Source organism: Psychrobacter aquimaris (genome assembly GCF_016107525.1).
Taxonomy (GTDB): domain Bacteria; phylum Pseudomonadota; class Gammaproteobacteria; order Pseudomonadales; family Moraxellaceae; genus Psychrobacter; species Psychrobacter aquimaris.
Genome location: NZ_JABASR010000007.1, coordinates 1 through 115,343, shown reverse-complemented (window position 1 = coordinate 115,343; position 115,343 = coordinate 1). Strand labels below are relative to the sequence as shown.

Annotated in this window: 113 protein-coding genes and 3 pseudogenes (1 of these 116 running past the window's edge); 28 read left to right on the top strand and 88 right to left on the bottom strand. The window is 44.3% G+C overall.

Annotated elements, in window-relative coordinates:
* From JFC10_RS08035 to JFC10_RS08015, 5 genes are all read right to left on the bottom strand, one after another.
* A protein-coding gene (locus JFC10_RS08035; RefSeq protein WP_198332407.1) for a glycosyltransferase family 2 protein crosses the window boundary here: on the bottom strand, window positions 1–2,887 show its 5' portion. Its footprint begins 461 nt before the window's first position; only the first 2,887 of its 3,348 coding nucleotides appear in the window; it begins with the start codon at window positions 2,885–2,887; its stop codon lies off the left edge, out of view.
* 357 nt (window positions 2,888–3,244) lie between these two features.
* Window positions 3,245–3,721: a hypothetical protein gene (locus tag JFC10_RS08030; protein WP_198332406.1), complete on the bottom strand. Its 477-nt coding sequence runs from the start codon at window positions 3,719–3,721 to the stop codon at window positions 3,245–3,247.
* An 84-nt stretch (window positions 3,722–3,805) separates the two neighbouring features.
* On the bottom strand, window positions 3,806–4,486 hold the full coding sequence (locus tag JFC10_RS08025) for a hypothetical protein (RefSeq protein WP_198332405.1): 681 nt from the start codon (window positions 4,484–4,486) through the stop codon (window positions 3,806–3,808).
* 37 nt (window positions 4,487–4,523) lie between these two features.
* Complete coding sequence (locus JFC10_RS08020; RefSeq protein WP_198332404.1) at window positions 4,524–5,279, bottom strand: hypothetical protein; 756 nt, start codon at window positions 5,277–5,279, stop codon at window positions 4,524–4,526.
* Window positions 5,280–5,490: 211 nt separating this feature from the next.
* Window positions 5,491–5,880, bottom strand: coding sequence for a hypothetical protein (locus JFC10_RS08015; RefSeq protein WP_198332403.1), 390 nt, complete (start codon window positions 5,878–5,880; stop codon window positions 5,491–5,493).
* 454 nt (window positions 5,881–6,334) lie between these two features.
* Between JFC10_RS08015 and JFC10_RS08010 the strand changes: the two are divergent.
* A pseudogene (locus JFC10_RS08010) lies at window positions 6,335–6,993 on the top strand (IS256 family transposase); the annotation flags it as partial.
* A gap of 478 nt (window positions 6,994–7,471) precedes the next feature.
* Window positions 7,472–7,696, top strand: a complete 225-nt coding sequence (locus tag JFC10_RS08005; protein WP_198332402.1) for an antitoxin VbhA family protein — start codon at window positions 7,472–7,474, stop codon at window positions 7,694–7,696.
* 386 nt (window positions 7,697–8,082) lie between these two features.
* Here the strand turns inward: JFC10_RS08005 and JFC10_RS08000 are convergent, their stop codons facing one another.
* Window positions 8,083–8,877 (bottom strand): AraC family transcriptional regulator, encoded by a 795-nt coding sequence (locus tag JFC10_RS08000; RefSeq protein WP_198332401.1) that lies wholly within the window; start codon window positions 8,875–8,877, stop codon window positions 8,083–8,085.
* An 86-nt stretch (window positions 8,878–8,963) separates the two neighbouring features.
* Here JFC10_RS08000 and JFC10_RS07995 point away from each other — a divergent pair, with 86 nt between their 5' ends.
* On the top strand, window positions 8,964–10,151 hold the full coding sequence (locus tag JFC10_RS07995; protein WP_198332400.1) for an MFS transporter: 1,188 nt from the start codon (window positions 8,964–8,966) through the stop codon (window positions 10,149–10,151).
* Window positions 10,152–10,196: 45 nt separating this feature from the next.
* Here the strand turns inward: JFC10_RS07995 and JFC10_RS07990 are convergent, their stop codons facing one another.
* Window positions 10,197–11,102 (bottom strand): LysR family transcriptional regulator, encoded by a 906-nt coding sequence (locus JFC10_RS07990; RefSeq protein ID WP_198332399.1) that lies wholly within the window; start codon window positions 11,100–11,102, stop codon window positions 10,197–10,199.
* 138 nt (window positions 11,103–11,240) lie between these two features.
* Between JFC10_RS07990 and JFC10_RS07985 the strand changes: the two genes are divergently transcribed.
* From JFC10_RS07985 to JFC10_RS07975, 3 genes are all read left to right on the top strand, one after another.
* Complete coding sequence (locus JFC10_RS07985; RefSeq protein ID WP_198332398.1) at window positions 11,241–12,638, top strand: amidohydrolase family protein; 1,398 nt, start codon at window positions 11,241–11,243, stop codon at window positions 12,636–12,638.
* A gap of 11 nt (window positions 12,639–12,649) precedes the next feature.
* Entirely contained in the window at window positions 12,650–13,123 is a 474-nt protein-coding gene (locus JFC10_RS07980; RefSeq protein ID WP_198332397.1) for a DMT family transporter, read from the top strand.
* A gap of 125 nt (window positions 13,124–13,248) precedes the next feature.
* Entirely contained in the window at window positions 13,249–14,106 is an 858-nt protein-coding gene (locus JFC10_RS07975) for an SMP-30/gluconolactonase/LRE family protein (protein ID WP_198332396.1), read from the top strand.
* A gap of 279 nt (window positions 14,107–14,385) precedes the next feature.
* Here JFC10_RS07975 and JFC10_RS07970 read toward each other — a convergent pair whose 3' ends face one another.
* Window positions 14,386–15,006, bottom strand: coding sequence for a hypothetical protein (locus tag JFC10_RS07970; protein WP_198332395.1), 621 nt, complete (start codon window positions 15,004–15,006; stop codon window positions 14,386–14,388).
* Window positions 15,007–15,267: 261 nt separating this feature from the next.
* Between JFC10_RS07970 and JFC10_RS14885 the strand changes: the two genes are divergently transcribed.
* On the top strand, window positions 15,268–15,699 hold the full coding sequence (locus JFC10_RS14885; protein ID WP_227685983.1) for a 3'-5' exonuclease: 432 nt from the start codon (window positions 15,268–15,270) through the stop codon (window positions 15,697–15,699).
* Between the two features lie 65 nt (window positions 15,700–15,764).
* Entirely contained in the window at window positions 15,765–15,932 is a 168-nt protein-coding gene (locus JFC10_RS14880) for a hypothetical protein (RefSeq protein ID WP_227685985.1), read from the top strand.
* Window positions 15,933–16,189: 257 nt separating this feature from the next.
* On the opposite strand, the gene JFC10_RS07960 is transcribed toward JFC10_RS14880, so the two are convergent.
* Entirely contained in the window at window positions 16,190–16,747 is a 558-nt protein-coding gene (locus tag JFC10_RS07960) for a hypothetical protein (protein ID WP_198332394.1), read from the bottom strand.
* A 216-nt stretch (window positions 16,748–16,963) separates the two neighbouring features.
* Between JFC10_RS07960 and JFC10_RS07955 the strand changes: the two genes are divergently transcribed.
* The 4 genes from JFC10_RS07955 (at window position 16,964) to JFC10_RS07940 (ending at window position 22,459) form a co-directional block, all read left to right on the top strand.
* Window positions 16,964–18,064 (top strand): AAA family ATPase, encoded by a 1,101-nt coding sequence (locus JFC10_RS07955; RefSeq protein WP_198332393.1) that lies wholly within the window; start codon window positions 16,964–16,966, stop codon window positions 18,062–18,064.
* 75 nt (window positions 18,065–18,139) lie between these two features.
* Window positions 18,140–20,389 (top strand): S8 family peptidase, encoded by a 2,250-nt coding sequence (locus JFC10_RS07950; RefSeq protein WP_198332392.1) that lies wholly within the window; start codon window positions 18,140–18,142, stop codon window positions 20,387–20,389.
* A gap of 486 nt (window positions 20,390–20,875) precedes the next feature.
* A complete protein-coding gene (locus tag JFC10_RS07945) occupies window positions 20,876–21,181 on the top strand; it encodes a helix-turn-helix domain-containing protein (protein ID WP_198332391.1) in 306 nt (101 codons plus the stop codon).
* Window positions 21,182–21,199: 18 nt separating this feature from the next.
* On the top strand, window positions 21,200–22,459 hold the full coding sequence (locus JFC10_RS07940) for a type II toxin-antitoxin system HipA family toxin (RefSeq protein ID WP_198332390.1): 1,260 nt from the start codon (window positions 21,200–21,202) through the stop codon (window positions 22,457–22,459).
* A gap of 330 nt (window positions 22,460–22,789) precedes the next feature.
* Here the strand turns inward: JFC10_RS07940 and JFC10_RS07935 are convergent, their stop codons facing one another.
* The 44 genes from JFC10_RS07935 to JFC10_RS07720 form a co-directional block, all read right to left on the bottom strand.
* Window positions 22,790–23,017: a hypothetical protein gene (locus JFC10_RS07935; protein ID WP_198332389.1), complete on the bottom strand. Its 228-nt coding sequence runs from the start codon at window positions 23,015–23,017 to the stop codon at window positions 22,790–22,792.
* A complete protein-coding gene (locus tag JFC10_RS07930; protein ID WP_198332388.1) occupies window positions 22,995–23,246 on the bottom strand; it encodes a hypothetical protein in 252 nt (83 codons plus the stop codon). The genes JFC10_RS07935 and JFC10_RS07930 overlap by 23 nt, the downstream gene beginning before the upstream one ends.
* A 12-nt stretch (window positions 23,247–23,258) precedes the next feature.
* The gene (locus tag JFC10_RS07925) at window positions 23,259–25,355 is read right to left on the bottom strand and encodes a hypothetical protein (protein ID WP_198332387.1); all 2,097 of its coding nucleotides are present in this window, start codon (window positions 25,353–25,355) and stop codon (window positions 23,259–23,261) included.
* Window positions 25,356–25,372: 17 nt separating this feature from the next.
* Window positions 25,373–25,699 carry a hypothetical protein gene (locus tag JFC10_RS07920; RefSeq protein ID WP_198332386.1) on the bottom strand — a complete coding sequence of 109 codons (327 nt, stop codon included), beginning with the start codon at window positions 25,697–25,699 and terminating at the stop codon, window positions 25,373–25,375.
* A complete protein-coding gene (locus tag JFC10_RS07915) occupies window positions 25,699–26,523 on the bottom strand; it encodes a hypothetical protein (RefSeq protein ID WP_198332385.1) in 825 nt (274 codons plus the stop codon). Before JFC10_RS07915 ends, JFC10_RS07920 begins: the two co-directional genes overlap by 1 nt.
* A 9-nt stretch (window positions 26,524–26,532) precedes the next feature.
* Window positions 26,533–30,126: a hypothetical protein gene (locus tag JFC10_RS07910; protein ID WP_198332384.1), complete on the bottom strand. Its 3,594-nt coding sequence runs from the start codon at window positions 30,124–30,126 to the stop codon at window positions 26,533–26,535.
* Between the two features lie 44 nt (window positions 30,127–30,170).
* Entirely contained in the window at window positions 30,171–30,572 is a 402-nt protein-coding gene (locus JFC10_RS07905) for a hypothetical protein (RefSeq protein ID WP_198332383.1), read from the bottom strand.
* Window positions 30,569–34,006, bottom strand: coding sequence for a phage tail tape measure protein (locus tag JFC10_RS07900; protein WP_198332382.1), 3,438 nt, complete (start codon window positions 34,004–34,006; stop codon window positions 30,569–30,571). Before JFC10_RS07900 ends, JFC10_RS07905 begins: the two co-directional genes overlap by 4 nt.
* A 67-nt stretch (window positions 34,007–34,073) precedes the next feature.
* Window positions 34,074–34,373: a DUF4236 domain-containing protein gene (locus tag JFC10_RS07895; protein WP_198332381.1), complete on the bottom strand. Its 300-nt coding sequence runs from the start codon at window positions 34,371–34,373 to the stop codon at window positions 34,074–34,076.
* A gap of 15 nt (window positions 34,374–34,388) precedes the next feature.
* A complete protein-coding gene (locus tag JFC10_RS07890) occupies window positions 34,389–34,976 on the bottom strand; it encodes a hypothetical protein (protein WP_198332380.1) in 588 nt (195 codons plus the stop codon).
* Window positions 34,977–35,096: 120 nt separating this feature from the next.
* The gene (locus tag JFC10_RS07885) at window positions 35,097–35,825 is read right to left on the bottom strand and encodes a phage tail tube protein (protein ID WP_198332379.1); all 729 of its coding nucleotides are present in this window, start codon (window positions 35,823–35,825) and stop codon (window positions 35,097–35,099) included.
* A gap of 183 nt (window positions 35,826–36,008) precedes the next feature.
* On the bottom strand, window positions 36,009–36,497 hold the full coding sequence (locus JFC10_RS07880) for a phage tail terminator protein (protein ID WP_198332378.1): 489 nt from the start codon (window positions 36,495–36,497) through the stop codon (window positions 36,009–36,011).
* Window positions 36,494–36,913 carry a phage virion morphogenesis protein gene (locus tag JFC10_RS07875; RefSeq protein ID WP_198332377.1) on the bottom strand — a complete coding sequence of 140 codons (420 nt, stop codon included), beginning with the start codon at window positions 36,911–36,913 and terminating at the stop codon, window positions 36,494–36,496. The genes JFC10_RS07880 and JFC10_RS07875 overlap by 4 nt, the downstream gene beginning before the upstream one ends.
* Window positions 36,913–37,350 (bottom strand): DUF1320 domain-containing protein, encoded by a 438-nt coding sequence (locus tag JFC10_RS07870; RefSeq protein ID WP_198332376.1) that lies wholly within the window; start codon window positions 37,348–37,350, stop codon window positions 36,913–36,915. The genes JFC10_RS07875 and JFC10_RS07870 overlap by 1 nt, the downstream gene beginning before the upstream one ends.
* Window positions 37,351–37,358: 8 nt before the next feature.
* A complete protein-coding gene (locus tag JFC10_RS07865) occupies window positions 37,359–37,583 on the bottom strand; it encodes an Acb2/Tad1 domain-containing protein (protein ID WP_198332375.1) in 225 nt (74 codons plus the stop codon).
* A gap of 68 nt (window positions 37,584–37,651) precedes the next feature.
* On the bottom strand, window positions 37,652–38,644 hold the full coding sequence (locus JFC10_RS07860; protein WP_198332374.1) for a major capsid protein: 993 nt from the start codon (window positions 38,642–38,644) through the stop codon (window positions 37,652–37,654).
* A 63-nt stretch (window positions 38,645–38,707) separates the two neighbouring features.
* Complete coding sequence (locus JFC10_RS07855; protein WP_198332373.1) at window positions 38,708–39,034, bottom strand: hypothetical protein; 327 nt, start codon at window positions 39,032–39,034, stop codon at window positions 38,708–38,710.
* A gap of 95 nt (window positions 39,035–39,129) precedes the next feature.
* Window positions 39,130–40,122 (bottom strand): hypothetical protein, encoded by a 993-nt coding sequence (locus JFC10_RS07850; protein WP_198332372.1) that lies wholly within the window; start codon window positions 40,120–40,122, stop codon window positions 39,130–39,132.
* A gap of 255 nt (window positions 40,123–40,377) precedes the next feature.
* Window positions 40,378–41,655 carry a phage head morphogenesis protein gene (locus tag JFC10_RS07845; RefSeq protein WP_198332371.1) on the bottom strand — a complete coding sequence of 426 codons (1,278 nt, stop codon included), beginning with the start codon at window positions 41,653–41,655 and terminating at the stop codon, window positions 40,378–40,380.
* Entirely contained in the window at window positions 41,655–43,130 is a 1,476-nt protein-coding gene (locus tag JFC10_RS07840) for a phage portal protein family protein (protein WP_198332370.1), read from the bottom strand. The genes JFC10_RS07845 and JFC10_RS07840 overlap by 1 nt, the downstream gene beginning before the upstream one ends.
* Window positions 43,131–43,144: 14 nt before the next feature.
* Window positions 43,145–44,770, bottom strand: a complete 1,626-nt coding sequence (terL, locus tag JFC10_RS07835; RefSeq protein ID WP_198332369.1) for a phage terminase large subunit — start codon at window positions 44,768–44,770, stop codon at window positions 43,145–43,147.
* 244 nt (window positions 44,771–45,014) lie between these two features.
* Entirely contained in the window at window positions 45,015–45,515 is a 501-nt protein-coding gene (locus JFC10_RS07830; RefSeq protein ID WP_198332368.1) for a DUF1804 family protein, read from the bottom strand.
* 1 nt (window position 45,516) lies between these two features.
* Entirely contained in the window at window positions 45,517–45,768 is a 252-nt protein-coding gene (locus tag JFC10_RS07825) for a hypothetical protein (RefSeq protein ID WP_198332367.1), read from the bottom strand.
* 1 nt (window position 45,769) lies between these two features.
* A complete protein-coding gene (locus tag JFC10_RS07820; RefSeq protein ID WP_198332366.1) occupies window positions 45,770–46,054 on the bottom strand; it encodes a hypothetical protein in 285 nt (94 codons plus the stop codon).
* Window positions 46,051–46,272, bottom strand: coding sequence for a TraR/DksA C4-type zinc finger protein (locus JFC10_RS07815; protein ID WP_198332365.1), 222 nt, complete (start codon window positions 46,270–46,272; stop codon window positions 46,051–46,053). The genes JFC10_RS07820 and JFC10_RS07815 overlap by 4 nt, the downstream gene beginning before the upstream one ends.
* 1 nt (window position 46,273) lies before the next feature.
* On the bottom strand, window positions 46,274–46,498 hold the full coding sequence (locus JFC10_RS07810) for a hypothetical protein (RefSeq protein WP_198332364.1): 225 nt from the start codon (window positions 46,496–46,498) through the stop codon (window positions 46,274–46,276).
* Window positions 46,495–46,725, bottom strand: coding sequence for a DUF7940 domain-containing protein (locus tag JFC10_RS07805; RefSeq protein WP_198332363.1), 231 nt, complete (start codon window positions 46,723–46,725; stop codon window positions 46,495–46,497). Before JFC10_RS07805 ends, JFC10_RS07810 begins: the two co-directional genes overlap by 4 nt.
* Window positions 46,726–46,736: 11 nt before the next feature.
* Window positions 46,737–47,201 (bottom strand): hypothetical protein, encoded by a 465-nt coding sequence (locus JFC10_RS07800; RefSeq protein WP_198332362.1) that lies wholly within the window; start codon window positions 47,199–47,201, stop codon window positions 46,737–46,739.
* Window positions 47,201–47,986 carry an N-acetylmuramidase family protein gene (locus JFC10_RS07795; protein ID WP_198332361.1) on the bottom strand — a complete coding sequence of 262 codons (786 nt, stop codon included), beginning with the start codon at window positions 47,984–47,986 and terminating at the stop codon, window positions 47,201–47,203. Before JFC10_RS07795 ends, JFC10_RS07800 begins: the two co-directional genes overlap by 1 nt.
* A 150-nt stretch (window positions 47,987–48,136) precedes the next feature.
* Window positions 48,137–48,430, bottom strand: coding sequence for an HU family DNA-binding protein (locus tag JFC10_RS07790; protein ID WP_198332360.1), 294 nt, complete (start codon window positions 48,428–48,430; stop codon window positions 48,137–48,139).
* Window positions 48,427–48,723, bottom strand: a complete 297-nt coding sequence (locus tag JFC10_RS07785) for a hypothetical protein (RefSeq protein WP_198332359.1) — start codon at window positions 48,721–48,723, stop codon at window positions 48,427–48,429. The genes JFC10_RS07790 and JFC10_RS07785 overlap by 4 nt, the downstream gene beginning before the upstream one ends.
* A gap of 23 nt (window positions 48,724–48,746) precedes the next feature.
* Window positions 48,747–49,031, bottom strand: coding sequence for a hypothetical protein (locus JFC10_RS07780; protein WP_198332358.1), 285 nt, complete (start codon window positions 49,029–49,031; stop codon window positions 48,747–48,749).
* A 4-nt stretch (window positions 49,032–49,035) separates the two neighbouring features.
* Window positions 49,036–49,218 carry a hypothetical protein gene (locus JFC10_RS07775; RefSeq protein WP_198332357.1) on the bottom strand — a complete coding sequence of 61 codons (183 nt, stop codon included), beginning with the start codon at window positions 49,216–49,218 and terminating at the stop codon, window positions 49,036–49,038.
* Window positions 49,219–49,228: 10 nt separating this feature from the next.
* Window positions 49,229–49,441, bottom strand: coding sequence for a hypothetical protein (locus JFC10_RS07770; protein WP_198332356.1), 213 nt, complete (start codon window positions 49,439–49,441; stop codon window positions 49,229–49,231).
* A 168-nt stretch (window positions 49,442–49,609) separates the two neighbouring features.
* On the bottom strand, window positions 49,610–50,308 hold the full coding sequence (locus tag JFC10_RS07765) for a DUF3164 family protein (protein ID WP_198332355.1): 699 nt from the start codon (window positions 50,306–50,308) through the stop codon (window positions 49,610–49,612).
* Window positions 50,301–50,483 (bottom strand): hypothetical protein, encoded by a 183-nt coding sequence (locus JFC10_RS07760; RefSeq protein ID WP_198332354.1) that lies wholly within the window; start codon window positions 50,481–50,483, stop codon window positions 50,301–50,303. The genes JFC10_RS07765 and JFC10_RS07760 overlap by 8 nt, the downstream gene beginning before the upstream one ends.
* Window positions 50,467–50,742: a hypothetical protein gene (locus tag JFC10_RS07755; RefSeq protein ID WP_198332353.1), complete on the bottom strand. Its 276-nt coding sequence runs from the start codon at window positions 50,740–50,742 to the stop codon at window positions 50,467–50,469. The genes JFC10_RS07760 and JFC10_RS07755 overlap by 17 nt, the downstream gene beginning before the upstream one ends.
* A 2-nt stretch (window positions 50,743–50,744) precedes the next feature.
* Window positions 50,745–50,975, bottom strand: coding sequence for a helix-turn-helix domain-containing protein (locus tag JFC10_RS07750; protein ID WP_198332352.1), 231 nt, complete (start codon window positions 50,973–50,975; stop codon window positions 50,745–50,747).
* Between the two features lie 12 nt (window positions 50,976–50,987).
* Window positions 50,988–51,419: a hypothetical protein gene (locus JFC10_RS07745; RefSeq protein ID WP_198332351.1), complete on the bottom strand. Its 432-nt coding sequence runs from the start codon at window positions 51,417–51,419 to the stop codon at window positions 50,988–50,990.
* A 21-nt stretch (window positions 51,420–51,440) separates the two neighbouring features.
* Complete coding sequence (locus JFC10_RS07740; protein WP_198332350.1) at window positions 51,441–51,887, bottom strand: Mor transcription activator family protein; 447 nt, start codon at window positions 51,885–51,887, stop codon at window positions 51,441–51,443.
* Between the two features lie 59 nt (window positions 51,888–51,946).
* Window positions 51,947–52,408 (bottom strand): gp16 family protein, encoded by a 462-nt coding sequence (locus JFC10_RS07735; protein ID WP_198332349.1) that lies wholly within the window; start codon window positions 52,406–52,408, stop codon window positions 51,947–51,949.
* The gene (locus JFC10_RS07730; protein ID WP_198332348.1) at window positions 52,398–52,877 is read right to left on the bottom strand and encodes a hypothetical protein; all 480 of its coding nucleotides are present in this window, start codon (window positions 52,875–52,877) and stop codon (window positions 52,398–52,400) included. Before JFC10_RS07730 ends, JFC10_RS07735 begins: the two co-directional genes overlap by 11 nt.
* Window positions 52,870–53,238, bottom strand: coding sequence for a hypothetical protein (locus tag JFC10_RS07725; protein ID WP_198332347.1), 369 nt, complete (start codon window positions 53,236–53,238; stop codon window positions 52,870–52,872). The genes JFC10_RS07730 and JFC10_RS07725 overlap by 8 nt, the downstream gene beginning before the upstream one ends.
* A gap of 13 nt (window positions 53,239–53,251) precedes the next feature.
* Window positions 53,252–54,127, bottom strand: a complete 876-nt coding sequence (locus JFC10_RS07720) for an AAA family ATPase (protein ID WP_198332346.1) — start codon at window positions 54,125–54,127, stop codon at window positions 53,252–53,254.
* Between the two features lie 27 nt (window positions 54,128–54,154).
* On the opposite strand from JFC10_RS07720, the gene JFC10_RS07715 reads away from it, so the two are divergent.
* Complete coding sequence (locus JFC10_RS07715) at window positions 54,155–54,415, top strand: hypothetical protein (protein ID WP_198332345.1); 261 nt, start codon at window positions 54,155–54,157, stop codon at window positions 54,413–54,415.
* A gap of 18 nt (window positions 54,416–54,433) precedes the next feature.
* Here the strand turns inward: JFC10_RS07715 and JFC10_RS07710 are convergent, their stop codons facing one another.
* Entirely contained in the window at window positions 54,434–56,410 is a 1,977-nt protein-coding gene (locus tag JFC10_RS07710) for a Mu transposase C-terminal domain-containing protein (protein ID WP_198332344.1), read from the bottom strand.
* Window positions 56,411–56,439: 29 nt separating this feature from the next.
* A complete protein-coding gene (locus tag JFC10_RS07705; protein ID WP_198332343.1) occupies window positions 56,440–56,673 on the bottom strand; it encodes a helix-turn-helix domain-containing protein in 234 nt (77 codons plus the stop codon).
* A gap of 221 nt (window positions 56,674–56,894) precedes the next feature.
* Here JFC10_RS07705 and JFC10_RS07700 point away from each other — a divergent pair, with 221 nt between their 5' ends.
* The 4 genes and pseudogenes from JFC10_RS07700 (at window position 56,895) to JFC10_RS07685 (ending at window position 60,511) form a co-directional block, all read left to right on the top strand.
* Window positions 56,895–57,584 carry an XRE family transcriptional regulator gene (locus JFC10_RS07700; RefSeq protein ID WP_198332342.1) on the top strand — a complete coding sequence of 230 codons (690 nt, stop codon included), beginning with the start codon at window positions 56,895–56,897 and terminating at the stop codon, window positions 57,582–57,584.
* A gap of 45 nt (window positions 57,585–57,629) precedes the next feature.
* Window positions 57,630–57,989, top strand: a complete 360-nt coding sequence (locus JFC10_RS07695; RefSeq protein WP_198332341.1) for a hypothetical protein — start codon at window positions 57,630–57,632, stop codon at window positions 57,987–57,989.
* Window positions 57,990–58,506: 517 nt separating this feature from the next.
* A pseudogene (locus tag JFC10_RS07690) lies at window positions 58,507–58,695 on the top strand (hypothetical protein); the annotation flags it as partial.
* Between the two features lie 199 nt (window positions 58,696–58,894).
* Entirely contained in the window at window positions 58,895–60,511 is a 1,617-nt protein-coding gene (locus JFC10_RS07685; RefSeq protein WP_198332340.1) for an NAD(P)/FAD-dependent oxidoreductase, read from the top strand.
* 97 nt (window positions 60,512–60,608) lie between these two features.
* Here the strand turns inward: JFC10_RS07685 and lldD are convergent, their stop codons facing one another.
* The 3 genes from lldD to JFC10_RS07670 form a co-directional block, all read right to left on the bottom strand.
* Complete coding sequence (lldD, locus tag JFC10_RS07680) at window positions 60,609–61,751, bottom strand: FMN-dependent L-lactate dehydrogenase LldD (protein WP_193013498.1); 1,143 nt, start codon at window positions 61,749–61,751, stop codon at window positions 60,609–60,611.
* A 130-nt stretch (window positions 61,752–61,881) separates the two neighbouring features.
* On the bottom strand, window positions 61,882–63,588 hold the full coding sequence (gene dld / locus JFC10_RS07675) for a D-lactate dehydrogenase (RefSeq protein ID WP_198332462.1): 1,707 nt from the start codon (window positions 63,586–63,588) through the stop codon (window positions 61,882–61,884).
* 62 nt (window positions 63,589–63,650) lie between these two features.
* Window positions 63,651–65,357 (bottom strand): L-lactate permease, encoded by a 1,707-nt coding sequence (locus JFC10_RS07670; protein WP_193013499.1) that lies wholly within the window; start codon window positions 65,355–65,357, stop codon window positions 63,651–63,653.
* A gap of 320 nt (window positions 65,358–65,677) precedes the next feature.
* Between JFC10_RS07670 and JFC10_RS07665 the strand changes: the two genes are divergently transcribed.
* Window positions 65,678–66,583 (top strand): LysR family transcriptional regulator, encoded by a 906-nt coding sequence (locus JFC10_RS07665; RefSeq protein WP_198332339.1) that lies wholly within the window; start codon window positions 65,678–65,680, stop codon window positions 66,581–66,583.
* 219 nt (window positions 66,584–66,802) lie between these two features.
* Window positions 66,803–67,519, top strand: coding sequence for a phosphatase PAP2 family protein (locus JFC10_RS07660; protein WP_227685986.1), 717 nt, complete (start codon window positions 66,803–66,805; stop codon window positions 67,517–67,519).
* A gap of 196 nt (window positions 67,520–67,715) precedes the next feature.
* Here the strand turns inward: JFC10_RS07660 and JFC10_RS07655 are convergent, their stop codons facing one another.
* Window positions 67,716–68,573, bottom strand: a complete 858-nt coding sequence (locus JFC10_RS07655) for a hypothetical protein (RefSeq protein WP_198332338.1) — start codon at window positions 68,571–68,573, stop codon at window positions 67,716–67,718.
* A 368-nt stretch (window positions 68,574–68,941) separates the two neighbouring features.
* Between JFC10_RS07655 and JFC10_RS07650 the strand changes: the two genes are divergently transcribed.
* Window positions 68,942–69,331 (top strand): tautomerase family protein, encoded by a 390-nt coding sequence (locus JFC10_RS07650; protein WP_198332337.1) that lies wholly within the window; start codon window positions 68,942–68,944, stop codon window positions 69,329–69,331.
* 136 nt (window positions 69,332–69,467) lie between these two features.
* On the opposite strand, the gene JFC10_RS07645 is transcribed toward JFC10_RS07650, so the two are convergent.
* Entirely contained in the window at window positions 69,468–70,532 is a 1,065-nt protein-coding gene (locus JFC10_RS07645; RefSeq protein ID WP_198332336.1) for a 2,3-butanediol dehydrogenase, read from the bottom strand.
* Window positions 70,533–71,137: 605 nt separating this feature from the next.
* On the opposite strand from JFC10_RS07645, the gene JFC10_RS07640 reads away from it, so the two are divergent.
* Window positions 71,138–72,079 carry a homocysteine S-methyltransferase family protein gene (locus tag JFC10_RS07640; RefSeq protein ID WP_198332335.1) on the top strand — a complete coding sequence of 314 codons (942 nt, stop codon included), beginning with the start codon at window positions 71,138–71,140 and terminating at the stop codon, window positions 72,077–72,079.
* A gap of 10 nt (window positions 72,080–72,089) precedes the next feature.
* Entirely contained in the window at window positions 72,090–73,415 is a 1,326-nt protein-coding gene (locus JFC10_RS07635; RefSeq protein ID WP_198332334.1) for a basic amino acid/polyamine antiporter, read from the top strand.
* A 103-nt stretch (window positions 73,416–73,518) separates the two neighbouring features.
* Here the strand turns inward: JFC10_RS07635 and JFC10_RS07630 are convergent, their stop codons facing one another.
* From JFC10_RS07630 to JFC10_RS07615, 4 genes are all read right to left on the bottom strand, one after another.
* On the bottom strand, window positions 73,519–75,060 hold the full coding sequence (locus JFC10_RS07630; protein WP_198332333.1) for an ABC transporter ATP-binding protein: 1,542 nt from the start codon (window positions 75,058–75,060) through the stop codon (window positions 73,519–73,521).
* A complete protein-coding gene (locus tag JFC10_RS07625; RefSeq protein WP_198332332.1) occupies window positions 75,057–75,860 on the bottom strand; it encodes an ABC transporter permease in 804 nt (267 codons plus the stop codon). The genes JFC10_RS07630 and JFC10_RS07625 overlap by 4 nt, the downstream gene beginning before the upstream one ends.
* Window positions 75,861–75,956: 96 nt before the next feature.
* Window positions 75,957–76,895: an ABC transporter permease gene (locus JFC10_RS07620; RefSeq protein WP_198332331.1), complete on the bottom strand. Its 939-nt coding sequence runs from the start codon at window positions 76,893–76,895 to the stop codon at window positions 75,957–75,959.
* Between the two features lie 69 nt (window positions 76,896–76,964).
* Complete coding sequence (locus JFC10_RS07615) at window positions 76,965–78,521, bottom strand: ABC transporter substrate-binding protein (RefSeq protein ID WP_198332330.1); 1,557 nt, start codon at window positions 78,519–78,521, stop codon at window positions 76,965–76,967.
* Between the two features lie 285 nt (window positions 78,522–78,806).
* On the opposite strand from JFC10_RS07615, the gene JFC10_RS07610 reads away from it, so the two are divergent.
* A complete protein-coding gene (locus tag JFC10_RS07610) occupies window positions 78,807–79,253 on the top strand; it encodes a DUF2798 domain-containing protein (protein WP_198332329.1) in 447 nt (148 codons plus the stop codon).
* A gap of 181 nt (window positions 79,254–79,434) precedes the next feature.
* On the opposite strand, the gene JFC10_RS07605 is transcribed toward JFC10_RS07610, so the two are convergent.
* The 8 genes from JFC10_RS07605 to JFC10_RS07570 form a co-directional block, all read right to left on the bottom strand.
* Window positions 79,435–80,565 (bottom strand): NAD(P)-dependent alcohol dehydrogenase, encoded by a 1,131-nt coding sequence (locus JFC10_RS07605; RefSeq protein ID WP_198332328.1) that lies wholly within the window; start codon window positions 80,563–80,565, stop codon window positions 79,435–79,437.
* Window positions 80,566–80,977: 412 nt separating this feature from the next.
* Complete coding sequence (locus JFC10_RS07600) at window positions 80,978–83,332, bottom strand: FepA family TonB-dependent siderophore receptor (protein WP_198332327.1); 2,355 nt, start codon at window positions 83,330–83,332, stop codon at window positions 80,978–80,980.
* A gap of 629 nt (window positions 83,333–83,961) precedes the next feature.
* Complete coding sequence (locus JFC10_RS07595) at window positions 83,962–84,996, bottom strand: porin family protein (RefSeq protein WP_227685987.1); 1,035 nt, start codon at window positions 84,994–84,996, stop codon at window positions 83,962–83,964.
* A 160-nt stretch (window positions 84,997–85,156) separates the two neighbouring features.
* Window positions 85,157–85,630, bottom strand: a complete 474-nt coding sequence (locus JFC10_RS07590) for an acyl-CoA thioesterase (protein WP_198332326.1) — start codon at window positions 85,628–85,630, stop codon at window positions 85,157–85,159.
* 156 nt (window positions 85,631–85,786) lie between these two features.
* A complete protein-coding gene (locus JFC10_RS07585; RefSeq protein ID WP_198332325.1) occupies window positions 85,787–87,460 on the bottom strand; it encodes a fatty acid--CoA ligase in 1,674 nt (557 codons plus the stop codon).
* Window positions 87,461–87,509: 49 nt separating this feature from the next.
* Window positions 87,510–88,712: a 3-oxoadipyl-CoA thiolase gene (locus JFC10_RS07580; protein ID WP_198332324.1), complete on the bottom strand. Its 1,203-nt coding sequence runs from the start codon at window positions 88,710–88,712 to the stop codon at window positions 87,510–87,512.
* A 73-nt stretch (window positions 88,713–88,785) separates the two neighbouring features.
* Window positions 88,786–90,357: a 3-hydroxyacyl-CoA dehydrogenase gene (locus JFC10_RS07575; RefSeq protein WP_198332459.1), complete on the bottom strand. Its 1,572-nt coding sequence runs from the start codon at window positions 90,355–90,357 to the stop codon at window positions 88,786–88,788.
* A gap of 69 nt (window positions 90,358–90,426) precedes the next feature.
* Window positions 90,427–91,203 carry an enoyl-CoA hydratase gene (locus JFC10_RS07570; RefSeq protein WP_198332323.1) on the bottom strand — a complete coding sequence of 259 codons (777 nt, stop codon included), beginning with the start codon at window positions 91,201–91,203 and terminating at the stop codon, window positions 90,427–90,429.
* Between the two features lie 365 nt (window positions 91,204–91,568).
* On the opposite strand from JFC10_RS07570, the gene JFC10_RS07565 reads away from it, so the two are divergent.
* From JFC10_RS07565 to JFC10_RS07550, 4 genes are all read left to right on the top strand, one after another.
* Window positions 91,569–92,723, top strand: a complete 1,155-nt coding sequence (locus JFC10_RS07565) for an acyl-CoA dehydrogenase family protein (RefSeq protein ID WP_198332322.1) — start codon at window positions 91,569–91,571, stop codon at window positions 92,721–92,723.
* 116 nt (window positions 92,724–92,839) lie between these two features.
* Window positions 92,840–94,105 carry an MFS transporter gene (locus tag JFC10_RS07560; RefSeq protein WP_198332321.1) on the top strand — a complete coding sequence of 422 codons (1,266 nt, stop codon included), beginning with the start codon at window positions 92,840–92,842 and terminating at the stop codon, window positions 94,103–94,105.
* A gap of 158 nt (window positions 94,106–94,263) precedes the next feature.
* Complete coding sequence (locus JFC10_RS07555; RefSeq protein WP_198332320.1) at window positions 94,264–95,109, top strand: IclR family transcriptional regulator; 846 nt, start codon at window positions 94,264–94,266, stop codon at window positions 95,107–95,109.
* Between the two features lie 132 nt (window positions 95,110–95,241).
* Window positions 95,242–96,336: an NADH:flavin oxidoreductase/NADH oxidase gene (locus tag JFC10_RS07550; RefSeq protein WP_198332319.1), complete on the top strand. Its 1,095-nt coding sequence runs from the start codon at window positions 95,242–95,244 to the stop codon at window positions 96,334–96,336.
* 239 nt (window positions 96,337–96,575) lie between these two features.
* Here JFC10_RS07550 and JFC10_RS07545 read toward each other — a convergent pair whose 3' ends face one another.
* The 7 genes and pseudogenes from JFC10_RS07545 to JFC10_RS07510 form a co-directional block, all read right to left on the bottom strand.
* Window positions 96,576–97,682, bottom strand: coding sequence for a PIN domain-containing protein (locus JFC10_RS07545; RefSeq protein ID WP_198332318.1), 1,107 nt, complete (start codon window positions 97,680–97,682; stop codon window positions 96,576–96,578).
* A 178-nt stretch (window positions 97,683–97,860) separates the two neighbouring features.
* Window positions 97,861–98,424 carry a hypothetical protein gene (locus tag JFC10_RS07540; RefSeq protein ID WP_198332317.1) on the bottom strand — a complete coding sequence of 188 codons (564 nt, stop codon included), beginning with the start codon at window positions 98,422–98,424 and terminating at the stop codon, window positions 97,861–97,863.
* A gap of 344 nt (window positions 98,425–98,768) precedes the next feature.
* Window positions 98,769–99,491, bottom strand: a pseudogene (locus JFC10_RS15010) (aldehyde dehydrogenase family protein); the annotation flags it as partial.
* Window positions 99,492–99,511: 20 nt separating this feature from the next.
* Window positions 99,512–99,982 carry an aldehyde dehydrogenase family protein gene (locus JFC10_RS15005; RefSeq protein WP_265089986.1) on the bottom strand — a complete coding sequence of 157 codons (471 nt, stop codon included), beginning with the start codon at window positions 99,980–99,982 and terminating at the stop codon, window positions 99,512–99,514.
* A 6-nt stretch (window positions 99,983–99,988) separates the two neighbouring features.
* Window positions 99,989–100,147 carry a hypothetical protein gene (locus JFC10_RS07520; RefSeq protein ID WP_198332313.1) on the bottom strand — a complete coding sequence of 53 codons (159 nt, stop codon included), beginning with the start codon at window positions 100,145–100,147 and terminating at the stop codon, window positions 99,989–99,991.
* Window positions 100,148–100,301: 154 nt separating this feature from the next.
* Complete coding sequence (locus tag JFC10_RS07515) at window positions 100,302–102,104, bottom strand: acyl-CoA dehydrogenase C-terminal domain-containing protein (protein WP_198332312.1); 1,803 nt, start codon at window positions 102,102–102,104, stop codon at window positions 100,302–100,304.
* Window positions 102,105–102,167: 63 nt separating this feature from the next.
* Entirely contained in the window at window positions 102,168–103,196 is a 1,029-nt protein-coding gene (locus JFC10_RS07510; RefSeq protein WP_227685998.1) for a TRAP transporter substrate-binding protein, read from the bottom strand.
* Between the two features lie 754 nt (window positions 103,197–103,950).
* Between JFC10_RS07510 and JFC10_RS07505 the strand changes: the two genes are divergently transcribed.
* Window positions 103,951–105,000 carry a hypothetical protein gene (locus JFC10_RS07505; RefSeq protein WP_198332310.1) on the top strand — a complete coding sequence of 350 codons (1,050 nt, stop codon included), beginning with the start codon at window positions 103,951–103,953 and terminating at the stop codon, window positions 104,998–105,000.
* A 155-nt stretch (window positions 105,001–105,155) separates the two neighbouring features.
* Here JFC10_RS07505 and JFC10_RS07500 read toward each other — a convergent pair whose 3' ends face one another.
* The 9 genes from JFC10_RS07500 to JFC10_RS07460 all read right to left on the bottom strand — a co-directional run.
* Window positions 105,156–105,611, bottom strand: coding sequence for a MarR family winged helix-turn-helix transcriptional regulator (locus JFC10_RS07500; protein ID WP_198332309.1), 456 nt, complete (start codon window positions 105,609–105,611; stop codon window positions 105,156–105,158).
* A gap of 99 nt (window positions 105,612–105,710) precedes the next feature.
* Window positions 105,711–107,606 carry a feruloyl-CoA synthase gene (locus JFC10_RS07495; RefSeq protein WP_198332308.1) on the bottom strand — a complete coding sequence of 632 codons (1,896 nt, stop codon included), beginning with the start codon at window positions 107,604–107,606 and terminating at the stop codon, window positions 105,711–105,713.
* Window positions 107,607–107,664: 58 nt separating this feature from the next.
* Window positions 107,665–109,113, bottom strand: coding sequence for an aldehyde dehydrogenase (locus tag JFC10_RS07490; protein WP_198332307.1), 1,449 nt, complete (start codon window positions 109,111–109,113; stop codon window positions 107,665–107,667).
* Between the two features lie 161 nt (window positions 109,114–109,274).
* On the bottom strand, window positions 109,275–110,105 hold the full coding sequence (locus tag JFC10_RS07485; RefSeq protein WP_198332306.1) for a p-hydroxycinnamoyl CoA hydratase/lyase: 831 nt from the start codon (window positions 110,103–110,105) through the stop codon (window positions 109,275–109,277).
* A 917-nt stretch (window positions 110,106–111,022) separates the two neighbouring features.
* A complete protein-coding gene (locus JFC10_RS07480) occupies window positions 111,023–111,673 on the bottom strand; it encodes a hypothetical protein (RefSeq protein ID WP_198332305.1) in 651 nt (216 codons plus the stop codon).
* Window positions 111,674–111,880: 207 nt separating this feature from the next.
* Entirely contained in the window at window positions 111,881–112,174 is a 294-nt protein-coding gene (locus JFC10_RS07475) for a hypothetical protein (protein ID WP_198332304.1), read from the bottom strand.
* A 131-nt stretch (window positions 112,175–112,305) separates the two neighbouring features.
* A complete protein-coding gene (locus JFC10_RS07470; protein ID WP_198332303.1) occupies window positions 112,306–113,760 on the bottom strand; it encodes a NosD domain-containing protein in 1,455 nt (484 codons plus the stop codon).
* Between the two features lie 70 nt (window positions 113,761–113,830).
* Window positions 113,831–113,998 carry a thiamine pyrophosphate-dependent enzyme gene (locus JFC10_RS07465; RefSeq protein WP_198332302.1) on the bottom strand — a complete coding sequence of 56 codons (168 nt, stop codon included), beginning with the start codon at window positions 113,996–113,998 and terminating at the stop codon, window positions 113,831–113,833.
* Window positions 113,999–114,198: 200 nt separating this feature from the next.
* On the bottom strand, window positions 114,199–115,343 hold a 1,145-nt coding region (locus tag JFC10_RS07460; protein ID WP_198332301.1), incomplete at its 5' end, for a TRAP transporter large permease.

The window sequence follows — 115,343 nt, the reverse complement described above, 5'->3', positions numbered from 1 at the left end:
TTAGTCCATGGTAATGTTTATTGACTATTGCCCAGACCATGTCTGAACGGCGAGCTTCACGGCCATTAATCTTAAAAATTAGGTTAGGCGTTTGTATTAAGGCTTTAGCGTTTAGTACAAAGGTGTTGCCTCCACGGTTTACCGTATCTTTTGCTGCAGCTAATGGAGATGTTGAACATGCTGGAACAATACCACGAGTGAGCGGGAAGCCCGTAACCAATAAAGGCGCATGTGCAATCAATCGAGAGCGAGCTTCAGTGACGCTTTCACCTTTGTAGGCGGGTTCAAGCCAAAATGGTGCTTCGATATGAGCCGTATGTTTACGAGATAAGTCATAGTAATAATCAGGATACTTATCTCGAAGTATTGTATTTTCGTGGCTGCGATCAGGCAATTCGATATTGTTTGGTAGTTTATCAAGCCAGCGTAAGTTATGAAGAAGATCTACCAATTGGCCACGTAGGCCATTTAATGGAGGATTAGGCGATGAGCCTTCGTATTGTCCAATCACTACATCGATATCTGCTTGCTTAAACACTGGTAGCCAAGCTAGAAACTGTTTGGCTCGGGCATCTAAACGCATATCGTCATCAAGGATCCAAGCATAGTTATTTGGAGTCATTGCGCATTTTAAACCAACATATTTTTGCAGCATGCTCCGTGCATGTGCAATTCCCACTTGGCCTTTTGGTCGTTTTGCCAAGTCAGAACCAAATAGGCCGCTTGCAGCATCTTCTATCTGTTGTGTTTCGCTTATTATTTTTATATCACCCAATAGCCTTTTACTGAATGAAAGCGTTTCTTTCACAGAGGTATCTGAGCAACCGTTGCATAGTACTATGGAGTTTATACTGGATAAAAAATCACATTGTGCAAGATCAGCAATACTATTCAATAACGGCAATAACTTATGCGCATCACCGGTAATCACACCAATAGTTAGGGCAAATGGCTTGGATGGTTTTTCTAGTGGGGCAAGTGGCAGCCATGCCTCCTGTGCTTGTTTAAGGTTACAGTCAATACCAGTTAATTTTTGACGAAATGCTTGATAGCCCTGCATTTCTGGGAAATTTATTGTATGCAGAGATTGGCGCATTAAGTGCTTGAGATTTGGATGATCCACATGATGAATAGTTAGATAAGCCCTCCGAGCCATGTGTTCGAACCCTAATTCATTCCATGGGCGAATATCCGCGCCATAATCAATCAGTTTCACTTCACTTTGGGTTTTTATTAAGTTTTTCGGGTGCATGTTATTACATACAATTCCTGCTTTGCTGCAACTGTGTAGCAAGTCCATCACTTGTTCGCAGTTGCCACCTTGATAAGGGATACTATTTTCAAAGGGATAAGTGAGTACCAAAGTTTTTCCATCTGATATAACTTCGTCAAGGGTATATAAACCAGGTAGATTGTACCATTGTGAACTGAACCATTTTAAAAAATTGATTTGGTCAGTAGATATGTGGGTTTTCCAATAATCAATGCATTTAAAAACACGCTGACCATCTGTCATAACAACAGCTTCAGAGCCGATACCAAGTAGTAGAAGCTCATGAATACCAAATAGCCTGCTGATATGATCATTAGCTGCATCAATGCGGCATTGTTTTATTCTATTAATGAGTGTCGCATGCGGTTTTAAGAGGGGTTTATTACAGCGGTTAGTACATAAATGACGAGCGCCTAAGTCCGTCAATATTGTTGATAAATCGTTCTCGCTTTCGATAGAGCGTTGCTTTTGAAAGTCACCATCTTTTAATACCCATACGCTATTACCAATATTTTCTTTGGCAACAAATGCTGTGGCTGTTTCAATACACGTTTGCTGATGGCATAAATTATAGCAAGTAACTCCTAGTTGATTCATCCGCTCAATAAACGTACGCAAATCAATCTGATCCAATTTTTTAGTTGTGGTCAAAACGATATTGAAGCTAACCAGACTTTTCTGGCCTAAATGATGAATTTTTTCAATAGCTTGATCTAATTGGTTAAATAAAAAACTTCCAAATTCAACGCCAAGAGTTAATGCGATTTGAGATTCCTGCTTTAGTATCTTTTTTGGTAATATTTCTGGCTGCCAGAAAAATAGGCGCTGTGCGCGTTCAAGGAACGCGTTACTTTGATCAGCGCTCATACGTCCATGGTATTTCTGCCAAAAAACTGCTAATCCATTATTCTTGGCTGGTGAGTTTGGTGTACTAAGTCGTTGACGATCACTATCGGCATAGTGAGTTAGTAGTGGTTTTTTTATATTGCAGTAGCGTATTGCGTCTAATTCACAGAGACGTATACACAAGTCTCGATCAGTGCAACTTGATAGTTGCTCATCAAAACCGCCTACCATCAACATAATATCTAGTGATAAGAATAAGTTAGAACCTTGAATACCTGGATTTCCGCACAAGAATAGCTCTTCATTTAGTGAGTCAGGAGGTATACATTTGATAGGCTGTTGTGCATTACCTTCATAACGGTAAAATCCAGCTGCCACCATATTGCAATGCTGTGTGATTGCTAACGATTTGCAGTTTTCTAAGTAGTTAGGATGCCATTCATCATCATCGTCAAGAAATGCTAAAAATAGTGAACTGAAATCCTGTTTTTGTTCATTGCTGTTGCTAAGGTATTCTATTGCCGTATTCCATGCTCCACTAGCACCTAGAGTTCGCTGGTTTAGTAAATATTTAATATGGCAATTAGTTGATGGGATAGATTCGACTATCAGTCTGTTTTGACACTGGTTTTGGTCAGCAGAATCGTCTACAACAATAATATAGCTCGGTGATATGGACTGATTTAATACTGAGTTTATAGCTCTTTGTTTTAGTAAGTTAGGTCTGTTTTTAGTCGCAATAATCACTGCTATTTGTGGGGCGTTCACACGATACTCCATTGCTAATGAACAACTAGCTTTTATATTTACATAGTAAGGTCATAAAGCTTCTTGTGTTAATAAGCTAGTAGTTCAGTCAAAACTATTTAATAGTTTTACTTTGATGTCATTGGTTGGCATTCATACGAGTGACAAATACATAAAAAGGATCACTAGTGATTCTATTTCATCAATGCAGTTTCAATAATAGTAAATAGGCTACTAGCTATATATGAAACATAGCATTAGCAGCCTATTTTTTTACTCAAGTCATGTTTTTGATACTGGTATTTATTAATACAAACTAATTAGTAGTGATTTACACATATATAATTTCAAATATGTACTAGCATGCCCGCCTTACTATTATCCAACATTACAACTTGTTAGCACTGGCGTACCCTTCTTGATAATTTTTAATAAATTAGCACCATCATATTCACCCTCATAACTACTACTATAGTATCCGTCAATTTCTATTGTCATTGGAATGCGATAGCACTTCTTTTTATTAAGCTTTAATCTCTCAATTTGAGGATTGTCTGACTCAAGCGCAAACTGAGTAGGATAGTTTGTTTTAGGTACTTTGGGAATCATCACTTTTGATTCGTTATCAACAGTAAACTCAGCCGGAAACCCTGCTTCATTAACCATATTATATTCAAGAATTCCTGAGACTATAGTCTTTCCTTTATATCTTGTCAGGCCATCATTATCCGTAGTACCGATCTTTAATGGCGTAGCTGGTTTAGTGCTTGTTTTTGCTGCAGGGGCTGCATAAGCTGATACAACGGTAAGGGCTAACGCTGCTGCTACAGTAAATGATACTAATTTATTTTTCATTTTAAATCCTTTTGTGGGTTGGCTATTTTGCTGGAATAGTTGGGTTTAGACTGTGTACGTTATCGCATAATACGATTAGAGCATTTAATCAAAAAGACAAGTAAACGTTTTGTTTTTAGAATTATACGTTGCACCCATATCTATTATTTCATCCCAATACTCCATCTTGTAAGATTTAAAATTAGGCAAAATAGTGGAGAGATTGGCGGTTGGTGCGAACTTTAAGGCTTCACCTGCACCTGAAGATTCTGGTCTAAACATAAATACGTATTCCTCTAAAGGCTGGCCGCGATATTTAATACCGTCTTTGAATATTAGATGATATGCGGTAAACTCACCTCCCTCTTTTATTTTTACTTCCTTTATCGTATCTCGATATGCTGACAACCATTGTGACCTCGGCTTAACAAAGTATCGGTAGTCTTGTGATACCCCTTTAATACTATCCTCTAATGACAACTGACTTTGGTCGAAAGTTTTAAAGGATAAGTTTTTACCTACACATCCGCCTTCCATATCACCAAATAAATAAAGCATATCATTTGTTGGTAATTTTTGAGAGCTGCTTATCGCTACTTTGTTAGTATCCACAGAAGAGCCACCTAAGCCTTGTTGTACACCTGCTATAGTGCCTGTCACTACCTCATTCACCAAAGAACCAACACTTTTTACTACTGTTGTGCCCATTGTTTGACTCTCAGCACAGCCTGATAGAGCAATAAGGCTGCTAATAGCAACCAATGACAACATATAATTCGATTTCATAATTTAATCCATTAGCGTTTAAAATACTGAATAAATATTACAGGTCAAAAGTACAGGTTATCTCATTACCATCATCATCAGAATCTATTAAATTAGGGTACATATCTCTGTTTTCAGGTTTATAAAAGTCTTCGAAGCTTTTAGCGATACCAAAATCCTTGGATGTACCAGAATTGCCTTCTTCTATCATTGCAAGAACATAAAGAGGCTGATAGCCTTCTTTTTGCCATTTGTAAAAATGCTGGGAAAAAGGAAAGTCTTCATCTGTATCACAATTAGATTGCACACGCGTTAATTCTTTTTCTCTAAATAGATCTTCAAGCTTATAAACGGCACTTGTTGTTTCATCTTCTGCTATGCCCTGACCAGAACTAATATTAATTAAACTTGGTTTTGTTTTAGTGCCATAAGCTACAACATAGCTATGATCATCTAAGTCACCAATGATGGAATAGTTGGTACCTCCATCTAAAGTAGGTATCTTGTTTCGCCATTCTCGCACACCAGGTATTTCAGCCAGCGTCTCCCATTGCCAATCAGTATTGGGCTTTAAAGTGAGATAATCAGTAATCTTAGAAAATCTAGGTGCGTTTTCTTCTTCGACAACCTCTTCTTCAATAACAATGATCTCTTCTTCAGCAACTACTGGTTCTACTGCAACCACCTCTTTGTTAACAGCCGAATTTTCAGTAGTAACTTCTTGAGTAGCTTCTGCTTCTTTATTGTCCGTACAGCCAGATAACGCAATAATACTGCTTATAGCAACTAATGATAAAACATGACCTGATTTCATAGTTAAGCTCTTAATATTGAAAATGAGTGGAAAGACTATAGGAACAAGAATTAATCTTTAGCAAAGAATAATGGGTACGAATAAATCTCCATTCATGTACCGAACACTTTTGCAGTTTTAAATTCATTAACCTATGGATCTGCTAAACAAACAAAAAAGTCGCCCATTGTTTATATGGACAACTCTTAATGATTTTTTAAAATGGTAATAGCTATTTACAGAATTTGGCAAAGAGGTTATTCACTACGGGGCGAGGTAGCGTGTAATCAGCCATCGCTTCTTTCAGGCTTTTGTAATCTGTATCACTTACTATGTTTGAACTTATTGGGTTTGAACAAGTAATACTTAGCACTCCTCTAAAACTACTTGTTTTACCATCAGCTGTTAAAGCAATCAGCAGATTGTCTGGCTTTTTGAGATTAGCGCCTGTATACCCTTCTATTGTCATAGGATACGCAGTCCAAGTAGTGGTATACACACCACCGTCTTGACTAGTATAGACATTAATACCATTTGAAAAACTAGGGGCTGCCAATGCACTAGTAGATACAAGAAATGACAGGCTAAAGAAAGCTAAAGATAATAAGTAAGTGGATTTCATTACCGCTCCAATAGTTAACATTCGTCGTGAATTTTTACCTCCCTCATAATATAACACAAATGTTTTATCTTGTTACATAAGCTTAATTAAATGTATTGATAAATGTATAAATTTAACAAGTTAGCATCTACCATGTTCTATCATAATTCATAAAAAATTATTAAACAGATGATAAGCTCTTTGGTATCGTTATCACATGAGATACTAAAAAATATCGAATGAATGGTGTGGCTGGCAAGATAGTTTCGAAATAACTGGCTTATATGTATGCATATATTTGAAATTACTTGGTGCGACTACCTATAATATTACGGGTCTATGAATAGTATTTATAGATATACTGAATACTAAAAAGATATGAATACACTATATTAATAATCTCTCCAAGCCTATTCATATAAAGCTTACAGCACGAATTATTGATAATAAGATTTATCAGGTATCTTTGTGAAAATTGGGGTTTGCTCTTAACGGTAAAAAAGAGCTACTTGGTATGTGACTATCAGAGAATGAGGGCGCTAAGTTCTGGCTGGGCGTTCTCACTGAACTACAAAACCGTGGAGTACAAGATATCCTCATTGCCTGTGTCGATGGTTTAAAAGGCCTCCATGATGCTATCAATACGGTTTACCCCAACGCTCAGGTTCAGCTGTGTATCGTACACATGGTGCGTTATTCCATGAAGTTTGTGCCATGGACGGATAAGAAAGCAGTAGCGGCTGACTTAAAGGCCATCTACGGCGCTGATACGCTTGAGATAGCAGAGGCCGATCTTGAGCATTTCGATAAGGTGTGGGGTAATAAATACCCGCATGAGGTTAAGTTTTGGCGCAGCAATTGGGAGGGCTTAACAGCGTTCTTCGAATATCCTAAAAACATTAGAAAAGCCATTTATACCACCAATGCTATAGAATCACTGAATAGTCTCATTCGGACGGCAGTGAATAAGCGTAAGGTGTGGTGTTCCCATCTGATCAAGCCGCATTCAAGGTGGTATACTTAGCCACCCAGCAGGTATGCAAAAAGTGGTCGATGCCAATTCGTAACTGGACGGCTGCTCTTAATCGTTTTATGATTATGTTTGATGATCGTATCAGTAAGCATTTAATCTAAAGGGTAGTTACACAGAATCTGAGATGGGCTCTCTTATGCAGGAGACGAAATAACTAAAAATATCAATATTCATTCGTTAAGTTTCCCACAACCCCAGGACGGTTCAGAGCGTGTATTACTCTTCTAGATTTTGGTATATTTAGTAACTGCTGCCATATATTTACCGTGTAGAAGTCATCGAAGACCTTTACCTACTGCACCAATATTTGCGCAAAGTTTGGGAAAATCTCAGTTTGATAGGAATTTGATCACGGCTATATTTTATTCTATTCAATGACTTTTAAAATCTTGTGAGCTTTATATATATAACGTTTAAGTACCATTTGCACGCTATCACACTAAATGACGCAGAAATCGAGAGCCCAAAAAATAGTTAATGGGCAACTATCGCAAATTTTGCGACAGTTACATCATTTTCCAAAATGCAGTTATCGCAAAAATTGCGACAACTGCCTCAACTTATGAAATGGAAAGAAAAATGTCTGATGATCGTCCTATCCTTGTGAGTCAAGCGGAAATAGAAGAGCGGCGGCGTATTAGTGCGTGGATTCGTGGTAGTCATGCTGTAGATAATCTTCACGCAAACCCTGACACTCAGCACATTTTTGACGATTTCGTCGAAGGTCGAATTGCTACTACTGAGGAAGTGAACCAACTTTTACATGCTCACTACTCTAAAATAGCGAATCTATCTAAGCCTTGATGGTTTAGATACATACCCTTTTAGCCTCAATTAGTTATGTCTTTACTCTACTAATAAAAATTTGCAATCGAGGATTTACAGCCGGAGCCTGCAGGCGTAAAAGAGTTAAAAACACTAAATGACACAGGAACGTACCCTGTTTTTAAAGCGTCTATTGCTCCTCTGAATTTTATTGAGTATACCTATGGCTAACCAATCAGGTGCTTTCACTGGTTCGGTACCCTAGTGAGGACTTGAATCTTTGGCTGTGGGCTAATGGTAGAAAGGTTTTAACTCGCTGAAATACTCACAGTGTACTTCGCGGTGTACATAAAATGAGTTTTCGAGGGTAAGAACTGTAAGTAGTATTGAACACTAGCAGTCCGATTCTTATATATGATGGTGCGTTAACGTAACGATGAAAAATATTGGGTAGGCGATTTACCCAAGGATTTTTTGAACATAGTGATGAATGCATTAACAGAGTCGTATCCTAAAATCCCCGCCACGTTTTGCACAGATTGTCCCTCTGCCAACTTACTCAGTGCAATCATCAGATGTAGCTGCTGACGCCAGCGTCCGAAGCTCAGTCCCGTATCGCTTTTCACGAGTCTGGCCAGTGAGCGTTCGCTCGTTGCCAGTTGCTCTGCCCATTGGCGCTGCGTAGTACGGTTACTTGGGTCTGCAAAGAGTGTATCCGCAATGTATCTGATTTTTGGATGATCTGATATTGGCAGATGCAGCTCTTTAATTGGTGCATCAGAAAGCTGTTCAAGCAGCACGGCAACCAGACGCGCTGTTTTGCTTTCAGAAGGGTATGAAGGTTCCTGTTCAGCAAGATGTAGGACCAATTCTCGAACGAGTGGCGTGATAGCAACGGTACAGCAGTCTTCGGGCATCTCCGACGCGTTGGGCTCAATAAATAAAAAGCAAGTGCGAGCATTTTGGGTGACACGGCAGCTATGAGGCGTGCCGCCAGGGATCCAAACAGCATGCTGAGGAGGTACAAGCCAAATTGCATTTGGGACCTCGCAACTGACCGCGCCATGCACAGATAAAATCAGCTGGCCTTTGCGATGCTCATGTTGATGAACCTCTGAATCATTCGATACTGGTGCAAGTTGAAGGGCAACTGCTGCCTGCGCAAACATATCAGAATCAAACTCTGCTGGTGATGACACGGTTTTTTTAGTATTTGGCATAATATAGGTATCAATTGTCATGTTATCTATATTATATAGGTGTTAAATATTCTACAGTGCTTCTTTTTTGAAGAAAGCTAGAGAATATGCTCAATACTATTAAAAACAAGTGGCATGCTATTGTGCTTGTCGCAGGAATACTTTTTATCGCCGTTAACCTACGTGTTACTTTCACGGCAATAGCGCCCGTTCTGCCGCTAATCCAAAGTGATTTTGGCCTGAGTTCTTCGTCAGTAGGTCTGCTGACCTCATTGCCATTGCTTGCCTTTGCTGCATTTTCGCCAATGAGTGCCTCTTTTGCACGAAAATTCGGTTTAGAGCGCACCATTTTTGTAGCGCTGATCATTATTTCGCTGGGCATTTTGCTACGCTCTGCAGGCAGTGTGTGGGCGTTGTACGTTGGTACTGTATTAATAGGAACAGGCATTGCTTTTGGTAACGTGCTATTGCCCGGTCTGATTAAACGCGAGTTTCCAACAAACATGGCTTCCATGACAGGGACCTACTCCATTACAATGGGTGCAGCAGGCGCATTGGGATCTGTCATAATTATTCCTCTAGCGCAGAGCTGGGGCTGGCCTATTGCGTTAGGCTTACTAATCACAGCCCCGCTGTTTGCCATTCTCTTTTGGATACCACAACTGAAAAAGCACGATCCTGTGATGATGGCAAGCCGCAAAAAATCGGCAAGCGTAAATGTTTGGAAGTCACCTTTAGCGTGGCAGGTCACTTTATTTATGGGTCTAAATGCCATGCCGTTCTATGTTGCTGTCGGCTGGCTACCCACTATTTTGATAGATAATGGGGTATCCGCTGCGCAAGCAGGATCCGTACATGGGACATTGCAACTCGCCACAGCCATTCCAGGATTGATACTGGCAGCCACGCTTCGGCGCTTAAAAGATCAAAAACTAGCGGCGGTAACGGTGAGTCTGTTGGTTGCACTCTCCCTGATCGGATTCATCTACTTACCAGACCTTGCTATGTTGTGGGCCGCGTTTTTGGGTTTTGGCTCTGGCGCTAGCATGATGCTTGGTCTGACGTTTGTTGGTCTGCGTACAACCAATGCCGACGATGCTTCTGCTCTATCAGGCATGGCACAGTGTGTCGGTTATCTAATGGCAGCGGCAGGTCCTTTGCTACTAGGTCAGCTGCACGATTGGACCGGAAGCTGGACTATACCGCTATTAATTACAGCCGCTATCTCTGTTGCCGGTGCATGTAGTGGCATGATGGCTGGTCGCAACGCTTATCTTGAACTTACTTATCACTGAGTTAAACGCGTATTTTTAGATAAGTGAGAGACAATCTATCTATCCTTAAGTTACCGAGTTGCCATCGCGGACAAGCTCGATTATCCAATCAGCGAATGCGCGAACGGCTGGCGAAAGAAAACGCTGATGTGGATAGAGTAAACTAACTGGTACGGACGCCGGCTGCCAGTCCGCCAAAACTTCAATCAGTCTGCCCTCTCCTAAATGATCTGATACCACGTTTTCAGCAAGCTGCGCCAGCCCAAAGCCTTCGAGACACATTTTAATGTAGAGTCCTGTTTCATTGACGGCGGCAGTACCTTTGACTGGGACTGATATCTGCTTACTGTCCCTAACAAAATACATCTCACCCGTTCGTCTGCTGTGTCCTGAAAAATAATGGATAGCTTTATGCTGAGATAGCGCATCTGGATTCTGCGGAATACCGTTGTTTTTGAGGTAGGCAGGAGACGCACACGTCACCCAGCGAAACTGACCAAGCGGACGTGCAACGAGCGTTGAGTCAGTAAGCTCCCCTGTTCGAATGACACAGTCTACCCCTTCCTGAACGAGATCAACCTGCCGATCATTAACGCCGATCATCAAATAAATATCTGGATAGCGCTTATAAAAATCTTTCAGATTTGGCATGACGATAAAATGTGCAATACCGCCAGGCATATCCACTCGCAGACGACCCTGTGGCCGCTTTACTGAATCGGTAAGACTGGTCTCTGTATGCTCAATTAATTTGAGTATTTCCTGACATTGCACCAAATACTGCGTGCCCTCTGGCGTTAGGCTGACTCGCCGCGTGGTTCTGTTTAGCAAACGTACTTGTAAATACTTTTCAAGATTTTTGATCGTGCTACTGACGGTTGACGCTGGTAAGGAAAGCGTTTGTGCCGCGTGAATAAAACTACCCGCCTCTGCTACACGCACAAAAACCTGCATTGCTTGGATACGATCCATACTCTTTTTTCCTTGAGCCAACATAATGGGTCAGCATTATTCGTGATTACGGGATAATGAAAACAGTTTAACCCTCTTTTTCAGACGTGTCACTCTGCGTATCATCTCCCCACAATATAATAAAAAGGTAAACCTAACATGACTGACTATACTCGTAACATCGTACAAAACACCGAAACACAAGCAAATCGAACACTTATCCGAGGTGCCACCATCTTAAGTATGGATAATGATGTCGGTAATTTGGTGAGCGCTGATATTCTTGTCGAAGGTAGCAAGATAATAGAGATCAGTGAAAGCATTGAGGCCAATAATGCCGATGTTATCGACGCATCTGGCATGATTGCCATGCCCGGCATGGTCGACTCGCATCGCCACTCTTGGGAAGGACAAATGCGCCGTCTCAATTCGCATGCCGAAACGCTTGAAGACTATAGCCATGCCACGCACTTTTCTTTTGCCAAATATTATCGTCCCTCTGACATGTATATCGGTAACTTGATGACGGTACTGAGCTGCATCGATGCGGGCATCACTACTGTTATCGATAATTCGCACAACAGCCGTACGGGTGCACACTCTGATGCTGCTGTCGAAGCATTACTTGATTCAGGTATTCGCTCTATCCATGCTACTGGGGCGCCCGTAAGCGGAGAATGGGACACCGCCCATTGGCCGGGTAATATTGAGCGTTTACAAGAGAAATACTTTAAAAGTGAAGAAAATAGCCTAATTTCGCTCGCGATCATGGCACAGTTGGAGCCTGAACTATGGGCTGAAGCTCGTCGATTAAATGTGCCGATTATCACTGAGTTTTTCGGTGGAGAAATGGCAGATGAGCTCGAAGGACTACATCAAAAGGGACTGCTGGGCCCTGATAATATCTTTAACCACTGTACGGCGCTTCCGGATTCTGGCTGGGAGATTTTACGTGAGGCTGGCGTTCGAGTGAATGTATGTCCACGTTCAGATGCGCACTACGGTATCGAAGATGGCGTGTTTGCTATGCAGGCCGCCTTACGTCACGGTATTAGCCCAGGGCTTAGCGTGGATAATGAAACGTCTTATAGCGGCGATATGTTTATGGAAATGAAAGTCGCCTTTTATTCACAGCGCGCTACAGGCATGCAACATAAGCATTGCTGCGGATCAGAACAGCATCCGCTTACCCTACAGTCTCATAACCTGCTAAAAGCGGCCACTATTGATGGTGCGGTCTGTGCAGGGCTGCAGGATAAAATCGGTAGCCTGACACCAGGAAAACAGGCCGACATTGTCCTTATCAATGCTGAGGACATGAATCTTTATCCATCAGGCAATGCCTTTAGCACCGTGGTACATGCAGCCGACCGTAGCAATATTGATACGGTCATGATTGGCGGACGCATTGTCAAACGTGGTGGCAAAGTGCTAGGCGTGGATAATGTGCGTCTGCGTGCGGCAATCGATGAGTCTCGCGAGCATCTTTTTGCTGCCGCAGGTTACGTGCCTGACATCTTTGCTGAGGCGTTTTTGCCGCTTGAATCAGCTCAGTAAGGAAGCGCGAGATGAATTTAATATATTATCTCATGGCACTCTGCGCGGGTCTGGGGATTACCTTGCAGACCACGCTGAACGCTCAACTGGCTAAAGGCGTCGGGGGTGATTCTGTCGCGGCGGCGTTGTTTTCCTTTACTGCTGGTGCGCTGTGTCTTGGTCTTTATTCCTTGATGCGGGGCGGGATAGTCGCTTCACTGATCGCTATTCCTGCTCAGCCTTGGTGGAGTCTGCTGGGTGGCGTGCTGGGTTGTGCTGCATTGCTGAGTTATGTAGTGCTAGCGCCCAAAGTGGGTCTATCAGCGCTGCTAGGGCTTGCTATTGCTGGGCAAATTATCTCATCGTTGTTTATCGATCACTTTGGATTACTGGGAGCTACTGAGAGACCAGTATCCCTAATCAAGCTGGGTGGATTGATAGTGATGTTAGCTGGTCTAGCCGTTTCCTTGTTGGGTGATAAATTATCAGCATTTTTCTCTAGCTAACTGCTACGAGTAGTCGCATCGCTTACTTATACACTGCGATAGTAGTCCTTAATCAAACGAATGCAAGTTTCCATGACCTTGCATGCGATATTTTTATCTTATTCCATGAGACTTAAGGAATGATTATGTTTGAACCTATAAACGATACTATCAGCCTTTTAGGTGAGTGTCCTATCTGGTGTGAAAGGACAAGTCAGCTGTTTTGGACTGATATTCCAGGCTGTCAGTTGCGAGCTCTTTATCCTATCAGCGGTGATGTTCGCCACTGGTCACTATCTGAACCACTAGGCTCATTTGCCCTTACAGCAGATAAAAATGTACTGCTAATGGGACTGGCATCTGGTCTAGGATACTACAACTTGACCAACGGTCATTTTACCAAAATTGCAGCCTCGCCTGGAGTAACTAGTACCCGCATCAATGACGGTCGTTGCGACCGTGCGGGCAACTTTGTGTTCAGCACGATGTATGCAGGTGACCCAGTGCAGCCAGTTGGCGGATTCCACCGACTCAATGCGGTAACGCTTGAGATAGAGACACTAGATCTTCCTGAAGTGATGATAGCCAATAGTATCTGTTTCAGTCTGGACGGCTCAACCATGTACTACGCGGACTCAATGCAAGGATGTATTTTTTGCTGTGATTACCCTTCTCTACAGAACCAGCGCTTATTCGCAAAAATCGACGGTCCGGGTGCGCCAGATGGTTCTTGTATAGATACTGGAGGGTTTCTTTGGAATGCAGAATGGGGCGGTGGTAGAGTCGTTCGGTATACACAAGATGGAACAATTGACCGTATAATCGAGTCATCCAGTGTTCAAATGACCTGTCCAGTATTTGCAGGACCCAGTTATGAAACGCTTTATTGCACAAGTGCTAAAGTGGGTCTAGATACACCGACAGATAGTGATGGTGCGCTAATGAAGTCGGAAATATTTGCTTACACAGGACTTCCTGAAGTCAAGTTCGCAGGGCGATTATAAAATTAACGCGAGCATTTCGAATATTTTGAGATCATTATAGTCTCTCGATATGTTAAGCCTTTGACAACTTCAATGCAGTTTAGTCTCTAAACCCATTTTCAAAGTAGTATATTCATTCAATGAGTTATCAGTATATGTTCGGTGCGCTATACAGGCATCGATATAATAGTGTTAGATATGGATTTAGTGACTAAAAAATCATCAACGTGGATCATTAGCATTAAGCTGTCTGCTTAAAATCTCCCATGATGGTTTCTACAGTTTTTAAATGTAGCTTAATTAATCAACTGCCCATTTTTCTAACGTCCGATTGTCATAGCAATTCTCATCCTCATAGTCATCATAGCGATGATTTAAATCCGTTAATCTATTAGCAACTGTAATTATTACAGCACCGCTTCCTGAAGCACCCCAACTACTTTCGTAACGTATAAAACCTGGCTGACCTTTTGAACTGGTGAAATGATAAGTACCATCACCCCATGTAGCATCATTTTGGTCACAAGATGATGCTATTTTTAACACTCTACCTGCACCAAAAAGCTTGTTTATTTCACTTTTAGAAGGATTTTCCCCTTCATTTTGAATCATTATTTCAATAGCTGTCATGAAAGTTCTAGCACCAGTGATAGTAATTTCAGTAGCACCAACATTAGGATTTTTACTGCTACCTACTTTGGTTGTGCCTTCCATCGTACTATCATGGGCGCCTGATTCGTAATACGGCCATTTCCATTTAATACCTTTAATTTTATCTGCGTTCTCCCAGACACTTACAGTGTTTGGAGAGGTTTTAGGGATTGCCATTGCATCAATAATAGAAGAAAACTGTGCAGAATAAGCAGAGGCTGAGAATGTAAAAGCTAAAGTAGCCAAAGTTAATGATATAGCTTTGTTCATCTTAATAATCCTTTTTTGATGGTGAACAGTAGATGTGTTAAAAATGACAGTGATCAGTCTGAATAAAAATAAATTATCAGTATAGAGCATACCCCAAAGGAACCAAGTATCTCACCCTCCAAACCCATTAATAGACCACTTAAAATAGACTGATATAATAGAACCATCTATAACAGACTGCTAAGTTCCTCATATTTATGAAGACTAATTATGACCACATATATACTTGACACAGAAACAACAGGATTAATCTAGCCACATATGACCGAGACCGCCTACTCTATTGTTGATATCATCGATGGCAAGGTGACTGTGTTGCAGGAGCCGAAAGCTAAGCACTTCAACCCTTTAAAAGAAATTAGCTTGGGTTCTATTGCGATATCACATATCTGTAATGAGGATGTGGCAGGTGAACCACCTCATACAGATTTTAGACTGCCTAACAGTGTTGATTACTTAATTGGTCATAATATCGATTTTGATATGACAGTTCTTAAAAATGTGGGTGTGACTCATACACCTAAGTTGATATGCATCAATGCAATGGCTAATTTCCTTCTTCCTACGCTGAAAAGTCATAAGCTAGTACCCCTCATCTATCATTTTCACCGAGATATAGCGCGTGCTCAAGCAAGAGATGTCATGCTACCATTGCCGATATTTACTTTGCTGAGCTGGTGCTTGGTAGTTTGATTGACTTGGCTAATAGTCAGTGTCATGAAATAAGTGATGTGAAGAGCTTATATGGATTTAGCCAGATGGCACGTGTACCCACGCATTTAAGTTTTGGCAAGCATAAAGGTGAGGCTATTGCAGATTTGGCTACCCATTCAGATGGGGCTGGATATCTGAAGTGGCTGCTAAAACAAGATACGGTTGACCCTTATTTAGCTGAAGCTTGCCAGCAAGCATTAGAGTCCGTATAAATACACTGATGTAGTCAGTTTTATAGTCGAGCTATGCTTAACATTCAAATCGATACTAGAAATAGTTAACGCTAAAGTAGATCAAGTTCTGATTGAAACTATAACTTATTAGGTAGTAAACCCCTCAATATTATGGTGTTTAAAATATCATCAATATTTGCATATACCATGGAACAATCTTACTCTGACAAACTAGAAAAGCTCTATATGCTATTATTTATATAGTGTAGAGGGCGGGGGTATGAAATTTAATTTTCTTAGGTGACGCTATTAATATCGGGGTTTGTTAAAAAGCCCATGACATGCCAATAAGGTTCAGGCGCCACAGAGGCCAAAACCCTTTGGATAAGATAAGCGGTACCAGCTTCCACATTCTGGTCTTTTAACGCCTGGTAATCTACATTGCCCATGATGTTGGCTTTTTTAATCACATCTTCAGCAACTAAAGCATCAGCCTCAATTTCGTCCCATTCAATATCAGTGGCCTTGACTGTGATACCTCCTTTGGCCAAATCTTTAATGCGACTACTTGCGCGTTCTTTGTGAGATCCTGCGATATAGCCTGTGTCAGCATAGCGATAGTTTTCATCGTTTGGATTATCGCTATACTCGTCCTCATTTACACCATCTAGTTCTTCATAATCGGCAGCAGCTTGTCGAACCTCTTTTAACGTCAAGCTTCCTATTGCGCCAATTTCTCTCAATACGTTGATACGCTCTTTTGCTGCCGTTAGCCGCGCTTTGATGTCTATCGCTGCTTGGAGGCTGGCAAGTGCTGTCTGCAGTAGTTTTAATTTGGCGAGTCTTTGTTTCATAGTAATGGGTCCAGTTGCGTGTTTCGATGACCAATTATGGCAAACAAAAGAGGCTTGCCTTTTATAGTGTTCCAATGACAAACCCCGCCAAGATTAGTAAGTTTTTCATGAATAATCTCTCAGTTAATTACATGGTAAGTATTTTAATAAATACGTTGTAAAACTTACCATTTTGACTTAACATGTTGCTAACATTGAGTCACAGGTGGTAAATAAATGAAAGATTTTGATAAATTTATAATTTTGGCAGAACTTATATTAGATAGTAAAAATGAGGACGCAGTGAAATTTGCCCGCCAAAACCTTATGAAGCTCGCTAAAATGTATCCCGAGTTAAACGACAGAGTTTTGCCAATCATAAAGAAAAATAAAAGTGCTGGAATCACAAAAAGCCTCAGATTTGCTAAGCAGCCTTTACCAGTTGATCAAGATAGTAGATTGGAACTAATTAAAACCACTATCTCAAGTAAAGTCCTTCCAGAAACCAGATGGCCTGAAAATGTACAAAATATCCTAGATGAAACTATCAGAGAGAGAGAGTTTGAAGAAAAGTTAGTCAAAGCCGGTTTAAAGCCAATAACATCAGTTATATTTTCCGGTCCACCAGGAGTTGGAAAAACACTAGCAGCAGCATGGCTAGCGTTAATGCTTAATAAACCGTTTTATGTTTTGGATTTATCAGCAGTTATGAGTAGTTACTTAGGGAGAACAGGTAACAATATCAGGACAGTAATAGATTTCGCTAAGTCTCAATCTGCAGTGCTTCTATTAGACGAATTTGATGCAATCGCTAAGCGTCGTGACGACGGAGGTGAAATTGGCGAGCTGAAAAGATTAGTCACTGTGTTGCTACAGGAAATTGACGAGTGGCCAAATGATGGACTATTAATTGCAGCTACTAATCATGAAGAACTATTAGACCCAGCTGTATGGCGTAGGTTTGATAGAACTATAGCTTTTCCATATCCTAGCTACGATGACATTTTAAAATTTTTGCAATCTAATCTTTTAGAAAAATTGAATGATGAAAATACCTTAATACTTTTAAGCATTTTATTCAAAGGAAGTACTTATGCCGAGATTGATAAAGAAATTAACACATTAAGAAAGAAATCCATACTATCAGATACTTATTTTGTAGACGTTTTAGATAGCTATATAGAATCGAGTTTAGAAAATATGAACAAAAGCGACAAATCAGAAATGAAAAATTATGCTGACAATCTAATTGATCTAGGCTTCAGCCAACGAAAAGTTAGTGATATAACAGGTTTAAGCAGACCAACAGTGAAAAAAATAGTAGAAAGTAAACTATAGTTTCTCTATATTGATAATATCGTATCAAAAACTTTATTAACCTATTGATTAAAAACTTGAATAAGGAAATAACTAATGCCTCGTGGAAATAATTTTCTAATAGGAAATGGGGAAAGATTAATTTCAACTGAGTCGTTGGTGGAGAGGGGTAATCCTAAAGAACTCCCTTATACGTTTGAGGAGGCTAAAGATAGGTTAACATTTCAAATAGAAGGAATCATTCAGAAAGTTTTGGAGATGCCGGAAAGCACAAAGCCCAATAATGAAACTGTTATTGCGGTAACACTACATCCTCGTTACGTATCAAGGACTGATCATCCATCCAAGTTTCTTGAACAACAAAGTTTAACTACAGTTGGTAGTAAGTCTAGATACATTAAACCAGAAAATTGGGGTACTAAGGAAAAACCACCTGAAGAACCCTCTCTAACAGATATGTATTACATTAAAACTTCTATACCAAATCTAAGTAATTTGCTCCACAACATTACTGATCTTGTCGAAGATGAAATAAACAACACTATATGTTACCTAGAAAGTTTTAACTTTCTTTCAAGTATGGATAAATTTCAAGGCGACATACACGAACTAGATCATAAAGAAAAAGTAGTAGTAGAGTGCGTACTTCATAATAATTTCTCAGAATCATTATTACCAAATTTTTTTGAATTCTTGAATGAAGTGGATAACAATATTGATTACAAGGATAGCAAAACTAGATCTGTGGGTAGCTTAAGGTTTGTACCAATTATTACACATCCAGAAAATTTGGAGAAAATTGGTCAGTTTGGTTTTTTAAGAGCGTTCAGAAGGATGCCTGAATTAAGGCCTTTTCGGCCCAGTCCTTTAAGAAACAGTATTCAATCTTTAGTAGATTTCCCTAAAGGTGTACTTTTAAACAATCTTAAAGTAGTAATTTTCGATGGTGGATTACCTCTTGATGTAACACTACCAGATTATATTAATTATGTTGAAATGATGGATAGTGGTGATCCAGTTGAAGAATACGTACAACATGGCTTAGCAGTGACAAGTGCTTATTTGTTCGGTCACATAACCGACGCAAATAACTTACAGCCCCTATCAAATGTGACCCATGTTAGAGTTTTAGGACAAAGGCATACTGATTATAGTCAAATGAATTCTATAGAAGATTTATATCTATATGATGTAGTTGATAATATCATTGCTTATATGGAGTTAGAAAATCCAGATCTAGTCAATATCAGTTTAGGTCCTGATCGTTCAGTAGAGGATGATGAAGTAACGTATTGGACTGCAGAGATTGATAATTATGTTGCCAAGAATGATGTCTTAATAACAGTGGCTGCAGGTAATAATGGCAATGAATCTGAAATAGGTAATTTACATCGAATACAAATTCCTTCTGACGGAGTGAATATTCTAAGTGTCGGAGCTGCTGACTGTGATCAGTCAAACTGGCGTAGAGCATCTTATAGTGCAATGGGTCCAGGTAGAAATCCAGGGTTAGTTAAGCCCGATATAATAGCTTTTGGTGGAAGCTCTGAAAATCTATTTCATGTTTTAGATACTCACCAAGGTAAATTGGTACTTAATAAGCAACAAGGTACAAGCTTCGCTGCTCCTTTAGTTATGAGACACGCAGCTTTTATCAAAGGAAGTTTTGGCTCTAATGTTACAAATATGACTATAAGAGCCCTACTCATACATCACGCTGATAAGAAAAGCTTTGCATTTAATGAGGTTGGTTGGGGAAAATGTCATAGTGACATGAACTATGCAATAACATGTAATGACAATGAGGTAACGGCTATTTATAAAGGTGAGCTAGCAATTGGCTCTTACACCAGACTAACCTTACCTCTACAGAATATAAATTTTGATGGGAAAGTTAATATTAAAGCTACCGTTGTCTCTCGAACAGATGTGGACCCAGATTATGCAGCTTCTTATACTAAGGGTGGCTTTGAAATAGTATTTCGTCCAAATGATCAGAAATATAATGATGGTGGTCAACACCCAGTATCAAAACCTTTCTTTCCTCAAGCTAAATTTTCTAGTAAAAGCGAAACCTTAATGAAAGCTCAAGGAGCAAAATGGGAATGCGTTAGGAAAGATAATCTAAGTTTACTTAAAACCAGCTTATCAAACCCAGTGTTTGACTTGAGGAGCCATCATAGAAATAGTGGGCAAGATGAAATAACTAAGCTTCCTATAGAGTTTGTTTGTGTTATAACAATATCATGTGCTAAATCAAAAGATTTATACAATGAAGTTATCCGGCAGTATAGGGGGATTCTAAACCCTCTAGTACCTCAGCAGACTATTCAAATTGGTTTATAAGAATTGATACTATAGAATCGCTTAATTGGACAAGATTTATTTTGAAAAAACAGTCCATTATTAGTTTTACTAAAAATGAACTGTTTAACCTATTGTGATACGCGTAGCTACAATATTAGGCTATGCTGAAGAAACCATGTTGCCCTAACACTATGACCGCTCTTGCAGAAATCAAGTATTTTTTTGATAGTTATGCTTTTATCAGGTTCTGCAATCTTAGATTTTTGGCGTACAATACTATCAACAATAGAATATTTTCAACAGCATAAAGAGATAAAATTTTGAGTGCAAAGTCATCACTAGCCTCTGATGTTATAGCCTACCAAAAATTTATTATCTTTAAAATTATTTAGGTGACTTTCTTAATATCGGGGTTTGATTACAAATATTTTTTGCTAATTATTTATTTCAGAAAAATAAGCGTTCATATTTGAAAGACTAAGTGCTAAAATAATGGTTTAACACTCTTATATGATTGATTAAATTATGAATGTAAGGTTTGATTTTTACACGCCAAGTGAGATTTCCGAGATTTTAGGTGAACGCTTAAAAACGCAGCGATTGGCATTAAACTTAACACAAGCCGCCTTAGCAGAGAAAGCAGGTATTGGCGTCAGCACTGTAGCTCGCATTGAATCAGGTCAAGGCGGTACATTAGATAATATAATCAGGCTCGCTATGGGGCTTGGTATGGTCCATCACTTTGCAGAATTGTTTGATATGGTACCTACCAACATAGAAGATGTTATCGCTAAGAAAAATTCGCGCTTGCGTGCCTCAAATAAAAGCTGACATAAGGTAACCAATTCAGTGTATCAACCGATATCAATTGTCAATATTTACTACCAAGGATTTGGGGACAAACGTCTTATCGGTAAATTAACGATGAATGGACGACGCCCTACCTTTGGCTATGATGCAGCGTGGCTGGCTGATGGACTGGAGCTGTCACCCATTGAGATGCCATTACGATCAGCACCGTATTATGGTACTCATGCGTCGAGCCATTACTTATGCGGATTATTATCAGACAGCTTACCCGATGGTTGGGGAATGCTACTAATGGATAGGTTTTTTCGCAAATTTATGGACAGCTCTGCACAACAAGCGAGTGTTTTGGATCGTTTGGCTTATATTGGTGATTCTGCAATGGGCGCGCTTAGCTTTGAGCCTGAGCATGACTTATCCGACACTATTGATACAGGTGAGCTGACTTTAGCCAAACTGGCGGCTGCCAATCAATCGATTTTATCAGGTCAAGATAGTGATATATTAACTGAGCTTATCGTCATCGGTGGCTCACCACAAGGCGCAAGGCCAAAAGCACTTGTCCTATATGATGAAGCAACCGAGTTTATTGCTACGGACTTAACAAGCGAACAGCCATCCGCAACGCCGTGGCTTATTAAGTTCCCTGCCCAATCTGAGCATAAAAGCGTTTGTCTATTAGAGTCACTTTATGCTGATATGGCTAAGCAAGCAGGCCTAAACATGCCTGCGCATCATTATTTTGATATCGGTGAACAACATGCTGCTTTTGGGGTTGAACGTTTTGATCGCATGGGCAATCAACGCGTTCATACTCATACGCTAGCAGGTTTATTAGACATTGACTTTCGCATCCCATCGCTAGATTATCTGCAGTATTTACGCTGCGTGCGTATGTTGACCCAATCACAAGTTGCTGTAGAAGAGGGTTTTAGACATGCTGTATTTAATGTCATCTTTAATAATAAAGACGATCATAGCAAAAACTTCTCTTTTATGATGGATAAGGCTGGCAGATGGTCGTTATCGCCCGTCTATGATCTCGCTTATAACTCAGGTATGAATGGTTATCACCAAATGGATGTGACTGGTGAAGCTCAACACCCTACCCGATCTCACTTACTAAAATTGGCGAAGCAAGCTGATATTAAGCAAAACAAGGCACAAGCTATTCTTGATCAGGTAGCATCAGTTGCTGGAGATTTCTTGACTGTTATTAGAGACCACAACATCGAGAAAGAATTATCAAATCAGGTCATTCGTGATATAAAAGCCAATATCAATCGGATGGCAAATCAATAGACTTTGGAAAGTTGTTAAATTTGTTGTTAAAAATAAATACTTAACAACCTTATCCCCTAAAAACAAAGGATTACGCTAATTTAGTCGTTGCGTGGTGGGCGCACCATCAATTATTATCATAAGTTATCATATGACCCCATAGCCTGTGGGGGTTTTTGATGCGCGGTCAATAGCTTTATTCTCCAATATTACCAAACGTTATTGTAAAACGGCGATTAATTGTGCATAAATACGCATTTAATTGTGCATGACGTAAAATGTAAAAAGCATTTAATTGTGCATTGATATGTACAATTAAATGCCGATAGTTTAACAGGCTTTAAGTGCTCATTAAACGGGGTATTCAGCATAGACGACGTCTGGTGCTTCGCCCAGTACTTTACTACTGACACGGTCATAATAGACCTTCTTGCCTGTTTCCATCTCTCCATCAAGCAGTATAGTCGCTCCTGATTCCGTCTGAGCCACTAACTTGCCACCGCCACGCTGTCCCGTAACCCGCGCAACACCTCGCTCAGTACGGCTGAACAATTGGTCAAACTGACTGAGTAGGTTCATCGCATAACTCCCAACCATCACTAAACATTAAATCGCCAGGCATATCCCAAAGATACTCTGTGCCATTTTGTGTTGCGATAAAACCAGTGTAAGGCTCAATAGCACCATATTCGTACCTATCAGCAGCTATATCGTCCTCAACGTAACGTATAAAAATATCTTTATGTAATGTTGCTAGCCTAAATGTCTTACCTGCTCTGATTTGCGGCATTAAATTTTCAATTAACATTTTATCTACTCCTTAGTTATCCAAATAGCGATCAACACTGATTGACTGCCATACCGTGGGCGCTTCGTTGTCCTTATCTACATCAACGCTAACACCAGTAATCACCCCACGCCATGCGCCCTCTGGATCATTAAATTGCCATATCTCACCTAATTGCGCCAGCGGTAGATTGTACTTGTCTGCCCAGCGTAGCTTTAACGTATAGTCGCCGTGTGTGCCACTGTCAGAGAGTATTGCAATGCCTGCGGGTAACATTGCGTCTCTATCTGTATATAGCGGATGATCTTGTGTTGATGCTTCAGTGTCACGTCCTTGCGTTTGTCTATAAACCTCCGCGCCATCGCTGGCGCTATTAATGCGGACGGTGTTGTAGCGGGGATTGACACGCTTTTGGTCATTTATCTGTCTGATAACGTCGGCAGGCACAATCACATCAGGTGTAGCCGTCGCCATGTCCCATGCTGGTACTTTCCAGCGAGGTTTTAACGATACTTTAGGCTCGCTAGGATGGCTTGTAAGGAATCCACCAGCTGCTTTAGCAATATCAGCCAATACAGCGATGGGCGTCTTACCTGCGACGCTGTACGCGTCTGCTGGCACTAACCAATCGTTAATATCCCAGTCTAAGATGCTGATAGACAGTCCATTGAGCTGCTGCGCTGCGATTTGACTGACGTAACTTGGCTGGTCAATTAATCCGCCTTGTGACAGTGCATAGTCCGCCCCCAGACGCGCTGTAATTGAGCGTCCACTCAAACTATACGTCTGTTGTGCGAACTGTCGACTACGTTGTTGATTCTCTGCGATAAAACTGAGTATAAACCCGTTTACTGTCACGTTAATTATCGGCTCTGAGCCACGTGGTACGTCAAGTTTTGACTTGATCTTGTCGTAGTCTTTGGCTGTGATGTCGATATTGCCTTGCCAATAATAGCTATCCATGTCGGTTTTAATGCCAAGTGACAACGGATCAACAGCTATACCGCCAATATTTGCAGTGATGATGTTATGCACGATATAACTCCTTAAATTTGGTATGGACGGTGGCGGATCATCATGCCAACAGGTCAGTGACAACGGCAAATTGCTCGATAGTAATCCACGTCGCTGACGACTCATACGCAATGACAGCTGACTACTAGGCGGTCTGATGCGGCAGACGTTTAGTGGCTTAATAGGTGGCGGAATTGGTATTGGATAATAACGATCAGGCACCAGAACAGCATGCTGTACTTTTGTGCTTTGGCATCTATCAATACCGACGCCGTGCAGCTTATGACCTACGCTTGTTGCAAAGTTGACCGCAGGTTGTAGCGGTAGCGTCTTGCAGTTGCGATGATGCGCCACCTTTGCGCTCCGAGTCTTAACACAGCGCGTGTAGCCAATCGTTGAGCTGTGTTTAAATTGACGCTCATTGTAGATCGGTATAAATGCGATATAGCTAATACGTACGTCGCGTGCAAGCTCAAACACTTGTGACGTCAACGTAAATGTATCGTTAGCAATCGGTATCAGTCCGCCCATCTGCATAGAGTAGCGCTGTGCAATGTTGACCACATCTGTACGCAAAACATTGCGGTCATTAGCGATATCGCGCCCGTTATGATGCCAGTTGCGGCACTGGTTTATATTGCTCACACCTGTGATGATAGCGCTCATGTAAGATGCCAACGCTGTCATCGGTGGTGCGTACTCAAGCGGTGGTTCTGGATCGGTCGGGTCAGTAGGATCTGTCGGGTCAACAGGTGGGTCAATTGGTACAACTGGCACACCAAATATCGTGCCCAGCTTGCGCGACATACCCAGCGGCAAGACGTTAGGCGCTGGCTGATCTGCAATCAGTACGGACAACGACAACGGCAGCGCATTAGACGTCACATACATGACAGGCGCTAGCGTGCCAAGCGGCTGACTCATTGCCAATGTTAAAGCGCTAGGCGCTGGCTGCTCGCTAATCCTGCGCTCCATGCGTAGCGGTAAAGCATCAGCATAGACATACGTGTAGCGTGACAACTCACCCAGTTTGCGATCTAGCGGTAGCTCAAGCGCACTAGCACGACGACTGCCGCTGATAGCACGCTCAAGCAAAAGAGGTAACGAGTTAGACATAATTACCCCAGTTTAGTTTAAATTGTCTGCCATGACGCCCACAGCGCCTGTTGCTCGGAGATTGTTAAATCGTCAGCGGGTTTGACGTAATCCCATACAAAAGGCTCAAACTCTTTTTTGTAGTCGCGTGCCATCACTAAGTATTCTTTATTAGGGTCTAGTCCTAAGAACATATAATGACCGTTTCGCAACGACTCCGTTGTATGCGCTACACTCAAATCATTAGCGTTTAGCAGATAAATATCACGCTTAGCGGGCTGCCCTGCTACAGTGACAATACCATCAGCTGACCCCGCGATATATCCAGATTTAATTGCACCGATTATTACAGTATCAACTATCATTACAACTCCCAGTAATCCAGTGGTATAAATAATGCACGCGGATATTGATTGCGATCCATCTTATTAAACCAACGCAGCATGGGTCGACCATTTATCATAATTTGCTCTGTCAATTCGTTACTGTTATATGATGCTAAGCTAATATAAAAAGGCGTAAAAAAATCGCCAATGAGTAATCGCTGTACAAAGCTGCTGTCAAGTGAAAGACTTATCGACAAATAACCCTTATTTGTCGTCTCTACGCCTGTCCGCATATTAACAAAACTCACGCCAGTGCCGAGCAATTCATTGACGCCATATGATGCTGTCCCATCCGTTGTGGCAGCCGAATTTTTTAGAGCAAATATTGGCGGTTCGGTATTGCCGAATGGCGACATACTACCTACATACATTATATTGTTTTTAATATAAGTAGATGAGCTATAGCCCATCTGGTAGCATAAAATAAAACCGAAATCACTGACAACTAAATGCCATTCGGGTTTAAATTTAGAGTCTCTAGTTATCATACTTACAGATGCTAGAGCAGCGGCATCATCGACAGCAAAGGGGTTGTCCTGACTTATTATTTTGTGAGCACCATAAAAATTTGACACTTTTATATCTGGAGGATTGCCAGTCCGCAAGGGTCTACGCAATACGATACGCACATCATCCTCATATAAGTTGAGCCAGCCTGCACCCTCTTTTGTCCCATACCCTGTAACTAAACACGCCTTTATTATCGTTTTTATTGCGCCATCAACGTTAGAAATTTGCGGCGCGTCAGCGTCTCTGCTTGAGTAATATTTAACAGTGTGCTGCTCTGGTGTTAAGACACTCATCTCTCTCTCCTAAACTAATAATTCGGTGGTATCACCGTACAGACACTGCGTATAGCCGTCTGTGCCCGTCGGTGGGTTGGGGTTAGGTTGCACAGCGCACAGCACCCAAACGGGTAGTAGCGTGCCCCATGTGTTGAAGCGGATAATATCTTGATTAGCCCAAGGCGCGTCCGCACCAAATGCCTGCTTGGGTAGGGTAAAGTAAGGCACGTTATTGGCAGGATTGATCGGCGCAAGGTCAGTCAGCGTGTCGCCGCGCATGACAAAGCCAAGCGTCTCGCCATATAGCTCAAACTGAGCCGTACCCGTCATCTTAATCATCCAGCGCTCTTTGATAGCGCCGTCATCAGTTAAAATCATCGGATGATCTTTAAGATTAAGCTTGTTGAGTAGCTGATCGCCCTTGGGTTCGTCACGCCAGACGTTATCCCATGACTTTTGGGTAAACGGTATCGACACGCGCACTTGCAAATCACCGCCGATCAACACGCTCGACACGTAGGTGTCAGCTATCGGATAGCTGCGACGCATGGCAAAGAGCAGTGTCAGCGTGCCATCAATATCCGGCTGAATGATGCGGTTGCGCTCCTCTTGTGCGTGCATGACTTTAAGCGGCATCTTGTACATGCTCAAATCAAGCGGTGTGCGCCATGTGATAGTGCCTGCTGCTAGATCATAGTCCCACAGCTCAGCGTTAACAGGGGTGTCAGCAGCATCACTGACAGCAATGCGAGTCACATCATCGCGAGGTAGCGTGACCGTTTGACCGCCTGTGTGTGCGCTACCAATGTCAGTGGTCTGGCGGTTGCCGATGATGATGGTGTCGCCGCGTCTAAAGATGGGTATGCGCCCATCTTGTGGTAGCCGCACCGTGTCAATTTTGACGACACTAGAATCAATTGGTAAATAAGTATAAGACGTGGCGTTGTAAGTCACAGTTTCAGCAAAGACGTGTAGCGACTGCCAGATCATGCCGTCGACTACTGCATCGGCGTCATACCAAGGCTCAGATTCATTGCCTGCTGCTGCGACCATTTTGCCAAACCTTAGGCGAGCCACACCAAACTCGGCATCGACTGTCCCATCGACACGCGCTGACTTCATAGCACCACCAAAGTCAGCGGTGATATTAATCTTAGAGCCATCGACGCCAGTAGCGCGGACGTTTAAGCTACCCGGCTGTAGCGGGGCGCTAGGTGTGCGAAATGTCACTGCGTCCACGGGATTACCATCAATACTACTCGCTAGCGAGATAATGTTAGGCGCGGCACCAGACGTCCAGTCCCAGCGGGTGAGTAGTAAGCGCCCTGTACTGTAGTCAATCGTCCCTGCCACGTCTGCGCTGCCTGTATTGGGGTCAATATTGGTATAGACAGTGCCAGCACGGTCAAAATAGCGACTACCGCCCCATGTGACTGCCAAGCTTGACGGCGCGACTGTCTCAGCAAACTGTGGCAATAGATCAATCTCAATATCACCTGATGTCAGTGCCTCAGTGACCGTGCTGGTGGGTGAGGTATCATAAAACCATGTCTCAACTTTGCTGGACTCATCGTACGGCATAAATGCGCCTGCTGGGACATACTCAAAATGGCTAAATAGCTGTCGGACCTGATTATCACCCATGTTAACTGTCTTATATACTGTCTTAGGTATTTGCACCGTTGTCTCAGGGCTAAACTGCACTTTGCGCGTGACATAATCAATCGTACCCATATTAATTCCAGTCTCATCGATGAGGTTACCAACACCGTCATCACGCATGACCTTATAAGGGTCAACCAAAGTTTTTACAGAGCTGTCATAGTCTTCAATAAGCAAGTTATAACGCAGTCTAAAGGTGTTTGGCTTGATCGGCGTATCGCCCATATCAAGATTGATTTTTCCCTGCGCGTCACGCAATGGCGCGGTAAAATCCTTGGTTTTTTTATCGCCTTTGCTATAGCTTGCTGATACATCTAATACACCCGCCGGATGATTAAAGTTAGCACCAGCATCAATGCGAATTTGATTGGTCTGCACGTCCAGCTTACCGGTCCAGTCACCTGTGATGTTACCTGCTGCATCTGATGTGGCTGTCTTTGCCACGCCGTCATTCCATGTAAGCGTCAGTGATGAGGGATCAATATCGTTTGCGAGCTGTAATAGCATCTTTGCATTAGCCACGCCGCCTGCGCGATTAAAGTAGCGCGCGCGGGTACTCCAGCTAAAGATGATTGCTGAGCCAACATCCGGCATCTCACCACAGTCGATATCGGCGCTGCCCGTGATATAGCTAACCGTACCGCCGCCGTGCGCCTCACTTGAGCCACGTAGATTACCCGTACCATCATCGCGCAGGTCATACCAGTTGCCCTGCGCCATATACGATACTTGCAAACTGCTCGGCGCGGGGGGCGGATCGATATTGATGCCGTAAGTGTAGCCACGGTTATTGATTGCAATCGGGATACTGTCCGTATCGGCAACGCGCTGCTCAGACAAAGACGGTCTAAATGACACATTGTTAAGGCGACTGCTAAAGGTTGGCTCACTGAGTAATAGCGTACCGCGCCCATAGTCTACTGAGCCGATAGTTTTACCGCCAATGCTGATGACGCCGCCTTTATCTGTTGCCACACCTGCGGCCGTATCAAGCTTAATGCTGTCAGGCGTCGCTGCATTACCCAGATAGATATTGCTAATCGCCCCTGCATTGTGAGTCTTATTAATACCAAGCGATACGATGCCGTCATTGCCCGCGCGTGCGCTATCAAATAACGTCTGCCGCTGACCGGCTGCGGTCAAATCACGCAGACGTTGCTCAATTTGGTTCGTCGGCACAACTTTATCCATGAGCGATGCTATTTTTAAAAATGGCTCATCTTTTACAATGGGAGCTGCCAGCGGCTTAACACCGTAGTATTGGGCAGCATCTGCCACACCCGTCTCACGTATCTTGCAGGGGTTATCGATATAACCCTCCTTAGGATATACAGCGCCGATAAAATCATGTTGCAAGCGGCCAGACGTTGAGATTTTAAGCACCGTCTTGGTAAACTTTTTACCATTAGGATCAGTAAATTCGCGATCCTCGCTGTCGAGATTGGTTACCTGCACATACTGCTCAACTTTGGAATAACCTGCTTTATCCTGCGTGAGGCAATACACATCACCGATCAATGGCAATGGCTCGCCTGGCGTTTGATACGCTTGCACAATCCGACTGTTTTGACTCTGTGTTGACAGTAGCGTCATGCGTGACTCAATCGTGCCCACGTTGTACGCTTCGATGCGGTCAAGGATTTCATGACGCAATTCGCCAAACTTGGTCGCCGGAAACATTAAATAGCTAACTGTCGGATCAGTCGGCGGCTTGGTAATTGCAGCAAATGATCCGATTAGCGGCTCATCATCCGCGCGCTGAACGCCAGCATACATGAGACGCGCGTAAAATCCGCCATTGACTCGGGCGATAGATGAGATAGGATTAAACAGCTCGTTAGCTTCGCCAGATATGGGCGTGCCTAATGGCATGCCGCCACCATCATCATTGTCTGTGAGGCGTTCGGATGGAAAAAACTGTAAGTCAGATCGGTTAATCTTGGTTTCTGGAGTTGCCATTTAATAATCCTTTGAGCTGCTTTTAATAGGGCATTAATCGTGTTTTAAACGATCAATAAATTAATATTGGCTTTGAAAGCATCGTTACCTTCTTCGTCGCCAGCGCGGTAGTTTTTAATCGCATCGATATCGCTAATCGCCGGGCGTGTAAAAATCACGGTAAAGCTGCGACCGTCAGGGTGCGTGAGTGTCATCGTCAGCTCTGGCACCATAGACCAGTCTTGTAGCATTTCGACATCCATGCGCTTGATACGGGCTTTGCTGCAATCAAGGGTGATGGGACGACCGGCAAGCATCGTGCCTTGTTGGATATCCATCGCACCGCTCAGCGTGTAGACGGGATCTGACTGCTTGAGTGACGACCATCCGTATTCGTCCGACCACCAGTACTGGCTGTGTAGAGCGAGGGTCGCCTGATTGTCATTGCGGGATAGTGTCCAAGTCATGATCGTCTCTTAGCCTCGTCTTTTAGTTGTTTCATTAGTTGCTCAACTGCCAATTTTGCAGCCTCATCACGTTCGCGCTTGATGCGTGCGTCCAAAGCATCTACGATTTCGACGGCGTTGGTATTACCGCCCGCACTGCTTGGTGTGCTGCTATTAGATTGACGGGCAGATGATTGCGGGGTGGATGTTGAGCTACTTTGCTTCTCGGCTTCACGCGCCCGTTTTTCTTCTTCAGCACGGGCAGCGGCTTTGCGCTCTTCTTTGTTGATTTCTTTTTGCAAACTCAATGCTTCGTTGTAGTACTTAATTTCTTCAGTATTACCGCGTTTGCGTGCGTCTCGTAGCAAGTCCTCAAGCTTTTTAAGGTCTTTTGATTGCTCAATCTCAAGCGCTTTGCTGTCGTCGCCACGGATTTTTGCCAGCTCTCCTTCGAGCTGTCGGGCGGTCTCTTTGGCTTCTTCAGCGAGGTCTGTCATTTTGTCTTTGGTTTTGTTGATAGCGTCTTGCAGATTGTCCAATGTCGCTTGATCCATGCGGATAAGCCCTTGCACGTTTGCGTCCGTAGCTTGACGCAGAGCATGTTGAGCATCTACTAAATCTCGGCTAGTAACAGAGGTACCACTCAATGCTCGCGTCATTTCCTCTGCGCGTTCTTTTGCTTGTCCGAAACTGGTCACTTGCGCGGTAACGGCGTCATCAACGCGCTGCATATTGTTTGCGAAATCCTGAATACCTAAAAACCTTTGACCTTCAAAAATACCGACGCTATCCATAAAACGACCCCAAGCAGCATCAGTCTGTTCGGTGGTTGCGCCCATTGCCTCCAACGCGCCAATCTTGCCTTTGATTTCGGCGGTCATTTGCTGCATTACAGCAAGGCTAGCGCTCTCGCTTTGCGTCGCGTCGTCAGTCGCCATCGCAGCATTCCATACCGCGATAGATTGCTCGTTCTTAGCTTCAGTGACCGCTCGGCTTTGCCGTGCATTTTGAGCGCTTGCCTCAGTGTTTTTGGTTAATTCGACAGTCTGGGCAGCATTAGCCTCAGCAGCAATCTTGGCGGCATCCGCGCCGCCTTGCATACCAGCTTGCAATATTTTTTGTTGATCGGCAGTGATGACAGATGACAAGCCGTAATGCTTGGTGACTTCGTTGAGGGCTTCAAACTCTTCTTTTGTTTTGGCGGCATTCAACCCTTCAGCAAATAACGCCGCCAATAACTGCGCTTTTTCGGTGGCGGTATACGTGCTTTCAGCGACGTTTTTTGCGCCATTGCCGATGAGGTCAAAGGTTTGCTGCGTCTTACTATTGATACCATTTAGATTTTGAGCGACATCGATGCCGAGGGATGAGAACGTACCGTCAATCGCTTGGCGTGTGGCCTCTGCTTGCTCTTCCGCAGCATTGCCTAGCTTTTCGACAGCAGCAGTGGCTTGGTCAACTGCGACCTTGGCTTGAGTTGTACCATCAGCAGCACCAGCACCGAGGCGACTAAGTAGCTCGGCACCGACCACAGCCTCATTGCCAGTTTCAACGATGGCAGCAATAAGCGCAGCAAACTCCTCAGGTTCGGCAAAGCCGTCAATCATCTCAGCGACGTGCGCACGGATATCATCCACAGCAGCGCCAGTCTCTTGACTGCCTTGGTACGCCGCGTCTACGATACCGCCAAAGGTATCGGCGATTCTGCCGCCAGCACTGATTGTCATCATTGCTGCGTCGTCAGCACTACCAGCGATTGAATTAAAAGAGTTGGTAATACTTACGCCCGCTTTAGCTATTCCGTCAGTACTATAATCCCTAAAAGCCTCAGCAGCTTCTAATGCGCCGCCCAGTCCAACTGATAGCTTATCTGCGGCTTCGGTGGATATTCCAAAAAACTTAGCGACACTACTACCGCCATCAACGACCAGCTTAATAATCTCAGCAAAGACGGTAACGACCATCGACATTGCTACACCAATAGCAAGGAAGCCAGCTTTTAAGCCATTAGCCACAATACTTAAGGCTTGGAACGCACCATTAGCGGCAACACTGATACCGCGTAGAGTGTCCATGCTGCGGCTAACTTTATCAAGAATGTCAGCCATATCGACATTACGAATAAAGTCGATGACATAAGTCGTTGCTTCGGTGAATACTGCTGCGACGCTATCGCCAAACTGCTTAATCTTTCCAGAGTCAGTGAGACTATTAATCTCACTAGCCAAGCTTTTAAACGAATCTGTCATCGACCCTAAAAACGAGGTGCCAAGCGTATTTTTGAGCGACTCCCATGCCGAGCCAAGCCCAGCAAGCGCACCTTGCCATGTATTATTCATGAGATCGGCTTGCGATTGAGCCGTACCACCAGCATCATTCAGCTTTGCAGTCAGCTCATCAAGTGAGCCAATGCCTTGCGATAGCAGCGCTTTAAATGCAGGACCTGCTTCCATACCTAGCGCATTGATGGCTTTTTGACCAGCTGGTCCTGCCTCGGCAAGCTGACGGATAGCAAGATTAAAATCATCGGTGGTGATATTGATGTTGCCAAGCTCACGGCGGAATGACGAGGCGTCATTACTGAATTGGCTTAAGATAGAGTTAAACGCTGTACCTGCACGGCTTGCGTCAACACCAGCATCAGCAAATTTACCGATATATGCGGCAGTCTCCTCAATGCTCACGCCTAGGGCAGCAGCAGATGGCGCAGCATAAGACAGCGCCGCACCCAGTCCAGCCACGTCGGTATTGGCACTAGCGGAGGCTTTTGCCATGACATCCGCGACACGCGCAGAGTCATCAAAGCTCAGTCCCATGCCTTGCACAGCTTTGGTTACATACCCAGCTGCCTCAGCAAGCTCCAAGCTATTACCTTGGGCGAGTGCCAGTACTGACGGAATGGTTTTAAGCGAGTTTTCTGTATCAAGACCGGCACGCGCAAGAATTTCAAAACCCTCGGCGGCTTGGGTGGCATTGTAGCGGGTAGATTTACCCAGCTCCTCCGATGCTGCCTTGATACGACCCATTTGCTCAGTGGTCGCACCTGATACCGCTTGGACGGTAGCGAGCTGCTGCTCAAAATCTGCCGCACCTTCGATTGCATCGGTAAAAAACCCTTTGATTTTACCGATGATAAAAGCAATGCCAAGTGCCGCACCCAATGCCAGCACCGTGCTTTTCATGCGGTCAAATGCAGATGTCGTCTCGTTGGTGTTTTGCCCCAAGATATCGACATCATCCGCGCCTTGGTTGGCAGCATTGCCGAGGTCACGCAAGCGCTGTGCTTGCTCATCCGCAGACAAGTTATTCCATTCATCACGCAGACGTTGGGACGCCTCGCGCAGCTGCTCGGTATCACCGCCAGCGGCGTCGATGCTATTAATCAGCCTGTCGATATGCTGCAAGCCGTTTACGCCAGCAGTAATCAGCAGCTCTGTGTCTAAGCGAGCAGCCATAAAAAAACCCCATCGAATGATAGGGTCATTGTTGCGTATTGGCTACTTATCGGTTAGATGATGCGGTTCAGGTAGTGAACACAGCAAAAAGAATGACAAGCAGTAGTGCTATCGAAAATAATATAATAGGACGCTTTCTCTCTCGCTGTGGCGCTGGCGGACGTGCACGGCGACCCTGCGCATTACTACGATGCAGCGTTGTATGTGACAGACCTGTACCGGGCAAGCCAACTGTTGTCCTAACACCTGTTTTACCTATCGTGACGTTTGCGCCGCGTCGTCCTGCTGAGACGCTTACACCTTTTTTGCCTACGTTGAGTCGCACGCCTGGCATAATTTTAACTGTCCGTCTAAACCTAAAACCCATAACAAACTCCTTTTTCTAGCGATTAGCATCCATGAACTTTGCGTCATAACCTGAGAAATCAAACTCAAACTCTGCATCTGGCACACCGATCAGCGGTACAGTTATTGAGGCTTTACCAGACAATTTGATAGCCTTAATTAATTTTTCCATATCATCATTGGCAAAGCTATCGTCACTAAAAACACCGTTAACGCTTGTGCGGACGATATAGATACCGCTTGTACTACCATTTCGCTTATATCGTAGCTGACAACTGCTGGCACACTTGGTATCAGCAAATAGCGCGGTAATAGTTAGATAGTCTTTTGCCGCGCCACTGCTGTCTATAAAGTTATGGATGCGTACGCTCATGAGCGCATTATTGGCTTTGTTGGCAGTTGGTACTGTATTGATTGAGTTGATATCAGCAAACCTTGAAGTACCAACCTGATCGTACTCCCACAGACTGGTACCATCTGGATTAGATGGCGTGGAAGGCACAGATGGGCTGGAGGGCGTACTGCCAATACCACCACCGCCAAGTCGCGCTGCATCCATGTCGTCATAGCCACCGCCGCAGCCCACCAGAGCCACACAAAACAATGATGCTATCAGCTTTTTCATATTCCACCTATGATATAAATATATTATCTATCGCATCATATAACAAAAAAGAGCAGTAAACAAAATTTGTCTACTGCTCTTTATTCGCTTTATTTTACATAGCTATCAAGCCTAAGGCGCTTACTTATACTCAGTAAAGCGCATCGTCGGCTTGGCAGGGTCTTTGACCAGCTTGCCTGACAGTCCAGACTCCCACCAGTCGTCAGACATCCAGTTCATCTCACCATCGCTAGTCATCACTGCATGTGGGATTTCCAAGATGCCGTTTTGTCCTGTGACGCGGTCTTTGCCGTCCAGATACATCTCAAGCGGCAATGCAGACAATGTGTTTGCATCAATCTGATAGCCACCCGTGCCGCGTGTAGCGCCGCTATAAGTGGCAGTACTGTCAGCCAACAACGTACTGGTCTCATTGAAGCGCAGCATACCCAAGCGTGGATTTAGCTCGTAAGTCGTCGCTGCGACCACAGTTGGCGTACCATCGCTGAGCACAAAGGTTTCAGGATCGATATCTTTGTGTGACAGTTTAATCCAGCCAGTCGTCACCGTCAGCGTCTCATCGGTAATAGTGACCGCTGCTGTGTCCAAGTCTACCGCTTCACCCATCAGGGCGCGAGCCATACCAGCTTTGTCAAAGGTGTTAAATTTAATCGACATCTCAGTCGCGCCCGGCGTTGAGTCAATAGAGATAGCCTCGCCGTAGTCTTCGCGGCCTGTTGATGTCAGCTCGTCAGACTCAATCTCTTTAGAGCTGGTTAGCTCTGAGACGTTGCCCATGTTACTAAAGCCCATCGTTGAGCCGTAAGGGCGACCATACAAATCGCCAGAATACTTTTTGCCTTGTGCCATGATAGTAGCCTCTTGTGTTGGTGTATAAACGGTTATTAATTAGCGTATAAATCGCGATTAATAAGGGGTTAAATTTAGTTTTTGCGCTTGGCTTTGGTGCGTTTGTTGTTCCGTGAATTGTGCGCAATCAGTAGCCAGTGTGCGGGATAGTCCAAAATATTAGATGACCACATAGAATTATCCTTATTTATTGTCTGAAATAATTGCCACCACGGTAGTAAACCGCAGCGGGAAAAAAGCAAAGCCCTCTTCATAGCGGATTGCCAGTGGCTTACGCTGTATAAATGGCTCAGTCGTTAAAGCGCGACCTTGTTTATCAGTAGGATCAAACCCTTGCAAAGCTTTAGCGATTGCAGTGATGGTCTGACCGACGCCATTGGTTGCCGGTTGCGGTGTGACTTGTTGCTTGGTCAATATCACACTAAAGCCAATCTCCATGTTTTGCTCGCGGCCACGGGCATTGTCGCTACCGGGTGTATAACCATCCAATATCACATAGACCGTGCCGTCAGCTGGTATTTGCTTGCGCTTAGCGCTACTGATATCAGCAAAGTCTTGCGCCTCTAGCACTTGAGAGACTTGCGATACCGATTTTAGACGCTCCAGCACGTAGGGATAACAAGCCAAGATATCGGTCTGCCATGCAGGGGCGTTAGGGTCTGTATCAGTCATAGCAAATCTTCCATAAAGTCGTTTAGTAAATCTTGGATATCGAGCACATCTTCTTCTGACAATCCCAAAAACTCACGCTGTGGCACACCCCAGCCCATTTGGTGATACTTACCGTATGGTCTGTCAGTACCAACCTCAGCACTGACAGCAGTAGCATGACCTGTGATAGATCGCATCAAATCGCCACGGTCCACTAAGATGCCACCACGACCTTTTTTTTGCCTAAGGCGCTCAGGCGAGAGTTGTTTCCAGCTCACACCCTCTGAGTCTTGTTTGGTTAAAAACCGCTCACGAGTACTGCCTTCGACCACGGCAGCGATGGCTTGCATCACTGGCGATAAGTCGCCCAAACCTAGCGCAAGTACGCCTAGCTTGTCTGACATCTCACCGAGCTGTGACTCGACATCGATACGCATTACATATCCCAGTACGTAGGTGTAGGGTTTGGCATCACCGTGATACCGCCGCTTGTATTTGGCTGCTCACTAACTGGCCCAGTCAGCATCGTCGGGTCTTTTTTGACCTTATCGAGCCATTTGATAGCAGCGTCATAACGTGTCTGCACAACTTCAAGTATTCCGTTGTCATACAGATTGTAACGAGCAACGTCACAAGTCTTTTTCTTTAGATCGCTTGGTATCTCTGAGCTTGGCAGGTAAACGACATTGCCAATACCAACAACCTTAACCAGCCCAGCAGACAGCAAATAACTTGCGACCTCACTGATAGCATCGTTAATCGCGCCTTGCAGGACGACATCGTCAATCACTGAGTCATGGCGCGGCTGCTCATTGGTGATCTGTATCAGCTCAAACTCACCAAAGCGGTCGATTAGGTCTTGTGATGTAATCATGGTCAGTCCTAAAAACTGTCAGGCTGGGCAATACCGCGTGTCAACCACATAAAGCCAGTTTGCAGCTCAGTTTTGCCGATATTGATTGCGCGTTGGTCTAATCCGCCAGACATCTGTAGCTGCTCAACCAATTCGCCAACTTCTTCAGCCTTAGCTTTGACTTTATTGATAGCAGCAATCTCAGCATCTGTTAGCTGGCGATAGCCTTTAACTTTTGGTTTGTCATCACTCATGATTTTGTCCTAGTTAGAATTTAGGTAAAACATCCTTGACCAGCCGTAGCCAGTCAAGGCGCTTAGATTTAGGTCGCTTTTAGGGTCGCCGATAAATCAGGACGTAGCATGAGCGGCAATGGATTAGATTGCGCCTCTAAATCCCAACCTTTATCATGTGCCAGTTTTTCGCGGCTAGCGTAAATCGCCTCAGCTTTGGTGTTTACCGCAGCAGCAGTGTCAGCAGGGGCAAAGTACTCACGGAACGTTTTGCGCGTGCCTTTAGGGATAATCTCAGCTTCACCAGCCTTGATTTGCAGACCAGACTCAAACACATGGTCATATTGGATAAATTCAATATTCTTATGCTTAAAGCCGACATTGGTATCGCCTTCGCGGTACATCTTGCCTTCTTGGAAGCGCTGATAGATTTCAACTATCGTCTTATGATAAGCAACAGCCTGCATAAACTCAGGCGAGCATAAGACATACCAACCATCAACTGGCTCGCCGCCGCGCTTTTTACTAAGATCAGTAATCGCGTCATCAATCATCTTGCCGACGTTAGAGTTCGCGCCTGATAAGTTCCAAGTGATGGTCTTGCGGGTCATGCCAAAGCGGTCATAAATATCGACTAACGGTGTACCATCAGCATCTAAAATCTTGCCTTTGATAGCGCCCAACATTAAATGCTCGCGGGTGTATTCGATATCAAACTTCATATCAGCGAGCTTGTCATTGACCTTTTCAGCGACAGTAGCCGCCTTGTTATCACTGCCAAACGACTTCACGTTTTGCACATCATCCGCACGCACGATGTCGTGCTTGGGCAAATGCAACATCTCAAAACTATGGCGATTGCCACGAGCGGTAGTAGCCACGGGTGCGCCTGGAGTGCCGCGTGGCACGGCTGGCACTAGCGATAGCACACCGTCATTTGACTCAACCGCGACACTGGTTGCACTTAGATACTCAGGCTTAAAGATGCCTAGGCTACGGATAATGGTTGGAGTAACTGGCAAGCGTTTGATTGCCTCAGTCATTGGGCGTACACCAAAGTGACTTTCATTGGATAAAGGCATAATGCAATCCTTGTTAAATGTAAATGCGGTTTAAATCAAAGTTAAAGGGCTGTCAATCAGCGTTTAAGTGCGTGGCGTGCCGATATATTTGATGCCGTGTGCATCGCCTTGGGTCAGCAGCTCAGCATTGGTTAATGGCACCAAGCTATCGCCATCGGTAAACACCGCATCGATATCCGCTTGCATAATGGGCGCAAGGTTCATGACGCAGTTATGTGGCTGCACCAGTACCTCGCCGTTGACTTCATCGGTCAATGCAAATAGATACTGATCGCGGGCAACATATTTGACAGGCTGACCCGTCTTGGTGCCGACAGGCGCAGGGATAGCGATGCGGTTATTTGGATCAGCTTCACTTTTCAAGATATCGCCAATGGTTAAATCAGGCATGGAGTGCTCCTAGTGGTATTTGATAAGGCTAATAAAGGATTTGCTGTTATTGCGCCAAGCAAGTTACTCAGCGCACGGTAGACATAACCACCAGCTTAGATGTAGTTTTTTGACTCTTGGCCGCGTGCTTCAGCGTTTGCTAACATTGGATTGCTAGATAATTGACGCTCTTGACCGCCGTTACCTTTAGGCTTGTGCTGCTCACTAAGCAGCCATTCTGGCGTACCATCTTGCTTACCAGGCGCACGTAGATCACCAATCATCTCTTTGGCGTCTTCAGGCGAGGCAGACAACAGCATGTTGACCGTCGCTGTGCCGACACCGTTCCACGCTTTGCCATCTTCGGTCTTGGTGAAGCCTGCTTGCGACAGTTGCGCATCGATAGCAGCGGCTTTGGCTTCTTCTTCAGCTTCCGCTTTCTCTTTTTCAAGCTCAGACTTTTCCTCTTTGAGGGTTTTAATCTCTTCCGCTTGGTCTGCTACGAGCTTTTGTAGTGCTGCGATTTCTTCGGGAGTCATGGTGGTTTCCTTGTCAGTATTGGATTGAGTAATTGATGAGTTAGCAATGCCGCCATTGGTGAGTGCAAGTGCGCTTGTTTCCGCATCAACACCGGTTGGCGTGAACGATACTTCTAAGATGCTGCAATTGCGTAAAATAGTGATTGGCCCCGTCACAGTTTGTCCGTTGACGGTTGCAGTATCGTTGTTACCGAGGTAATCAGTACTACTAGCATCAACATGCACTGACATTTGCCATGGGAATCCCGCGTCAGATTCAGCAGCGATTTCGCGTCCAAACTGATTGTCAAGCAGATAGCCAGTCATCATTAATTGATTGTTACTGACATTGAGCGCACCAAATCCACAGCGCTGTGCTCGGTCGTGTAATAGCAATGCTGGAATATTGTCTTTATACGTAAGATCGGATAAGTCAATAACAGCCATATCACCATAGTAATCAAACGGCTTGCCGCTATTGGCGACACCACTAAACTTACGAGGCAACGACTTGTCGGCATCAGCAGGGGCATCAGCGACATTGACTTCAGAGAGCAGGTAGATATTTGGCTTTTTGTGGTCTTTTGGCATAATGACGTCCAGCTAATGAGTAAAATCGCGACAACGTAAAATAAAGAGTGTCGATAAAGTCTCATTATGATGAGCGGCATTAGATATGGTTAGATGATGCGGTTCAGGTAATCACGCATAAAAAGCAAAACGGCTTAAATTTGCGATTTAAGCCGTTTATATAGATATTTGCTGTAATGACGTGATGACGATGTTAAAAGCGCGTGGTCAAGACGTTAAACGGGTGTTAAACGCTATTGCGATTGGGCGTACTGCTTACAATTGCGTCAAGTCGGTAATATTGAGCGTATCTGTCACTTTATCGACCGCCAGTGTCGCCTGATAGCGTTTACCCTTACTGATAAATAGCGCTTGATACCCACCGTCATCGAGCTTGATTAGCTCATCAGCGTTATTGAGCATATCGCGTGTGGTGTGTAGCAGCTCAATGACATCCTCTGCGCTGTTTTTAGCAGCGCGTGTTAGCGCAAGCAGCGTGTCTTCACCCATCCATGCCACATACTTCTTGATATCCATCGTTTCTTGTAGCGTCGAGCTAAGCGTGGCGACAGCCCATTGATGCGACTCTGTTGTGTTGCGAGCGATACCAATCATCTCAGCAGCGCGGCTGTCACTAGCGCGAGCAAACGCATTGATACGAGCGTCAAACGAGGGCGTCGATACATTGGGTGCAAACTTTTTAATCACCGGATTAAAGATAAGCTGCGACATATAATTATCGAGCTGAGCGGTTGCCGCATCCTTTGCCTTAGCTTTATCCGCAGCTGGTACGGCTTTATTACCTTGTATTTTCTCGGCTTGTAGTAGACGAGCAGCAGTGAGGCGGTCATGATTGTGCGCAAAGCTGGGATCAAGTCCAGCAGGGACGCGCATCGTCTCACCTGTGCGTGGGTTTTCGACATCGACCATCTCCAGCTCAAACTCATCACTGATGCCAGCGCGACGTGCTTGCCCCTTAGTCAGCTGCTTGACCCAGCACAGACAGCCATAACCATTTGGCGGCATAATCATCTGCCAGATTGGGTCATCGACAGGACGCACGACGTTGTAATACTGCTTATGCTTATCGCGTTTTTTACCTGCGACAGATGGCATATATTGCAGATACGGCAGACCGCGCTTGGTCTCTTGGATGCGCTGCCATTGTCCAGCCGCATAGCTTGCGTGTAGATTGGTGTGATAGATAGTACGCAGACGACGAGTCGAGCCAAGCTGTACTTTTTTGGCGTCACCCGTCAGCGGATCAACGACCAGCTCTTTGCCCCACCAGCCTTTCGCCATCAGGTACGGCTCCATGCGTTTTTTAAACACATCAAAGTCTGTCGAGTTGGACAGCGCATCAGTCAGTGCAGATTGCACGTCAGCCAGCATATCTTCGTCCATCATCTTAGCGACACTAAACGCCACAGCGTGCTCACGCGCAAGCACATCCATGTAGTGATAACGCGGCATCAACGTCTTACCGTCAAAGCTTGCTAGCGCTTGGACGTTAGTCAGCTCATCAGGGTTTAAAAACTCCTTGGGTACTGGCATCAGTCAGTCACTCCATTGTCGTTTGCAAGCCCTTCGATATAACTGCCGACACACTGCGACATCAGATCATCTATCAATCCACCATCTGGCAACGTCATCTCACTTAACCGTCGCTCAAACTCGCTATAGCTCTCACAGCCATCCAGTACCGACAGCAGCGCCTCAACTTTGGGCTGCATGATAGCGCGGTCATGGTCGATATCATCATCTGTGGTCGGCTCAGTGATATTGTCTGGTAGCCCATTGCTCAATTGCAGTTGCAGCGCCCGCACTTGCTGCGACAGCTGTGCGATAGGTGCTGGCACAGCAGACTCAACCATCTCAAATTCAGACTCTTCGTAGCCGACATTGAGCAGGCGCTGCTTGGTCAGTCGCACTTGCCCAGTACTGGTATATTTGATATCGCGGTCAGCTTCTTCGACGTTAAAGGCTTTAACCTTTGGGTATTCAAACCAAATGCCTTGTGGTGCTGTGATCGGCAAGCCCCATGCTTGATTGACGGTGATAATGGCATCGATGGCGTGCTGGATACCCTTCGTCATTAGCCCCAGATAAGACATGACGCGGTCTTGCCGTGCGACATCATCAGCCTCTTGTGCTGAGCGTGAGCCTGATGTCAGCTCACTGGTCTTGACACGTCCGAGCAGCAGCTTTTGAATGCGGCGGTTTGCCAAGCGCTCAAACAGCTCAAACGCTGCGCCATCGCCAGATAATTGATGCAGCTCAATCTTGTCATCTTTACCGATACCGGCAGCACCACCATTGATAAAGCTAAATATCTTGCTGGTAAAGTCACCAAGCGTCGTACCAAAGCCACTGTCAGAGCCTTGAGTACCGACGACATACGGCTGAGAGTAGCGAGCGATAAACTGCCCAGCGTATGCCCATTCACGTTTGCGCAGAGCAACCGCAGGATAGGCACGGACAATCATCATTTCACCAGCAGGACGCGCAGGCACAGCCTTGCTCGTCAGTACCAGGTACTTGATGTCTTGATTGATCGCGACACTCTCATCCTCAGTTTTTAGCATTACCGAGCCATCACGCATGGGCGTATAATTGTCTAGCTCACCGTCTTTTGACAGTAGTCTATCGATACTTAAAAAACCGTCTGGCTCTTTTTTATAGACATATTCGCCGACACAGTAGCCGTTAAACATCGCCAATACGGCGACCCCAGCAATGTCATTATAAATTCGTCTAAACATTCGATAGAGTCGATTGATTAAGTCCTCATCGACATCATCACCCCAGATACGCCATGCAGCAGCATTGATAGCGCCTTCGATATCAGCGCGGCAACTAAGCACCTCATCGTCTGCCATGACTGCATCCAGCAGCTCTTGTCGGCTTTTACCGGTCTCTGCGAGCAATTGGTCAGCACTGACTGCATCCGCACCCTCTAGCGCACTATCGACGGCGACCAGCAGTGTCTTTTGGTCAACCTTCTGCTTTTTGGTTTTTGATCCAAACATGATTTATCCTTAGCTTAATAGTAGTACAGGCTTGGCTGTGGCACTTCCCATGCAGCCATCGGCGTATTGCTCGCTTTGGCAAAACTGGTCGCAAGTTTCCAGACCATTTCCAATCCATCAGGCCCGTCATCGTTTTCGTGTTTTGGAAAGTGGGTAAAATGCGCAATCAGCGTCTTTTGTTTGTGGTGCAATAAAATAAGACCGTTTGCCATATGCGGCTGCAATGCAATAATGCGCAGCCCTTTATCACCATGTGGATGTACAGGGATAGCAGGCACATGAATGCCTTGCTGTGCTGAACGCTTAACCAGTTCAGTCCGTAAAAACTCTTGGAATGCCACCGATTCAACCGCCCAGCCCAATATTTGCGGATATTCTTTTTGATACTTGATGACGTCAGATATAATCTTGTCGGGTGTGCGGCGCTGGATGTCAGCAACGACGGTGTAAAGCTTGCCATTTAATCGATCATAACCACCAACGATGATTGCGGACGGGTCGCCTTTTTTGCGCGTCTTGCTTTTTTTACCAAGTGACGGATCAACAGCCGCAAAGTAAATAAGTCCAGCAGGCAACTCGCGCCAGTAGTTGATAGAGTCGCTAAATGGCGAATCTTCACCCGCAGCAGGGTCGTTCTGTAGCTCGCTGTCAAAGTTACCATGACCATCACGAGTACGGATAATCATGAGAGCAAGCAGTGGTCTTGCCGCCCAAGACACTTTGGCACCCTTATCCATCTTGCGCTTATGTTTTTGATAAAACGCGACGGCAGCAGCTTCGCCTTCATCGTGATAAATGGCTTCCCATTCATCCCACAGCGCCATATTGTCAGGCCACTCAAGCAGCGCTTTGAATACCCGCGTCGTCCAACCTTTGTTCTTCAGTATGCGATTGAGCACGCTATCGTGATGCAGTATCGTACCGATATATACGACATCCATCTTTTCGCCAGCAGCGGCAAGCTTTAGCGGTGTACGTAATAGCCACTTATACAGCTTGTCGCGCTGCTCTGGGCTTTCGACGTTTTCATCGTTTTCTAGGTCATCGAGCAGCACAAGGTCGGGACGATACGCACCATAAACCCAACCACGCATCTTTTTACGTGCACCGGCACACTGTATCTTGATGCTGTTGGCAGTATGGATGGTGTAAGACTGCCAAATACGACCAGCACCATGCACCTTTGGAAAGTCGGTTTTGATGCGCGGATTGACTTCAAGCTCAGTCTTGATGGCTTGCAAAAACTCAGCCGACTGGTCAAGGCTGTCACTGATAATGGCAATGTAGTTTTTCTGATTGGTGACGACGCAATACAAAGCAAACAGTCGCGTGACGATAGTTGATTTCGCCTCACCACGCGGCGCAGCCAATGCGTCAAGCTCTGAGCGCTCAGACGATAATATTTGCGGTAAGCGAGCAAACAGGTATTTATGCAAATAGGATTGGTCTGGGTTTCGCGTATAGTGCGGAAAATAATGCGTCACAAAGTACTCAAAGCCCGTCACCTTGTCGTTGACCTTGGCGACGCGCTCTTTGATGACAGCAGGATCATTGTCCCAGTCATTGCAATGCGCATCGATATCCGCTTGCAGCGCACGGGCAATATCCTTGAGACGATCAGCAAACTCTTTGTTTTTCATTTTATCTCGCACACGTCGTTAGCATAATGATAAATAACCAGAGACAAGCCCATGATAGCTTGCGACTGATAACCTCTAGGCGCTCAAGCAACTTGATTTCAAAGTCGGTCACGGAAAGCCCAATCAGCATTTTTATCATGCAATTTTTCAGCTGTTTCGACCGGCATAAACATAAGCATTGGATGCACAATCACGTTATGTACAAATTCTTTGCAATACTGCTTAAAACCTCTTTTAAACTTCATCACTTCAATTCCTTCTCAATCAATCGACCAAACGGCTCTAGCACACTCATAAACTCAATCAGCAGCTCAGGCTTATGCTCTTGAATATATTTTGCCAGCATCTCAAGCACTTGTAGCGCGATAGCGAGCTTGGACGTTTCAGGTAGCAGCTTGCGACTTGAGGCGACAGTTTTATTGTAGGCGTCGGCAAGGCTGGTCAGCATCTCGACACGTTGTCCTGGTCCGATATCATCAGCGGCTTTGATAGACTCCATCGTGGCTTTAAACTGGATAATGAAGTCAGTCAGTATCTGCCGTGATATATCCTCCAAGTCTCCACCCGCCATGCTATGCGCAGTTTTAACTTTATCCCAATCATCACCTGCATCAGCCGCGACGTTTTTCCAGCGCTGCGCCGTTGGATAGCTCACCTCAGTCATGACCGCAGCCATGGCTAGCGACAGGCCTTCAAAGATATATTTTTTGCGTAGATCATCTTTTGTCGCTTGCGAATGCGCCATCTCAGCCTCCAAACTTAGCTTTGATAAGCTCTATGCCGACGCTGACGACAGTACCGCCAACGCCGCCGGTAAAAGCCCCAGCCATTGCTCCCGCCATCGTGGCGCGTTTACTGATATTGGTCTCTAGCGTGTCAAACTGCTGCATCATCGTCTGATTCTGCGTTTTGATATCGCCCAGTAGCTGTATGACCTCATCAGGTGCTTGAGTGGCATCAGGCGCGGGCTTATTAAAGTGCTGTTGCTGGTTTGGCATATTACTTGTCCGCCTTCTTGTCCATTTTGTCACCCAAGCGCGTGACATCGGTTTTAATTTCACGCAGCATGTCGAGGATTTGCGTATTGTCGTGACGCGACTCAGATTTACTTTGATAGTCGCGATAGACCTCGGCTTTTAGCGCGGCGACATCTGCCGCAACGTCATCTATCTGACTGCCGTTTTTATCTTGGATTTGACTGATAGAGCTGACCCAGCGCCAAAACACGGTGGATACCAATGTCACTACCGTTGCGAGTGCAAACATAATTAACGTGTCAGTCATCGTCTACGCTCCCATGCTTCATGCTCGTTTTGACAAGGGATGCAGCGAGTGGCTGATGGCATGTATTGCTTGCGCTGCTCACCGATAGGCTTGTCGCACTCGATGCAATCCGTGACATCATTAGCAGTCATTGCTTGCGTTTTAAGACGCGCCGCTGCCAATGCTGCATCCAGATTGCGCTGCGCTTGTTTGTTGGCTTTATCGATGAGATCGTCCATGCTATAACTCGTCTACCAATGCTTTAGTTTTTTGCAGATGTAATTGCAGCTCTTTAAGCAGTTTTAACGTCTTAAGATTGTGCTGACCCAGCTTGCGCACTGCTGTGGTGGTGGCAGGCTTAAGCGTGTGATGATAATTCGTCTGCATCAAGTACTCCGCTTCTTCATCAGCAAAGTCTTCATCTGTTAAATCAACAATCTGTATTGCAATATCTTCAATGCTCATGACCACTCCTTGTTTTTTGATTGACTGACAAAGCGTAGGATTAACCCTGCAACCGCGACGAGTGCGATCACATGCTTTTGGTTTTCTTCGGGTAGCAGCATCAGCAGCTCAGGTGGCAATGGCGTAGTAGCGAGAAACACCACCAACACAAACGCCCAATTACTGAGCCATTTCCAGCCTTGCTGCCAGTTTTCTACGAGTTTGATTTTCATTTTTGCCTCACTCATTGCAACCGCCATCATCTTGCGTCTTGCAAGAGTCTGATGTCGTTGACGTGTCCATCAGCTGCTTTTGCCAACGCTGTAATTGATCCGCTACACTCTTTGAGTAGCTGTCCTGTGGTAGCGGCGTACTGAGCACGATAGGCGGCGTCGGTTTCGGCATTGGCGGCGAGTCGGTCGATAGTCTGTGACAGCCGCTCATTAGCAGTATTAGCGCTAACAATGGCGCTAGCATTAGCCGCTTCACGCTTTTTATGATCGTTGATTGCTGTGATGGTTTGGTCATACTGTTGTTGCTCCAGTTTGCGTGCTTGTACTTCATAAGCCGCTTTTGCTGTCGTCAGTTGTAGCGCGTGCTCGGTCTTTAAGTGCTCAATGTCAGCGCGGCTTTGACCGTATAACCCAATGAGAGCAATAACAGCTATAGTCAGTGCTGCGATGGTGATTTCGCGTATATACTTGAGTGCCAGTAGCGGATTCATCACCAACCCTCACGCTTAGCCTTGGCATAGGCAGTAGACATTTTGTTATCGTAGTCATTGCGCTGATAGTCTTTGCCGTTATAACCCTTAGCAAACGCAGCCCAGTCATGCTTACGCAATGCAACATCAAGCCCCATCACTTTGATATAACGACAGACCGCATCAAGCTGCGCGCCCTCTGACGTATACATGTGCTCAATAAAATCACGGATTGACTCATAACCCAGCTTTTTCCAATTAAAGCCCATGACCTGACCAAAGCCCCATGATGCTGCCTCATGCGCGGCGTCCCAGTTCAGCGTTGCTGCAATTTCAAGCTTTTCGTACTGCGGTCGCACGTTATACTCGCCGCTGCTTTTATTACAGATATCAGGATATTTTTCGACCATCTCATCGCGTTTGGCAAACCAATGGCGTTCGGTTAATGCGTCATAAAACTTGTGACGCTCAAATAAGATGACGGGTGTACCATCTGCATAAAACCCACCTTTTGGCGACTCGACATCATTGAGCGCCTTGATAGCAGCAGGGTCAACATTGATACGCTTGGCAGCGCTGATAATCTCATTGCGCGTGGCTTTTGGCGGGTTCTTATGAGGGATAAGCAGCACAGGAAAAGACGCCAAGCCCATACTAATGAGTACTGCCATAAGGCGGTCAGGCGGCGTGCGCTCAAGCAATTCTTTAGCGCCATCGACATTCAATTGTGTCAGCTTGCGATCTGGCACTTGTGAGCGAAACCAATCAAAAAATTGGGTGTCATCGGGTAGCGTGTTAACTGTCATCACAATCTCATATCAATAATTGATGTAAGCCCATTATGATGATGGTGAGATAGAGCGGTTAGATGATGCGGTTCAGGTAGACATTAAAAAACCCGCTATCGGCGAGTGCTGATAGCGGGTTGGATTATTTAAACGCCATTTAAAGACTCATTAAGGGCGAAATTCATACGGTGTATTGACCATTTCTTTCATGCCTTTACCTGCCACAAAGCTCACACGATGCTTGGCTGGCACTTCAATCTCATCACCTGTTTTTGGATTGCGAGCGATACGTGCTGGCTGCGGACGCGCTTTAAACGTGCCAAATCCGACCAGCGTTACCATTTCACCACTAGCAAGTGCTTCTGTCACATTTGATTGAAACGCATTGAGAGCAGCAGTCGCAGCGACTTGCGTGATACCAGCGCTAGTAGCCATAGCTTTGATTAATTGTTGCTTATTCATGATACTTTCCTTGTTGTTTCTGATAGTTGATGGATGGTTTTTTCACGATGCCAAGCTTTAAGATACGCCGCCAAATCTGCGTTTTTTAATTGCATCAGCTTTTTGTATCTGACCTCACTCAGATAGACGCTACAATCACCTTGTCTTGAAGCAGGTCTACAAATAACGATATGACGGGTTGCACGCTCAAAGCGGACGATGATGCCGTGTTCATTGAGGCGACTGTTTAGCACTTTGACATATCTTTTGATGCGTCGTGGTGCTGCGTTTGGATCATGCTGTTGTCGTTTCATTACTTACATTCTCCAGTGCATGTTCAATTAAAGTCATCTAATGCAACTGGCTGTTTGCATGTCGGACATACGTAAACCACGATACCTTTAGTATGAAAAATACCATCTATAAACGAATATTCAGACTCTTCAGTTAACAAAGCTGGTTCAGCGCCAACGTGTCCATTTTCACAAACATAATGCTCATTTGAGCCTTCGTAACCAGCCTGATAATTCAAAGAGGTTACTGCGAAATCTTCGCGCTTGAGGCTTAAATCTGAAACTCTTGGAGTCACTTTAAAGCTATCCACATTAAGTTCAAATCTCATAATCCTATCCTTTTGATTTTGGTTGTTTATACTCTGGAAACTCTTCATAAAAAGCATCAGCAGCGGTTTTGCCTTCATAAAATGGCTCACACCAAGACTCTTTACCCCAAATGCTTTCACCGTGTGCCGTACCAAGCCGTTTTAGTTCATGCCAGTACATATCAAGGTCTAGCGCTTCATGTGTCATTAAAATCCCCTCACACAATCTGTTTGATGTCGGCAGGCACTTCTTGATACTTATCGCCTTGGCGATACTCCAAGCACTTGCCGCCTTTAGACAGCCGACAGGCGCGGTTATAGATGCCAGTCAAATGGGCGCAGGTACTTTTGATGACCCATTTTTCAGTATCGATATCCATCGCGGTGATACCGGCGGGATTTGGTGAAAAAATAACGGTTTTTATGCTCATTTAAGACCTCCAATCAACATCAAAACCAAAGCCGTCGCAAGACATACTATTAAGCCTTTTTGCCAAACTGGATCATTGCCCCTAAACTGAATCAACAAAATACTAATCAGCGTACCAACAAAACCTATAACTACTAACCAGTCATTTACTGAATACTCCATACCCACCTCACACGTTACTAAAATCAAGTGAGATTTGATGATAAGCACCTTGCTCATCACGCTCATAGAATCTGATATATTCCTTGGTATCAGTCACTTGGATAGCGTCACTGATGGCATCCATTGCGCGATCCCATTTCGTGTCATCCATATCTAAGCTACGCAGGCTCAATACTCGATGGGTGCTGATTTTTCCTTCTTTATCGACTTGGAACGCTTGATTAATAATGGCTTTGATATTGTCATTGCTGTCTTTCGTCCAGTCAGTCAGACATTCATCGATGAGCTGCTTGGCGACTTGTAGACGCTCATCAAAGACGATGTTTTCAGAGACAGCGAGCTGTACCTTGAATTTACCGTCATAGCTGATAAGCGTGGTATTGCCTTTTTTGCCGCCCAGTTGCACCTCATACTCTTGGGCAGACAACGCGACAAAGTCGTTAAAGCTGGCAAAGATACGGCGCTTGGCACGCTGCATATCTTCACGCAGCATCTTGGCGACCTTAATCATGCCGCGTACTTCCTCGTCACGCAGCTTATCGACTGGCTTTACTTTGTCAGCAGGGATTAGATGGCCTTTGGCGTTTTGCATATAGCCTTCAGGCACGACAGGCGCAGTAGCAGTAGCGCTAGCAATTGCATCTACTAGACGGTCAGAGCCTTTAGCAACAGGGGCTGTGGTGGTGGCTTGATTTTGATTACTCATGGTTAGATTCCTTACGTTCGTAGATAATAGCGACTGTTTTTTGGTTTGATTTAGGGCGTGGCGTTACTTTGATGGTTACTTCTTTATAATCTTCGATATCTGATAGCCAGCTCATACCTTCTTTGAAAGCATCGGCATAGCTGCCCTCGCTGAGCACCTCAATTCTTGCTTGCATTTTCTACTTCCTTATTTTCGACCATTTGGCGCGTAACTTGGTTGACCAACCTTTCAGTCGTAAAGCGAACAGGCTCCATGACTGACTGACGATGTGCATCAGACTGCGCATCAATAAGCTCTTGAGCTGACTCCATAATTTCGCCTACCAAGTTAGGGGCAAGTCTTACGACCGTACGTACCAAAATTTCGTACTGGATACCGTCACACATTTCTTTCCAGTCAGCATCGTTGTTAGCTTTATACTCTTTGGTTTTCATGATTACCTTCCTTCCAATTGATGCTCTGGTAATAAATAGAGCCATTTCTCTTTGATCGTGTCGTGATAGTAGCGGCGTCGGGTTATCAACCCTTTTTTCTGTAGTAGACGCAGCCGCTTAATCGCAAGCGCTTCTGTCGTGTTTAGCTCGATGGCGACATCAGAGGGGAATGCCGGTGCTTGCTTTAGCAGATCAAGCAATTGCACCGCCGCCGCACGTAGCTTCTTAGCCATGGCACATCTCCCTCAAAGCATCATGAGCAGCATCCAGCCACCCAATATCAGCAGCAATCCCAGCAGCATCACGACAATCATATTAAAGACATACATCTGACTCATCTGATGCTGGAGCGTTGCGATATCAGTCTCAGTCGTCGCCTCAAACTCTGGATAGCGAGCGAGCATGTTTGCTTGATATTGCTTTTTGAGATAGTCATCGACAGTTGGGCGCTCAGGCTTGGGCATGGCAGGCGTACCAGCGCGAGTCTGAGCAGACCAGTCATAGTCGCGCAGCTCATCAGCCATGGCTTGGTCGTCAGGACTCAGCACAGGACAGTCGATTTGATCGCGCAGCTTATTCATGCCGTGGCGGTAGTCATCACGCGTCGGCAAAGGCATTGGTATCGTTACGCTAGTAGGCTTCATCGTTGTTTTATTCGTCATTGCAGTCATCATCATCACCATTTCATTAAGTTAAAATTAGTTAAATAAATCGAGCTGGTAGATAGCAGCTTCAGCAGCCAAGACCTTATAAGCCCAGCGCTCAGTAAAGCCGTATTGCGATGCCAAGCGATGTATCACCGCCGTTTGCACCTCGCCACCAGCCACCGCCAGCGTCACCGCTTGTCTAAATTCTGTATTACGCAATTGGATAAACGCAGCATGGCAGCAGGGGATATAGATCAGCTCACCGCCATAGTTTTTCGTGAGCGTCAGCGCAGCATCGTTGCCGACCGCATTGATAAGCGCCTCAAAGTACTTGCTTTCGCGTTGACCGCTTGGCATTGCAAACTTGATACCGCCAAACGCTTCAACCAGTTTCAATGTCGCTTTATAGCCAATCAAATCACTGATATTGACGATGATGTCAGGCAGCAATTCAGGCTTTAACTCATCGACTAGCGCATCTATCATTTGATCGTTCATCTATATCCCCAAAAACATTAAAAGTTCATCAATTTGCGTTCATTTGCGATTTTTTGCGTTCATTTCGGCTCTGGTACCGCTTTTTTGCGTTCATTTGAGGCCGCTTTCTTTGCTGCTTTTTTAGCCTCACGCTGCTGATGCACGCTCAGCGCTTGCGTCAGCTTGTACAGTTGCGAGTCATTGAGCCATTGCAGACGCTTGATGCCGAACATCTTGTCTGCCATGCCGTGTGCGTAGTTCCAATGCAGCCCCATATCGGTCAGCATGGCGTGGATTTTGCCCATTAGTGGCTCACGCTTGCCGACGACTGAAGGCTTTTTGCCATGTTTTGGCGCAGCTTTTGGCTTAAATCCGCTCTTTTCCATGTCTTTCACCACGTCTTGCAGCTGGGCGATGGTCATATCTTTGCAGCTACGCTTACCAGTCACACGCCACAGCACATCGCGGTAAGTGTCATCGTCCAAATGCAGGTCTTTTTTGGCGATATGAATCTTTGCCATGAGGATTTTTTTAGTGCTCATTGGGTGTCTCCAATTCTTGCTTTGTTAGCAACTTTTTCCATGCGCAAACTGCTGCTACATGAGCGTCTCTAACTTCTTTGCAGTCATCAACAAATAGCGTCGTGACGTATTGACCTTCCATAACTTCTGAACCGTGGCAGTTAGCATATTGACTTTCAAAATGCAGCTCATTGAGACGATTTGCAGTGCGTATAGCCGCTTCTTTACTAAGAGCGCCGACCTTAATGCTTTTGAATTTGGCGGTGATAGGTGTTTCTTTCTTATGATGCAGTCGCCATTCTTCATAAGTTCTAGCAATAATCGTTTGGGTGGCGACTTCATAATCCATCAACAAACTGCTGTCGCATTTGCAGATATAACTACCTAAAAAACAGTCGCGATCTACTTCCAACGGATGTATCGATTCGAACTCAATTTCGCGCTTACACTGAGGGCATACCGATTCACAGATTTGCAGTTGCTTACTCACAATCGTTCTCCTCAATCACTTCCACGCTATCGCAAACGGTGTTTAAGTGGCGCAAGGCTTGACCGACACTGGCAAAGTCAGCGTGGCGTATCATCTCAATCGCTTTCTTCTTCTTGCTGTACGGGCTTTTCTTGACATACATAAACCGCTGTCTATAAAACTTAATTTCAGCGTGATCTTCAGGATGTACAAACCACTTGCCTTTAAAGCTACCGTTCACATACAGTTGCGTTCTGAGTTTTCGCTTAATCAAACTGTCTTGCAGCGATATCCTGTAGCCATCACACATCAAGCGAATCGTGACATACTCCGTAGGCTTATCTGTCAACGCCTTAATCTGTTCTTTACTTAACTTTGACATCTCAAACTCCTTTTTAGTCAATCAACCGGTCGGCAAACTGGTCGATCATGTCTTTATTGACCGGCGCTTTATTCAGCACTGCCATACGATTGATACCGCGCAGCAGCTTGTTTAAACGTCGTGCATTCCCTTGTGACACCTTGTTTAATGTCTCGTTAAACTCAGCCGTACCCAGTGCCGACTCGCAGAACATCGCAATATCTTCGACAGGCAGACGCATCTTCAGGTCATGCACCATGCCGATACGGCTATAGATTTGCTTATACTGTCCACGCGCACCGCGTAGGTTGGCACGTAGGCGCGGCATACCAGCAAGCACGATACCGATACCAGCTTTGTCATGGATGCGGCGCAGTATCTCAAGCGAGTTCAGTGTCAACAGCTCAGCCTCATCGATGATAAGTAAGCGGTCAGAGCCTTTTAATTTCTCAATCACAGCGGTCATCATCGCGTGGTTATTACGTCCAGCCGTTACGCCTAGGGCATTGCAGATTTCAGCCAATAGCACTTTAGAGCTAAACGTCGGATCAACTTCCAGCATCACCACGTTGCTATTGCGGGCGGCATACTCTTTTAGCGCCATCGTCTTACCCAGACCTGCCTCACCGATGATGAGCTGCATATCATTCATCGCGTGAGCAAACATACAGCTCTGCATGGTGCGGTGTGCCATTGGCGTTTCGATAAAGGCGTTCGATAAGTCAGTTGACTTACTTTTTTGACGCTCGACCAACTCAACGACAGCCTTATCGATGCTTTCGACATCGCCTTTGTACTTGCCTTGCAGGTACTGGTTAATCGTTGCAGGCGATTTGCCCAACTGCGCGGCAACTTGTGACTGGCTAAGGGTGGTGGCTTCAATGTGTTGCTTTAATAGTGATATACTCATTTTTTGAACTTCCTATATAGGTGTATGATGAATAACTTTGACGATCTAAATTTGGCAGTTAAAACACTGAGTCATCAGGTCGATATGCAAGAACTTTTCTTGACGCGCTTAGTCGGTACGCTAATCAAAAGCGACACAATCCAACCAAGCGACATCAATCAAATACTACATACCCTAAAGTCTGACTTTCCTTGCCCACCAGAGGGCATGACTCACGAACGCACCGCCTTAGACCATCTATGCAAAACCATTTCTTCTGAGCTACCAGTGCTTCAAGCAAAGCCCTAGCAACCAACCATCAAATACTTATTTTTTATTAACCGTTTTGACATCGATCTCAAACATCGCATATTCTTGCTTGGCGACCGTCTCAACAGTCTTGCCGCTGAATAGCTCATGTAGTACATCCGACTTCTCATAATCCAAAGTGGTTGTGGTTTGAGCCTTGATACGCGCAATGTCTTTTTCTTTACGCTTGATTTGTGCCGCTCGGCGTTTATCATCTGCACGTTCGATAAAGTCCTTGGTAAATGCAGGCTGCGCGTTACCACCGAGCAATGCCTCACAGATATAATGACCTTCCATATCGCGCACGATGACGGTGCTTGGGTCGTGCTGATCGACATAGACCATGACGTCTTTACCAGAGTGAAACTCAAGCTGCTCATGGGCATAAAACGATTTCTCCCACTGCACTTGACCGCGCTGTACCACACGTTTGAACGAAGGACGGAACAAGTCACGCGCATCATCGCTACTTAGCATCACCATCGCATCAGCATCCATCAAAGCCAGTAGCTGCTCGCGCTTCTTGGCGGGCGTTGTACCGATGGCAGAGTGAATACGATGATGGTTATAGTCATCGACCTGATACTCAACCTCAGCGATCAAGTCACTCCACGATGGCAATATTTTCCGCCCTCTCTTTTGGATAGGCGTGAGCTTGTCCTCACTGGTTTTATCAGTCACCGCATTGTTGTACGTGTTTAGCGAGTACAAGCGCTTGCGCACCGTTTCTTTATCCGCATCTTTGCCGTAATAGGTCTCAAACGCTTGAGCGATACGCTTTGGCACACCTTTCATTGGACGTTCAATAATGCCGCGACCCTGAGCATTACCTGGTATACCAGTCGCGTGATGCACGCCGAGCCTTGCAAACACACCCGTTACATCCGTATCAAACGTCTGGTTCTTTTGACCAGAGCCGTTATCGCTATAGTAAATAGCAGGGATGCCATGACTTTCCATAGCGTGACGCAGCGCATCACCGACTGCGATTTGACTTTCAGAGTAGGACAGCGACCAACCCACGATCATCCGACTAGGCGCATCCATAATCATCGTAAACTCAGGAGTAAATGCCTGGCCGTTCAACGGATGTGCAATTCGGCATTTCAGACTGTGCCCATCGCCGACCCATATATCATTGGTTTGTATAAAGCCAGCATTCCAATCACGGGTCACATAAGCGCGTAGTCCGCGCATTGCAGAGCCAGTCAAACGATGAGTCTCGCGCACCCACACTGGCAGCTTAGCCAAAGCACGGCGCACCGCATCATAGTGAGGGACAGCGTCAACGCCATGCTTGTCTGCATACACTTTGCTAAACTTATAATGCGCCTCGGACATAGACAGACCATTAGCGGTGCAATAAAAGCTCATAAACTCAGGCAGCCATTCAATATTGGTCGGCTCAATCACAGGCTGACCCTGCTTTTGTGGCGCAAGTGCCGCAAGGCGCTCGGTTGGCGTACTGCATTTATCCGCAGCGATGCACCATTGATGCAGCGCACGCTTACCAACGCCAGTTTTACCGCGAGCCTTGGCAAGCGCTGTGACGCAGACCGCGTTATAGTCGGTCATATCATCGACAGGCAGCGCCTCATCACGGCTCAGAGCGACCACTTCATCCAGCGCCTTATTGCGACTGCCCAGCGCTGCTTCATATTGACCGACCAACAATGTCATACGCAGACGAGCATCAGCAGTAGCACGCTGAGTATCATCCAGTTTCGATATATCACGGTTAGCGATGATCGCCACTTGACGAGCCGCATCAGTAGACTGCTTCGGCATCAAAGCCTTGTAAGCCTTCGATTTAATCTCTGCTTGTGCGTCAGCAGGTAAACTTTCAAACGCATATTCCAAACCGCCACCACGACCAACTCGTTTTCGGGTTGACCAATTATCTTTTTTTGCCCATCTAATGACATTCGACTTAGAATTTGGTAAACTTTTCAAATTCAAATCGGCTATTTCCTGTGCTGTATAGTAATCTTTCATATTAATAACCGTTTTTCCGATTGATGCTTTTATACATCATAGCGAGTAGGCCAAATATCCTTAGGTTCAACGCCAATAGCTTTAGCAATAATCTTTTCGGCTTTAGGATAAGGACGATACAAAGCATTGCGTAAACCGTTACGGGAATAACCGTTTGCTGCTGACAATGCTGATAAATTAGTACCTTTTTCTTTTAACGCAGCGCTTATATAGGCTTGGTGCCAGTCGCATGGCACTTTTTTTACCGCTTCGTTTGTGTGCATTTAGTCACCTCATTTGCTTATTGAATTTACATATTAACCGTTTTACTTGTACCTGTAAACCGTTTTATAAAGTAAAACAGAAAGAAAAATGGTTCTATTTGCTTAAAATCTTGTAACCCGTTGTATTTTAAAACAATTTTTCTATCTGTTCTATAAACAGAATTATAGTTATTATAGAACAGATCATCGAATTAAACTGTTTTATGGTTGAGGTGATTATTATGAATAGAAAACAGATAGGAATCAGATTAAGGGAGGCTAGAGAGAACGCTTCTTTATCAAGAGATGCCGTTACAGCCAACCCTGACATAGCAGTTAGTCGCACGACGTTACAGCAATGGGAGAACGGAGGCACAGAAGCGTCACTGGAAACGCTTGAGAAGCTATCCAAGCTATACAACGTTACGCCTCAGTACCTGATATTTGGCGATACAAGCCACGTATCAGCGCCGTCAGCCCAAGCCAGTGACACAGTTGACGACGAATACGCCTACATCCCAGCCTATGACATAGAAGTCAGTGCAGGTAATGGCGCGGTTTGTCTGGGTGACGCCACAGCCACCAAGCATCTCGCATTTCGCAAGCACTGGTTAATGGCTCGCGGTCTCAACGCCAAATCCTTAGCGGCGTTGTTCACCAAAGGCGACTCCATGACGCCCACCATCCCAGAGAGCGCAGTAGTAGTGATTAATCGCGAGCACACCCAACCCTTAGACGGCAAGGTCTACGTCATTCGCATAGAGGACAGGCATTACGTCAAGCGCATCCAGTGGCTCATTGGCGGCGGTCTACGCCTCATCAGTGATAACAAGTTCTATGATCCGCTAGACATCACCAAAGCCGATATGGAAGCCACAGACATCGAAGTCTGCGGTCAAGTCATCCACGCAAGCTATGACCTACCTGATTAGTGGTGCTATACTGAGTTAAAATAATCACTACAAGGCTTGCAGGATATGGACTCACAAATAACGCAGCGTGGATTTGAGCTACTTACCTTCACAGACTCGTCAGGCTACAAATGCTCCCTCCAAAAGAGCAGTAGCGCTATGGATGATAAGGTTTGGCTGGGTACAGATGACGCAAATCCTCAAATAATGACAGCAAATGAAGGGTGGCAGCCACTAAACGCCCCTGAAAACACCCTTTTTAATACTCGAATGCACTTAACACGTCAACAAGTCAGCGACTTACTGCCATATCTGACAAGGTTTGCAGAGACTGGCGACCTATCTGACGGGTGTGAGCACCATGCTCCTATTAGTATCGACTTATCCAATGCTAAAATCATACCTAGCACTGTGACCGTCAAATAGCACCCACAAAAAAGGGCAACCATCACGGCTGCCCTTAATCATTCTTTAAACATCGTTTAAACGCCTATCAAACTATCCTCACTTATGCACAATTAAACACCGCAATCATATCAATATTAATCATTCCTGCTCAAAATCTATTCGTGCATAACCCGACTCGCCAAATATGCTTAACCCTTGATATCATTAGCCTAGTGGTTGATAATACAGGCACATCTTCTTCACTATCACTATGCACAACTAATCACTGCCCCACATTATTGCACAAAGCGCCTCTTACTTATGAAAGCTTTATCTTCAGCGACCACCTCGATCTATCACCTGACTAGCATTTATGTTGTCTGCACGGTGTATGACTGGATTACCTTCAGTAGCATTGAAATCCTTAATAGCTGAACTACCAAAACTAGGATTATCCGAATTTACATTATTTTCTATACGTTGAGCATCTATTTCTGCTGTGGAAGCTGCATTATTTGTTGTTACTTTAGGCTTTGCTGCTTGAGAATTAGTGACCTCTGATCTGGTGTATCACCAATACTATAAAACAAGATTTTTAGCGATCAACGATATCATTGGGCATATCGAGCTTGATTATAATGAGGAGCGATCAGCAAAGCACTGCTTTGCAGCGCCGCAAGACAAGAGCTATGCTCGTAGTGGGACTAGAATTAAAAAAGGTTTGGGTTATAAGGCACCAAGATAAGTGTGGTCTAACTTTTACCATTAGGCTGCTTAACTAAAGTCTCCCAAGTTTGACTGTACGGATTTGACGGCAAGTGTCATTTTCAAACTACAGTACAAATCCGTAAATTTACCCTTCGCAAGTAAAATATTTATTCGCTTATTTGTATCAGTACCAGTAAAATGCGAGACTGTTTTCTATACTAGTTTATGAGTAACCAATGATACGTTTAACTGAAATTAAATTGCCATTAAATCATGCACCTGAAGATCTAACGACTGCTATAACGACAAAACTTAAAATTTCTGCTGAGCAAATGGCGTCATTTGTGATGTTTAAACGTGGTTATGATGCTCGTAATAAAAGAAATATCCAATTAATTTATACGCTAGACATCACACTTACCGACTCGGATTTAACCAATGATTTACTGGTTCAATTTAAGTCAGACAACCATGTTAAGGCAACACCAGATACCAGCTACAAATATATTGGCCAAGCGCCAGAGGATTTAACTGAGCGTCCTGTTGTTATTGGTTTTGGACCTTGTGGTTTATTAGCAGCACTTACGCTGGCTCAAATGGGTTTTAAACCTATTATCATTGAACGCGGTAATGAAGTCAGACAACGCACCAAAGATACCTTTGGCTTTTGGCGTCAGCGTAAATTAAACACAGAATCAAACGTACAATTCGGTGAAGGCGGAGCGGGTACTTTTTCCGACGGCAAATTATATAGCCAAGTGAAAGATCCCAATCATTACGGCCGTAAAGTAATGACAGAGTTTGTAAAAGCTGGCGCACCAGATGAGATTTTATTTGTTAGTAAACCGCACATAGGTACTTATAAGTTAGTCACCATGGTAGAAAAAATGCGTGCCGAGATCATAGCGCTTGGTGGGGAAGTCCGTTTTGCTACTCGCGTAGATGACTTGCATATCACTGACTCAAAAGTAACTGGCGTGACACTTAATAGTGGTGAAACCTTAAAAACTAGCCATGTTGTTCTTGCTGTTGGTCATAGCGCCCGTGACACCTTCCAAATGATCCATGATAAAGGTGTGTATGTTGAAGCAAAGCCTTTCTCAATTGGCTTTAGGATTGAACATAAACAGTCAACCATAGACCAAGCACGCTTTGGTGACAATGCTGGAAATGAGATACTTGGCGCTGCGGATTACAAACTGGTGCATCATTGTAAAAATGGTCGTTCCGTCTATAGCTTTTGTATGTGTCCAGGCGGGACCGTGGTTGCCGCAGCATCAGAAGAAGGCCGTGTTGTCACTAACGGCATGAGCCAATATTCAAGAAACGAGCGTAACGCTAACAGTGCTATTGTTGTAGGCATCGATCCAGAGCGAGATTACCCAAATCACCCTCTTGCTGGTATCGACTTACAAAGACAACTAGAAACCTTAGCGTTTGAATTAGGCGGCAAAGACTACAGTGCACCAGCGCAAACCATTGGCGATTTCTTAAAAGGTAAACCAAATTCAGAATTAGGTGATGTTAACCCGTCTTACACACCGGGCATTACCTTAACCGACTTAAGTAAAGCACTACCCGATTTTGCCGTGGATGCCATACGTGAAGCCATTCCAGCATTTAATAAAAAAATCCAAGGATTCTCATCTGACGACGGTTTACTAACTGGCGTAGAAACCAGAACATCGTCACCAATAAGTATTAAACGCAATAAAGAATTCCAAAGCATTAACACCAAAGGCTTATTCCCTGCAGGCGAAGGCGCTGGCTACGCAGGTGGCATATTATCAGCAGGGATTGATGGCATTAAAGTAGCCGAAGCTGTGGCGAAATCGATGTTGAACATAGAGTAAGAGCGGATTTGGGCAAACCCCAATATTAAACCTCTTACCTAGATAAAAATATGCGAAGAATTGAGATTAATAAAATATTAATCTCAACAAGCTCGATTTAGTTATTTAATTTCACCAAACAATCTGAATTAATATCAGCAATGGATTGTGCGCCAGTTAGCGTCATCGCTACGCGTATTTCTTTATCCAGCAGTTCAAGCAAATTGGTTACCCCTGCACCACCAGCCGCTGCTAAGGCATATATAAATACTCGCCCTATCATGCAAACATCTGCACCTAAAGCCAGCATGCGCACAATATCCAATCCATTGCGTATGCCAGAGTCTGCTAGAATTTTAATTTGTCCTTTAACAGCATCGGCAATAGGAGGCAGAGCACGCGCACTTGATAAAACCCCGTCCAGCTGTCGTCCACCATGATTAGACACGACTATGCCATCTGCCCCAAAACGCACCGCATCTTTGGCGTCTTCTGTGTCTAAAATACCTTTGATAACCATAGGTCCATCCCAGTATTCACGAATCCAATCTAAATCTCTCCAAGAAATAGAAGGATCAAAATTATTGCCCAACCAGCCTATATAATCTTCCAATCCTGTTGGCTTGCCTAAATAAGTAGAGATATTACCAAGATCGTGCGGACGGCCGTGTATTCCTACATCCCACGCCCATTGCGGATGCATCACAGACTGTAAATAACGGCGCATAGCTGCATTCTTACCACTCATACCAGAATGTGCATCGCGGTAGCGTGCGCCTGGTACTGGCATATCCACCGTAAAGACCAGTGTCGAACACCCTGCGGCTTTGGCACGCTCCAAGGCATTTTTCATAAAGCCTCGGTCCTTTAATACATAAAGCTGAAACCACATAGGACGGTTGATTTTAGGGGCCACTTCCTCAATCGGACAAACTGAAACCGTCGACATGGTAAACGGAATGCCTTTTTTATCCGCTGCCATAGCTGCCTGTACTTCCCCGCGACGTGCATACATACCTGTCAAACCTACTGGTGACAAAGCTACGGGCATAGACAACGTTTCATTAAACAGCTGCGTTTCAAGGCTTAGCTGTGACATATCATTCAATACACGCTGCCTCAGGGAAATTTGTGATAGATCTTCGATATTTCGTTTTAAGGTATGTTCAGCATAGGCGCCGCCATCTATATAATGAAATAAAAATGGTGGCAGTCGGCGCTCGGCAGCGGCTCTGTAGTCGTTTGGAGATGAAATAATCATACGGTTACCCTTTTTATTCTGTTAGATATCTATGTGATTTTTCTAAATGTCTAATTGTGCATAGCTCAGTACTAAACGATGGATACAATTGACTTATTTTTGAAGCAGCAAGTTTAGCCCACACTTGCTATTACACACAGCACGAGCAATTACGTTTAGTTTTCGACATTTTACCAATACCCGGATTAAACGTATTCGTTGGGTCTAGGCTTTTATAAAAGTTCTGTAAATCAGGTTCCGCTTCGTATAAGTGCCCGACATTATGCTCAGCAGGATACTTTGCCCCTCGCTCATTCAATAATGCTAGCATCATCTTTTTGACATGCTTAGCATCACTGCCCTTTTTCAATATATAGTCTTGGTGAAACACATAACAAAAAAAGTGACCGTAATAGAGCTTCTTTTCTAAATGTTGAGCTATTTCTTCAGGTAGCGTTTCAAGCCAGTCTAACTCATTACGTGGTATGGCAATATCAAGCGCTAATATCTCCCCTACCTCTTTTTCATGTATGACTTCATACCTCAATGCGGCACCTGCTGCTGCAAAACGATTTAAAAAGGCGCTTTCTGACTCTTCCTCACTACATTCAAAATAGCTACCGGTTTTTGATGACGCAAAAAAAGTCTTCAAGAAATCTTGTGCTTCCTCTATGCCCTCATCACTCATTTTTAATATTAGGTGATGCTCATATTGGTCGCGGTACTCCAGCATTCGCTTCGGTAAATGCTTTGGAAATATATTGGCGATGAACTGCATGACTTTATCTGTGAAATGCTTTGGCATCCACGACCACTTATGGAACTTTGCGTCCATAGCGCCTTTGATAGAAAACAGTCTAGGTAAAGCATTTGTACCAAGGTGCTTAATACTCAGGAACGTGTCTTTACCGTATTTAGCGGATACATCAAATATATCGCGATGCATATATTCACCAACTTCAGGAATATTTTCAAAGCTCGATAATATCTGCCGTCGCAACTGTGCAAGCTCACTCACACTGTTACTGCCTATATAAAAGGTCTTCTCTCTTGCAGCGGTTGGATAAGTGTCAAGGCGTACGGCAAATACAGCAAGCTTGCCAGCACACCCACTTGCTTCATACAGTCTCCGCTTGTCAGCATTAAAACGACTTGGTGTGCTTGCATTAACATCTTTTACTCTAGTGATGTACTCTTTATCAGATGCCAACTTGCCAGTGTCAGGTAGCTTTCTTTTATCAAAATTACCTGTTTGTAAGTTAGTGAGTATTTCTTCAGGGGTATTTCCTAACTCTACATCTAGGTGATTAACCAACACCAGCTGACCGTGTTTGTTTATTTGTGCAAACAACGCAAGCTCGGTGTAAGCAGGACCCCTTTTCACAAGAGCCCCACCTGAGTTATTAGAAACCCCACCAATAATAGATGCACCTAAAGTTGATGATCCTATGACTGAATGCGGCGCTCTATCTACGGCATTAAGTTGGCTTTGCAACTGGTGTAATGTAGCCCCAGGCAAGCTAATCACTTGCTCGTTGTCGTTCACCAAATACAACTGATTTATGGCAAGGGTATTGATAACAACCACGGGTCTATCGTAGTCATTACCGCTTGGCGTTGAGCCTTCAGTCAGTCCTGTTTTTGCCGCTTGCATGATGATGATGCAGTCGCCTTCTACACACACTTCTAGGCTACGCCAAATCTCAAGCAATGTTTGCGGAAATAAAACGGCTAAGGCATTGCCGCCACCAGAGCGCCACCCCATTCTATAGTGCTCATTTTTCTCTGGATCAGCCTGTACATTACTGGCTCCTAATAAGTTGGTTAGTTTATCTAACACGTGATCAGGACTCAGCATGCCTTGAGAAGCTCGATTTGACGAAGAGATATGACGCTCCTTATCTTGTAATGGTGTGTCACTCATGATGCCAAGGGCCCTTGAAAACCAAAAATGTAAATTGCAGCCATGACGATGATGCCACAGAACAACACATAGTATATGGTGGGTAAAATAGTACGCCTAAGTGTGGCGCCCTCCATACCAAGTAGACCCACTGTGGCTGATGCAGCCACGACGTTATGTATGGCAATCATATTACCGGCTGCTGCACCAACGGCTTGAGCCGCAATGATCAGAGAAGGTGAAACATGTAAGCTCATGGCGGCTTCATACTGGAATTGACTGAACATCATATTAGATACGGTATTAGAGCCCGCGATAAAGGCACCTAACGCACCAATGGTAGCACTAATCAAGGGGAAAACATTGCCAAAAGTACCCGCAAATAACTCTGCACTTGCGACTGGCATACTCGCCACATCTGATAAGTTTACGCCTGAATTAATAAAAATCCTCACCATTGGAATTGTAAAGATAAGTACAAAACCTGCCCCTAACACGGTTTTACCTGATTCTTTAAAGGCATTGTTTAGTGCGCTGACGGGTTTTCTAGTTTGAAGAGCGGCAGCAACCAAAGCACTGATTAGTAACAAGCCGCCTGGTAAATATAAAGGACTAAAGCTGGCACTGATATCTGCCTCACCTAAAATCGAGTTTAGGTCTACTGTCGCACTGTTAAGCAAAGACTGAAAGCCTGTAAATACTCTTGAAAACACCAGTAAGAGGGCAACCAGTAAATAAGGGAACCACGCCATAACGGTGGACATCTCCTTATCACTCAAGGTTGGCGTAATATCTTCTTTACTGACCACTAACTTACCAAGCCATTCACTTGGCCAGCTTTTTTGCGGTTCAAAATCCCATGTGGTTTTTGGTACTAAAAACCCTCTTTTAGCAGCATTAACAACGATAGTAATACTGACCAAACCACCGACCAGTGACGGAAACTCCGGTCCTAAAAAAACACCCGTCAATGTATAAGGAATCGTGAATGCCAAGCCTGCAAAAATAGCAAATGGCCAAATAGCGAAGCCTTCTCTCCAGCTTTTGTTTTTACCAAAAAAGCGAGTGAGCATCATCACCATAAAAAGCGGCATAAACGTACCAATGACACCATGCATGATAGCCACTTGACTGGTAATCAGTTGTAAAAAGTCGCCCCACTGTAGTCCTTCTTGTGCCAGTTGAGCGCTAATGGCCGCTTTATCTAACCCATTATTTACCCCAATAACGATAGGCGTACCGACCGCACCAAATGATACAGGCGTACTTTGTATCATCATTCCCATCAACACCGCACCCAGCGCTGGAAATCCTATCGCCACCAGCAAAGGCGCGGCAATAGCAGCAGCTGTACCAAAACCAGAGGCACCCTCAAGAAAGCAGCCAAAGCACCATGCAATAATAATGGCTTGCACACGCCTATCTGGCGATACATTGGTAAACCCAGCACGGATAACGGCGATTGCACCAGTATTTTTCAATGTATTCAGCAAAAAAATAGCACCAAAGACAATCCACAACACCGAGACAGTTATCACCAAACCCTGAATAATAGATGATGACACTCGGTTAAGCGTCATATCCCATATAAAAATCGCAAGCGCAGCGGTAACAGCTAAAATGATTGGCATTGTTTTTTTGGCCGACCATTGCAAGCCTATAAGAAAAATACCACAGAGAACGATTGGCAGTAATGCCAACAGCCCATATATTGTTTGATTCAAAATTACATCCTTTTGATTGTGTGATCTTCCTTGAGTAAAGCCATTTAAATATTTATTTTTATGACTCAGTTTTTCATGAATCAATGACGACTAGAACATGTTGAACATTCACAGATAAGTACTGCTAATCAATATTAATTTATCAAAGCTGTCTTGCAAACGAAGCCAAAAAGAGCCTCTGCCAGTGCTATGACCAAATACTCAAAATTCCCTAAAATATTCTACGCTTTATTAATAAATTGATATATTGTCTCAAAAGACAATGTTATTTTCTTTTTTTGATATAATCAGAAACACATTACTGCAATTGGAGAACAAGTGTGATCAAAGCTGACGACATGATTTTATTCGTTCAGGTTGTTGAAGAAGAGTCATTTTCTAGAGTCGCTGAAAAATTATCATTGACGAACTCAGTGGTTAGCAAACGTATTGCAAGACTAGAAGAAAGCTTGAATACACAGCTGCTTTACAGAACAACCAGAAAGTTAAGCCTAACCGATGCAGGAAGGACACTTTATAACAAAGCGAAAATTGCTAAATTTGCCTTTCAAGAAGCCGAAAATGCTGTGACAGGTTACGGCGAAGACATGAAAGGCAACATACGTATCACTATGCCAGTGGTGTCTGCTGACTTAGTATTGAGTGAAGCCATTGCCGAATTTTGTAAAAAATACCCTGAAATATCGGTAGATTTACAAATTACCAATCGATTGGTTGATTTGATAGAAGAAGGATTTGATCTGGCAATAAGAACCGCCGAACTTGAAGACTCATCTCTCATTGCAAGGCGCCTTATAGATAGCCAGTGGGTCATATGTGCGACACCAGTCTATTTAGAGCAACATGGTACGCCTCAAATTCCTGAACAGTTACAACATCATGAGTGCTTAGTTTATAAGTTTGATAATACGGCTAACGGCATATGGCCACTATACATAGATGGCGCAGAACAATTACTTCCTGTACAGGGTCGATTTCATAGCAATCATCTTAGTGCCATTAAACGAGCTGCTCTTAGCGATCTAGGTATTGTCTTTTTACCACAAGTACTTGTTTATAATGAACTTCAGCAAAATACGCTCACGCAAATTTTGCAACGTTTTACACGAAAAAAAATGGGGATGTATGCGGTATACCCTAAAGCAAGGCAGCCTGATCAAAAACTGAAACTGCTTGTTACCCATTTACAAGAGTCATTACATCAAAATCAGGCTTATTACTGCTAAGTAAAAGCCTGATTTTGATGTACGTAAAAAAAATTAGTGAAATCAAAAGCTTAACAATAGGTTTCGAGGCTGTAATAGATAAGCACTATGCTAGACTACTTTTATTAAGAGTGTGCTGCAGCAATAATACAGCGCACTCCACGAGTCGCATACTAAGTAAACCTTCTTAGGTAACAATGGCATCACTTTTCTGGCCTGATACTCACCATTTTGACACTCTTGCATATATATATTTTGGCGCTGTTTGCAGGCTTGGTCGAGGATATAGTGGAGGCCGACTCTATTGTGACCACCGATTTGTTTGTATCGCAGCATATGAGTGTGCTGCGCGAATCTGGCATCATAGATTTTTTTATTTTGATCACCAGTTCAAGCTCTACCCCCGTCACCTGTTTGATCATTCTGCTGACAGCAATCCTCTGCGCGGTCGTGCGCCAGCCTTATATCTTGATTGGACTGCTGGTCTCGACCATCGGCAGTACCGCTTTTACTTTTGCGAATAAGATGGCTTTTCAACGTGCCCGCCCGATTGATATTTTATTGCAAGAGCACACCCATTCGTTCCCAAGTGGTCATGCGACTATCAGCATCGCGCTCTATGGATTTCTCGCTTATATGGCGATTCGCTTTAGCCAAAGCTTTATTAACCAAGTGCGGATATTATCGCTCGCGCTTTTATTATGTCTGCTTATAGGGTTGAGTCGAATCGTGTTAAATGAGCATTATCTGAGCGATGTGATGGGTGGATTTTTGGTGGGGACATTATGGCTGACGATTGCCATTAGTATGATGGAATGGCTGACCGCACGGGGGAGAATCGATTGGCGCATTGTATGGTCAGCGCCTCAGCGATATATGGTGTGGTTCAGTATCATTGCTGGGCTGATTGCGACCTTTGTATACGCTACTATCTATCAGTTTCCGCTGCTTGGGTAGTGGTGGAGACTAGAGTGGCTTGGAAGGTATAAAACGCTCAGCGCTTATGACTGGCTAAATGTACTCTTTGATGTCATTACGAAATAAGTTAGGCAATGATCAGAGTTATACCCACGGATCATTAAGAAAATCAAATAGCTCCTGAAATAAAAAGTTAAAAAGCAAAAAAACAGCCGTTTTTTGCATATTATAATGATTACTTGAAGCCTTGATAAAGGTTTCCAGTAACTTCGAAATTATTTTGCTGAAACTCTACCGATGGGATATCAATATGATCTTTTAACCAAGGCCACACTTCATTTGTTTTACCGTTAGCTTGGTGAGCTACGTAGAAAAATGAGATTACGGACTCGATGCAGTTGATGATATTAAAAATAGAATCTTTGAAATATGCCTTATAAAACTCAGTGGAATCGATAGATTTCTGGTGTATTATCTCATTTCTGTACTCTTCAAGAGTAACGAATTGCCCCCACCATTTTTGCTTTTCTACAGCCTTAGTTTCGTACAACTCAGGAAGTATGTATTTAATCTTTGTTTTTAAACTAAGCCACCGTTCAATGGCTACTTTATCGTATGACTCTATGATACCTTTCGAGTTTTTCTTAGCTTGATAAGTATGCCCATGAGGAATACTAAGATTAGCAAATGCTTCTAAAGCAGTATAAGCAAAGACGATTGCAGATTGAATTGCTTCAATGTAGTCGTAAACATCTTGGGAAATAGCACTTATCGCACCTTTTTTATCTCCGGTTAACTTAGTAATATCCAATTCATAGTTACTGCTTTTAAATTTCCCGTCAAAAATCTCTTTTGCTCGATTTGAAGCTTTAGTGCTTACGCTCATCAACATACCGATGTTGTTTGGAACGAAGTAGCTAATCTTTCGAGAACGATTGAGTTTTACGGTGTCGATTTCTTGAATTAACATTGAACCGCTACTATCTTTGGCGAAATGAAACGTGGGCTTCGTCATTCTTACATCAGGTATTTTGTATCCTGCGGGTGTCAAACCAACCACTAATGAACTTTTAGACTTATTAGGACTCTTCATATTAGCTTATCCTTGTTATCCTTTAATATTTATGTGACAGTCAGTTTGTATTACATAATCGTTTATTAGCTTTAAATTACTTGATTTTTATAACGCCAAATAAATGCTTCTTAATCCCAATGATGTTTTTCAATAATATCAACAGAACAAAACTCACCCCAGCCCTAGCATTCCTCAATGATAGACGTTTTTAGTTAGAAAAAGGCTGAATATTGACCGTCCAGCAATGAATATCAAGAAATCATTACGAGAATATCACTGAAGCCAAAGTGGCTATCGATGATGATATCTGCGACTATTATCATTGCATGAGCGCACTGGGCGTCAATGACGATTTGCCATAATTATAATTATATAAGGATAAAAACATGCCACTAGTACGAATAGATGTGACTGAAGGTCGCAGCGACGACGAGCTTAAAATGCTAATGGATACGGTGCAAGACTGTGTCGTGAGCGCGTTTGAAGTGCCTGAGAGAGACCGATATCAAATCGTCACCGAGCATAAGCCCGGACGTATGATTTTGCTCGATACAGGTTTGGGATTTGAGCGCACAGAAGCCGCCATTGTCATTCAAGTATTTACCAGTCCACGCGCAACGGTGATGAAAAAGAAATTTTGTGAGTTGATGGCAGACAAGCTCCAGACACATTGCGCGCTCGACCCAAAAGACTTGTTTATCTCTTTTATGACCAATACTGATGTGGATTGGAGTTTTGGCTATGGTGAAATCCAATATCTGAACGGTAAATTGTAGAGCCGATTTCGATTTTGCCATCACGATATATACAGTCAAAAACTCATAAAAAAAGCGCCATTCTAATAAGATGGCGCTTTTTTTATTCTTATCATCGACTCTATTCTGCAAAGCCAATTTTATTCAAATATATCGCTTATAAATTTGGATTCACAATGATTTTCACCGCAGACTCATTGTTGTGAATAAGCGTTTCAAACCCTTCAGAGATCAAATCATCTAGCTTGATGCGCTGGGTAATAAACGGCTCAAGATCAACCAAACCGTCTTCGACCAGCTTAATGGTATCTTTATGGTTATTCACATAGCCGATGGTGCCGCGAATATCCAGCTCTTTCATCACGACGCTGTGCACGCTGATTTCTGCAGGATGGCTCCAGATAGAGACAATCACCACCACGCCAGCAGGCTTGGTCAGCTCAACTAATGAATCGAGTACTGCATTGACACTGGTACATTCAAACGCCACGTCCGCACCGCGATTGTTGGTAATTTTCATCACTTCTTCGCTCAAGTCCACTTCAGTGGGATCTAAAATATAATCCGCAACGCCGCTATCTTTGGCTTTTTCTTTGCGCTTGGCACTCAGCTCCGTGAGTATGACAGTCAGACCTTTGGCTTTTAAGACCGAGGACAATAATAAACCAATGGGGCCACCACCGCCGACCAACGCGATATCGCCTGCCTTAGCGCCACTACGCACAAAAGCATGATAGCCCACAGATAGCGGCTCAATCAAGGCTGCTTGATCTAATGGAATGTCATTGGAGATCGGATGCACCCAGCGGCGTTTGACGGCGATTTTTTCTGACAACCCGCCACCACGTCCGCCCAAACCGATAAAGTTCATATCCTTTGATAAATGATAGTTCTCCCCTTCGGCAGTAGAGACATCATCAGCGATGATATAAGGCTCAACCACTACATGCTGACCGACTTCGATATCATCGACACCCTCACCTACTTCGTAAACCACGCCTGAGAACTCATGCCCCATCGTGATGGGTGCGGACTCTCCCGAGATGGGATGCGGATGACCGCATGGTGGGATAAAAATAGGCCCTTCCATAAACTCATGCAAATCCGTGCCGCAAATACCGCACCATGCCACATCGATACCGACCGTACCCGGCTCTACGATAGGTTCTGGAATGTCTTCAATACGAATATCACCTTTATCATAAAAACGTGCTGCTTTCATATCATGCTCCTTTGATAAGTGTATACAACGAGGGTTACTCGCTAACATCATGCCCAGATTACAGTTGGGCTGTCAACAATGGCCGCGTGTGCAGTTGTTAAGCGAAAGTAACGCTGATACACACTCTTAGGAAAATAACTGATATCAATGATTATCTGTCATTGCATGACTTTCTATATCAAATGATGATTATTTATAGTCCATAAAACTCTTATGAATACTCTAAGAAAAATAGTAAAAAACACAAACCAAAGTCACAAGAGCAAAGCAGTGGACAAATGGGTTTATCAAATTGTCTCTATATAACTTTTTTAAGTATTTTTTTAGATTTACTAAAGCAAATTTACCACGTAAAAATGATCAAGTAATGCTTAGGTGATTTACGACTGTCATAGGTTTTAATGTAAAACATACATCTAGTAGCGTCCATTACTGGGCTAATTCCTTATAGTGTTGGCTGATATTGATACGCAAATAATAGAATTAAATAATAAAGGTGATAAGTTGTCAGTGTTGCCAAACTTTTGGTTGCATCTGCCCCTCATTACGCCTAGTATTTCGCCCTTCTAAATAATTCTACTATTTACAATAAAGAGGGATGTGTTATGGCAACTAATTCAGTCACTATTATTGACGGCGGTTTGGGACGCGAACTTGCTAAACGCGGCGCGCCATTTCGTCAGCCTGAATGGTCGGCGCTGGCAATGATCGAAGCACCTGAGATCGTCCGTGACGTGCATCGCGCCTTTATCCAAAGCGGCGCAGCAGTCATCACCACCAACAGCTATGCGCTCGTGCCCTTTCATATTGGCGAAGAGCGTTTTGCCAATCAGGCGCAAGAGTTAGCCGCCTCAGCAGGCGAGATGGCACGCGCCGCTGTCGACATGGAAGGCAGCGATACTAAGATTGCAGGTTCAATCCCGCCGCTATTTGGCTCATACCGTGCTGACTTATTTGACGCTGAGCATGTCGAAGATATCGCAACGCCACTTATCAAGGGTTTGAGCAAACATGTGGATTTTTGGCTAGCAGAAACCCAAAGCTTGATCGCAGAGTCGGTTGCGGTACGTGCGCTACTTGATACGCTAGATACCGACAACAAACCGCTATGGGTGTCATTCACGCTAGAAGACAGTGAGCATCTCGATGTACCGCGTCTGCGCTCAGGCGAAACGGTAGAAGAAGCCGTTACCAAAATGGCGGATATCAATGTAGAAGCGATCTTGTTTAACTGCTGTCAGCCAGAAGTGATCGACCAAGCCCTTGATGTGGCGCAAAACGTTTTGCAAGACAAAGATGCTGCACACATCAAACTTGGCGCTTATGCCAATGCTTTCCCACCACAGACAAAAGACGCCACCGCCAATGACGGCCTTGATGAAGTGCGTGACGACCTAACCCCGCCTGCGTATTTGGTCTGGGCAAAGAAATGGCAAACCCAAGGCGCATCACTGATCGGCGGCTGCTGCGGTATTGGCCCTGAGCACATTCAGGAATTGAGCCAGTATTTCACAAGTACTTTGACAACAGGTACTTCGACAAAATAGAGACAGTGCGATGCAAAATCGACAAAAAATTGGGCTAACCATGCTCACCGCCATCGTGTTCAGCTCGATGGTCGGTGCGGGCATTTTTAGCCTACCGCAAAACATGGCCGAAGTGGCAGGCGTGGACGCTATCATCACTGCATGGATCATCACAGGCGTGGGTATTTTGTTCCTCGCAGGCTGCTTTTTGCATTTATCACGCCTGAAGCCTGAACTGGATGGCGGTATTTATACTTATGCCAAAACAGGGTTTGGCGATTTGGCAGGCTTCTTTTCAGCATGGGGTTATTGGCTGTGTGCCACCATTGGTGTGGTGGGTTATTTGGTCGTGGCGTTTGCAGCATTGGGTAGCTTTATTGATACGCCAACTAGTATTGTCTTTGGTGAAGGCAACACGATTGGCGCACTAATTGGTGAATCGATTATCTTATGGTTAGTGCATTATTTGGTACTGCGCGGCGTCAAACAAGCGGCCTTTATTAACCTGCTGGCGACCTTGGCAAAAAGCCTACCGCTGATTGCTTTTATTGTGTTTGCCTATTATGCTTTCGATATGCAGACCTTTAATGCTGACCGCGCAGGTACGACGTTAGAAGTGCCGTTTATGGAGCAGGTCAAAGGGACCATGCTAATTACACTATGGGTATTTACGGGTATCGAAGGCGCGATTGTCTTATCACAGCGCGCCAAAAAGCGTTCTGATATCGGCCGTGCTACTTATATCGGCGTATTGTTCGCGCTGGTGCTGTATATTGCCATCACCCTGCTTTCGCTTGGGGTCATGAGCCGCGTTGATGTGGCGGCACTTAGCAATCCCTCAATGGCAGGCATCATGGCGCAAATGACGGGTGACGTAGGCAAATGGGTCATTAGTATTGGGCTTATCATCTCGGTCTTGGCGTCTTATCTCAGTTGGATTCTCTACTCTGCCGAAGTGCCGTTTACCGCTGCCAAGTACAATGCCTTTCCGCGTATCTTTACTAAGCAAAATGAGCAAGGCACACCGACTGCATCACTGCTGCTGACTAGTGCCACCGTTCAGCTGTGCTTATTGATGATCTTTTTGACGGGTGAGGGTTATAACACCTTAGTGATTATCTCTACCTCGATGATTTTGATTCCTTACTTTTTGGTCGGTGCCTATTTGGTCAAAGTCTCATTTGCGCAGTCAGAGCGCTGGAGCATCAAAGCCATCGGTCTGGGTGCGAGTGTCTACGGTATTTGGCTAATCTATGCGGCTGGCGTGGATAACCTGCTGTTGTCACTCTTGCTCTATATACCGGGATTAGCGATTTATTACTATAGTCGCTATCAAGCAAAGCAGGTGCTAAATTAATCAAGCTCATAGTTATTTATAACAGCGTCTACACAAAAGAACATCGTCAATAAAAAAAGTCCAAAAACCATCGTTTTTGGACTTTTTTGTGCGTTGTCGGCCATTATGACGGTTTAGTAAAGCGTTCTAAGTCAATCACTTGATGGCAGTAATGGCGCATGATGTGATGATCATGGCTGACCATCACTAGCGTGCACTGCTGGGCTTGGCACTGTGTGACCAGCAAATCCAGCGTTTCTCTTTGGGTGATGGGATCGAGTCTGGAAGTAACCTCATCAGCAAACAGCAAAACAGGATTAAAGAGTAATGCGCGCAAAATCGCCACCCGTTGCAACTCCCCGCCCGAGACATTGAGCGCGTTGCGAGTGAGAATCTGCTTATCCAGCTTTAACTTTTCTAATAACTCAGGTACGCGGCTGGCATCTAACCGGTGCTTTTTGATGATATCATTAAGCAAGATTTTCAGTGGTACATGTGAGGCAAAGGCGGCTGGTGGATCTTGATACAGCTTTAGCACTTGATGACGTTTGGGTTTGCTCTGCCATGTGATTGCGCCGCTGGCAGGTTTTAGTAAGCCGCAAAGCGCGTCCCCTAGTGAACTTTTACCAATTCCGCTACCACCAATCACCCCAAGCACTTCAGCGCGCTTGAGACGAAAACTCAACCCCTCAAACAATACCCGCTTACCACGCACTAAGCTCACTTCTTTTGCGGTCAATAAGGGTTGCTCTTCAATGATTGTGCTATTTTTTGCTGGCCAGTTATCAGGCGCGGCAGCGATGAGTTGTTTGGCGTAGTCTGATATCGGTTGGTTCAATACCTGCTCGCCTTTACCTTGCTCAAGCAGTTTGCCTTTTTTCATTACCATGATGCGATCATCAGCACCAACACTCAGCGCTCTTGCCACATCGATATCATGGGTGATGGTAAGCAACGTACCGCCCTCTTTAGCGACGTTTCTTAGCAGATTAATCACCGCTTGTTTGTTGATCTCATCTAAGCCTTTGGTCGGCTCATCCGCGATGACAATATACGCGCCGCCCGAGGTGGCAATCGCAAAAGACGCACGCTGCGCCATACCGCCTGACAGCTCGTGCGGATAGTACGCCGCAAATTTGCCTAGCCCTAGTGCTTCTATCTTCTCTTGTGCCAATTGCTTACTGACCTTGCTGTCTTGCTTGGCAACAAAATACAGGCTCTCCCACACTTGACTGACCACATCCATCGTGGGGTTCAGCGAACGACTTGGCTCTTGTGGCAGCATCGCCATGCGGCGACCCCAATACTCACGCAGTTCCGGCTTAGTTAACGCTTGGTTTTCGATCAAAATATCGCCGCGGCTCACCAGCTCATCAGGCAATGCGCCCATGATGGCTTGCGCTAGCAAACTTTTACCCGACCCTGTTTCACCCAAAATGGTCAGATTTTGGCCTTTGTATAACGTGACACTGATGGGCTCAACCAAACCCAGCCCCGACTTGGTAAACACCGCCAAATCGTTCGTTTTTACCAAGACATTTGCGGCGGCCTTGTCAGCATTGTCAGCATTGTCAGCATTGTCAGCATTGTCAGCATTGTCAGCATTGTCAGCATTGTCAGCATTGTCAGCATTGTCAGCATTGTCTCCTGCAGTATGCGCGATCATTTCATTTTTCCTGAGAGTAATTGTAGGCTTAAGACCAAAATAAAGACGGCAATAATAGGCTGGAGAAACACAAACGGCGCTTGATAGTAATACGGAAACAGCTCCGTCATCATCAGCCCTAGCTCAGCGGTAGGCGGACGCAAACCAACATTGATAAAGCCTAGCGTGGCAAGCGCGAGCACCGCATTGCCTGCCGCAAATGCACTTAAAGTGGCGACAACGGGCAAAATCTTGGGTAAAAAGTGTCGTTTAAAACAATAGAAAAAATCCATACCCATCAGACGCGACGCTTCGATCTCTCGGCTACTGGCAATCGTTTGCGTCATGGCGCGCACCATGCGAAAGAACTCAACCCAGAGCACCAAGGATATACCAAGATAGAGCGACCAAAAGGTGTTGGGTGCAATCGCTGCAAACAATAAGATAAATAGCAACCCCGGTAGCGCCATGATAATGTCACACAAAAAGGTGCATATCTTATCCACCCAGCTACCAAAATAGCCGCTGAGCACACCCATCAACAGTCCAAAAAATAGGGCAAAACCTACCGATAGGACAATCAGTAAAAACGACAAACGAATAGCTGAGGCGACGCGTGCCAGCATATCTCGACCAAAGTGATCGGTGCCAAACCAATGGCTGATACTGGACGATTGCAACATATTTCCAAGGTCTTGTATGTCGGCATCTATCGGATAGTACAGCGGCTGCAAAAACGCAAACACCAATAACAAGATAAGTAGTAGCCCGCCAAATTTTTGTACTGGCTGTAGGGCATGAACCCCGCTAAAAATAGTCATAAAATCATAATTCCTCATGTGGCTTCAGTTTGTGGCTTCAGTTCGTGGTTGCCATTTTGTAATAAGGCTTTTTGATAATGGCTTTGGCAGTAATGATTAACGTGCCAAATCAATACGCGGATCGATCAGACCACTGAGCAAATCCACCACCATATTGAGCACCACAAACATACCGCCCATAATCAACGCGGTACCTTGTATCATCGGCACATCACGCGCGACGATGGCATGCACCAACGCATGACCACTACCAGGCCAAGCAAACAAACTCTCCACAATCACTACCCCTTCAACCAAATACACCAACTGGACTGAGTGATAAGCCAAAATCGGAATAGTCACGTTACGTAGGCCATGCCGACAAAATGCCGTCCATTTATTCAGTCCCTTTAACTGAGCAAAATCATAATATTCAGACGTTTGCACTTGTACCATTGCATGGCGACTGACGCGAACCGATACCGCAGACAGCCCAATTGCCAAGGTCAATGCCGGCAGAATATAATGTTGCGGCGTGCCATAACCTGCAGCGGGTAGCCATTTTATTTGGACGGCGAGTAGCGTGATAAGCGCAATACCAATAATAAAAATAGGCACAGAGCGCAGTACGGTACTCGCCACCAAAGTCAGACGATCAAACCAGCCATTGGGTTTTTGCGCGGCAAGTAAGCCAAGCGGCGGCCCGATAAAAACCGATATCACCAATGCCGCCAATGCTAGGGACAGCGTGTGTCCAAACTGATGCGCAATCTCAGCCCATATAGACTCGCCACTGACCAGCGAATGCCCGAGATTAAACTGAACCAAATCGAGCAGCCAGTCAAAGTAGCTTTGCCACCACGGTTGATCCAGACCAAGCTCTGAGCGCACCAGTGCGGCGGCGGCGGCATCGGTTTGGTCATACCCGTAGCGACTGGCCGCGATGCGGTACGCCATATCACCGGGCAAACTGCGAGTCAGCACAAAGGTCAATGTGCCGACCGACCAGATAACCAAGAGCAGCTGCAGCACTCGATGAGCAATATATTTAAACATAGTTATCCATTACAATTTTTCAGTGTTATAAAGAATTGGCGTTATAAAGCAAATGACAGTAAAGACGACTTACCAAGACAACTTGTTTAAATAAAAGTTTCGCTCCAAACCATCGATTTCTAAGCCTTTTAATGACTTGTGTGCAGCGGCATTTTGTTGGTAGTACACCACAGGCACGATAGGACGCTCATCAAAAATGATTTGCGAGACGCGCTGCTTAGTCGCCACATCATTGCCTTTGGTCGTCTCAAGCATCAATAAACGCTTGGTCAGCTCTGGATTTTGCCAATTCATCACGCCCCAATCGCTGCCTTGTGGGTCAAAATCCTCTACCAGCGAGCCGACTGGATCAGGCGTCATGCCGTAGTTACGCGCATATAGTCCCATCTCCAGCGTGCCGTCTTGATGACCTGATGGAATCTCTGAAAAATTACCCACGGACACGTCCACATCTACCCCAATTTTTTTCCATTGTGCTTGCAAAGCGGTGGCAATAATGGGTAATTCAGGACGATCTGAGAATGTGAGTAAGGTAAATTTAAAGGGCTTACCGTCTTTTTGTAGCATGCCATCGCTATCTTCAGTAAAGCCTGCGTCTAATAAGCGCTGCTTAATCGCTTGGGGACCTGGCTGCTTACTTTGCGTTTTGATTTGCCAGTCTTTAAATATTGGTGGCAGTATTTGCGTGGCTGCCGCATCACCCGCATGCATCACAGATTGGGCAATGCCTTGTCTATCAATGGCATCACTAAGCGCTTGACGAACACGCACATCGCTAAACAACGGATTGTCCGCATTGACTTTATATTCGATAGTACGCGCCAATGACTTTGACTGAACTTGTAGATTGGGGTCCTGCTTTAGGCGGGTTAGACTCGCTGAATCTAAGGTAAACACGAGGTAATTAGGTTTGCTCTGCGCCAGTAACGTACGCGTTTCGCTACGGCTATTGGCTAAGTAAGTAATGTCTTGGATCTTAGCTTTCTCGCCCCAGTAATCGGCAAACGCTTTTTGCTCGATTTTTTGTGGTGGCTCAAATTTGGTGACATAGTATGGCCCTGTACCAATAAGCTGAGTGACCTCGTTATTCTCATCAAACGATGAGCTAGCTAAGATAATACTGGTCGCATGTGCCAGATAAGCGGGGAAAGACATGAGCGGCTTATCTAATGTGATTTCAACCGTCTTGCTATCAATCGCTTTCATTTCTGCAATAGCCGCTGACTCCAAAGCAGTGGGCTTGCTGAGCGCCACCTGCAAACTTTTGACCACATCATCTGCCGTCAGTGGCGAGCTGTCATGGAATTTCACGCCATCACGCAGCACAAACGTCCACACATCGCCGTTCTCATTGGCAGACCAACTTTGTGCCAGCATGGGTTGCAACTCAGCATTTTGTTTGGCATCTACCAGCGTTTCGGCAATCTGCAAACGCTGAAAAATAAATCCCGACTTACTAGGATCAGTAGACGTTATTTCCCATGGTGTGACCACGATTAAGTTTTGTTGTTCATTGCCCTGAGGCGTAGAGGCTGTCTGACCGTCTGACGGCTTAGCGCCAGCAATGAAATACCATGCTAGTCCTGCTAGGGCTATTAGCACAGAAATTAAAGCAATTTTTCTCATATACTTTTCCGTTATATTATAACATTTCAAAAAAAACGTTATGTTATAACGAAAGGTATTAAAGGTAAACCTTTTTCTACTGAGGCTGAGTACCAATCCTCATGTCATTTTATGAGTTCAAAACGGTATTAACCTTATAAAAACACATCACTTACGCATCATAATTTTCATCAAAATATCGAGTAAATTCATTGCTTTGTACAGAAAAATACCAAAAGAACAAGACTGCCTTTCGCAAAAATATATGGCTATACTGTGCTTGAATTATTTAATATGGATAAGTAAATGCTTAAGACTTGCAAAAAAATATTTATCATTTTTAGTATAGTAGCGGTTATCGGTGGGACGCTCACTTTTGTCATGACTTGGAATAATATCGGTTTTGGGGATAGTTTTATGCGTGCTTGGCTGAGCTCTTTTGCGCTTTGCGTGATCTGCATTGCACCTATCGGTGGTGTGATCGCCATGCTAATCAATAAAATATTACGGGCGGTATTGCCAGATATTTCCACCGTGCAGATGAATGTCATTTTTGGTCTATGCATGGCAATCATCATGGAGTCAATCATGGCCGTGGTTACCACGATTAATCTCAGTGACTTCTCTGATTGGCATCATTTTCTCTATATGTGGATCGCCAGTTTATTGACCGCCCTACCGATTGGCATTTTCTTTTCAATTATTCTCTCGTTAATCATTAAACCCAAACTAGAACTTTTTTGGGCAAAATAATTGTAGAATAAAAACAACGAATTAATAAAAAGAGCAGTCGATAAAACAAAAAAGGTCTGAGCGAATGGCTCAGACCTTTTTATATTGAAAGAAAATGAAAATTTTTATGCGGATTTGCGATACAAGCTATCAATAACATACCTGATAATACATTTGCCCATTTCTTATAGACAAATAACTTTTAAGCATTATCGGCAATACGAATGATAGGCTTTAAGGTAGTACCCTCGGCACTGTCTTTTGCGGCTTGATTGATGTCTTTAAAATCATAGTATTTGACCAATTTGTCAAAGGCAAAACGTCCTTGTAAATAAAGCTCTACCAGCTGCGGGATAAAGATTTTGGTAGTCGCGTCACCCTCAACAATACCTTGGATAGATTTACCGCCAAGCAGCAAGTCATTGACATCAAAGTTGGCATCTGTCTCAAGCGCAGGTGCGCCTACGACACCAATGGTCCCAAGTGTGCCCAGCGAGTCGATACCTTGACGCAAGACAGCTGGAATACCCGTTGATTCTAAGGCAAATAGCGCGCCGCCACCTGTGATATCACGCACCTTTTCGACCACGTCTTCTTCTTTACTATTGATGACGTGGGTCGCGCCAAGCTCCTTAGCAAGCTCAAGCCGTGAGGGCACCACATCGACTGCGATGATGGTGGTTGCGCCTGCTACTTGGGCAGCCAGTACCGCAGACAAGCCCACAGCGCCTGCACCGAAAGTTACAAAGCTCGTGCCCGGGCGCACTTTTAGCGAATTGATGACCGCGCCTGCGCCTGTCTGAATGCCGCAGCCTAATGGGCCAAGCAATTCAATTGGAGCATCTTTAGAGACCTTGATGGTATTGCTCTCTAAACTGAGCGCATAGGTGGCAAATGAGGATTGCGCAAAGAAATGATCGTTAAGGGGGTTGCCGTCAGCATCTTGAATAGCATTATTACCGTCCATGTCACTGCCACCAAAATTACGCGGGTAAAACTCCTTACAGTAGGGCTCATGACCTGAATGACACGAACTGCATTGTGAGCAATAGCCATAGCTCAGTACCACATGATCACCCACTACAATATCTTTAACCAGTGGCCCGACTTTTTCGACGATACCTGCGCCTTCGTGACCCAATACCAGCGGCAGCGGCACAGGGTAATCTTGGTCACGCACGATCATATCGGTGTGGCACATGCCTGTAGCGACGATTTTTACCAGTACTTCATCGTCTTTGGGCGCGCGGATTTTGGCTTGCTCCAAGGTAAAGTCAGCTCCCTTTTCTCGGGTGACTGCGGCGGTAATGTCAATATATTCTGTTATAATCATCTCTAAAATCCTTTTCATAATGTACGGTAGTCTGGCGCTGATAAGCAGTGCATTTATGCGCTTGTTTTTAGGGCGGAGTGCTTGCTACTAGAGCACTTTTTATGCTGAGATATTGTGTTTTTTAGACAGTTATAGCATTTCTAAAACAGACTCTTTTAAAACGACTGCTTTATAGCGAGTACTTTAAAGTAAGTCTTTCTAAAATATACGTGAGCGCCGCGGACAGTGTCAACATAGAAACTGCCGCTGTATCCGTTTTGATACAATTAGGCTAGCGAGAGTCTCCAGATTGGTTTTGATTTGTTGATTTATCAATACAGCTATCACGCTAAGCTCAAAATGCATAATCAAAAAAAGGTCTAAGCACATTGCTTAGACCTTTTTTTATTTAGACAAATGACTGGTTTAGCAGTTAAAAATCAACCCTGATATCGAAGACATAATAACGTCCAGGCTCATTAAAAGTACGTGCTCCTGCATTAGTGCCAGTCCCTTCTCGTTTGATTTGTTTATCAAATAAATTCTTTATACCCGCCCCAACGGTGATACCATCCGTCAAATCATAGCGGGTGCTTACATTGGCAAGCGCGTAGGGCTTGCGAGCCAGATTTAATGTCTCAAGCTCATCACCAGTCGTGACCGAAACATCGGGGGCATCAATGCGTCCATAGTAACTAACACCAAAGTCAGTATTCCAGCGTGGGGTAATGTCCCAATTGACATTTGAGTTCATCGTAAATTTAGGAATTAAGGACAATGGCTCACCAGTGTCTTTGCGTTCTGAACGAATATTTCCTGTTAAGTTGGTTGACCATGAAACCGTATCAGTGACAGGCACTTTGACAAACCCTTCTAGGCCTTCAATGATCGCCTCTCCTTGGTTTTCCCATTGAAAAACAGAGCGGTCGGCAGCGACACCGTCAGCCACTACACCGACCACGCCCACACGCTCTATGCCAGCACCGATACGGTTATCATAATCGTTGCGATAATAAGTCAACCCTGCATTGAGTCCTGTGTCATCCTTATAAGCAAAGGTCAGCTCTTTGTTCCAAGAGGTTTCATGCTCAAGCTCGGAGTTTCCTAAGACATAACAGCCCCGTTCATCAGTCGGTATGCTTGATGGGCAACCATTCCCGCGAGTATAGTAAATATAGTTCGGATCCAGCTGATATAGGGCGGGCGCTTTAAAAGCGCGACTGGCGCCTGCTTTTACCGACCAGTTCGGACTAAAATGCCAAGTGGTATTCAGACTAGGTGACCAATTACTACCTGCCTGATCATGATAATCAAAACGTATGCCAGGGGTGATATACCAGTCAGGTGTAATTTGATAGTTATCTTCTAAGTAAGCACCAATAAGATACGCGTCTGATACTGGATCACGCTTAGCAGGATCGGTCTCTGTATCACCAAAATCAAACCCTTCATCAAATGTTACAGCAGAAACCAGCGGATTGTCTAACCTCTCACCACGGAACTCTGCTCCAGCAGTCAGTGTATGACGGTCAAAGTAGATGTCCCACTCTGATTTTGCATTTAACGTATCATAGGTAGCTTCTGTCCATGTATATTCTGCTCCTGCCTCAGGGACTGAAATTTGTCCTTCAACACTACCGCCATTACCTTCATTTAAGCGCTCATTAAGAGTGCGTGTATATTCTATATAGCTGTTGCTACTGGCATCGTCATACTCACCGCGATGAGTCAATGCCGCACCATAACGCTCCATCTTGTTGGTTTCTTGACCTGCCAGCGCATTGACCAAGTCATCATTCACTGTCTGAAATTGCGAATCACCTGCCCAGCGATTGCTTTGATTACTATAATTGACCTCAAAGCCAACGGTATTCATTGCATCCATGGCATATTCAAACAACTGGCGCGCGTCTATATTCTCAACCCCTTCACGACCGGCGGCAACAGACGCTGCTGGTCCACTACGACCATCAACAATTTGAGCATCATCTGCATTGATATAAGGATCGTCACCTTCACTATCGTGATAGCCAAGTGTGGTACGAAAAGACAGCTTATCTGTCAATGGCCCTGCCATGTTGATATTGGTGCGCCAATCTTTACCCTCAAGATCGCTTTCTGGCATCTCATAGTGACCAGTCACCGAAAACTCTTTTTTATTGGGAGACTTGGTGATGATATTGACGACCCCGCCCATACTTCCCGAACCATAACGGGCGGCGGCTGGACCGCGCAATACTTCGATACGCTCAATGGCGCTTGGCGGCACCCACTGTGAGTCACCGCGCGTGTCTTGTTCACTGGCACGGCCAGGACGCACCGCGTTACGTGACGTCACTGGACGCCCATCAATTAAGATGAGCGTGTTATTCGGCCCCATGCCGCGCAGATCTATTTGGCGCTGGTTGCCTCGTTGACCAGAAGTAGACGAACCTGAAAGGTTCACCCCTGGCATCTTACGCACGATTTCTGAGATATCATTAGAAACTGACGCTTTTTCGATGGCTTCCTCACTAATGACAGACAGACCTGGCGCCTGTACGAGCTCCTCCCTTGCCGCAACGACGACAATGGTATCAAGCTCGGTAGAGGGCATGGTTTCTGACTCAGTCGCGTCTTGCGCTGCTACTTGCATGGTCGCCAGCTCATTGGTGTCAGAGGCGAGTGCTGTCGTGCTAATGATAGAGGTGATAGCAATGCTCAATAATGCACGACTGGTCAAGATACAGGTCGGCTTTTGTGAACGAAAATATTTTTTATAGTTAGAAGGTGTTGATAACGTCGGCATAAATCACAATCCTAAAAGTACTTCGTTTTATTAATACCTGCCAGCTTTGCTCATAAAAGGCGTGTTATAGAGCTGAGTAATAAGCATTATGCTCAGGGAAAATAAAACTGCCCCTCTTTTACTACAATTTATATAAGCTAAAGTATTGATCTAAAACACATCTTAAAAACAGCAAAAACGAAGCGATGTTAACGGTTCGGTAATAGAGAGTGCATACTCTAGCAACATTGTATAAATAATACAAATGTTAATGAAAATTATTATCATTTAGTTTCAAGAAAAGAGTTTTTCTAGATAGAATTGATGCGATACAGCCATTTGTGTCGCAAAGCAGGTTCAGTAATGCCGCAGCCACGATGTAATGGTTGCCGCGACTGGTCGGTAAGTATGTCTCAAAGTTAGAAAAAGAATCAGCCTTACCGAAATAGGCACTCATGATTTTGAGCATGCACAGCAAATATTACTCGGTATCGACGACATGGTGTCTAAATGAGGTGGGTTTGAGTAAAACCCTAAAGGTACGTTAAGAATAAGTGCTCCAGTAAACGTCATATAAAATCAATATTACATACCTTTTCAACGTACGCTTTATGACCTCTAACAGGGCTAGAGATCATAAATTTTTTCATCTAAAAATCATACTTTGCCATTACTTCAATTTGCTGTCCTGCTGGCATCCACGGAAATGTCGTTGCGCTTTGCTCTCGCCACTCAATGCCCAAATCTAAATCTGGTAAGTACTCATAGATAAGGTTTGCGCTTTTTACATTGGCAGACGTATCTGCCGCATCCTCGACATTCACCTCGCCATAACGCAAATTACCACGCAGCTTTTGGGTAAATTGATGCTTATAACCGACGCTATAACCTGTTTGTGAGATCAGTTTGCCATCTTCGGCATCACAATTTACACCGCCATTCATAATGAGAGGTCCGCCAACACAGATGGCAGAATAGACGCCCATACCTTTACCATTGTATACACTGGCATGGAGTGAGTCCTTACCTAATGTCAGCTTGCCTGCTAAAGACACGCCGACGCCCACATCCGAATCGTCTCCATTTTCAGCCTCACGCGCTGTGACAGCGACATTATAGTCAAAATTAGATATCTTATCTTTGTAGCTGACCACCATATCAGGCAGGCTCGCGTCGTCATACACAGGGTCTTGAGCCGTAAAACGCAGCCCCTTATAAGTATAATGTACCGTCAAATCTGGACGGATATAAGAACCTCCACCAGAGGCCGTTCCAATACCTGTACCCCAGAAGTCGAGCTGCTCAGTGGAAAGGGGCGCAACTGCCAAAAACTGGCCATTCCAAGTCTTACCTACTGTCAAATCATCCACTTGAACATAAGCATGGCGCAAGCGCAGGTTTGAGCCGCCCTTGGCGTAATCGCCATAAAAATCGCCTTCGATAAAACCCGTGAGCTTTTTATCCTCGACGGATTTGGTCGTCTTCACATTGATACGAGACTGGCGTAAGTTTCCCTTAAACTCTGAATCCCCTTCATCGGGCGAATTAAACGCCCCTTCTGCTTTGATATAACCACCGATACTCAACGTTGTATCGCCCGTTGTCACAATATCTATCGCTTGTGCAGAGGCGCATGTTGCCACCATAGCCAAACCTACAGACAGCCTTTTTGTATAAAGCATCATCCATCTATTCCCTGTTTTATTTTGATATCCTTATCAATCCTGATCACTACTACGTTTGCTCTAATCCATAAAAACGCATAGTCCTTTTATATGAAAACTAACGCCTACTTTCTAATTAAAAAATTCAATAATAATTCGACCGACCTATTGAGTTTTACGCTTATTGATTAATGTTCTCTAACGCCGCAATCGCTTCTTTTTGCGACTCATCGATCGGTTTTTTTTGTCCGCTCATTTTATCAAGATAGACTAAAACCGACTCACCTATCGCAACGACTGTCTTCTGCACCGTACTGTAGTATGTATATTCATGAATCAAACTTGAGTTACCGATTTTCTTGACCTTGACGCCAATCCATAACTCGTCAGGATAAGCAACTGATTTGAGGTATCGACATGACGAGGCTGCCATCACCGAAAACGTCTGTTCGTTGAATAAACCCAAGCGCCTGTTGTAATAGATACGAGCATTTTGCGAATATTCATAATAGACAACGTTATTGACATGACCAAAGGTATCCATGTCACCCCATTCAACTTGCTGAGGATAAATAACCGTAAAATCATGCAATGGGTGACTGTCATCACTTGTGACAGCCTCTTTTATTTCTGAAAATGTAGGAACCGCTTCCATAGTTTTTCTCTTTTTTGTATGCAGATTATGATCGTCTCTAAGAGTACTCGTTACCATCTAACACTTATTCAAACCTAGGCATTTATGCACACGCCCGCATTTATGCAAGCTTTAGCATTTATTAAAATCATTACTATGCTTAGCAAGCTTGTTGGATTAGATTAAGTTTTCTGAGCACATCAACCGCATTCTCTTCTTATCAAGTTTACCGACGCTAGTTTTTGGCATTTCTGATAAAAACCTAATCTCACTTGGCACGCCATACTTTGGCAGATGGCCTCTCTCTACTGCTTGATGACCCAACGCCAAAATATCTTCCATTTTTGTATCGATATGGTCTGGTTTTAGCACAATCAATGCCAAAGGACGCTCGCCCCAGCGCTCATCTGGCACACCAATCACAGCAATATCAGCAACGCTAGGATGGAAGGATAGAATGGTTTCAACCTCGAGCGAGGATACCCATTCGCCGCCAGATTTGATAACATCTTTGAGCCTATCGGTAATGCTGAGTGTGCCATCAGCAGTCATGCAGGCGATGTCTTGCGTATGCATCCAGCCACCTTTCCATAACACATTGCCCGCATCGGGATTTTTAAAGTAGCTTTGAGTCAGCCACGGTGCTCGTATCACAAGCTCGCCTGTCGATTTGCCATCCATGGGTTGTGGTTTGCCGTTTTCATCCCAGATTTCCATCGACACTAGCATGATGGGTGAGCCTGACAGACAACGATAATTGAGATTATCCTCCAGCGTCATCGACTCTGTCTTATCATCAAATACCGCTCGAGACAGTACAGGACAGGATTCTGACATCCCAAACCCTGACATAAATTCTATGCCACATTCTATAGCTGCTTTAGCCAAGCCTTCGTTGAGCTTTGAACCCCCTAGCAGTAGTTTGAGATTCTCAAATTTGCGACCGCGTTCTGCCATTTCTTTGAGGAGCATTTGTAATATGGCGGGAACACCATGTGACAGCGTGACTTTGTGTTGCTCGATCAAATCGACCAGTTTTGGTGCTAGATAGCGTCCGGGATATACTTGTTTTAGCCCTATCATGGTTGCGCCATACGGCCAGCACCACGCATGAACATGGAATAAAGGGGTCATCGGCATATAGACATCGTTGTAGCGCGCGCCTTGGCCTTCGGCATTGAGGGCTGATGCCAAAGTGCTTGCCATGGTCTGTAGTACGATCTGGCGATGAGTAAAGAAAACCCCTTTTGGATCACCTGTGGTACCACTGGTATAGAACGTCGTGGCGATGGTGTTTTCATCAAAATCTGGAAAATCAAACTCATCACTAGCGGCTGCCAACAGTGCCTCGTATTCACCGTCAACATAGTCAGGCAACTCTGCTTTATCAACTTCTGCATCGTCAGCCCACATTACATGCTCAATAGAAGGCGCGTCGTCACGGTAGTTTTTGATCATCGGCGCAAATTCAGCGTTTAACAGCAATGCTTTTGGCGCAGCATGATTGACGGTGTACAGCACTTTGTCTTCTGACAAGCGCACATTGACGGTTTGTAAAATCATGCCGGACATCGGCACGGCAAAGTATGCCTCAAGGTAACGATGACTGTCCCAATCCATGACCGCGACCACATCACCTGCCTGCAAGCCCATGTTTTTTAGGACATTGGCCAAGCGATTGATACGCTTAAAAAACTCAGCATAGGTATAAGTGACTTTATCTGCGTAACTGATGGTTTGATCAGTAGAAGCAATTTTGGCACGGTTGAGTAGCTGTTTGATAATTAAGGGAAATCCATACGCTTCTTCGGCTTGATGGTAGTTGTCGTGTTCGTTGAGTATGGTGGTCATAGTGTCATCCTTGATAATAAATAATTTGGCAAGCTTTATGCGGCATGGCTTAGACGCGTTCTATCACCATGGCAAGCCCTTGCCCAATACCAATACACAAGCTAACCACTGCATATTTGCCGCCCGTACGCTGTAGCTCTCGAGCAGTGCTCAAGGCGATTCTTGCACCGGATGCGCCCAGCGGATGGCCGACAGCGATTGCCCCGCCATTAGGGTTGACGCGCTTATCATCAAAATCAATGTCCAACCCTTTTAGGCAGCCCAGCACTTGCGAAGCGAATGCTTCATTAATCTCAATGACAGACATATCATTGAGGGTCAAATCAGCACGTTTTAGCGCCAGCTTAATCGCTTCAACAGGACCCACGCCCATGATGTTAGGCTCAACACCCATCGCACCCGATGACAAGATTTTGGCAATCGGCTTAAAGCCTAGCTTTTCCTCTGCTTGTTTTGAGCCGATGATGAGCGCAGCAGCACCATCATTGATACCGGATGCATTACCTGCGGTGACCACACCATCTTGGTTTAAAGGCTTAAGCTTTTGTAGTGCCTCAATATCGGAGCTGGCACGGGGATGCTCATCTTCCGTGACTACTTTTGCGGGCAACTTCTTACCTTGTGAGACGGTGATAGGTGTTATTTCATCGTCAAAGAAACCTGCTTGTTTGGCAGCTTGATACTTGGATTGCGATGCGGCGGCAAACTTATCCGCTTCCTCGCGCGTAACACCATACTTCTGCGCGACATTATCGCCCGTCTGCGGCATGGTATCGCTACCGAACTGCTTAATAATCTTTGGGTTGGGAAAACGGCTGCCAATGGTCGTGTCAAATACTTTAAAGTCACGGCTGAAGGGCTGCTCAGTCTTGGCAAAGACAAATGGCGCACGCGTCATCGACTCCACACCACCTGCTAAAATAATATCGCCTTCGTTACACGTAATACTGCGAGCAGCATCGACAACAGTAGACAGACCTGACGCACATAAGCGGTTGACTGTCTGACCTGGCGTTTTTACGTCCAATCCTGCTAACAGAGCAGCGTTGCGAGCGATATTGCGAGAGTCCTCACCTGCTTGGTTGGCACTGCCTAACAATACTTCGTCGAAAATATTGGCAGATAGCTGGTGCTTCTCAACCAATGCTTTCATCACGGTAGCGACTAAATCATCAGGGCGTACCGTTGCTAATGCACCGACATAGCGACCAAAAGGGCTTCTTAATCCATCATAAATATAGGCATCTAACATAACTTTTCCTTGTCGTATTTTGAATATCTGAGTGATAACTTTATGGTTTAACAATATTGCTTTATCGTTGATATTAATATTTGGTTTGCTGAGTAAAGAGTGAGACATCAAGTTTGGCGCGGCGTTGTAACCAAGGGCTTGGACGGTAACGTGGGTCACCTGTCAGCCTGTAGATACGCTCTAAGATGAGTAACACTCGCGGGGCCCCAAGTTTATCGCCCCAAGAGATAGGGCCATACGGATAACCTAGCCCAAGCTTGACGGCATTATCGATATCCTCAGGTGAAGCAATGTCTTGCATCGCAATGTCACAACCAAGATTGATCACCATAGCAACTACACGCTGTGCCACAAAACCTGTACTTTCAGTAATCAAGGTAGCACTGCCCGCATCCTGCGCATCTGCCTCACTGCTATCCAAACCGTTACCAAATAACTTGTAAGCTTGCGCCACAAACTGCTCTTGCGTGACGATGCTTGGCATCAACGTACGATGCTTTGTAAGCTCGGTAAGCATATCAATAGCAACGGCTTGCTTGGGATCGACCTGATAACGAATCGCCGCATTGGTCGTATCCTCGCCATAAATGGCGAGCAGCACCAAACTATCAGGACTCGGCTTGTCATTATCATCAATAGTGATGTCACAAGTGTTTAGATAATCGATTAGCTGCGTCTTATCTTCTGCCAAATCAGTGCCAATCCAAACCGATGTAATAACGGCATCAGATATGAGCGCTTCGGACGATTGATTTTGAGCGGTAGCCGTAGACAGCTTCTGACCGTCTTTATAGTGATAAAAACCTTCACCAACCTTACGACCGAGCTTTTTGCCTACCAGCATCTGACGGGTTAATGGATGCGGGCGATAACGCGCTTCGTGATAGAACTGGTTGTAAATTGACTCCATCACAGGATGAGACACATCAATGCCCGTCAAATCAAGCAGCTCGAACGGCCCCATACGAAAACCTGCGCCGTCACGCAAAATGCGGTCGATTTGCTCAAAACTTGCGACACCTTCACCCAATATTTTTAATGCTTCGGTACCATAGGCTCTGCCACCATGGTTAACGATGAATCCGGGTGTGTCTTTTGCGACCACGCCCAGATGACCCATCCGTTTGGCCAAATCAATGAGAGTGTCAACCACTGATGACTGAGTAGAAATGCCCGGAATGATTTCTACAATTTTCATCAAAGGAACTGGGTTAAAGAAGTGAAACCCTGCCACGCGCTCTGGATGGTCACAGTCAGCAGCGATTGCGGTGACAGATAAAGACGAGGTATTGGTCGCCAAAATTGTATCGGCTGTGACAACATCTTCTAACTGGGCGAAAAGCTGTTTTTTGATATCTAGGTTTTCGATAATGGCTTCAACCACTATCTCAGCGGTAGCAATCTGATTCAGTTCTTGGATGACTGTTAAATTGCTCAGCATAGACTGCAGCTCATCATCACTAAATTTGCCTTTAGCGGTGAGCTTTTCGAGCATGGCTTGCAGCGACTGTCGCCCTTGCTCAGCCGCACCAGCTTTGGCGTCATATAAAAGGACTTGGATACCAGCTTGGGCAGCAATTTGGGCAATGCCCATGCCCATAATACCAGTACCAACAATGGCAAGTGTATTCACGGTCATAATGATTCTCTACATAATTTGCGATAGGATTTGGTCGGCGTGGACCTCAAAAGAAATAAGTGGCGTTGATGCAGCTTAATAGCCTTTATAGTCTGCAGAGCGTTTTTCCAAAAAAGCTTTGGCCCCTTCTTTTTGGTCGTGTGTATCAAACAGAATCTGAAAGGCTTTACGCTCCAGTGCCAACCCACCTTCTAAGGACATATCAACACCCAGATTCGCCACCTCTTTGATTTGCGCTAAGGCAATGGGAGAATACTTTGACAGCTGCTCAGCGATCTCAATGGCGCGAGTGATGGTAGCCTCATCGTCAACGACTTCAGAGACCAGCCCCATTGTGTCCGCCTCATCAGCACTGATCATATCGCCAGTGAGTACCATTTTCATGGCCTTATGTTTGCCAATGGCACGAAACAAACGCTGCGTCCCGCCAGCACCTGGCATGAGTCCTATTTTGATCTCGGGCTGTCCAAATTTGGCAGACTTGCCTGCGACGATAATGTCAGCATGCATCGCCAGCTCACAGCCGCCGCCAAGCGCATAGCCATTGACGGCAGCAATAATGGGCTTGCGGCAATGAGTGATGGCATCCCAATAGCGCTCGCTATGGCGCAGATACATATCAACCGTGCTTGTAGTCAAGAAATCATTGATATCGGCACCAGCAGCAAACACTTTATCACCGCCAGTCAGTACAATCGCTTTGGTTTGTGGATCCTCATTTAACTGAATGAACAAATCTGCCATTTGTTGGCGTAGCTCACTGTTCAGCGCATTGCGTACTTTCGGGCGATTCAGTCTAATGACACTAACGCCCTCTCCTTGTTTCTCACAAATAAGGATTTGCTCTTCCATGATCCACTCCTTAAACATCATTCTTATATAAAGTATAAACACTCTATAAAAGCATTTATTTTGAATATTAAATATCGCTATGCGGTATTTAATATCAATATATACTGTTTATTTTCATTTGTGAAGGGTAAAAATTGGTTAAATCAGAAAAATAATATAATAAAAATATAATATTTATCATAAAAATACCGCAATGCGGTTTTTTAAACCAAAAGTATTGTAATTTAATAATCCATGGATTATGCTGTTTAGCAAGGTCACCAAATTACTTAATTACTGAATACCGCATTACTAACACTGTTAAAAAGCCGTTATGACTATCAGTCATCAACCAAACAGGCATTAATCAAACAAGGAAGATTCACATGATTAGAGATAAAGAGACCCTCGACCACATTACCCAAACGATTCGCAACTTTGTTAACGACGAACTGGTTCCTATGGAGCATTGGGTTGCAGAAAACGACCGTCTGCCAGAAGACATCATTGAACAGATGCGCGAGTTAGGGCTTTTTGGACTTACTATTCCCGAAGAGTACGGCGGACTAGGTGTCACGATGGAAGAAGAGGTGACGTTGGCATTTGAGTTAGGGCGCACTTCCCCTGCATTTCGCTCATTAATAGGGACAAATAATGGTATTGGCTCATCTGGCCTAGTGATTGATGGTACTGAAGCGCAAAAGCAGAAGTATCTACCTCGGTTAGCCAGTGGTGAAATCATTGGTTCATTCTGTTTGACTGAGCCAGAGTCAGGCTCAGATGCCGCCTCATTGAAAACAACCGCCATCAAAGATGGAGATACTTACATTATCAATGGCACCAAGCGTTATATCACCAACGCCCCGCAAGCTGGCGTATTCACTGTCATGGCACGCACTGATCCGAAAAACAAACGTTCTGGTGGAATTTCAGCATTTATTGTTGAGAGTGACACCCCCGGTATTACCTTGGGCAAAATCGATAAAAAAATGGGGCAAAAAGGCGCGCATACCTGTGATGTCATCTTTGATAACTGTGTCGTGCCAGCCGATGCGCTCATTGGCGGTGTCGAGGGTGTGGGGTTCAAAACTGCCATGAAAGTCTTAGATAAAGGGCGCTTACACATTGCGGCAGCCAGTACTGGAGCCGCCACTCGCATGCTGAATGATGCGCTCAACTATGCCGTCGAACGTAAGCAATTTGGTCAACCCATTGCCAGTTTTCAGCTCATTCAAGGTATGCTCGCTGACTCAAAAGCAGAGATTTATGCCGCCAAGTCCATGGTGCTAGACGCTGCACGTCTACGTGATGAGGGCAAAGATGTCGTGACCGAATCCTCGTGTGCCAAAATGTTTGCAACCGAAATGTGTGGTCGTGTGGCTGATAGAGCGGTGCAAATTCATGGCGGCGCAGGCTATATCGCAGACTACGGTATTGAGCGTTTTTACCGTGATGTCCGTCTATATCGTCTGTATGAAGGTACCACGCAAATCCAGCAAGTCATTATTGCCCGCAACATGATTAAAGAAGCCAGCGAGTAATAACGCGCACTTTTTCACCCACCAAAATGCACAGCGGTATTTGCTAGGATGCGAATACCGTCCTTCCCTCTTCATAAGCTCAGTCTTTGATTCTCACAACGATAAGGATATACATTGTGAAAAGTGTGGCTATAACGTCAGATCCAAGCGCAAGCGCTACCCAAAAACAACCTTGGAAACTGGCTTTTGTTTTTTGTTTCTTGGTTTTATTATGTGATGGCGCTGATATCGGTATTCTTGCCTTTACCTTATCTAGCCTAAAACTAGAGTTTGGATTATCTAATGTACAAGCTGGCGCGCTAGGTAGTTGGTCATTGTTTGGCATGGCGATTGGTGGGGTTTTTGGCGGCTGGGCCTGTGATCGTTTTGGGCGAGTACGTGTGATTGTTCTGGCTACTGGATTGTTTTCAATCCTATCTGGCTTTAGTGGATTTGTACAAAGCTATGAGCAATTTATAGCACTTCGGGTATTCGCGTGTTTGGGTCTGGGTAGTTTGTATATCGCGACCAATACGCTCATGTCAGAGATGGTGCCGACTAAGCATCGAACTACTGTGCTTGCTGCGCTCATGACAGGCTTTACGCTTGGGTCTTTGGTGATTACGAGTGTTTCAGCATGGATCATTCCCAGCTATGGCTGGCGTACATTATATCTTTTAACATTTTTGCCCATTCTCCTTTCAATATCCATGTATTTCCTAGTACCTGAACCACAGTCTTGGAAGGAGTCTCGCGCCCGTAAATTAAGTGGCGAGAAAAACACACTGCAAAAGGCTGAAAATCCCTACAAAGCCATATTTGAAAACCCCAAACATCGCATCATGTTTATATTGTGGTCAATGAGTTCAGGACTTTTACTGTTTGGATATTTTGGCGTCAGTAATTGGCTACCTTCTTATCTAGAAACTGAGCTGGGTATCAAGTTTAAAGAAATGGCGCTATACATGGCAGGTACCTATCTCACTATGATGTTTGCCAAAGTAGTGGCTGGGTTCATGGCGGATAAAATTGGTCGAAAAATAGTCTTTGCCTTTGGCACCATGGGCACCGCATTGTTTATCCCTATTTTGGTCTATATGCATACTCCAGAAAACATCGGTTGGCTGATGATCACTTTTGGCTTCTTATATGGCATCCCTTATGCTATCAACGCCACCTATTTGACCGAAAGCTTCCCTACGGCTATCCGAGGTACGGCCATTGGTGGAGCATTCAATATCGGGCGACTTGGTTCTGTGATTGCCCCTGTCGCTATTGGCTACATGGCGATGCATAACTCTATCGGTGCAGGTTTATTGCTGATGGCAGGCGCGTACTTCTTATGCGGTCTTATTCCGACCTTGTTTATTAAAGAAAAGCAGTATGATCCTCAAGAGGCGTGATAATGCCTCTTATGACGAATATCACTACCGTTCATACCGCATAGCGAAACAATAACTCCGCATCGTGCTATGCTGAGACTATAAATATACATTAATATAGTATAATTAAAGCGATAAACGATATTTGGATGAACTTAATTGGGGATAATAGACCACCTATGACGAATGACACGCTTGCCAATGACAACGCTAATAGTGAGATGCATATGGAGTTGTTAGAACCCATTGCAGAGATGCGTGACAAAAACGACAGACAGTTTGTCACTGCATTGGCTCGCGGTCTCGAGCTGCTGCGTTGCTTTACCCCGCAGCGCCCTTATTTGGGCAATCAAGACCTCAGTCAGCTGACAGGTATTCCTAAAGGAACCATCACTCGTCTGACATACACTTTGGTAAAATTAGGCTATCTAAAACAGTCTACCAATAGCAGCAAGTACCAGCTCTCAACAGGAGTGCTTGGTTTTGGCTATACAATGATGACCAACATCTCCATCAATAACCTCGCGACCCCTTATATGGAGGAGCTGGCAGATTATGCCAATAGTGCGGTGGCTATGGCGACTCGCGATCGGTTGATGATGGTCTATCTCAATGTGGTACAAGGCGCTGGTAGTACCACCATGCAGCGCAATATCGGCTCATATTTGCCGATTCATTTAAGCTCGATGGGTCGAGCTTGCCTAGCCAGCATGCCGCCTGCTGAGCAAGAATTCATCCTTAATGCGATTCGTAATAAGTATAAGGATGATTGGCTAAAGATCAGACGAGGGTTAGATAAAGCCTTCCAAGATTATGAAGATTACGGCTACTGTTTTTCAATTAGTGAATGGCAAAAAGATGTTAATGCGGTTGCCATTGCACTGATGCACCCGACGGAAGGTTTGCTCACGTTTAACTGCGGCGCACCAAGTTTTATCTTGAGTCGCACCAAGCTAGAAGAAGATATTGCCCCGCGCCTACTGCATATGAAAAACATGATTGAGAGTAATTTATATATTAGCTAGCATCACTTAAATGTACCCTATAAAAATAATGATTCATCCCCATCAACTATTCAAGCGGTAATCATGTAAGTCATTTATATCGCTTTGCATTTTATCTTCCGTGTCTTTAGGCGCGTTTTTTAAGGATTCACCATGAGCCAGCTTTTTTCGCCTTTGCAACTTGGGCAACTAACATTAGATAACCGTATTATCATCGCACCCATGTGTCAGTACTCTGCCAATGATGGCGCGGCAAGCGATTGGCATACGATCCATTTAGGCCAAATGAGTTTGAGCGGTGCAGGGCTACTTATTTTAGAAGCGACGGCGGTCAATCCACAAGGACGTATCAGCTATGCTGATTTAGGATTATGGGATGAAAGGACGCAAGCAGCACTGGCTAAAACGCTAACCGCAATCAGACAGTACAGCCCGATGCCGATAGGCGTCCAACTTGCCCATGCTGGGCGTAAAGCGTCCACTGAAAAACCATGGGACGGCGGCGGTTCGATTGCCCCTGATCAGTTAAATGGCTGGCAAACGGTGGCACCATCGGCGCTCGCGTATGACGAAAATTCTACTGTACCCACAGCAATGGATCAAAATGACATTGATGAATTAATAAGCGATTTTGTGAATGCGGCAAAACGTGCCGATGTGCTGGGTCTTAACTTAATTGAACTTCACGGTGCTCACGGTTATCTATTACATCAGTTTTTATCGCCACTTTCTAATAAACGTGATGATCAATACGGCGGTAACCTTGAGAACAGAATGCGCTTGTTACTTGACGTATTTACAGCGGTTCGAGCCGAATTTCCAAGTGAAAAGCCAGTAGGTGTGCGTGTTTCTGCAACCGATTGGGCCCAAGGCGGCTGGGATCTTACACAAACGATCGAACTGGCTAAAGCATTGGAGGCGTTAGGCTGTGATTATATCCATGTGAGCACTGCAGGACTTAGCCCAAAACAGCAAATCCCTGTGGAAGCTAACTTCCAAGTGCCTTTTGCAACCGCGATAAAAGAAGCCGTAGCTATACCCGTCATCGCAGTGGGCTTGATAACCGAAGCGCAACAAGCACAAAGCATTATTGCTGAGCAGCAAGCGGATGCGGTTGCATTAGCACGCGGCATACTTTATGACCCGCATTGGCCTTGGCACGCGGCGGCAGAGCTTGGTGCAAAAGTAAAAGCGCCTAAACAATATCTGCGCTCAAGCCCGCATGGTAAGCCGTCTCCGATAGAGTAACTGTATAGGCAATACTGGCTCAATTGGTTAAAACCAGTTGAGCCTTGTCGTTATAAATGGAGCCGTTAATGAGTACTTTTCAGCGTAAAAGTGGCTAAAACTCCAAATATGATTTTTTGTAAAATTAAAAGAGAAGTAAAGGTTCATATCGCTTAGGTTTTGAAGGTCGGCTTAGTGACCTGAGCAGATGATCGAAACTTTAACCTCTTGTTATATCACGACTTCACTTAACTGGATTTTTATTTATCGCTTAAATCTAAATATCTCACGCTAATTATTTCACTATTATTTTCATTTAGTTCAAATACTGATTCAATGAATTCTAATTCTGAAACTTCAGCATTAGCTCTTATTCCGTCCATGTAATCAATATTCACATAGGCCGAAAACACTTCAGTATGTTTTTTCACAATATCGTTATGCAGCACAAACATATAAACTTTATCTTCAGGATCCCACGGCGAACGATCGTAATCAGCAATTGAATAGTGAGCCTTTAGAACAACCTCAAAATCGATTTCATACTCAACATTCTCATCTGATACCGAAATTATATTCTTATGATTTATACAAACAGACTCAATATCTATTTGGTATATTTCATCGTCAAACTCATTCGCCTCATCTGAATAGAATTCTGATGAGCTAATTATCTCTTTGACACTTTCAATTAATTTTTCTTCTAGCTGTTCAAGAATACTATCTGCAAATTTGACAGGTTCTTTTAACTCTTCTTCATTACGAACAACTAAATCCAAGAGGTCATCAACCCTCTTTAAATGAATCAAATTATCTAAAGTGTCCGCATATTTCTCCATATCACCATCATCACTGATAACATATAAAGTATGCCCCCTATCTTTACTTACTTTAGCTACAGCTTCGAGAACAAATGCATCAGGAAATTCAGATTTTTTATTTGCTCCTCCAAAGGGAGGTTCTGATTTAAAATATTTATCGAAAACAATCGAAGCATCAACATTTTTTATGTCAACAATTTCAGATGAACTCTTATCAAGAAAATTTTCAAAACTTTCTAAAGCAATTTTATGAATATCTTCGGCTTTGACTTTCTCAAAAATGCCGTGACAAGCAAGATCAGGTGCATTTCTTAAGAACATTGCATCTTTTTGTACTTTCTTTATAGCTCTTGCTGATTCTTCCGATTTTGATAATAAATGAGCTTTTATTTCATTAATCGTAATTTGAGTAATAAGGAGATGAAGCCTTTCAGATTCAAGAAAATCACAAAGTTTGCCTAGCACATGTTCATTAAATTGGTAATTTTTACTTTCATATGCAGAAGTATCAATAAATACCAATCGACTCTCTAGTTCAGTGCTCATAAGTTACCTTAGTAATGTAATGTACTAATAACTGGGGGTAGCAAAAATGCACCCGATTATTGAAGGACGTAATTAATTGATTTGTTTAAACCACAATTTCCATAGCAATTTCAGTTTTTACCGAGTTAGCGATAAAACATTGCTCATGTGCTTGTTATATGTGAACCTGCGGTTACTACTAGTCTTGATAGAACTTAGCCATCCAATCTTTGAATTCTTTTTGATGATATTTTTGAGCAAGTTCAACTAGCGCATCAGCGTTAGTGATGGTTTCTAAAGAGCTAGTATTTTTAAGCCAACTACGGTAAGACTCGATTTTCGCACTAGGCTCATAATCATCAGGATCTTTATAGTAATACAGACTATCCCAATCAACCATTGGCTCCGAATCAAATGTCAGTATTTGCAATAAGCCATTGATATTATTAGCTACTACGTGAAAGCCTCCCTCGCTTCCAAAGATAACTACTGGTGCTTCAATTAGGTTATTATCTTTATTTTTAAGCCAAAAACCATACGTTGACCCAGTACCATCTGCATTTGCAAATTCAATGATAGAACTTAAAAATCCTTCATCTTCTGAGTAGGTTTTAAGTCCACATTTATCCAAATTTATAGAGAATTCAAAACCATCAGAAAAGTAATCCATCTTTGATTTTTCATTGGCAAATTGAAGCAGAGACAAAAGAGCTTCTGGCACGTCGTGACCATTAAATTGTTCGATATATTCCTCTTCTAGCATTCTTGTATCCTTACTATGATTCAACTCGATATAAATTACTTATAACCACATAGATATAGTGAATACCACACGGTGTTAGCCTCCGTTTTCATGGATTAGCTTATTTCGAAGCCAGAGCCATAATTAGTTTGTCAATTAACTAAACGATAAAGGCTAACATGAATAAACATAATACACTTTAGCTTTTATAACTTATTATCTTACCCACATTTATTAAATACAACTATTAAAACTAGTCTCAAAAACCCTCAACTTTCAATCACCCAAAACAAAACCATGACAACCGTAAAAGGTCATCATGGTTTGTAGATATAGAACTACGCTATTGCCTAAAGCGCCTTTCTTTAGATTGGGTAAGCGCGCTGCTCCGTTTGTACCGATACCCACTGATACGTGGTGAACTCATCGAACGTGATATGACGGCCGAAGCGCCCGATACCTGATGCCTTCTCACCGCCAAAGGCAATACGTGGCTCATCGTTGACACTCTGGTCATTGATATGCACCATACCCGTCCTTCATCCAGCTGCAAACTTCTGTGCGCGTGCGATATCGGCTGAGTGTACGGCACCGCTTAGTCCATCGTCGGTATCGTTGGCCATTTGCAGAGCGTCCTCATCACCGCTATGTGAGATTAGCGTTGCGACAGGGCCAAACATCTCTGTGCAAGCAGAATAGCCATCATTGGTATTTTTTAGGACATACGGATACACAAGTGCGCCGTCACGTTTACCCTCAAGCAGCATTTCAGCACCTTCTTGTAGTGCTTGTTGTAAGGCCTGCTCTACACGCACTGCTTCACGCTCATTAATCAAAGGTCCGATCAACACATCAGGTCGTGATGGATCGCCGACATTAAGTCCTTTGGTATATTTAACAAACTTCGCTGCAAAGTCATCAAAGATAGACTCATGAACGATAATACGGTTGGCTGACATGCAAACCTGACCACTATGTAAAAATCGGCCAAAGACAGCCGAACGCGCCGCATAATCAACATCAGCATCGTCAAGGACGACAAACGCATTGTTGCCGCCCAGCTCCAAAATAGAGCGCTTAATACCGCGACCCGCTTTTGACCAATACGTTACCCCACTTCAGTTGAGCCAGTAAAGGAGATCACACATGGGATAGGATGCGTGTAGAGCGCATCGCCGATTTCGGAAGCTTTAGGCACAACGACGGATAGTACGCCAGCTGGCAGTCCTGCCTCTTCAAAGATTTTGGCCAGTAAGACCCCGCCACTAATAGGCATATTAGTGGCGGGCTTTAGTAGTACCGCATTGCCACTTACCAATGCCGTAACAACCGAACGTATGGCCAACACCAGTGGAAAATTAAAAGGGCCAATAACGGTCACCACACCGACAGGCTTACGAATTATGTGATTAATTTTGTCAGGAATGGCAAAGCGCGCAACAGTCGTTTCTAGTAAGAAAGGATATTCTGCCGCTACCTTCATCGTCCCAACACAGGCATCGACTTCGATACTGGCTTTAATGACGGTGGAGCCCGTCTCACGCACCAGCATATCAATTAATTCCTCACGGCGATTGATAAGGACTTACACGGCTTGCTCGATGATATAACTCATGGGGTAAGGGTTGGTCATGCTCCATTCTTGCTGCGCCTTTTCTAGTGCGACATACGCGTCATTGAGATCCTCTAGGCTTGCCGCTTTAAAGGTCGCAATCTCTTCACCGGTAAATGGATTACTCGTCACTAATTGCCATCACACCACTCTCCAGCGATATAGTTCATATTCAGATTGTTATAGCTAGACAGGTCATACTCCTTGTCGATCATAATAAAAACTGCTGGTTAATAGTCAATGCATCGTTAAGCGAATAGATAACAAACTGATATTTGCCATTGGATCACGCAGGTTCAAAATAGGCCAAATCAAACGCCATCATGGATTGGCTACCCGCTTGAGCCATCTCTATATGCGTTTGCATTCGCGGTAACACATGATCGATAAAGTAGTCTGCCAATTTAAGCTTATTGGCATAAAATGCCCCTTTTTTATACTGGCTGGCCGCCACCATCATGGCATACATATAAGCAAAACACAGATACCCAGTGGCGTGTAGATAATTGACCGCACAGCCATTCACATCATCGCTCCGCTCATCCATATTACCTAATAATGTATTGGTCATGCGCTCAAGGTCATCAGCCGCAGTCAGTGTGGCTTGCTTGATGCCATGTTCCCCTGACATATTGGCAATAAAACGGCGTATTTCAGTTAAAAAATCAAACAGCATGGCACCACCATCTTTGGCAACTTTGCGCCCCAGTAGATCTAGCCCCTGAATGCCGTTTGCACCTTCATAGATTTGGGCAATGCGTGCATCGCGTACGATTTGCTCCATCCCCCAATCACAGATATAACCATGCCCGCCAAATACTTGCTGGCAGTCAACCGTTGCCTCAAACCCTTTATCACTCAAAAAGGCTTTGGTAATCGGGGTCAATAATGCAACACGCGCATTGGCCGTGTCGATCATTTGCTTGTCATGACTGTATTTTGCAATGTCCAATTGTTTGGCAACATACATCGCAAAGCAGCGAGACACTTCGGCATGAGACTTGGCATTAAGCAGCATGCGGCGTATATCAGCATGATGAATCAAGGCGTCTGCTAATTTATCAGGATTTTTTATCCCAGAATCACTACGTGACTGCAATCGATCGTTGGCGTAGGCGGCAGCATTTTGATACGCCAATTCTGTGACGGCAATGCCTTGCATACCGATAGCCAGACGCTCGTAGTTCATCACCAGAAACATAGAGGCAAGTCCTGTATATTCTTCACCAACCATCCAGCCTTTGGCCTGATCAAAATTGAGCACGCACGTTGCTGAGCCTTTGACGCCCATTTTATGCTCGACAGAACCCACCGAAGCGGCGTTTCGCGCACCGATTCGGTCGCCACCATCAGCCTCTTTTTCAATCAAATATTTGGGTACAATAAATAAAGAAATACCCTTTGAGCCTGCAGGGGCGTTGGGTGTTTTTGCCAATACCAAATGAATGATGTTTTCTGTCAAATCATGATCGCCGCCGGTCACAAAAATCTTGCTGCCCGTGATGTCGTAGCTGCCATCGTCATTGGGCACGGCTTTGGTTTTGATCAGGCCCAAATCCGTCCCTGCATGTGCTTCTGTCAAACACATCGTGCCTGCCCATTCGCCAGCGTATATTTTCTCCAGATACCTGTCTTTTTGTGACTCGGAAGCTGACTTCAATAAGCACAGGCCTGCACCCAACGCAAGGTTGGGGTAAAGCGCGAACGCTTGATTGGTACTAAACATCATCTCTTCTTGAAACATCGATACCATTTTAGGAAACCCTTGCCCTCCATACTCTGGCGTTGCCCCTAGGCCAACCCAGCCGGCCTCTTTATACTGATCATAAGCCTGTTTAAAACCCGTCGGCGTACTGACTGCGCCATAGCCTTCTTCATCATACGAAAAACCAACCCCTTCTTCATCGCCGCTGCGATTCAAAGGCAGCAATACATTTTTGGTGAACTTGGACAATGCTTCAAGCACGATATCCACCGTATCCATATCAATATGGTTCAGGCTTTTGTTGACCTGCCAAAATGATGGGGCATCAAAAACATCCGTCAATAAAAAACGTATGTCTTGTAGCGGGGCATTATAGATATGCATAAATATTCCTTCTGATAAAACCTAATATAAAATAATGGGGCGTAATGATCTGCTCAAGCATTTTTATACCTTACAGGCTTCACTAGCCGCTTTTACCTTCTCATATACTGCATCGGCATCGACCCCATTTTGATTTACAGAGTTGAGGTATTTTTGCGTGCCTTGTTTTAAGAGACCTGACCATGCTGGGTCATTGAGTGGATCAGGAATATCAACAATAGTACTACCCGCATCTTTGGCAGCTTGCAGAGCTTCCCTATCGTCTTCAGTCAGCATTTCCCCCACTTTTTTGGCAAAGACCATGCCAGAGTTATCATCAATAACTTTTTGCAAGTCAGGTGGTAGTGAATCGTACTTTTCTTTATTCATATTGATGACCACGCTAGAGGAATAAAGCGGGATATTGGTGTGATTGTCGACCAGCTCATTCACACGAAATATGGGTACGCCATCCCAAGGCAAGCTCAACCCATCGATGACCCCACGCTGTAAAGAGGTATAGATATCGGTCGCAGGTAACCCGACTGGCGCGGCGCCCATACTTTCTATGATGTCACCAGCCACGGCAGAGGGGCGGCGTATACGTAGGCCTTTCATGTCGTCAGGTTTGGCAATCAATTTAGTGCTATGAAGTACGCCAGGTCCAAGACCGTAAAGCGATATGACATGAGAATCTTCATACTCGCTTGCGATAGTCCCGTTGTCATACAACGTCTGCATCAGACAGCTCATCTGAGACCCTGAGTTTGATAGACCTGGTAATTCAGCGATTTGTGACAATGGAAAGCGGCCACTAGTGTAACCCTGTAACTGTATGCCGATATCCACCCTACCGTTTACCACAGCCTCATACGTATCAGAGGGTTTGGTGAGTGTAGATCCAGGAAAATTCTCGATTTTGATACGACCATTGGATTCTTCTTCGATTTTTTTGGCCCAAGGTTCAAATATCTCCGCATTCATGGCCGATGGTGCAGGCATGAAATGTGACATACGCAAGACTACCACCTCATCCGCGCCGCCATTTTTGGCTTCTGAGCCACTGCTGCAAGCCGTCAGACTCAGTGGTAATACCAGTGATAATGCCAACATAGAAAGGCCGTGGCGTAAGTTGAGAGTAGCCTTAGTACGAGTATTTCTGAAATGCGCGTTATCGCTAGACATGATCAAATCCTTTTGATTAATAGAGTGAGGGCGACGTCATATTTATTTCTTGTATTACAAAGCGGACGACTCAAATACACCCTCTTATTTAAAGCCTTAATCGCTACGTAACCACTCGTTATATTATAAACCTTCTTTATAATATAACTTTTAAAATTCATCTATAAATTTATAAACCCCTTAATATTGGTACATAATACGGTTTATAATATAAATATGTCAAACTATTTTATAAAGAAGCTTGACAATAATTTAGATAAGTTGCTATCTTGTAATAGGCGTTAACACAACCTTAATAACTGGTAAACAACTGCATTTTTCCTATCAATCATGAGGGGGTTTACTACGCGTTCAGTAGTACGTGTCATAGGTACTCAAACGTCTGTCTCATCTCTCTCTGTCATACACCGCTATCATCATACGGCGAATAATAAGGCTTTGTGCCCCGCCGTGATGTCATGTGAGTGTGCGTTATTCTTGAGAAAGTAAACAGTAAAGAGTGAGCGTTAAAGAGCTGTGGTTAGCGCATAAAAGTAGAAAACAAAAGGAATTGGTTAGTGCCAGATGACATGATCTGCACTATTTTTTATAGGCTAAAGTCGCTATAAGCAGTGGCAAATAGCGCGCGTGATTTTTAGCACGTGTGACTTTGGTTTTAAAATAAACACGGAGTGTGACGTATATGCGTAATCTAAAAACGGTGTTGTTTGCGGTATCCACCTTATCCCTATGTACCCATGTACAAGCAATAGATGTCGTGACTGACGGGGACACAACGCTAAGTATCGGGGGATATATTAAAGCTGAAGGGATATTTATTTCGCCCGATGACAAAGATTCTGATTTTGAAGGCAATATCAGAGAATCGAGAATTAATCTCAAAGCAACTACGCTCGTTGATAACAAAAAACTGACAGGCTTTATTGAAGGCGATTTTTATGGCGATTTTACGGGCTATGATAGCGGCACGCCTGAATTAAGGCTACGCCACGCTTTTATGCAATATGACAAATTTACGGTAGGTAAGACCTGGAGCGGTCAGTTTTTTGCCGTTGCCCCGCGTCTCACGGAACAGCTTGATTTCTATGGCACAGGCTTTGGTACCATCGCTGGTAGTGGGCTTTATGTTCGTCCAGACCTAACATTTCATTATGTGAATGACGGACTACGGGTGACCGCGCAAGATCCTGTCTATGACGATGCCAACTTACCTGATATGGTTGTCAGCTATAGCGACAATATCGCCGATTTTGGCTACACTGCCGCCGTGACTGGCCGTGAAGCGGGTACAAGTATTGAAGATGATTCGGATTCAGACATCGGTATTGGTGCGTCATTAGCGGGTAAGCTCACGCTAGGAGATGGGTCGCTACATGGTAGTGTCTATACTGGCAAAGGTATGGGGGTATACTCAGGCGTGTGTACCACAGGAGCGCTCACTCCAGTCAGTGTCAACTGTGATGCCGAGAATGGTAAGCTTGTCTCGCAAACGGGCTTTAGCGTCGGCTATAGTCATACTTTTACGCCAAAACTGCGCGGTAACATGCGCTATGGTGAGGTCAATGTGGATGATGAGGCTGACAACTCAATCGATATAAAAAGTGCCAACCTTATTTATACCTACTTACCCGATCTTGATGTTGGTATTGAGTGGCGCGATCGCAGCGATACCACCCTACCATGGCGCTTAAAAGGTCAAGAAGTCGAGGTGATGGCCAAATACAAATTCTAAGCAGTCATCATTCTAAACCGCACTATTATTAGCTTAAAATAAAACCGATACGTTTATGACAACGTATCGGTTCATTTCTGCTTTTACTGAGGCTTTCCACTTAAGTCCTTATAAGCTAAAGGTCTATCAAATCTCAGTGTCTCTTTAGTCTTGTTTTAAGATTCTTGTTTTAAATTCGCGATCAATCGCTGTACTGTGGCTTTTAGCATCATAACATTCTCAGCAGGCAGCCCCGCGAGCATCATATTTTCAAAATCCATCGCTTTTGCCTTACATCTCTCGTACACTGCTTGCCCTTCTAACGTCAAGCCAATCAGTAAAATACGTCCATGATTGGGATCGTCACTTTTACTGATCCACCCCTTCTCTTCCATCGTTTTGATGATTTGATTAGAGGCTTGCGGACTGATAAATGATCGCGACGCCAGTTTAGCATTTGCCATTTCACCATGCAGATGAAGGTTTGATAGCATGGTGAATTGGGGCAAACTGACATCCAACTCTGAGAGTAATTCACTGAGCTGTTGACTAACGAGCTTGTCGAGCTTACCAACGCTATAGCTAACGGTTGGCGCATTGCCAGTAGGCTTGCTTGACTGTATGTTATTCAATGGATTTTCCTTGCTCGACAGTATTAGGTATTCTAGAGCGTGTCCTCATTTAGGCACTTTCGTTCAGATTGAAGGCACACTCTAGCGTGTCATGTTAAGCTATTTGGCCAAAAACCTCAATTTATCTGCTTTGTCTTCGTATAATTTATCCGTTTCTTTCACTCTATTATTGCGCAGTTTTCGTTGATTGAGAGTGCCTTTGTCGGTTTTCTCACCTTCAACCACATTGGGCGGCGTTTCCATCAAATAGATACGGGCAATTATTTTTGAGCTGGCTTCATAGCCGTCATTGATGGTACTCATGAAGTGGCTAAACCATGCCTGCAATCGATCATGCTCTAGTACCTGCTTAAGTTCAGTATCATGCAGCTCGGTTAACTTACGTGCCACTTTTTCTTTTACAAACACAAAAGCCCCGATTTCACTTTTGCCTTCACCCGTCAGTACCACATCTTCGATCAGATCCATACCTTGTAATACCATACGGTTACGCAGTTCGCCCACGTTGACAAAAGTTCCTGTGGTTAATTTAAAATCCTCAGCGATACGGCCATCATAGACCAAGCCCTCTGAAAGATCGTTAGGGTTGTAAGGCAGTACGCCATCACCGCTGCAGTAAAATCCTTCGTCATCAAAACTGTCTGCTGCCTTGGATGTGGCAGTATCATGCCGCCAATACCCTGGCATCACATGGGGGCCTTTGATACGCAGCTCTATTTTGTCCTTCATCGGCACCAGTTTGATTTCAACACCTGCTGCAGGCACGCCCACAAAGCTTGCCGTGTCGTTTGATAGACCCGTGGTAAAGGTACAAGACGGTGAGGTCTCTGTCATACCGATGCCCGACATGATGCGGATTCTTTCGCCGCAGTGTTGATAGCTGATATCGCCCAGCTGTTGCCACAGCTCTGCCGATAAACTGGCACCGCCAAAAAAGTACAAATCGACCTTTTTGAAAAAGTTATCGCGCAGTGCCTCATCTTCCTCTAAGGCATTGGCAAGCATCGACCACCCAACGGGTACGTTAAAGTACTTACTGGGAGAGATTTCTTTAAGATTGCGAATGGTCTCATCAAACTTACCGGCAACAGGACGACCATCATCAATATAAAATGTCCCGCCATTGTATAGTGCAATGCCAAGGTTGTGACTGCCACCAAAGGTATGATGCCAACTGAGCCAATCGATCAATACCAGTGGATCTTCTTCTATCAAACACAGTCCTTGCTTGAGCATTTGCTGATTACTACACAGCATACGGTGGGTTGTGGGCACGACTTTAGGGTTGCCTGTGGAGCCTGAGGTAAAGAGGAACTTGGCAATGCTGTCTGCTGACATTTGCTTATGGGTTTGCTCAACCGCATCCGTCGCCTCAGTTGCCAGCAAATCATTCAGATTCAGGCACGGCTCGCCATCAATATTGCCCGTCGATGTGATGATCGGTTTGTCCATCTGACCACAAGCCTTGAGCTGACGCAAAAAACCTTTGCCATCACCCGCATAAAACAGAGCTGGCGTGAGCTTTTCGATCACGTACTGCAACTTATCGGGTTTTTTGGCCACCAATGAATAGGCAGGTACGACCAAGGCATAAGGCACATTTGCCAGCATCGCGCCGCACATGAGTAAGAACACCTCAATTGAGTTCTCAGATAAGATCATCAACGGGCGCTCTTCTGAGAGATCATATTCAAGTAATGCCTGAGCAATGCTACGCGCCTTTTTTAACACATCGCTGTAGGTCAGTTTGACCCAATCGCCACGCTCATTGGTGGCGACATTTAGCTCACGTTGCGCAATCAGTACTCTATCGGGATATTTTTTGGCATAGTCGTATAATTTATCAAATAAAAAATCGGGATAATCGTCCAGCGGTGTGGTAGCGTTTATGTAGTGAATATCGCCTTCTGAATCATACTTTTGGTGAACGACAGCATCGCTGCTACCGACAGCAACGGCACGTTCTGGATAGCTGTGATAGGTAAATTGGGTCATGAAATATTCCTTTATTTCTAATTATTTGCTTCCTTTTCGTACTTTGTTTTTCCTTACATCAAATCGGATAATGTTTTGGCGTACTACGCATGGTGACCCAGCGAAGTTCAGTAAATTCGCTGATTGAAGCTTTACTACCAAAACGCCCATAGCCGCTAGATTTGACACCGCCGAATGGCATAGGTGCTTCATCGTCTACAGTGGCAGAATTGATATGACATATGCCACTTTCAATGCGTTTGGCAAGGTTCATAGCGCGTCCAATATCTTTGCTAAAGATAGCAGCAGACAGCCCAAACTCTGAGGCATTTGCTTTCATGATTGCTTCATCATCGTCTGCTACTCGCTCTAAGGTACAGACAGGACCAAAGGACTCTTCCGTATAAATTTGCATTTCTGGAGAGATATGCTCTAACAGGATTGGGCTAACAGCCGTACCGTTAAAAGTGTAATCAGTAATGGCCTTAGCGCCTTTATCTTCTGCGTCTTTTACCAGAGCCTTGATACGATCAGCAGCTTGCTGACTTATCACATGGGCAATATGTACTTGGTCCGTTGGCAAACCAGTAACAAAACCATCAATCTTTAATTTAAGATACTCAATCAGTTTGTCCGCAACTTTCTCATTGACCAAAACACGCTCTGTACTCATACAGATTTGACCTTGATTGAAAAAAGCACCAAAAGCAATGGCATTGGCTGCTTCTTCGAGATCTGCATCTTCACAGACAATAACGGGCGCTTTTCCTCCCAATTCTAGGATAACTGGCTTTAGATATTCAGCACATTGTTTGGCAATGATTTTGCCGACATGCGTTGAACCTGTGAAGTTGATACGCTTGACGGCTGGGTGTGCGATTAGAGCCGTCACTACACTTGGTGCATCTTCGCCACTATGCGTCACCAAATTGACGACCCCTTCGCCTAGACCTGCATCATTTAGAGTCTGGATCAATAGCTCATGAGTAGCAGGGCAGTTTTCAGAGGCTTTGAGTACCACTGTGTTGCCACAAGCCAATGGCATGGCAAGGGCCCGCGTCGCCAATATGATAGGAGCGTTCCAAGGAGACATTCCTACCACTACGCCGCAAGGCACACGCCAAGCCATCGCCATACGACCTTCCACATCGCTGGGAATAATATCACCTTGAATTTGAGTGACCATTCCTGCTGCATCACGCAGCATATTGGCAGCTACCTGCACATTAAAACCGTACCATGCACCACTTGACCCCATTTCAGTCATGCCGATACTGATAAACTCCTCTGCCCGTGAGGCAAGTAAATCGGCAGCTTTTAGTAACCGTATTCTTTTTTCACTCGGTGGTAGCGCTGACCACATTGGAAAAGCGGCGGCGGCAGCCTCAATCGCTTTATTTGCATCATCAGCCTTTCCAGCAGCTGCTTTGGTGACAACGTCACCAGTAGTTGAGCCAATATGGTCAAAGGTACTGTTGTCGGTTGCGGGGCATGATTTACCATTAATAATCATTTGGACGTGATACATATTGGAGTTCCTTTTCCAGATAGAAGTAGACGCTATTTAGATTTTATCTTTCATTTTTTATTTAAAAAAAATACTGAAAGCCCTTTGCTAGAAGGGCTTTACAGCAAAAAAATTATTGTATTTTTAATCGGTTATTTCACAAGTCTATAACTGCAAGACGCTTACCGCTTGTACGTTTGTAGCCCAGGCTTAATACTTTTTTCGTCAAGGAACTGACGCATGCCTTCAGCGCGTCCATTTTCTGGATCACGCATAGCGCACTGATCAATCTTGGCGTAGAGATAGTCTTCATTTTGATCCCATGTCAGCTCACGACAGCGCTTAAAGCCATTTTTTGCATAGCGCAGCACGACTGGATTTTTTGCGAGCAGTACCTTTGCCACTTTCTCTACTTCCGCCTTTAGCTCCTCAAGTGGGACACTTTTATTAACAAGACCCATCTCTGCTGCTTTTTTACCTTTAAACGGTTCGCCTGTCATAATGTAGTATAGGGATTCGCGGTGACCCACCGTATCAGCCATCGCTTTACTCACAAGATTGCCCGGTGGAATACCCCAGTTCACTTCTGACAAACCAAAGGTGGCTTCATCAGCACAATAGGCAAGATCGCAGGCCACGAGCGGCGAGAAAGCACCACCGAAACACCAGCCATTTACCATTGCAATAGTCGGTTTACTGTACATGCGCAGTAGTTGCCACTGCCATCGACAGGCGTCTCTACGCGTTCTTTCTTGAACAATCTCAGGCTGGCCATCTGTCTCACGGAAGTATTCTTTTAGATCCATCCCTGCTGTCCATGCACTGCCTTCACCAGTGATAACCACCACTCCAGCTTCAGGATCTTGCTCTAGCGTTTCTAGTATGTCGATCATTTCTCGGTTGAGCGTTGGGCTCATGCAGTTGCGTTGATCTGGACGATTGAAAGTCACCCAAGCAATATTTTCGGTCACTTCTACTTTGACGGTTGTCCAGCGGTTTTTATAATCTGACATAGTGTGCTCCATGATATGTGTTATTACTTTCCTGATGATATATAAATAAGCGTTATTCAAAGAATCAACATCAATTCTTAAGCAGGCAATTGAGACTAGCTTAGAGAGTGACTAATAACGTGCTGCTGATCTTGACTTAATATTATCAATAAAGTTGATAACTTGTAAAGCTATTTTAACAGGGAACTAATATTTAAATACTCTAATTATTAATAAATATCTATATAAAGCAATGATTCCTACCATTTTACTGATAAAATGAGGAGTTAATGCCAGTTTTATCATAAGTAAGGCAAAATATATAACACAATATTTCTACGAATACCTATGACAACTATCCCATTTAATAAACTTAGTTGATAATAAATTATATGTTTCTAGCAGACCAACATATCAAACATCAGTATTTATAGTGAGGTCAGCATAAAATCATTACCCTTCATACTATCAGTCACGTTACTTGAATCTCTTATTGTCAACACGAGCTTAAAATCCAAAAAAAACCATGCCGCCATTGAGGCGGCATGGCAATAAAACAGAAATGAGGGACTGAGCGAAGACACGAATACCATTGCATCGTACTCAGCCCTATCAATAAGGCTTAATTCAACAACACCAGCGAAATTGACGTGAAGGCTACCAGTAACACCAACCGAACCAAATCCGACACAATAAACGGTGCCACTCCTCGAAACATATCGGAAAGCTTAATATGCGGTGCCATCGCCTTAATTACAAAGATATTCACCCCAATTCAAGTTAAGAGACTTTTTGTCTAAGTAATTTGATTACGTTGCCAATTTATTTTTTATTGGTTAATGATCATACCAATTTAATAATCCTATTGGATATATTCATACAATATACCCGATAGCAGGTTTAACAGAGTCGATGGTCAGTTAGGAGGTTTTTAGATTTCATTCGCAGGGTGCTACCGGAACGAATAGAAAGCTTAGGCCTGTTTCGACGGGTCGCCACACGAAATCGTAGCTGCCTTTCAAAATGATAGGTGGCCCATATGGATTTTTAGTCCTATAGACAAGTTCCGTACCAGCACTATAACTTTGACCTTCTCGAAAATCGAAATCTTTAGTATCCTCAGAAAATTTTTGTTGATTGATATAATGAGAATGATCAGTGGCCACCAATAGAAACCCGACATCTACAAAGTTTCCATAGCGCTCGAGATTATGGATATCCTTGAAGACGTCATATCGATTATTTGGCTCACGGTAATTTACTTTCTTGAAATATTTAAGCTCAATAGCACAAGAGTGTTTCTCACCACTTTTAACATTCTCTAGCGAAAACCAAATATCGATTTTAGCCTTGTCGGTTTTACTTTTAAAAAATGTACCACCGCTCAGCGTGACATTTTTCTCGATTTCGATATTGAATATTTCATTTGGCGTTTCCTCGTAGAGTTCGCCAATTGTTTTTAAAATTGACGCAAACTGTAACTGTAAGGAAGCCTCATTGGACACTTTGATTCGTTGGCCTGTTATTTTCCCGCAAAGACGATCGTAGGCTATTTCAACGATCTGTTTAATTCTCGCTTCATAATTCATGCGTTCCAACTTCCTCTATATCTAATAGCTTATTCAATCTCATTGCGTGGTTTATAGCCTCCCAAAACAACTGTCAATAATATTATTGGATAAGGCTATAACTACTATTTGCGGATATATTACACTTTGATTACGATCATCTAAAATAAAATAAGTCTTTTTTAACCTCATCAGAAAGTATATTTATAGAAGGCTACCACCCCCATATTATTTAGTAACCAGATCATCTTGGCTCTCGCCTGTTCGGATTAAGCCAAGAATCTTTTCTTCTACACATTCGGGAGAGCGAGCCGCCAAGCCAATATTGCTTATTTCCGCTTCAGCAGCGTTTTGCCCTTCTTCAACCAGCTTGCGTCTAGTCAGAAGCACTAAGTTGTTAAGCTCAAGAAGCTCACGATAAGAAACAGTATCAATATCCTTTGTCGACGCATATAAACCGAGTCCTGCATCGTTAACTAGCGCATCGATATGGCCAAATACTTCCAAGAGTTTTGAATACATACATCTGAACATAACGATTAAAACTGGTCTCAAAATACGTAGTTTTAAAATACAATTTACTATTCCTCACAAATAAAAACTATGATGACATTAAAAGGTTATCATGGTGTTTTTCAATATAGAACATGGCCTTAAGGAACAACTATAGGCGCACTGAGCTCAGAAGTTGCACCTAGATGATTAGTTAATGTCGCTGTCACCGTGGCCATGCCAGTTACAGGTTTTAAAGATACCTCTGCTGTTCCTCTAGCATTGGTTGTGACCATTTTCGATCCAAGATATTTTTCAGCTTCTTGAGAAGCTGCTTGAGTATTAGCAAAAAATTCTAACTGGTAACTCTGATTCGGCTGCACATTGACTTCTGCTACGATTATGCCTTCTTTGACAATTAGCGTGGGTGTCTGAATGGCTTGGTTGGGTGTGCTATTACAATTTTTTTGACCTAACTGGGTACAGGTTTTTTGCAGCTTTGCAGCTTCGATGACCACACCGCCACCACGAGAGCCAACAAAGTCAGCATGTTCTAATCCAGGAACCGCAAAGATAATTGAACCTAAACGTTGACCTGATACACAAGAACCACCTGCCTCACAGCGCTTAATCTCCTTGCCATTATCCCAAACTAAGTTTTTAGTTAAAGTAGTACGGGCATTACTGTCTTTTTCTGAACGTATCGCAATGCCGATACGGTTACCATGCACTTTATTACTATCAAGAATATTGCCATCGCCCGATAAATTGAATCCAATCGAGTTGTTAGTTAATTCGTTATATGCGATGTAATTACGTTTACCCCAGTTAATTTGCAAACCATCAGAATAATTTTCGAATTTATTACCAACCACAGTATTATCGTTGCCCCATAAGATCTCAATACCTTGTGAAGGCTCTGGATTAGCTTTGGTCGAAATAAAAGCATTATTTGCTACAAGGTTAAATGCTGCACCACGTGTAAGCTCTAAACCGTCACCGTTATCGATAAACAAGTTATCCAACACTTTATTGTTGTTAGTTGTCGTTGAAGTTGGATTACCTTGACCATCATCGCCAGTAAGCATAACACCTGATCCACCATAATTATTACTAATGCGATTATGTTGAATTAGATTATTACTTGAACGATTAATTAACACACCAATACAGAAGCGATGAATATCTAAACCCTTTAACGTCACACCATTAATATCTTGTATAAACAGTCCAGGTAAGGTCATTGTACGCACGTTGGTTCCATATTGTTTAGGATTAGCTCCTGGACACGCTTTCGCACCTTCGCCCTTGATATATTGCGAACCATCAATTGCAATATACTCTCCTGTTTTAGCCCACTGCGCTCCAATAATTTTTACTGCAGATTTTATTGGTGGCAATGGTTTATTAACTTGAATAATATAAGGTGCTTTACCAACAGCTTGAATTAAAATGTCATTTTCTTGCGTGTTGTTAATATTAGATTGTTCAATAGCCCAGCGTAGTGTTCCTTGTGAATTATCATCGGCATAACTATCTACTATGTATGTATCAGCCTGTACAAAACTGCTCCAACTTAAGGCCATGACACCCAATACTGAAATCGTCTTTTTCATCTATATTCCCTTATTAATGACTGATTCTTTTTGCTTACATCACACTTAGCACATCACACAAGATCGCTTCCTAAATTTCGCTTGTATTTGGGCCAATAATCTCTAACAGATAAAAGTCTGATGTATTGACTGCTTCATCAATTGCTTTTGGTAAATACGCCTTTATAAGTGTTCCTTCATATCCCATACTCTTCGCTAATTGTACAAAACCAATATGCGGCAAATCGAGACCTGACACAGACTCACCTGTCGTAATCTTGCCAAACGAGAGCATTGCACCATATCTAAATATAGTGATCTAAATGAAGTATGACTACGCCATTATAAAGTAAGGTCTATATAATGCTACGCATAACAACACGCAGCATTGTGAATAATATTAGGCACTAAGATGACAAGGCTGATAATAAAGTGCGCTCGCAATCTAAGTGACAGACCTCAACTCAACAACACCAGCGAAATCGCAGGGAACATAACCAAGATTACTAATCTAACCAAATCCGACACAATAAAAGGAGCCACCCCGCGGAACATATCGGACAGCTTAATATGCGGTGCCATCGCCTTAATCACAAAGATATTCATACCCATCGGCGGCGTAATCAAACCTAATTCCACCGTCAACACCGCAATAATACCGAACCATACCGGATCAAACCCTAAGGCTAGAATAATCGGATACACCACTGGAATGGTAATCACCAGCATCGCTAGCGCATCCATAAACAGACCCAGCAGGAAATACATGATCAAAATACAGATCAGCACAATCATCGGACTGACCGCCAAACCGCCAATCCAAGACGCCAACGTATAAGACAAACGCGACACTGAGATAAAGTAACCCAAGGCTTCTGCGCCCAAGAGCATAAAGAACACCACTGCAGAGAGCGCCAAGGTCTCAATCAAGGACTGCTTTAACCCATCCATGCGCATGCCTTTCACGAACGCATAAGCCCAAGAGACAAAGGCACCAACGGCTGCACCTTCTGTCGGGGTAAACAACCCAAAGAAGATACCAGCGATAATCACAACAAAGATAAAACTAAAAGGGATCAAACCAGTAAGTGATACAAACTTGGCTTTCCAAGACGTTTTCTCACCGCGCTTTGCCAGATGCGGTTTCCAGCGCACCATAATCATGACAGTGATTGAGTACATCACCATCCCTAACATACCCGGCAAGAAACCTGCGATAAACATATCACCAACCGACTGCTGGGTTAGGATGGCGTAGACCAGTAAGGCTATACTGGGCGGGATCATAATACCTAACGTGCCACCCGCTGCTAAAATACCGCAGGCAAAGCCGGGCTGATAGCCATACTTCTCCATTTGCGGTAGCGCAACCTTAGTCATAGTTGAAGCTGTGGCTAAGGATGAACCTGAGATAGACGCAAAGATACCAGAGGAACCAATACCTGCAATACCAAGACTTCCCCTCACCCCACCGAAAATAGTTCGTGTAGCTTCAAATAGCTTACCTGCCATCCCTGAATGAGTGGCAAAAACGCCCATTAAAATAAACAAGGGAATGGCACTAAAGTCATATTTGGCTAGCACATCTACCGGAATATCTTTGA

Bases quoted from the DNA above. Each gene is read 5' to 3' on its own strand.
- JFC10_RS07905 (WP_198332383.1), bottom strand. From the start codon at position 30,572: ATGACTTGGACACTATCCCGCAATGACAATCAGGCGACCCTCGCTCTA.
- JFC10_RS07735 (WP_198332349.1), bottom strand. From the start codon at position 52,408: ATGAGCACTAAAAAAATCCTCATGGCAAAGATTCATATCGCCAAAAAA.
- JFC10_RS07765 (WP_198332355.1), bottom strand. From the start codon at position 50,308: ATGAGTAATCAAAATCAAGCCACCACCACAGCCCCTGTTGCTAAAGGC.
- JFC10_RS07555 (WP_198332320.1), top strand. From the start codon at position 94,264: ATGACGAATGACACGCTTGCCAATGACAACGCTAATAGTGAGATGCAT.
- JFC10_RS07490 (WP_198332307.1), bottom strand. From the start codon at position 109,113: ATGTATCACGTCCAAATGATTATTAATGGTAAATCATGCCCCGCAACC.
- JFC10_RS07820 (WP_198332366.1), bottom strand. From the start codon at position 46,054: ATGACTGACACGTTAATTATGTTTGCACTCGCAACGGTAGTGACATTG.
- JFC10_RS07625 (WP_198332332.1), bottom strand. From the start codon at position 75,860: ATGACTATTTTTAGCGGGGTTCATGCCCTACAGCCAGTACAAAAATTT.
- JFC10_RS07875 (WP_198332377.1), bottom strand. From the start codon at position 36,913: ATGCGTATCGATGTCGAGTCACAGCTCGGTGAGATGTCAGACAAGCTA.
- JFC10_RS07470 (WP_198332303.1), bottom strand. From the start codon at position 113,760: ATGAAAAAGACGATTTCAGTATTGGGTGTCATGGCCTTAAGTTGGAGC.
- JFC10_RS07850 (WP_198332372.1), bottom strand. From the start codon at position 40,122: ATGCCAAAAGACCACAAAAAGCCAAATATCTACCTGCTCTCTGAAGTC.
- JFC10_RS07865 (WP_198332375.1), bottom strand. From the start codon at position 37,583: ATGAGTGATGACAAACCAAAAGTTAAAGGCTATCGCCAGCTAACAGAT.
- JFC10_RS08015 (WP_198332403.1), bottom strand. From the start codon at position 5,880: ATGAAATCCACTTACTTATTATCTTTAGCTTTCTTTAGCCTGTCATTT.
- JFC10_RS07805 (WP_198332363.1), bottom strand. From the start codon at position 46,725: ATGAGTGAGGCAAAAATGAAAATCAAACTCGTAGAAAACTGGCAGCAA.
- JFC10_RS07495 (WP_198332308.1), bottom strand. From the start codon at position 107,606: ATGACCCAATTTACCTATCACAGCTATCCAGAACGTGCCGTTGCTGTC.
- JFC10_RS07740 (WP_198332350.1), bottom strand. From the start codon at position 51,887: ATGAACGATCAAATGATAGATGCGCTAGTCGATGAGTTAAAGCCTGAA.
- JFC10_RS07710 (WP_198332344.1), bottom strand. From the start codon at position 56,410: ATGAAAGATTACTATACAGCACAGGAAATAGCCGATTTGAATTTGAAA.
- JFC10_RS07995 (WP_198332400.1), top strand. From the start codon at position 8,964: ATGCTCAATACTATTAAAAACAAGTGGCATGCTATTGTGCTTGTCGCA.
- JFC10_RS07860 (WP_198332374.1), bottom strand. From the start codon at position 38,644: ATGCCTTTATCCAATGAAAGTCACTTTGGTGTACGCCCAATGACTGAG.
- JFC10_RS07915 (WP_198332385.1), bottom strand. From the start codon at position 26,523: ATGAGTGTCTTAACACCAGAGCAGCACACTGTTAAATATTACTCAAGC.
- JFC10_RS07895 (WP_198332381.1), bottom strand. From the start codon at position 34,373: ATGGGTTTTAGGTTTAGACGGACAGTTAAAATTATGCCAGGCGTGCGA.
- JFC10_RS08025 (WP_198332405.1), bottom strand. From the start codon at position 4,486: ATGAAATCGAATTATATGTTGTCATTGGTTGCTATTAGCAGCCTTATT.
- JFC10_RS07830 (WP_198332368.1), bottom strand. From the start codon at position 45,515: ATGGCGCATTCGCAAGCGACAAAAGATGATCTACGCAAAAAATATATC.
- JFC10_RS07980 (WP_198332397.1), top strand. From the start codon at position 12,650: ATGAATTTAATATATTATCTCATGGCACTCTGCGCGGGTCTGGGGATT.
- JFC10_RS08020 (WP_198332404.1), bottom strand. From the start codon at position 5,279: ATGAAATCAGGTCATGTTTTATCATTAGTTGCTATAAGCAGTATTATT.
- JFC10_RS07885 (WP_198332379.1), bottom strand. From the start codon at position 35,825: ATGGCACAAGGCAAAAAGTATTCTGGCGATTTGTATGGTCGCCCTTAC.
- JFC10_RS07985 (WP_198332398.1), top strand. From the start codon at position 11,241: ATGACTGACTATACTCGTAACATCGTACAAAACACCGAAACACAAGCA.
- JFC10_RS07795 (WP_198332361.1), bottom strand. From the start codon at position 47,986: ATGACAGTTAACACGCTACCCGATGACACCCAATTTTTTGATTGGTTT.
- JFC10_RS07580 (WP_198332324.1), bottom strand. From the start codon at position 88,712: ATGTTAGATGCCTATATTTATGATGGATTAAGAAGCCCTTTTGGTCGC.
- JFC10_RS07595 (WP_227685987.1), bottom strand. From the start codon at position 84,996: ATGATGCTTTATACAAAAAGGCTGTCTGTAGGTTTGGCTATGGTGGCA.
- JFC10_RS07505 (WP_198332310.1), top strand. From the start codon at position 103,951: ATGCGTAATCTAAAAACGGTGTTGTTTGCGGTATCCACCTTATCCCTA.
- JFC10_RS07790 (WP_198332360.1), bottom strand. From the start codon at position 48,430: ATGAATAAGCAACAATTAATCAAAGCTATGGCTACTAGCGCTGGTATC.
- JFC10_RS07745 (WP_198332351.1), bottom strand. From the start codon at position 51,419: ATGATGATGACTGCAATGACGAATAAAACAACGATGAAGCCTACTAGC.
- JFC10_RS07605 (WP_198332328.1), bottom strand. From the start codon at position 80,565: ATGATTATAACAGAATATATTGACATTACCGCCGCAGTCACCCGAGAA.
- JFC10_RS07910 (WP_198332384.1), bottom strand. From the start codon at position 30,126: ATGGCAACTCCAGAAACCAAGATTAACCGATCTGACTTACAGTTTTTT.
- JFC10_RS07920 (WP_198332386.1), bottom strand. From the start codon at position 25,699: ATGATAGTTGATACTGTAATAATCGGTGCAATTAAATCTGGATATATC.
- JFC10_RS07870 (WP_198332376.1), bottom strand. From the start codon at position 37,350: ATGATTACATCACAAGACCTAATCGACCGCTTTGGTGAGTTTGAGCTG.
- JFC10_RS07565 (WP_198332322.1), top strand. From the start codon at position 91,569: ATGATTAGAGATAAAGAGACCCTCGACCACATTACCCAAACGATTCGC.
- JFC10_RS07990 (WP_198332399.1), bottom strand. From the start codon at position 11,102: ATGGATCGTATCCAAGCAATGCAGGTTTTTGTGCGTGTAGCAGAGGCG.
- JFC10_RS14880 (WP_227685985.1), top strand. From the start codon at position 15,765: ATGGCACGTGTACCCACGCATTTAAGTTTTGGCAAGCATAAAGGTGAG.
- terL (WP_198332369.1), bottom strand. From the start codon at position 44,770: ATGAAAAACAAAGAGTTTGCTGATCGTCTCAAGGATATTGCCCGTGCG.
- JFC10_RS07615 (WP_198332330.1), bottom strand. From the start codon at position 78,521: ATGAGAAAAATTGCTTTAATTTCTGTGCTAATAGCCCTAGCAGGACTA.
- JFC10_RS07550 (WP_198332319.1), top strand. From the start codon at position 95,242: ATGAGCCAGCTTTTTTCGCCTTTGCAACTTGGGCAACTAACATTAGAT.
- JFC10_RS07815 (WP_198332365.1), bottom strand. From the start codon at position 46,272: ATGGACGATCTCATCGATAAAGCCAACAAACAAGCGCAGCGCAATCTG.
- JFC10_RS07900 (WP_198332382.1), bottom strand. From the start codon at position 34,006: ATGGCTGCTCGCTTAGACACAGAGCTGCTGATTACTGCTGGCGTAAAC.
- JFC10_RS07610 (WP_198332329.1), top strand. From the start codon at position 78,807: ATGCTTAAGACTTGCAAAAAAATATTTATCATTTTTAGTATAGTAGCG.
- JFC10_RS07600 (WP_198332327.1), bottom strand. From the start codon at position 83,332: ATGCCGACGTTATCAACACCTTCTAACTATAAAAAATATTTTCGTTCA.
- JFC10_RS07800 (WP_198332362.1), bottom strand. From the start codon at position 47,201: ATGAATCCGCTACTGGCACTCAAGTATATACGCGAAATCACCATCGCA.
- JFC10_RS07635 (WP_198332334.1), top strand. From the start codon at position 72,090: ATGCAAAATCGACAAAAAATTGGGCTAACCATGCTCACCGCCATCGTG.
- lldD (WP_193013498.1), bottom strand. From the start codon at position 61,751: ATGATTATTTCATCTCCAAACGACTACAGAGCCGCTGCCGAGCGCCGA.
- JFC10_RS07650 (WP_198332337.1), top strand. From the start codon at position 68,942: ATGCCACTAGTACGAATAGATGTGACTGAAGGTCGCAGCGACGACGAG.
- JFC10_RS07770 (WP_198332356.1), bottom strand. From the start codon at position 49,441: ATGAGCATAAAAACCGTTATTTTTTCACCAAATCCCGCCGGTATCACC.
- JFC10_RS07725 (WP_198332347.1), bottom strand. From the start codon at position 53,238: ATGTCAAAGTTAAGTAAAGAACAGATTAAGGCGTTGACAGATAAGCCT.
- JFC10_RS07750 (WP_198332352.1), bottom strand. From the start codon at position 50,975: ATGGCTAAGAAGCTACGTGCGGCGGCGGTGCAATTGCTTGATCTGCTA.
- JFC10_RS07590 (WP_198332326.1), bottom strand. From the start codon at position 85,630: ATGGAAGCGGTTCCTACATTTTCAGAAATAAAAGAGGCTGTCACAAGT.
- JFC10_RS07630 (WP_198332333.1), bottom strand. From the start codon at position 75,060: ATGATCGCGCATACTGCAGGAGACAATGCTGACAATGCTGACAATGCT.
- JFC10_RS07715 (WP_198332345.1), top strand. From the start codon at position 54,155: ATGAATAACTTTGACGATCTAAATTTGGCAGTTAAAACACTGAGTCAT.
- JFC10_RS07620 (WP_198332331.1), bottom strand. From the start codon at position 76,895: ATGTTTAAATATATTGCTCATCGAGTGCTGCAGCTGCTCTTGGTTATC.
- JFC10_RS07545 (WP_198332318.1), bottom strand. From the start codon at position 97,682: ATGAGCACTGAACTAGAGAGTCGATTGGTATTTATTGATACTTCTGCA.
- JFC10_RS07705 (WP_198332343.1), bottom strand. From the start codon at position 56,673: ATGCACACAAACGAAGCGGTAAAAAAAGTGCCATGCGACTGGCACCAA.
- JFC10_RS08000 (WP_198332401.1), bottom strand. From the start codon at position 8,877: ATGCCAAATACTAAAAAAACCGTGTCATCACCAGCAGAGTTTGATTCT.
- JFC10_RS07880 (WP_198332378.1), bottom strand. From the start codon at position 36,497: ATGACTGATACAGACCCTAACGCCCCTGCATGGCAGACCGATATCTTG.
- JFC10_RS07755 (WP_198332353.1), bottom strand. From the start codon at position 50,742: ATGAAAACCAAAGAGTATAAAGCTAACAACGATGCTGACTGGAAAGAA.
- JFC10_RS07785 (WP_198332359.1), bottom strand. From the start codon at position 48,723: ATGAAACGACAACAGCATGATCCAAACGCAGCACCACGACGCATCAAA.
- JFC10_RS08030 (WP_198332406.1), bottom strand. From the start codon at position 3,721: ATGAAAAATAAATTAGTATCATTTACTGTAGCAGCAGCGTTAGCCCTT.
- JFC10_RS08005 (WP_198332402.1), top strand. From the start codon at position 7,472: ATGTCTGATGATCGTCCTATCCTTGTGAGTCAAGCGGAAATAGAAGAG.
- JFC10_RS07825 (WP_198332367.1), bottom strand. From the start codon at position 45,768: ATGCCAAACCAGCAACAGCACTTTAATAAGCCCGCGCCTGATGCCACT.
- JFC10_RS07760 (WP_198332354.1), bottom strand. From the start codon at position 50,483: ATGCAAGCAAGAATTGAGGTGCTCAGCGAGGGCAGCTATGCCGATGCT.
- JFC10_RS07970 (WP_198332395.1), bottom strand. From the start codon at position 15,006: ATGAACAAAGCTATATCATTAACTTTGGCTACTTTAGCTTTTACATTC.
- JFC10_RS07510 (WP_227685998.1), bottom strand. From the start codon at position 103,196: ATGTTGGCATTATCACTGGTATTACCACTGAGTCTGACGGCTTGCAGC.
- JFC10_RS07975 (WP_198332396.1), top strand. From the start codon at position 13,249: ATGTTTGAACCTATAAACGATACTATCAGCCTTTTAGGTGAGTGTCCT.
- JFC10_RS07925 (WP_198332387.1), bottom strand. From the start codon at position 25,355: ATGTCTAACTCGTTACCTCTTTTGCTTGAGCGTGCTATCAGCGGCAGT.
- JFC10_RS07955 (WP_198332393.1), top strand. From the start codon at position 16,964: ATGAAAGATTTTGATAAATTTATAATTTTGGCAGAACTTATATTAGAT.
- JFC10_RS07570 (WP_198332323.1), bottom strand. From the start codon at position 91,203: ATGGAAGAGCAAATCCTTATTTGTGAGAAACAAGGAGAGGGCGTTAGT.
- JFC10_RS07855 (WP_198332373.1), bottom strand. From the start codon at position 39,034: ATGCCTGATTTAACCATTGGCGATATCTTGAAAAGTGAAGCTGATCCA.
- JFC10_RS07585 (WP_198332325.1), bottom strand. From the start codon at position 87,460: ATGACCACCATACTCAACGAACACGACAACTACCATCAAGCCGAAGAA.
- JFC10_RS07515 (WP_198332312.1), bottom strand. From the start codon at position 102,104: ATGCATATCTATAATGCCCCGCTACAAGACATACGTTTTTTATTGACG.
- JFC10_RS07700 (WP_198332342.1), top strand. From the start codon at position 56,895: ATGAATAGAAAACAGATAGGAATCAGATTAAGGGAGGCTAGAGAGAAC.
- JFC10_RS07480 (WP_198332305.1), bottom strand. From the start codon at position 111,673: ATGAATTATGAAGCGAGAATTAAACAGATCGTTGAAATAGCCTACGAT.
- JFC10_RS07540 (WP_198332317.1), bottom strand. From the start codon at position 98,424: ATGCTAGAAGAGGAATATATCGAACAATTTAATGGTCACGACGTGCCA.
- JFC10_RS07655 (WP_198332338.1), bottom strand. From the start codon at position 68,573: ATGAAGAGTCCTAATAAGTCTAAAAGTTCATTAGTGGTTGGTTTGACA.
- JFC10_RS07935 (WP_198332389.1), bottom strand. From the start codon at position 23,017: ATGAACCTACTCAGTCAGTTTGACCAATTGTTCAGCCGTACTGAGCGA.
- JFC10_RS07775 (WP_198332357.1), bottom strand. From the start codon at position 49,218: ATGACACATGAAGCGCTAGACCTTGATATGTACTGGCATGAACTAAAA.
- JFC10_RS07645 (WP_198332336.1), bottom strand. From the start codon at position 70,532: ATGAAAGCAGCACGTTTTTATGATAAAGGTGATATTCGTATTGAAGAC.
- JFC10_RS07640 (WP_198332335.1), top strand. From the start codon at position 71,138: ATGGCAACTAATTCAGTCACTATTATTGACGGCGGTTTGGGACGCGAA.
- JFC10_RS07720 (WP_198332346.1), bottom strand. From the start codon at position 54,127: ATGAGTATATCACTATTAAAGCAACACATTGAAGCCACCACCCTTAGC.
- JFC10_RS07695 (WP_198332341.1), top strand. From the start codon at position 57,630: ATGGACTCACAAATAACGCAGCGTGGATTTGAGCTACTTACCTTCACA.
- JFC10_RS07930 (WP_198332388.1), bottom strand. From the start codon at position 23,246: ATGTTAATTGAAAATTTAATGCCGCAAATCAGAGCAGGTAAGACATTT.
- JFC10_RS07485 (WP_198332306.1), bottom strand. From the start codon at position 110,105: ATGTCAGATTATAAAAACCGCTGGACAACCGTCAAAGTAGAAGTGACC.
- JFC10_RS07845 (WP_198332371.1), bottom strand. From the start codon at position 41,655: ATGCCAGTACCCAAGGAGTTTTTAAACCCTGATGAGCTGACTAACGTC.
- JFC10_RS07890 (WP_198332380.1), bottom strand. From the start codon at position 34,976: ATGAAAAAGCTGATAGCATCATTGTTTTGTGTGGCTCTGGTGGGCTGC.
- JFC10_RS07810 (WP_198332364.1), bottom strand. From the start codon at position 46,498: ATGAGCATTGAAGATATTGCAATACAGATTGTTGATTTAACAGATGAA.
- JFC10_RS07840 (WP_198332370.1), bottom strand. From the start codon at position 43,130: ATGTTTGGATCAAAAACCAAAAAGCAGAAGGTTGACCAAAAGACACTG.
- JFC10_RS14885 (WP_227685983.1), top strand. From the start codon at position 15,268: ATGACCGAGACCGCCTACTCTATTGTTGATATCATCGATGGCAAGGTG.
- JFC10_RS07960 (WP_198332394.1), bottom strand. From the start codon at position 16,747: ATGAAACAAAGACTCGCCAAATTAAAACTACTGCAGACAGCACTTGCC.
- JFC10_RS07685 (WP_198332340.1), top strand. From the start codon at position 58,895: ATGATACGTTTAACTGAAATTAAATTGCCATTAAATCATGCACCTGAA.
- JFC10_RS07950 (WP_198332392.1), top strand. From the start codon at position 18,140: ATGCCTCGTGGAAATAATTTTCTAATAGGAAATGGGGAAAGATTAATT.
- dld (WP_198332462.1), bottom strand. From the start codon at position 63,588: ATGCTGAGTCCTGATCACGTGTTAGATAAACTAACCAACTTATTAGGA.
- JFC10_RS07475 (WP_198332304.1), bottom strand. From the start codon at position 112,174: ATGTATTCAAAACTCTTGGAAGTATTTGGCCATATCGATGCGCTAGTT.
- JFC10_RS07945 (WP_198332391.1), top strand. From the start codon at position 20,876: ATGAATGTAAGGTTTGATTTTTACACGCCAAGTGAGATTTCCGAGATT.
- JFC10_RS07780 (WP_198332358.1), bottom strand. From the start codon at position 49,031: ATGAGATTTGAACTTAATGTGGATAGCTTTAAAGTGACTCCAAGAGTT.